The sequence below is a fragment of the Desulfosediminicola sp. genome (assembly GCF_048381775.1).
GTDB lineage: Bacteria > Desulfobacterota > Desulfobulbia > Desulfobulbales > Desulfocapsaceae > Desulfopila > Desulfopila ganghwensis.
The window spans coordinates 57,672-173,014 of record NZ_JBLXGE010000006.1 but is presented as its reverse complement, the minus strand read 5'-3'; the positions used below and the strand labels follow the sequence as shown (position 1 = coordinate 173,014).

103 protein-coding genes, 1 tRNA gene and 1 other RNA gene are annotated in these 115,343 nt (G+C 48.5%); 68 read left to right on the top strand and 37 right to left on the bottom strand.

Annotation, left to right across the window (positions count from 1 at the left end):
• Window positions 1-35: 35 nt before the first annotated feature.
• The 3 genes from ACN5NT_RS11810 to ACN5NT_RS11800 form a co-directional block, all read right to left on the bottom strand.
• Entirely contained in the window at window positions 36-353 is a 318-nt protein-coding gene (locus ACN5NT_RS11810; RefSeq protein WP_419175559.1) for a hypothetical protein, read from the bottom strand.
• 3 nt (window positions 354-356) lie between these two features.
• On the bottom strand, window positions 357-1,067 hold the full coding sequence (locus ACN5NT_RS11805) for a ParA family protein (protein WP_136797017.1): 711 nt from the start codon (window positions 1,065-1,067) through the stop codon (window positions 357-359).
• A gap of 223 nt (window positions 1,068-1,290) precedes the next feature.
• Window positions 1,291-1,641 carry a DsrE family protein gene (locus ACN5NT_RS11800; protein WP_136797016.1) on the bottom strand — a complete coding sequence of 117 codons (351 nt, stop codon included), beginning with the start codon at window positions 1,639-1,641 and terminating at the stop codon, window positions 1,291-1,293.
• Between the two features lie 355 nt (window positions 1,642-1,996).
• On the opposite strand from ACN5NT_RS11800, the gene ACN5NT_RS11795 reads away from it, so the two are divergent.
• The 3 genes from ACN5NT_RS11795 (at window position 1,997) to ACN5NT_RS11785 (ending at window position 4,274) form a co-directional block, all read left to right on the top strand.
• Entirely contained in the window at window positions 1,997-2,677 is a 681-nt protein-coding gene (locus ACN5NT_RS11795; protein ID WP_136797015.1) for a hypothetical protein, read from the top strand.
• Between the two features lie 108 nt (window positions 2,678-2,785).
• Window positions 2,786-3,040 (top strand): hypothetical protein, encoded by a 255-nt coding sequence (locus ACN5NT_RS11790; protein ID WP_419175558.1) that lies wholly within the window; start codon window positions 2,786-2,788, stop codon window positions 3,038-3,040.
• 7 nt (window positions 3,041-3,047) lie between these two features.
• Window positions 3,048-4,274: a lytic murein transglycosylase gene (locus ACN5NT_RS11785; RefSeq protein WP_419175557.1), complete on the top strand. Its 1,227-nt coding sequence runs from the start codon at window positions 3,048-3,050 to the stop codon at window positions 4,272-4,274.
• 351 nt (window positions 4,275-4,625) lie between these two features.
• Here the strand turns inward: ACN5NT_RS11785 and ACN5NT_RS11780 are convergent, their stop codons facing one another.
• The gene (locus ACN5NT_RS11780) at window positions 4,626-5,291 is read right to left on the bottom strand and encodes an OmpA family protein (protein ID WP_136797013.1); all 666 of its coding nucleotides are present in this window, start codon (window positions 5,289-5,291) and stop codon (window positions 4,626-4,628) included.
• A 423-nt stretch (window positions 5,292-5,714) separates the two neighbouring features.
• Complete coding sequence (locus ACN5NT_RS11775) at window positions 5,715-7,100, bottom strand: aspartate kinase (RefSeq protein WP_136797012.1); 1,386 nt, start codon at window positions 7,098-7,100, stop codon at window positions 5,715-5,717.
• Between the two features lie 1,078 nt (window positions 7,101-8,178).
• Here ACN5NT_RS11775 and ndhC point away from each other — a divergent pair.
• The 15 genes from ndhC (at window position 8,179) to selD (ending at window position 23,719) form a co-directional block, all read left to right on the top strand.
• Complete coding sequence (gene ndhC, locus ACN5NT_RS11770) at window positions 8,179-8,538, top strand: NADH-quinone oxidoreductase subunit A (RefSeq protein ID WP_136797011.1); 360 nt, start codon at window positions 8,179-8,181, stop codon at window positions 8,536-8,538.
• Window positions 8,529-9,041 carry an NADH-quinone oxidoreductase subunit B gene (locus ACN5NT_RS11765; protein ID WP_136797010.1) on the top strand — a complete coding sequence of 171 codons (513 nt, stop codon included), beginning with the start codon at window positions 8,529-8,531 and terminating at the stop codon, window positions 9,039-9,041. The genes ndhC and ACN5NT_RS11765 overlap by 10 nt, the downstream gene beginning before the upstream one ends.
• 14 nt (window positions 9,042-9,055) lie before the next feature.
• Window positions 9,056-10,759 (top strand): NADH-quinone oxidoreductase subunit D, encoded by a 1,704-nt coding sequence (locus ACN5NT_RS11760; protein ID WP_419175556.1) that lies wholly within the window; start codon window positions 9,056-9,058, stop codon window positions 10,757-10,759.
• Complete coding sequence (gene nuoE / locus ACN5NT_RS11755; RefSeq protein ID WP_136797008.1) at window positions 10,756-11,262, top strand: complex I 24 kDa subunit family protein; 507 nt, start codon at window positions 10,756-10,758, stop codon at window positions 11,260-11,262. The genes ACN5NT_RS11760 and nuoE overlap by 4 nt, the downstream gene beginning before the upstream one ends.
• 20 nt (window positions 11,263-11,282) lie before the next feature.
• Window positions 11,283-12,572 carry an NADH-quinone oxidoreductase subunit NuoF gene (nuoF, locus tag ACN5NT_RS11750; protein ID WP_136797057.1) on the top strand — a complete coding sequence of 430 codons (1,290 nt, stop codon included), beginning with the start codon at window positions 11,283-11,285 and terminating at the stop codon, window positions 12,570-12,572.
• Window positions 12,573-12,580: 8 nt separating this feature from the next.
• Entirely contained in the window at window positions 12,581-14,143 is a 1,563-nt protein-coding gene (locus tag ACN5NT_RS11745) for a 2Fe-2S iron-sulfur cluster-binding protein (protein WP_419175555.1), read from the top strand.
• On the top strand, window positions 14,130-15,416 hold the full coding sequence (locus ACN5NT_RS11740) for a complex I subunit 1/NuoH family protein (RefSeq protein ID WP_136797006.1): 1,287 nt from the start codon (window positions 14,130-14,132) through the stop codon (window positions 15,414-15,416). Before ACN5NT_RS11745 ends, ACN5NT_RS11740 begins: the two co-directional genes overlap by 14 nt.
• A 9-nt stretch (window positions 15,417-15,425) precedes the next feature.
• Window positions 15,426-15,950 (top strand): NuoI/complex I 23 kDa subunit family protein, encoded by a 525-nt coding sequence (locus ACN5NT_RS11735; protein WP_136797005.1) that lies wholly within the window; start codon window positions 15,426-15,428, stop codon window positions 15,948-15,950.
• Window positions 15,951-15,954: 4 nt separating this feature from the next.
• Window positions 15,955-16,464: an NADH-quinone oxidoreductase subunit J gene (locus tag ACN5NT_RS11730; RefSeq protein WP_228721389.1), complete on the top strand. Its 510-nt coding sequence runs from the start codon at window positions 15,955-15,957 to the stop codon at window positions 16,462-16,464.
• Complete coding sequence (gene nuoK, locus ACN5NT_RS11725; RefSeq protein WP_136797004.1) at window positions 16,461-16,757, top strand: NADH-quinone oxidoreductase subunit NuoK; 297 nt, start codon at window positions 16,461-16,463, stop codon at window positions 16,755-16,757. The genes ACN5NT_RS11730 and nuoK overlap by 4 nt, the downstream gene beginning before the upstream one ends.
• A gap of 4 nt (window positions 16,758-16,761) precedes the next feature.
• Window positions 16,762-18,681: an NADH-quinone oxidoreductase subunit L gene (gene nuoL / locus ACN5NT_RS11720; RefSeq protein ID WP_136797003.1), complete on the top strand. Its 1,920-nt coding sequence runs from the start codon at window positions 16,762-16,764 to the stop codon at window positions 18,679-18,681.
• A 10-nt stretch (window positions 18,682-18,691) separates the two neighbouring features.
• On the top strand, window positions 18,692-20,212 hold the full coding sequence (locus ACN5NT_RS11715; protein ID WP_136797002.1) for a complex I subunit 4 family protein: 1,521 nt from the start codon (window positions 18,692-18,694) through the stop codon (window positions 20,210-20,212).
• A gap of 13 nt (window positions 20,213-20,225) precedes the next feature.
• A complete protein-coding gene (locus ACN5NT_RS11710; RefSeq protein WP_136797001.1) occupies window positions 20,226-21,638 on the top strand; it encodes an NADH-quinone oxidoreductase subunit N in 1,413 nt (470 codons plus the stop codon).
• 168 nt (window positions 21,639-21,806) lie between these two features.
• The gene (locus ACN5NT_RS11705) at window positions 21,807-22,247 is read left to right on the top strand and encodes a CBS domain-containing protein (RefSeq protein ID WP_136797000.1); all 441 of its coding nucleotides are present in this window, start codon (window positions 21,807-21,809) and stop codon (window positions 22,245-22,247) included.
• A gap of 482 nt (window positions 22,248-22,729) precedes the next feature.
• Complete coding sequence (gene selD / locus ACN5NT_RS11700) at window positions 22,730-23,719, top strand: selenide, water dikinase SelD (protein ID WP_419175641.1); 990 nt, start codon at window positions 22,730-22,732, stop codon at window positions 23,717-23,719.
• Between the two features lie 153 nt (window positions 23,720-23,872).
• On the opposite strand, the gene ACN5NT_RS11695 is transcribed toward selD, so the two are convergent.
• Window positions 23,873-24,430 carry a hypothetical protein gene (locus ACN5NT_RS11695; protein WP_419175554.1) on the bottom strand — a complete coding sequence of 186 codons (558 nt, stop codon included), beginning with the start codon at window positions 24,428-24,430 and terminating at the stop codon, window positions 23,873-23,875.
• A gap of 15 nt (window positions 24,431-24,445) precedes the next feature.
• Complete coding sequence (mrcB, locus tag ACN5NT_RS11690; RefSeq protein WP_419175553.1) at window positions 24,446-26,737, bottom strand: penicillin-binding protein 1B; 2,292 nt, start codon at window positions 26,735-26,737, stop codon at window positions 24,446-24,448.
• Between the two features lie 452 nt (window positions 26,738-27,189).
• Here mrcB and pgl point away from each other — a divergent pair, with 452 nt between their 5' ends.
• From pgl to ACN5NT_RS11635, 11 genes are all read left to right on the top strand, one after another.
• Entirely contained in the window at window positions 27,190-27,873 is a 684-nt protein-coding gene (gene pgl / locus ACN5NT_RS11685) for a 6-phosphogluconolactonase (RefSeq protein WP_419175552.1), read from the top strand.
• A complete protein-coding gene (zwf, locus tag ACN5NT_RS11680; protein WP_419175551.1) occupies window positions 27,870-29,333 on the top strand; it encodes a glucose-6-phosphate dehydrogenase in 1,464 nt (487 codons plus the stop codon). Before pgl ends, zwf begins: the two co-directional genes overlap by 4 nt.
• Before the next feature lie 712 nt (window positions 29,334-30,045).
• Window positions 30,046-31,242 (top strand): NrfD/PsrC family molybdoenzyme membrane anchor subunit, encoded by a 1,197-nt coding sequence (nrfD, locus tag ACN5NT_RS11675; RefSeq protein ID WP_136796994.1) that lies wholly within the window; start codon window positions 30,046-30,048, stop codon window positions 31,240-31,242.
• Window positions 31,243-31,353: 111 nt separating this feature from the next.
• Window positions 31,354-32,109, top strand: a complete 756-nt coding sequence (locus ACN5NT_RS11670) for a 4Fe-4S dicluster domain-containing protein (RefSeq protein ID WP_136796993.1) — start codon at window positions 31,354-31,356, stop codon at window positions 32,107-32,109.
• 67 nt (window positions 32,110-32,176) lie between these two features.
• Window positions 32,177-32,617 (top strand): cytochrome c3 family protein, encoded by a 441-nt coding sequence (locus ACN5NT_RS11665; protein WP_136796992.1) that lies wholly within the window; start codon window positions 32,177-32,179, stop codon window positions 32,615-32,617.
• 628 nt (window positions 32,618-33,245) lie between these two features.
• The gene (locus tag ACN5NT_RS11660; RefSeq protein ID WP_419175550.1) at window positions 33,246-33,473 is read left to right on the top strand and encodes a hypothetical protein; all 228 of its coding nucleotides are present in this window, start codon (window positions 33,246-33,248) and stop codon (window positions 33,471-33,473) included.
• Between the two features lie 157 nt (window positions 33,474-33,630).
• Window positions 33,631-34,734, top strand: coding sequence for an NrfD/PsrC family molybdoenzyme membrane anchor subunit (nrfD, locus tag ACN5NT_RS11655; protein WP_167495739.1), 1,104 nt, complete (start codon window positions 33,631-33,633; stop codon window positions 34,732-34,734).
• A gap of 12 nt (window positions 34,735-34,746) precedes the next feature.
• Window positions 34,747-35,145, top strand: a complete 399-nt coding sequence (locus ACN5NT_RS11650; RefSeq protein ID WP_136796989.1) for a MerR family transcriptional regulator — start codon at window positions 34,747-34,749, stop codon at window positions 35,143-35,145.
• A 762-nt stretch (window positions 35,146-35,907) separates the two neighbouring features.
• The gene (locus tag ACN5NT_RS11645; protein WP_153305544.1) at window positions 35,908-36,057 is read left to right on the top strand and encodes a hypothetical protein; all 150 of its coding nucleotides are present in this window, start codon (window positions 35,908-35,910) and stop codon (window positions 36,055-36,057) included.
• A 75-nt stretch (window positions 36,058-36,132) separates the two neighbouring features.
• On the top strand, window positions 36,133-37,326 hold the full coding sequence (gene nrfD / locus ACN5NT_RS11640) for an NrfD/PsrC family molybdoenzyme membrane anchor subunit (RefSeq protein ID WP_136796988.1): 1,194 nt from the start codon (window positions 36,133-36,135) through the stop codon (window positions 37,324-37,326).
• A gap of 455 nt (window positions 37,327-37,781) precedes the next feature.
• Window positions 37,782-38,255: a MerR family transcriptional regulator gene (locus ACN5NT_RS11635; RefSeq protein ID WP_419175549.1), complete on the top strand. Its 474-nt coding sequence runs from the start codon at window positions 37,782-37,784 to the stop codon at window positions 38,253-38,255.
• 19 nt (window positions 38,256-38,274) lie between these two features.
• Here ACN5NT_RS11635 and ACN5NT_RS11630 read toward each other — a convergent pair whose 3' ends face one another.
• Together ACN5NT_RS11630 and ACN5NT_RS11625 are read right to left on the bottom strand one after the other, a co-directional pair.
• Window positions 38,275-38,754 carry a GNAT family N-acetyltransferase gene (locus tag ACN5NT_RS11630; RefSeq protein ID WP_419175548.1) on the bottom strand — a complete coding sequence of 160 codons (480 nt, stop codon included), beginning with the start codon at window positions 38,752-38,754 and terminating at the stop codon, window positions 38,275-38,277.
• Between the two features lie 30 nt (window positions 38,755-38,784).
• Entirely contained in the window at window positions 38,785-38,976 is a 192-nt protein-coding gene (locus ACN5NT_RS11625; RefSeq protein ID WP_176360079.1) for a YwbE family protein, read from the bottom strand.
• Between the two features lie 418 nt (window positions 38,977-39,394).
• On the opposite strand from ACN5NT_RS11625, the gene ilvN reads away from it, so the two are divergent.
• Window positions 39,395-39,910, top strand: a complete 516-nt coding sequence (gene ilvN, locus ACN5NT_RS11620) for an acetolactate synthase small subunit (protein WP_419175547.1) — start codon at window positions 39,395-39,397, stop codon at window positions 39,908-39,910.
• Between the two features lie 93 nt (window positions 39,911-40,003).
• Here ilvN and ACN5NT_RS11615 read toward each other — a convergent pair whose 3' ends face one another.
• Window positions 40,004-42,388 (bottom strand): sigma 54-interacting transcriptional regulator, encoded by a 2,385-nt coding sequence (locus ACN5NT_RS11615; RefSeq protein WP_419175546.1) that lies wholly within the window; start codon window positions 42,386-42,388, stop codon window positions 40,004-40,006.
• A 556-nt stretch (window positions 42,389-42,944) separates the two neighbouring features.
• Between ACN5NT_RS11615 and ACN5NT_RS11610 the strand changes: the two genes are divergently transcribed.
• Window positions 42,945-44,390, top strand: coding sequence for a NapC/NirT family cytochrome c (locus tag ACN5NT_RS11610; RefSeq protein WP_419175545.1), 1,446 nt, complete (start codon window positions 42,945-42,947; stop codon window positions 44,388-44,390).
• A 146-nt stretch (window positions 44,391-44,536) separates the two neighbouring features.
• On the opposite strand, the gene pstB is transcribed toward ACN5NT_RS11610, so the two are convergent.
• From pstB to phoU, 5 genes are all read right to left on the bottom strand, one after another.
• The gene (gene pstB, locus ACN5NT_RS11605) at window positions 44,537-45,418 is read right to left on the bottom strand and encodes a phosphate ABC transporter ATP-binding protein PstB (protein WP_419175544.1); all 882 of its coding nucleotides are present in this window, start codon (window positions 45,416-45,418) and stop codon (window positions 44,537-44,539) included.
• Window positions 45,419-45,525: 107 nt separating this feature from the next.
• Window positions 45,526-46,572, bottom strand: a complete 1,047-nt coding sequence (locus tag ACN5NT_RS11600) for a substrate-binding domain-containing protein (RefSeq protein ID WP_419175543.1) — start codon at window positions 46,570-46,572, stop codon at window positions 45,526-45,528.
• Window positions 46,573-46,643: 71 nt separating this feature from the next.
• Window positions 46,644-47,894, bottom strand: coding sequence for a phosphate ABC transporter permease PstA (gene pstA, locus ACN5NT_RS11595; RefSeq protein ID WP_419175542.1), 1,251 nt, complete (start codon window positions 47,892-47,894; stop codon window positions 46,644-46,646).
• A gap of 121 nt (window positions 47,895-48,015) precedes the next feature.
• A complete protein-coding gene (gene pstC / locus ACN5NT_RS11590; RefSeq protein ID WP_419175541.1) occupies window positions 48,016-49,404 on the bottom strand; it encodes a phosphate ABC transporter permease subunit PstC in 1,389 nt (462 codons plus the stop codon).
• A gap of 67 nt (window positions 49,405-49,471) precedes the next feature.
• Window positions 49,472-50,146 carry a phosphate signaling complex protein PhoU gene (gene phoU, locus ACN5NT_RS11585; protein WP_136796979.1) on the bottom strand — a complete coding sequence of 225 codons (675 nt, stop codon included), beginning with the start codon at window positions 50,144-50,146 and terminating at the stop codon, window positions 49,472-49,474.
• A gap of 426 nt (window positions 50,147-50,572) precedes the next feature.
• On the opposite strand from phoU, the gene ACN5NT_RS11580 reads away from it, so the two are divergent.
• The 3 genes from ACN5NT_RS11580 (at window position 50,573) to ACN5NT_RS11570 (ending at window position 54,566) form a co-directional block, all read left to right on the top strand.
• Window positions 50,573-51,307: a response regulator transcription factor gene (locus ACN5NT_RS11580; protein ID WP_419175540.1), complete on the top strand. Its 735-nt coding sequence runs from the start codon at window positions 50,573-50,575 to the stop codon at window positions 51,305-51,307.
• Window positions 51,304-53,139, top strand: a complete 1,836-nt coding sequence (locus ACN5NT_RS11575) for an ATP-binding protein (RefSeq protein WP_419175539.1) — start codon at window positions 51,304-51,306, stop codon at window positions 53,137-53,139. The genes ACN5NT_RS11580 and ACN5NT_RS11575 overlap by 4 nt, the downstream gene beginning before the upstream one ends.
• Before the next feature lie 251 nt (window positions 53,140-53,390).
• Entirely contained in the window at window positions 53,391-54,566 is a 1,176-nt protein-coding gene (locus ACN5NT_RS11570) for an ATP-binding protein (protein WP_419175538.1), read from the top strand.
• Here ACN5NT_RS11570 and ACN5NT_RS11565 read toward each other — a convergent pair.
• The 5 genes from ACN5NT_RS11565 to ACN5NT_RS11545 form a co-directional block, all read right to left on the bottom strand.
• Window positions 54,509-56,041 (bottom strand): YihY/virulence factor BrkB family protein, encoded by a 1,533-nt coding sequence (locus tag ACN5NT_RS11565; protein WP_419175537.1) that lies wholly within the window; start codon window positions 56,039-56,041, stop codon window positions 54,509-54,511. The genes ACN5NT_RS11570 and ACN5NT_RS11565 overlap by 58 nt on opposite strands.
• Window positions 56,042-56,161: 120 nt before the next feature.
• Window positions 56,162-56,308 (bottom strand): response regulator, encoded by a 147-nt coding sequence (locus tag ACN5NT_RS11560; RefSeq protein WP_136796975.1) that lies wholly within the window; start codon window positions 56,306-56,308, stop codon window positions 56,162-56,164.
• Window positions 56,283-56,720 (bottom strand): HDOD domain-containing protein, encoded by a 438-nt coding sequence (locus ACN5NT_RS11555; protein ID WP_419175536.1) that lies wholly within the window; start codon window positions 56,718-56,720, stop codon window positions 56,283-56,285. Before ACN5NT_RS11555 ends, ACN5NT_RS11560 begins: the two co-directional genes overlap by 26 nt.
• 37 nt (window positions 56,721-56,757) lie before the next feature.
• On the bottom strand, window positions 56,758-57,117 hold the full coding sequence (locus tag ACN5NT_RS11550) for a molybdenum cofactor biosynthesis protein MoaE (RefSeq protein WP_419175535.1): 360 nt from the start codon (window positions 57,115-57,117) through the stop codon (window positions 56,758-56,760).
• Between the two features lie 61 nt (window positions 57,118-57,178).
• Window positions 57,179-59,113 carry a LysM peptidoglycan-binding domain-containing protein gene (locus ACN5NT_RS11545; protein ID WP_419175534.1) on the bottom strand — a complete coding sequence of 645 codons (1,935 nt, stop codon included), beginning with the start codon at window positions 59,111-59,113 and terminating at the stop codon, window positions 57,179-57,181.
• A 138-nt stretch (window positions 59,114-59,251) separates the two neighbouring features.
• Between ACN5NT_RS11545 and ACN5NT_RS11540 the strand changes: the two genes are divergently transcribed.
• The 6 genes from ACN5NT_RS11540 to tyrS all read left to right on the top strand — a co-directional run bounded on the left by ACN5NT_RS11540 (window position 59,252) and on the right by tyrS (window position 64,349).
• A complete protein-coding gene (locus ACN5NT_RS11540) occupies window positions 59,252-59,737 on the top strand; it encodes an NUDIX hydrolase (RefSeq protein WP_136796971.1) in 486 nt (161 codons plus the stop codon).
• 111 nt (window positions 59,738-59,848) lie between these two features.
• Entirely contained in the window at window positions 59,849-60,211 is a 363-nt protein-coding gene (locus ACN5NT_RS11535; protein WP_136796970.1) for a hypothetical protein, read from the top strand.
• Between the two features lie 47 nt (window positions 60,212-60,258).
• The gene (locus tag ACN5NT_RS11530; RefSeq protein WP_136796969.1) at window positions 60,259-60,558 is read left to right on the top strand and encodes a cell division protein ZapA; all 300 of its coding nucleotides are present in this window, start codon (window positions 60,259-60,261) and stop codon (window positions 60,556-60,558) included.
• Window positions 60,559-60,680: 122 nt separating this feature from the next.
• A non-coding RNA gene (gene ssrS / locus ACN5NT_RS11525) (6S RNA) lies at window positions 60,681-60,854 on the top strand.
• Window positions 60,855-61,525: 671 nt separating this feature from the next.
• Window positions 61,526-63,091, top strand: coding sequence for a ribonuclease Y (gene rny, locus ACN5NT_RS11520; RefSeq protein ID WP_136796968.1), 1,566 nt, complete (start codon window positions 61,526-61,528; stop codon window positions 63,089-63,091).
• A 46-nt stretch (window positions 63,092-63,137) separates the two neighbouring features.
• The gene (tyrS, locus tag ACN5NT_RS11515) at window positions 63,138-64,349 is read left to right on the top strand and encodes a tyrosine--tRNA ligase (protein ID WP_419175533.1); all 1,212 of its coding nucleotides are present in this window, start codon (window positions 63,138-63,140) and stop codon (window positions 64,347-64,349) included.
• 155 nt (window positions 64,350-64,504) lie between these two features.
• On the opposite strand, the gene ACN5NT_RS11510 is transcribed toward tyrS, so the two are convergent.
• The 4 genes from ACN5NT_RS11510 to glgP form a co-directional block, all read right to left on the bottom strand.
• Window positions 64,505-64,906, bottom strand: a complete 402-nt coding sequence (locus ACN5NT_RS11510) for a Fur family transcriptional regulator (protein WP_136796966.1) — start codon at window positions 64,904-64,906, stop codon at window positions 64,505-64,507.
• A 142-nt stretch (window positions 64,907-65,048) separates the two neighbouring features.
• On the bottom strand, window positions 65,049-66,353 hold the full coding sequence (locus tag ACN5NT_RS11505; RefSeq protein WP_136796965.1) for a radical SAM protein: 1,305 nt from the start codon (window positions 66,351-66,353) through the stop codon (window positions 65,049-65,051).
• Window positions 66,350-66,775: a hypothetical protein gene (locus ACN5NT_RS11500; protein WP_136796964.1), complete on the bottom strand. Its 426-nt coding sequence runs from the start codon at window positions 66,773-66,775 to the stop codon at window positions 66,350-66,352. The genes ACN5NT_RS11505 and ACN5NT_RS11500 overlap by 4 nt, the downstream gene beginning before the upstream one ends.
• 93 nt (window positions 66,776-66,868) lie before the next feature.
• Window positions 66,869-69,010 carry an alpha-glucan family phosphorylase gene (gene glgP / locus ACN5NT_RS11495; RefSeq protein WP_419175532.1) on the bottom strand — a complete coding sequence of 714 codons (2,142 nt, stop codon included), beginning with the start codon at window positions 69,008-69,010 and terminating at the stop codon, window positions 66,869-66,871.
• 392 nt (window positions 69,011-69,402) lie between these two features.
• On the opposite strand from glgP, the gene ACN5NT_RS11490 reads away from it, so the two are divergent.
• From ACN5NT_RS11490 to rlmB, 6 genes are all read left to right on the top strand, one after another.
• Complete coding sequence (locus ACN5NT_RS11490) at window positions 69,403-69,921, top strand: OmpA family protein (protein ID WP_136796962.1); 519 nt, start codon at window positions 69,403-69,405, stop codon at window positions 69,919-69,921.
• Between the two features lie 60 nt (window positions 69,922-69,981).
• Window positions 69,982-70,509: an OmpH family outer membrane protein gene (locus tag ACN5NT_RS11485; RefSeq protein WP_419175531.1), complete on the top strand. Its 528-nt coding sequence runs from the start codon at window positions 69,982-69,984 to the stop codon at window positions 70,507-70,509.
• A 433-nt stretch (window positions 70,510-70,942) separates the two neighbouring features.
• A complete protein-coding gene (locus tag ACN5NT_RS11480) occupies window positions 70,943-71,824 on the top strand; it encodes a YicC/YloC family endoribonuclease (RefSeq protein ID WP_419175530.1) in 882 nt (293 codons plus the stop codon).
• Window positions 71,825-71,969: 145 nt separating this feature from the next.
• Window positions 71,970-72,260 carry a DUF370 domain-containing protein gene (locus ACN5NT_RS11475; protein ID WP_136796959.1) on the top strand — a complete coding sequence of 97 codons (291 nt, stop codon included), beginning with the start codon at window positions 71,970-71,972 and terminating at the stop codon, window positions 72,258-72,260.
• Between the two features lie 15 nt (window positions 72,261-72,275).
• Window positions 72,276-72,890: a guanylate kinase gene (gene gmk, locus ACN5NT_RS11470; RefSeq protein WP_136796958.1), complete on the top strand. Its 615-nt coding sequence runs from the start codon at window positions 72,276-72,278 to the stop codon at window positions 72,888-72,890.
• Entirely contained in the window at window positions 72,887-73,708 is an 822-nt protein-coding gene (rlmB, locus tag ACN5NT_RS11465; RefSeq protein ID WP_136796957.1) for a 23S rRNA (guanosine(2251)-2'-O)-methyltransferase RlmB, read from the top strand. Before gmk ends, rlmB begins: the two co-directional genes overlap by 4 nt.
• 140 nt (window positions 73,709-73,848) lie before the next feature.
• Here rlmB and rpsA read toward each other — a convergent pair whose 3' ends face one another.
• The 4 genes from rpsA to murI all read right to left on the bottom strand — a co-directional run bounded on the left by rpsA (window position 73,849) and on the right by murI (window position 78,657).
• On the bottom strand, window positions 73,849-75,051 hold the full coding sequence (gene rpsA / locus ACN5NT_RS11460) for a 30S ribosomal protein S1 (protein WP_136796956.1): 1,203 nt from the start codon (window positions 75,049-75,051) through the stop codon (window positions 73,849-73,851).
• Between the two features lie 241 nt (window positions 75,052-75,292).
• Entirely contained in the window at window positions 75,293-77,068 is a 1,776-nt protein-coding gene (locus ACN5NT_RS11455; RefSeq protein WP_419175529.1) for a RiPP maturation radical SAM C-methyltransferase, read from the bottom strand.
• A 75-nt stretch (window positions 77,069-77,143) separates the two neighbouring features.
• Complete coding sequence (locus ACN5NT_RS11450; RefSeq protein ID WP_136796954.1) at window positions 77,144-77,881, bottom strand: LolA family protein; 738 nt, start codon at window positions 77,879-77,881, stop codon at window positions 77,144-77,146.
• Complete coding sequence (gene murI / locus ACN5NT_RS11445) at window positions 77,878-78,657, bottom strand: glutamate racemase (protein ID WP_136796953.1); 780 nt, start codon at window positions 78,655-78,657, stop codon at window positions 77,878-77,880. Before murI ends, ACN5NT_RS11450 begins: the two co-directional genes overlap by 4 nt.
• A 327-nt stretch (window positions 78,658-78,984) precedes the next feature.
• On the opposite strand from murI, the gene ACN5NT_RS11440 reads away from it, so the two are divergent.
• Entirely contained in the window at window positions 78,985-79,257 is a 273-nt protein-coding gene (locus ACN5NT_RS11440) for an FmdB family zinc ribbon protein (protein WP_136796952.1), read from the top strand.
• A 135-nt stretch (window positions 79,258-79,392) separates the two neighbouring features.
• On the opposite strand, the gene queA is transcribed toward ACN5NT_RS11440, so the two are convergent.
• A complete protein-coding gene (gene queA, locus ACN5NT_RS11435; protein WP_275942943.1) occupies window positions 79,393-80,532 on the bottom strand; it encodes a tRNA preQ1(34) S-adenosylmethionine ribosyltransferase-isomerase QueA in 1,140 nt (379 codons plus the stop codon).
• A gap of 141 nt (window positions 80,533-80,673) precedes the next feature.
• Here queA and mqnB point away from each other — a divergent pair, with 141 nt between their 5' ends.
• The 3 genes from mqnB to ACN5NT_RS11420 are packed head-to-tail and all read left to right on the top strand — an operon-like array spanning window position 80,674 to window position 83,229.
• On the top strand, window positions 80,674-81,336 hold the full coding sequence (gene mqnB, locus ACN5NT_RS11430) for a futalosine hydrolase (protein ID WP_136796951.1): 663 nt from the start codon (window positions 80,674-80,676) through the stop codon (window positions 81,334-81,336).
• The gene (locus ACN5NT_RS11425) at window positions 81,333-82,178 is read left to right on the top strand and encodes a 1,4-dihydroxy-6-naphthoate synthase (protein ID WP_419175528.1); all 846 of its coding nucleotides are present in this window, start codon (window positions 81,333-81,335) and stop codon (window positions 82,176-82,178) included. The genes mqnB and ACN5NT_RS11425 overlap by 4 nt, the downstream gene beginning before the upstream one ends.
• Before the next feature lie 28 nt (window positions 82,179-82,206).
• Entirely contained in the window at window positions 82,207-83,229 is a 1,023-nt protein-coding gene (locus tag ACN5NT_RS11420) for a molybdenum cofactor guanylyltransferase (RefSeq protein ID WP_419175527.1), read from the top strand.
• A 125-nt stretch (window positions 83,230-83,354) separates the two neighbouring features.
• Here ACN5NT_RS11420 and ACN5NT_RS11415 read toward each other — a convergent pair whose 3' ends face one another.
• The gene (locus ACN5NT_RS11415) at window positions 83,355-83,732 is read right to left on the bottom strand and encodes a helix-turn-helix domain-containing protein (protein WP_136796948.1); all 378 of its coding nucleotides are present in this window, start codon (window positions 83,730-83,732) and stop codon (window positions 83,355-83,357) included.
• Between the two features lie 367 nt (window positions 83,733-84,099).
• On the opposite strand from ACN5NT_RS11415, the gene ACN5NT_RS11410 reads away from it, so the two are divergent.
• The 11 genes from ACN5NT_RS11410 to amrS all read left to right on the top strand — a co-directional run bounded on the left by ACN5NT_RS11410 (window position 84,100) and on the right by amrS (window position 95,653).
• Complete coding sequence (locus ACN5NT_RS11410) at window positions 84,100-84,618, top strand: peroxiredoxin family protein (protein ID WP_136796947.1); 519 nt, start codon at window positions 84,100-84,102, stop codon at window positions 84,616-84,618.
• A 46-nt stretch (window positions 84,619-84,664) separates the two neighbouring features.
• The gene (locus ACN5NT_RS11405; protein WP_419175526.1) at window positions 84,665-85,189 is read left to right on the top strand and encodes a nitrous oxide reductase accessory protein NosL; all 525 of its coding nucleotides are present in this window, start codon (window positions 84,665-84,667) and stop codon (window positions 85,187-85,189) included.
• 83 nt (window positions 85,190-85,272) lie between these two features.
• Window positions 85,273-85,476: a hypothetical protein gene (locus ACN5NT_RS11400; RefSeq protein ID WP_228721386.1), complete on the top strand. Its 204-nt coding sequence runs from the start codon at window positions 85,273-85,275 to the stop codon at window positions 85,474-85,476.
• A complete protein-coding gene (locus tag ACN5NT_RS11395; RefSeq protein WP_419175525.1) occupies window positions 85,476-86,666 on the top strand; it encodes an ABC transporter permease in 1,191 nt (396 codons plus the stop codon). The genes ACN5NT_RS11400 and ACN5NT_RS11395 overlap by 1 nt, the downstream gene beginning before the upstream one ends.
• Before the next feature lies 1 nt (window position 86,667).
• A complete protein-coding gene (locus ACN5NT_RS11390) occupies window positions 86,668-87,405 on the top strand; it encodes an ABC transporter ATP-binding protein (protein WP_419175524.1) in 738 nt (245 codons plus the stop codon).
• Window positions 87,406-87,407: 2 nt separating this feature from the next.
• Window positions 87,408-88,436, top strand: a complete 1,029-nt coding sequence (locus ACN5NT_RS11385) for a hypothetical protein (protein ID WP_419175523.1) — start codon at window positions 87,408-87,410, stop codon at window positions 88,434-88,436.
• A gap of 312 nt (window positions 88,437-88,748) precedes the next feature.
• Window positions 88,749-91,778 (top strand): PEP/pyruvate-binding domain-containing protein, encoded by a 3,030-nt coding sequence (locus ACN5NT_RS11380; protein ID WP_419175522.1) that lies wholly within the window; start codon window positions 88,749-88,751, stop codon window positions 91,776-91,778.
• Window positions 91,779-91,791: 13 nt separating this feature from the next.
• Window positions 91,792-93,141: an NADP-specific glutamate dehydrogenase gene (gdhA, locus tag ACN5NT_RS11375; RefSeq protein WP_419175521.1), complete on the top strand. Its 1,350-nt coding sequence runs from the start codon at window positions 91,792-91,794 to the stop codon at window positions 93,139-93,141.
• An 87-nt stretch (window positions 93,142-93,228) separates the two neighbouring features.
• Complete coding sequence (locus ACN5NT_RS11370) at window positions 93,229-93,969, top strand: arginyltransferase (protein WP_419175520.1); 741 nt, start codon at window positions 93,229-93,231, stop codon at window positions 93,967-93,969.
• Window positions 93,970-94,230: 261 nt separating this feature from the next.
• Window positions 94,231-94,413: a hypothetical protein gene (locus ACN5NT_RS11365; RefSeq protein ID WP_136796938.1), complete on the top strand. Its 183-nt coding sequence runs from the start codon at window positions 94,231-94,233 to the stop codon at window positions 94,411-94,413.
• A 217-nt stretch (window positions 94,414-94,630) separates the two neighbouring features.
• Window positions 94,631-95,653 (top strand): AmmeMemoRadiSam system radical SAM enzyme, encoded by a 1,023-nt coding sequence (gene amrS / locus ACN5NT_RS11360; RefSeq protein WP_419175519.1) that lies wholly within the window; start codon window positions 94,631-94,633, stop codon window positions 95,651-95,653.
• A 35-nt stretch (window positions 95,654-95,688) separates the two neighbouring features.
• On the opposite strand, the gene ACN5NT_RS11355 is transcribed toward amrS, so the two are convergent.
• Window positions 95,689-96,558, bottom strand: coding sequence for a hypothetical protein (locus ACN5NT_RS11355; protein WP_419175518.1), 870 nt, complete (start codon window positions 96,556-96,558; stop codon window positions 95,689-95,691).
• A 325-nt stretch (window positions 96,559-96,883) separates the two neighbouring features.
• On the opposite strand from ACN5NT_RS11355, the gene ACN5NT_RS11350 reads away from it, so the two are divergent.
• The 3 genes from ACN5NT_RS11350 (at window position 96,884) to ACN5NT_RS11340 (ending at window position 103,525) form a co-directional block, all read left to right on the top strand.
• A complete protein-coding gene (locus tag ACN5NT_RS11350; protein ID WP_419175517.1) occupies window positions 96,884-97,519 on the top strand; it encodes a LysE family translocator in 636 nt (211 codons plus the stop codon).
• Window positions 97,520-97,724: 205 nt separating this feature from the next.
• Complete coding sequence (locus ACN5NT_RS11345) at window positions 97,725-100,583, top strand: FAD-binding and (Fe-S)-binding domain-containing protein (protein ID WP_419175516.1); 2,859 nt, start codon at window positions 97,725-97,727, stop codon at window positions 100,581-100,583.
• A gap of 221 nt (window positions 100,584-100,804) precedes the next feature.
• Window positions 100,805-103,525 carry a response regulator gene (locus tag ACN5NT_RS11340; protein ID WP_419175515.1) on the top strand — a complete coding sequence of 907 codons (2,721 nt, stop codon included), beginning with the start codon at window positions 100,805-100,807 and terminating at the stop codon, window positions 103,523-103,525.
• Here the strand turns inward: ACN5NT_RS11340 and ACN5NT_RS11335 are convergent.
• On the bottom strand, window positions 103,522-104,862 hold the full coding sequence (locus tag ACN5NT_RS11335) for a replication-associated recombination protein A (protein ID WP_419175514.1): 1,341 nt from the start codon (window positions 104,860-104,862) through the stop codon (window positions 103,522-103,524). The genes ACN5NT_RS11340 and ACN5NT_RS11335 overlap by 4 nt on opposite strands.
• Window positions 104,863-105,607: 745 nt before the next feature.
• A tRNA-Arg gene (locus tag ACN5NT_RS11330) sits at window positions 105,608-105,684 on the bottom strand.
• 296 nt (window positions 105,685-105,980) lie between these two features.
• Here ACN5NT_RS11330 and ACN5NT_RS11325 point away from each other — a divergent pair.
• Window positions 105,981-106,766 carry an outer membrane beta-barrel protein gene (locus ACN5NT_RS11325; RefSeq protein WP_419175513.1) on the top strand — a complete coding sequence of 262 codons (786 nt, stop codon included), beginning with the start codon at window positions 105,981-105,983 and terminating at the stop codon, window positions 106,764-106,766.
• 79 nt (window positions 106,767-106,845) lie between these two features.
• On the opposite strand, the gene ACN5NT_RS11320 is transcribed toward ACN5NT_RS11325, so the two are convergent.
• Window positions 106,846-108,627 (bottom strand): chloride channel protein, encoded by a 1,782-nt coding sequence (locus ACN5NT_RS11320; protein WP_136798710.1) that lies wholly within the window; start codon window positions 108,625-108,627, stop codon window positions 106,846-106,848.
• Entirely contained in the window at window positions 108,624-109,814 is a 1,191-nt protein-coding gene (locus tag ACN5NT_RS11315; RefSeq protein ID WP_419175512.1) for a deoxyguanosinetriphosphate triphosphohydrolase family protein, read from the bottom strand. Before ACN5NT_RS11315 ends, ACN5NT_RS11320 begins: the two co-directional genes overlap by 4 nt.
• Before the next feature lie 250 nt (window positions 109,815-110,064).
• Here ACN5NT_RS11315 and ACN5NT_RS11310 point away from each other — a divergent pair, with 250 nt between their 5' ends.
• Complete coding sequence (locus tag ACN5NT_RS11310; protein ID WP_275942941.1) at window positions 110,065-110,283, top strand: SelT/SelW/SelH family (seleno)protein; 219 nt, start codon at window positions 110,065-110,067, stop codon at window positions 110,281-110,283.
• Between the two features lie 7 nt (window positions 110,284-110,290).
• On the opposite strand, the gene ACN5NT_RS11305 is transcribed toward ACN5NT_RS11310, so the two are convergent.
• Window positions 110,291-110,797, bottom strand: coding sequence for a metal-dependent transcriptional regulator (locus ACN5NT_RS11305; protein WP_136798712.1), 507 nt, complete (start codon window positions 110,795-110,797; stop codon window positions 110,291-110,293).
• Window positions 110,798-111,443: 646 nt separating this feature from the next.
• On the opposite strand from ACN5NT_RS11305, the gene recN reads away from it, so the two are divergent.
• Both recN and ACN5NT_RS11295 read left to right on the top strand, forming a co-directional pair.
• Window positions 111,444-113,135, top strand: a complete 1,692-nt coding sequence (recN, locus tag ACN5NT_RS11300; RefSeq protein WP_419175511.1) for a DNA repair protein RecN — start codon at window positions 111,444-111,446, stop codon at window positions 113,133-113,135.
• 94 nt (window positions 113,136-113,229) lie between these two features.
• Entirely contained in the window at window positions 113,230-114,276 is a 1,047-nt protein-coding gene (locus ACN5NT_RS11295) for a thiamine biosynthesis protein (RefSeq protein ID WP_419175510.1), read from the top strand.
• A 122-nt stretch (window positions 114,277-114,398) separates the two neighbouring features.
• On the opposite strand, the gene ACN5NT_RS11290 is transcribed toward ACN5NT_RS11295, so the two are convergent.
• Window positions 114,399-115,343: an AEC family transporter gene (locus ACN5NT_RS11290; protein ID WP_419175509.1), complete on the bottom strand. Its 945-nt coding sequence runs from the start codon at window positions 115,341-115,343 to the stop codon at window positions 114,399-114,401.

The window sequence follows — 115,343 nt, the reverse complement described above, 5'->3', positions numbered from 1 at the left end:
GTATGAATTGTAGCACTTGAGATAACAGAATGGCGTTAATAATTGTTTTTATCAAGCCAGGCTACAACCATCTCTTCAATGAAAAACGATTTGTCCAGCTTCTGACCAAGTTTTCTACGCTTGTTCTGCTCACCGGCGTAGGCCATGGTTAGCCTTTCTGCTGTATCTTCAGTTAACAGAAGTGTTTGGCGTACAGAGTTGCCGGCCCGGGGACTGGGGCGGCCGCCCCGGTTTGGAGTATCCGTATTGTCTTGTTTCACACCCTTTGGGGGACTGTTCCCCGAGCCTGCCGCGCGTTGCACGGCACTGCTGATATCCGGAACGATCCTTTTGGCACTTTTAGGTAACGCCATGTACTATGCTCCCTGGTTGTGGGCTATGATTTCTAGGGCAATTTTTTCTATGTCTTTGGCTGCGTTTTGGGCCTGTTTGAACTGCCGATTGTTTTTCCTGACGCTGCTGCAATACTCTTCAAGTGTCATGCCGTCCCTGTTGAAATTCTCAAAGGTCGACCTGCTTGGGAGAACTGATTTCAGACATGAAACCTGGTCTGGCATGATACTGACAAAATAGCTCCGCACATTATCAACGTTAGATTGGGGGTGCACAAATGTTGGTATTATTGCAAAGTCAGCTCTGTTGATCTGCAACCCTTCCTGGATCACAGGCCAGAGATTTCTACCGAAGCTTGCTTCATCGTTGGTGGAGGTTCGCATTGGCACCAGCACCAGATCAGAGAGGTTGAGTGCGAGCTTGGTGGCAAACCCGCCGATTGATTCACCAGGTACATCGAGAATAACCGCTTCATGCTCTTCGATAATTTTCTGCAGCTTGTTTGTCAGGGCATCAAGATCAAGCCCGGCCAGCTGGAAGTAGGAGAGGTTTTTCATCTTACGCTTATTCGCGATGCGTTCGCCTATCCAGTCTGCCAGAGTCCCCTGAGTGTCGAGTTCTACGAGGGCAACCTGGCCGAACTCTTTTTTGAAAGCCCTGGAACAGGCTACACCCAGAGAGAGTGTGGTTTTACCTGTTCCACCCTTGGTCTGCACGAAAGAAAAAATTGCCATACTATAGTTTTGGGTCAGAATTGATGAGTGATGTTAATGCAGCACTGGTGCGCAAAAACGTACATACGTTTATGGGTATAAATGTATGTGGGTATAGGGTCTTGTCCACGCGCCACTATATTGTGGGCTCTCAGATTGTGCAAGATGGAAAATGAAGGAAAGTGCTAGGGAAAACAGGTTCCTGCGCTCATAATGCAGACAGAGCGCAGGAAAACAGGGAATGTTAAAAGTTGAATACCTGAGATTCGGCTGCCATATCAATGAGGTGAGGGCCGCCGTCAAGTGCCATATTGGAGTGAAATTGTGCTTCGTCCAGGTTACGGTTTTTGGCGCATGGGGTACATACCCCGACCTGGACTTCGTTTTCGACAAGATAGGGAAGGTAATCGTTGACGCAGTCACCAGTGATGGTTCTTTCATTTCCGTCTCTGGTTTTTACCGCCCAGTCGACACCGCTATCGATAAAAAACAGATTTACCAGATGCCCCTTGGAGTGAGCGATCTTTGCGAATTGAAAGCAACGGGTCGCTTTTTCATTGTCATTGTGGCGCAGAACAAACAGAAAATTAGCCATTGTTTACCCTCCTTGATGTATGCGTTAGTGTTGGATGAATGATGCATAAAATCATATGAGTAGAGGTACTCCTTTAGCTGTGTAAAGGCAATAATATAGTGTGCATAAACAATAAATAACTCATTGTTGCATCGATCCTCTAAGCGGTTGATGGTGGGTTTAAATACAGAAGTAAGATGATGATTGGTGGTTATTTTTACCGACCAATGGTAATACGTATGGGTGTAATGGGTTGAGCTTCAGGCGCTGCAACAAAGGAGCACAGAGGTTCCACCCGGGTTCTTTTTGAAGTCGAGTCAAAAAGCAAATCGTGCCTGTTCGGGCACTTTCAGATACGTCATGAAGTGATACAAATATGAGTAATACAAGAAAGACATCGGGTAAGAAAAAAGTATCCCAGAGCGGGATGAAAAATAAATACTGGAAACAGGTCTTTGCCCTGGCTGACACCAAAGCCTGGCAAGATTTGTGCACCTTGGTTGAGAAAAACCGTTGGCTGGCCACAACAGCAATCAGTAGCTCCATGTTACCGGATTATCTGGCAGACGATAAAGATTATGGTTTGCTGAGGCTGCTGGCGAACGTGGAGGATATCCCCGCGGGGGTCATCAGAAAAATCATATCTTTTGGAGCCCGGGATACCAAAGGCAGGTGTTATCTGGTACGGCTCCTGGCCGGCGGTGAGGACCTGAGCGCAGGTGCTGCTGTTGAATCGGTGGCCCTGGCGGAACGTGAGGCTTTGGCCGACTCTCCGCTGGTGGCGGCTGAGCTCCTGAAAACAGCGGAGCGGCCGATTGAGGTCATTCAACAAATGCAGCGGACACTCGAACAGGGGATTAATGACAGCGATCCGCAGCGTCGTGCGCTGGCTGAACGTTGCCTGGACAGGTCGCAACTTTTTTATGATCTGGTACTTCTCCTCCAGGATGAGGGTGCCGAAAACAGATTGGTTGATTGTCTGGCCAGTGAAGAACTGCTGTTGAGTTTTCTCAACCAGGAAAAAAGGGATTGGAGTAATATCGTAACGTTCCTTTAGGCAGAGGTTGGCAAATGCCGGAACGAATCAGTCGCGTCGGAAAAGACGGAGTTTTCCTCGTGGCCATTGTAGCCCGGCGCCCTGTATGCAGATATTAATGAGATAAAAATGACAGGATTCGACAAACGACCTTCCGCAGTTTGTACAGATTGTATTCGTTATTCTTTCCATTCAGAAGATGTAGGAACGTCCTGTGGACGAATCCGTGGGCAAAATGTCTGCAAGGGAATATTTGTCGATACTTCGGACCCGATTAACTGGAAAGAGTGTACCGCTTGCGACGGGACTGGCAAGGAGTCTGTATCTATAGACTGCGTTGCCTGTCAGGGAAGCGGTTGGATACTGACCAGAAGACGTAGTTAAGGGGAAAATGAATATGCAACGACTTCGATATGTGCTTTTGGCACTGCTATATACTGTTGGCTTGACTGTTAATGCGGTTGCTGCCGACGACAACAACCAGACTATGGAAAACTTCCAGTCCTGGCTTGCCGGCTTTAAAACAGAAGCCATTGGCCAGGGTGTGGATGAAGCAACCTGGAACCTGGCCTTTGAGAGTATCGATGAACCCGACATGAAGGTTCTCGAGAGAGCGGCGTATCAGCCGGAGTTTGTCCAGGAAGTCTGGCAGTATCTCGACAGGAGGATAACTCCAGCCGTGATTGAACGAGGTCGCAGTCTGGCTGAAGAGCATATGGCCACCTTTGCTCTTTTAGAGCGGCAATTTGGCATTAGCCGTTATGTGCTGCTGGCTATCTGGTCTATGGAGTCGAACTACGGGGCTGTACTACAACGGAAAGAAATTCTTCACTATATTCCTCAGGCATTGGCAACGCTGGCCTGGGGGGATGAGAGAAGGAGCGGGTTCGCTCAGTCTCAATTGATTACAGCCTTGAAAATACTGCAAGCCGGTGACATTGATCGTGATGGTATGCTCGGATCATGGGCCGGGGCCATGGGACATACCCAATTTATTCCGACCAGCTATGAGTCCTATGCGGTCGATATCGACGGCAATGGAAAAAGAGATATTTGGAATTCTGTGCCGGACGCATTAGGAACAGCAGCCAATCTGCTTGCCAAAAATGGCTGGCGTGCAGGAAAGACCTGGGGGTATGAGGTCATCTTACCAAAAGGTATAGGCCAGTATGCCGATCAGACAAAAACTTTGGCCGAATGGGCTGAACTTGGAGTAGTTCGACCGGCTGGAAAACAGTTCCCCCGGCCGGGAGATAGTGGAGTTTTAAAAATATTTGCCGGAGAAAATGGTCCAGGTTTTCTCATGATCAAAAACTTTTATGTAATTAAACGGTATAACAACTCAGACAGTTACGCGCTGGCGGTGGGACTCCTGGCAGACAATATTGCAGGCTATGGTGGGATGTCGAAGGAATGGCCCCGTATGAAGAATGATCTCACTGTTGAAGAGCGGCTTGAGATTCAGCGCCTGTTACGTGAGAAAGGGCTGTATGAGGGAGAACTGGATGGTTTTCTCGGTCGTGGTTCCAGAGCTGCAATTCGCCAATTCGAAATCCAGGCGGGGCTCCAGGTCAATGGTTTGCCGAGTCGTAATGTCCTGGAGGCATTACGGCGCTAATGCTAATTTCTTGACGGTTTCGAGTTGAAATCCGAAAAACAGAGTTTGCCGCAACCCTTTCTAAACGAAAGTGGATATGTATGGTTCTCAAAAGGATGTCCACTGGGGCTGAAGAGAGAAAAATGCCTTACCGGCATGGGAAGTCCGGAACTGGAGGGGCGCCTAAAGCGGCTGAGGTGTTTTGCTGGTAGGTATAAAGAGGCCTGGAATATTTTGCTGAGCAGGTAGTCGGATGCCCAGCAGGCATGAAGCAAAAAAAGCCCGATGTGTTTCACATCGGGCTTTTTTTTTCTGAAATTCGGTGGGTGAAAATCATCACCCTCTAAAATCAGATTTTAGTACTGTCAGATTCTAGTACTGGGCGACACCGTTTGCATCGGGAATAATGATGACTTCAACGCGCCTGTTCATAGCGTGATCGGAAGAGATCGGCTGTGATTCGCCATAACCGATGGTTGCAATTCTTCTGCCATCAACACCCTGCTGAACGAGGACATTTTTAACTGCAGTCGCACGTCTTTCAGAGAGGCGCTTGTTGTACTCTTCTGCACCACGGGAGTCAGTGTGACCGGCAACCTGAATGTGGGTCTGTGGATAATTGTTCAATACGGTGGCCACTCTGGCAAGTTCGCTAATTCCACCAGATTTGACAGTGGCTGAATCGTAGTCGAAGAAGGCCTCAGACTTGAAGGTTGCTCTGAGTATGTCCTGCTCTCTTCTGATGCTGGCAGCATCTGAAGCCGCGATGGCCTGACGCAGATCCTGCTCCTGACGATCCATGTAGCGACCTACCTGGTTTCCGGTAACACCACCAAGGGCTGCACCGATACCGGCTCCAAGCAGCGTAGCTTCAGTGCTGCCACCGATGGCCTGGCCTACGATGGCACCAAGCCCGGCGCCAACGCCGGCACCGACTGCTGTACCCTGGGTTTGTTTGTTCTGGCCGGCACACCCGGCAAGGGTAAGAGCGAGTACTACAACGAGTACTTTGGAAAAATGGGCCCAGTATTTCTTCATACGAATATCTCCTTACTTATGGTTCTTTAGACACCTGGGGGGGGACGTTTGGTCTCGAAAAAGGTTAAATTAACGAATGATTCGTTTTTAAGAGCCTAAAACGCTATCAACTTTGATACCACATTCACCTTGCGATGCAAGATAAAATTGCCAACCGGCAATGAAAACGAATAATGTGAAGGATATCTGCGTATCTGGTTGTAACTGTAGGCTTTAGCTGTATCTGATTGTGGCTGGAAGGAGGAGTGAAAGGGAATAATTGACGGGGTATCAGATGGTTATGGATTGATTAAGGAGAACTGCGGATTGTTGAGGTCGTTGACGCGGAAACCGGTATCTCCTGTTCCATGAAAATAACCGGGCCTGAGAGCGGGGGCTGTTGCCACGATCTCAGACCCGGAAAATAGCAATTATACAAAGTGCTTACTTGCAGAGAGCATTGTGAAGGGCTCGCTGTGCCTGCGCGAATTGATCACGGTGCACGATAAACTGCATGTTGGTCTGGCGTGAGGTCTGGGAGACAGCAAGTATATTGATACCATCGGTGGCAAGGGCCTGGGATGCTTTGGCCATGATGCCGGGCTGGGCAATATTGGAGCCGATTGCACATACTATTGCCACCAGTGTGGTGGATACAGTTTCAAAGGTATCGCTGAGTTCGGCAACGAGTCTTGGAGTACAGTCTTTTTCCTCAATTATCAGATCAATGGTGTTGGCATTGGTCACTTTACTGATATAGGAGACACCATGTTTGACGAAAACATTCATGATGCGGAGATCAAATCCTACCTCACCCACCATTCTGGTATCATGAATCTCAAGGCATGCGACTGAAGCCGAGCCGGTAACTATCTCGACTTTAGAGGTCGGGGCAATGAACTCTTTGGTGATAGTTGTTCCAGGATGGTCCGGGTCAAATGCATTTTTTACCCGGATCGGGATGGAATTGATCTCAAGTGGCTTTGAGGCTTTGGGGTGAATTGCCTCCATACCGACATCGGCCAGCTGGTCGGCAACATCATAGTTCGTGTTGCAGACCGGGTGAACTTCCTCTTCACCCACAATGAGCGGATCGCCGGAACAGAGATGGTATTCTTTATGAATGATCGCCTCTGAGGCTCCAAGAAGTACTGCCACCTTGGAGAACGTAACCTCGGAGTAACCCCGATCAAATTCCCGCATGATGCCTTCGGTGCCTTTGGTGTAACCGGTGGCGAAACAAATGGTGGAGAAAGGATCGATTTTATCAAAGCTGTCCTTGATGCGGTCATCGATGGTCATCTGTCTGCCATCTTCCCAGCCGCTCAAATCCACGAAAGTAGTATTGTAACCTCTGTTTTTCAGGATATTTGCTGAGTTGAAGGCGCTGTGCATCTCGCCGAGTGAGGCAAGAAGTTCACGTGCAGCGAGTAACACCTCCTGGCGGCTGACATATCCGGAACCGAGAACATTTTCCATAGAACGAAGGATATTGATAGCCAGATCTATGCGATCTCCAATGAAGTCGTTGGCCTCTTTGAGGTCCAGACCAGCTTCAACGAACTGCTCGTTTAAGGCGAAGAGGGCGTCTCGCAGGGCGAGCAGTTTGATCGGGTAATTTTCCTGTTCAACGAAGAGTTTGTATATCCCTGGTTTTCCGCTTTTCTTGTGCTCGAGAAGCTCGTTGGTTATGCCGGCGTAAGCTGAAACAGTGTAAATACGCCCGTAAATTTCCTGCTCTTTACATAGAATGACATTATCAATGATCTCAGGAAAGCGAGCCATTGATGTTCCACCAATTTTCTCGACACGAAGATTATACGTTCTCATAATTTTTAATGCTGGAGGAGGTTCTAAAAGACCTGAAAACTGAGAGCTGCGGCATGAGCATCAGGTGTTTTGGGATATCCAGGACAGGAGTTCCTGAAAAACGGATGTGCAACCAAGATTTTGATACGGAATCATCCGTACATTTAACAGAGAATGATCTTTTTATCATGGATATCGAATTCAATGCAAGCAGTTTTTCGGCAGCCTTAAAATATACGATTTGATAAATCTTTAATCTGATTGCTCCCGCAACTCTGCAGGACTGGACGGGGGATAAGCGGTGTACTTGGAATTAACCTGTTTAATAGATTATGTGGATGATGGTGCTGAGTAGGAGAAAACTCAAATAAAACACGACCTGATGGAGTGATATTGCCAACTCCCCACCTCAAAAAGCCAAAATCAGGAATAGGCGGCGATCTGAATCGTTTATTTCCACCTGGCCGTAATTTTATCTCTTCAACACGTTGGTCACCTTTACGTAAATAAGTGGTGTACACCTGTTTTCCTGTCGATAATCATTGGTTCAACAAAAAAATTACTATTACGTAAACGTCATCCATGGATTCGCATTGAGGGCGTAATGTGCAACCGATTTGTGCGGAAAGACAAAAGGATGAGCATAAGGTGAGTTGCAATATGTCATCTGTATTATTGATATGTGGGCGTCCGTGATAGCTGAAGGTAGTCATTTTGTGCGATCCTGCTGGTGATGTGCCGTGAGGCTCGTGTGGCGCCTAACCTATTAAAAGACTGTGAGGGCCGTTCCTTTTCTGCTATCTTCTGCGTTATCCGCATGTAGACGTGTGCGGGAACCATTTAGTCACAGAATTACCAGATCTTAAATGAGCTGGTAATACCTCAGCGCAGCAGTATCGATTGCACATTGGGCACAACTTCAGGAAAATGTTTGCACAACCTAATGGCTAGAAGGCTTATTAAGTTCCCGATTAAACGTATTTGTAGTGCTTGACAATGGCTTGATCTCCTTGGTAATTGATGCGTATTCAACTCGTAAATGTGTGTGTTTATCACATAAACCTCAAAGTGCAGTTGAACGTCGGAGGGAAGTGCGCGTATGTCGACAGAACTCGTTTTATCTACAGCAGTATTCTTTGGGTTGGCGATAATTATCCCAGCATTCATGCTTGTTACGGCAATTTTTGGGCCAAGAGCTGGTGGTGTCGCCAAAAATGATCCGTACGAAAGCGGAATCAAGAATGTCGTTGGCCTGGCCGATCAGAAGTTCAGTGTGAAGTTTTATCTGTTGGCCATTCTCTTTCTCATCTTCGATATCGAAGCAGTTTTTATGTATCCGTGGGCGGTAAGTCTCCGTGATCTCGGAATGTTCGGGTTTCTCGAGATGGCTGTGTTCATCGTACTGTTACTTACCGGACTTATTTACATTTTACAGAAAGGGGTGCTCAATTGGCGTTAGGATTGGAAGCCGCTCTAGGCGAAACGGTTATTACCACCAGGCTGGATCAGGTTGTCAATTGGGGCCGACAGTATTCACTGTGGCCAATGGTATTTGGTACCGCATGCTGCGCTATCGAGTTTATGAGTGCCGCTGCCAGTCAGCATGATATCTCACGTTTTGGCGCTGAAGTTGTTCGTTTTTCTCCTCGTCAGGCGGATCTCATGCTGGTCTGTGGAACTATCAGCTACAAGCAGGCACCTATCCTCAAGCGAATTTATGATCAGATGCCGGAACCTAAATGGGTAGTGGCAATGGGGGCATGTGCAAGTTCCGGTGGAATATATGACAACTACTCGACAGTACAGGGGATTCATAACGTAATTCCGGTAGATGTGTATATTTCCGGTTGTCCGCCACGGCCAGAGGCCGTGTTGGATGCGTTGATAAAGATCCAGGAGCAGATCCAGACAGAGAGCGTACTGGAAGATCGTCATAAAGATTACATAGGGATCCTAGACTGATCATGAATGCGAACGTGACTGAAAAAATCTGCAGTTTTTTTCCGGATGTAGAATGCAGGCAAGTGCTTGACTATGTAGAGATCACCGTTCTTCCGGAAAAGCTTGAGGAAACACTTACTAAACTGAAGAACTATCCTGATCTTGATTTCGGGCTGCTGGTGGATATCACAGCGATCGATTATCGGGATTTTCCTGATAAAAAGGATAGTCGCTTCTATGTCGTGTATACCCTGAGGAACTGGCATGATAGCTTGCTGGTTCAAGTTAGGACTCCGGTTGAGGATCCTGAGATAGGGGTGCCCACTTGCTCAAATATCTGGAGTTCAGCAAACTGGGGGGAACGGGAGGTGTATGATCAGTATGGCATTCATTTCATCGGTCATCCTGATCTGCGCAGAATCCTGAACCACTGGCAATTCGAAGGACATCCATTACGTAAGGATTACGACATCGTCAAAAGGCAGGTCTGCCATGAGACCTACTCCATGGAAGACGAGATCAAGGCGAGGTTGCAATCGAAGGGGGTCGATGAGACCACCATGAAGGATATCAATACCGAGATCATGTTTCTGAATCTCGGACCATCTCACCCCGCGACCCACGGTGCGATCCGCATCTTCACCGCTCTCGATGGTGAGAGTATCCTGGCTAACGTTAACGAGATCGGTTATCTCCACCGTGGCTTCGAAAAGACAGCAGAAGACAGAACGTACAATCAGATAGTGCCGCTGACCGACCGGTTGAATTATTGCTCATCCATGATGAACAATATCGCTTACGTGAAGGCGGTAGAGTCATGGATGGGGATAGAGATTACCGAGCGGGCCAAGTTCATGCGGGTAGTCCTCTCAGAGTTTTACAGGGTACAGGATCACCTGGTCTGTATAGCGGCGAATCTGGTTGATATGGGAGGCCTTACCAACTACTGGTACCTCTACAACGAAAAAGAGTCCTCATATGATCTTATTTCACGTTTGACCGGTGCCCGTCTGACCAGCTCTTTCACAAGGATCGGTGGGATGTATCGCGATTTTTATGAGGGTTGGGAGCATGACATGGAAGCGCAACTGAAGACCATTGAAAAAGGTGTTTCAGATTCGCTGGCGCTGGTACTCAAGAACCGGATCGTCCATGACCGTACCCAGGGCGTCTGTGTCCTGCCGAAAGATACGGCACTCTCCTATGGCTTCACCGGGCCATGCCTGAGAGCGAGCGGTGTGCCATTCGATCTCAGAAAAGATAACCCGTATTACAACTACGAATCTTTCGACTTCAATATTCCGGTGGGCTCCAGCGGTGATATCTACGATCGTATTATGGTCAGATTCGAGGAGATTTTCGAGTCGATAAAAATTATCCGTCAGGCCATGAAATATATTCCTGAAGGGCCTGTCTTCATTGACGATCATTCAGCAGTGCTTCCGCCAAAAGAGCAGGTGTACGGCAATATTGAAGGCCTTGCCAACCACTTCAAACTGGTCATTGAAGGAATCAAAGTACCTAAAGGTGAGTGGTATGACAGCTTTGAGGCTGCTAACGGGGAATTGGGCTTTCACTTTGTTTCCGACGGATCTGGCAAACCCTACAAACTCAAGGTGCGTCCGCCATGTTTTTACATAATGGGTGGATTCCATGAGATGGTCGAAGGCGAGATGATCGCAGACGCCGTAATCAATCTTGGGAGTATCAACATTATTGGCGGGGAGTTAGACAGATGAGCGACAGATCAGAGCTGATTACCACAGGAAAGGAGTTCACTTTCGACGAGGTGCGTGACGCCGAGTTTGAGCGGTTGGTCAAGCGCTATCCTACCCGCGAATCGATGATCCTGCCGGCGCTCTGGCTGGTACAGGAACAGGCGGGCTGGATCAGTGTGGAGGCCATGGCCTATATCGCCGACAGGATCGGTACCTTCGCTGCCAAAGTCTATGAGGCTGCGACCTTTTACACCATGTTCAACCTCAAGCCCCTGGGCAAATATCATATCTGCGTTTGCCGTACACTTTCCTGCTGGCTGCGGGAAAAACAGGAGATTGTCGACTATTTGGGTCAGGAAGTTGGGGTGCAGCCGGGCAAGGTGAGTGAGGATGGTCGATTCAGTCTTGAAGAGGTCGAATGTCTTGGTCATTGCGGTACAGCGCCTGTTGTCCAGGTAAACGGAGAGTTTTACGAGGAGATGGATGTGGACAAGATCAAAGCTCTACTGGCCACGCTGGAATAGGAGGTGCGACCATGCATGAAATGGAAGTGAAAATTCTCAGCGAAAAGTTTGAAATTGAAAATGCGAATCTCCTGAAAGTGGCCAAGGAGCATGGCGCCTACTCGACACTGGATAAGCTGTTTTCAATGGAACCTGTCGATGTCACGGAAGAGGTGAAAAAAGCGGGTTTGCGTGGTCGGGGTGGAGCAGGTTTTCCCGCTGGCGTCAAGTGGGGATTTCTCCCCAAAGATACTGGCAAACCGACCTATTTAGCCGTCAACTCCGATGAGTCTGAACCAGCGACTTTCAAGGACAGGTACATCCTCGTTCGTGATCCGCATATGCTGATCGAGGGGATCATCATCTGCTGCTGGGCCATTGGTTGTCACGACGTTTATATCTACATCCGCGGTGAATATACCACCCAGGTCAAGGTGTTGCAGGCTGCAATCGATGAGGCGTATGCGGCTGGCTATCTGGGAGAAAAAGTCGCTGGTCAGGATTTCAGAATCGACGTTACGGTTCATCGTGGTGCAGGCGCCTATGTTTGTGGTGAAGAGACTGCGCTGCTGGAGTCAATCGAGGGCAAGAAAGGACAACCCAGGTCAAAACCGCCTTTTCCGGCGGTGGAAGGACTCTATGGTTGCCCGACTATCATCAATAATGTGCAGACCATTGCCAGCCTGCCTTTCATCATGACCAATGGTGCGGAGGCATATAGCGTCTATGGTACCGAGAAAAGCGCGGGAACACACCTGTTCGGCATATCGGGACACGTTGAAAAGCCCGGGATGTACGAGTTGCCGCTTGGGCTGCCATTGCTGGAGGTCCTCGAAAAGGTTGCCGGTGGTGTCTGGAAGGGACGCAAGCTGAAGGGTGTTATCCCTGGTGGAAGCTCAACACCGGTGTTGACCGCTGAAGAAGCCAAAACAGTAACGCTTGATTACGAGTCCATGGCGGAACATGGCACCATGTTCGGTTCCGGCGGTATCGTGGTCCTGGATGAGACTGTGGATGTGGTCAAACTGGTGCAGAATCTCATCCACTTCTATCACCATGAGTCCTGTGGCCAGTGTACACCATGTCGTGAGGGGCTCGGCTGGATGAAGAAGATCATCGGGAAGTTGCTGGAAGGCGAGGGTACCATGGCGGATATAGAGCTGCTCAGGGAACTCTGCGACAACATTGAGATGAAAACCGTCTGTGTACTTTCGGCTGCCTGTACCATGCCGGTGCGCAGTTATCTGGATAAGTTCCGGCATGAGTTTGAGGCATACGCGAAAGACAGAGTGAATAGTGCACCTGCAAATGTCGAGCTGCAACGGAATTAGGGGTGATCATGGCTGATATGCTGAAATTATTTGTAAACGGCGAGGAGGTAGAGGTCGAATCCGGCAAGAACCTGATTGATGCAATCGGTGCGGTCGGAATTGAGATTCCTCATCTCTGTTATCATCCTGCTTTGGGTGCCGATGGCAACTGCAGGATGTGCCTGGTTGGTATCGAGGATGGCAGGCCACCGCTGGTGCCGGCCTGCAAGACTCCGGCGATGGAGGGGATGCGGGTCCAGCTTGATACTGAAAAAATTAAAAAGATCCAGCGCGATGTTATGGAGCTGGAGCTCATCAACCACCCGGTGGATTGTCCGATTTGTGATCAGGCGGGTGAATGCAAGCTGCAGGATTATTACATGGAGCATGACCTGCAGGAGAGCAGGATGCGGGTTCCCCAGGTGAAAAAGTCCAAGAATCTGGATTTTGGCTGCGGCGTAGTCCACGATCAGGAACGCTGTGTACTCTGCGGGCGCTGTGTACGGTTTACCAGGCAGATAACCGGGACTGGTGAACTGGGAATCGTCAATCGAACGGATACTGCCAGAGTAAACATCTTCCCTGGTAGACCCTTGAACAATCGATACGCCCTCAATGTGGTCGATCTTTGCCCGGTTGGTGCCATGACCAGCAGAGATTTTCGTTTCAGTCAGCGGGTCTGGTTCCTGAAAAAGGATGAAGGGATCTGTCATGGCTGCGCGAAGGGATGCAACATCCATATCGATCATAATCGCGAAAAATATAAAGATGACGTGATTTACCGCTACCGCGCCCGTCATAACGATCTGGTCAATGGCTACTTCATCTGTGATGAGGGGCGGATGAGCTATAAGAGCGAAAATGAGAACCGTCTGACTGAGGCCACGGTAAAGGGTGATCTGGTAGCAGTCAGTGAAGCGGTGCATACCATCAGGCAGGAGCTTAGCGAGGCAAAAAAACCGCTGATATTGGTTTCACCCAACTCAAGCCTGGAGCAACAGTGGGCAGTAAAACGGTTGGCAACCTTGTCGGGGGTAGAATGTTTTGGCTACAGCGATGCGTACATCAAAGAGGGTGACGGAGACGACTACCTGATCCGGGACGACAAGTCAGCCAACCGCAAAGGGTTGGAACTCATTGAAATAGAAACCAGCAAACAACGTTTTGAGGAGGCCCTGGCCGAGTGTGACCTGCTGGTAAATTTTGATAACGATCTGTTCAGATTTGATGCCAATGAAGAGATGAAGGCGGTGGTTGCAGGCAAGAAGGTGATCGCCATCTCAACTCATGCCAACTATCTGACGGATAACGGGACTGTAGTTTTGCCGGTGGCATCATACAGCGAATATGGCGGCTGCGTCGTCAATGAGGATGGGATTCTGCAAGCCTTCTCACCGGTGGTTCGAAAAAACGAAGAACTGATCGATGTTCTGGAAGTTACCCGTATGCTGGGTGGCGATGTTAGCGATAGTGGTCAGGCCTGGTCAGGGATACGAAGTGCTGTACCTGAGCTGGCCGAGGTTCAACCGGATCTGATCCCGGCAGAGGGATTGCAACTTTCAGTGAGTGAGGAGGCCCATGTCAGCGCTTGATATTCTTCTAATCGTTGTTCGTATAGCCTTCGGTGCCTTTGTCCCTCTCAGCTTTGTGGCTGTGTTGGTATGGATGGAGCGGCGTGGTGCAGGTTTCTTTCAGGATCGTGCCGGCCCAAACCGTTGTAATGTGATGGGTTACAGAGCCGCCGGTCTCATTCAGAATATCGCCGATGCAGTAAAGTTGATATTCAAAGAGGACATCGTTCCGGGCCATATCAAACACAAGTTTTATTTCATCCTGGCGCCATCACTGGTTTTCATAACCGCCATCCTCTCTTTTGCGGTTGTTCCTTTCGCCGATACTCTGGTGCTTGGAGAAAATTCATACGTGATGCAGGCAATTCCGACTGATGTCGGCATTCTCTGGTTTCTCGCGGTGGTCGGCTTTGGTGTCTACGGGATAATTCTGGCTGGTTGGTCATCACATAACAAATATGGTGTGCTTGGTGGATTGCGGGCAGCAGCCCAGGTGATCAGTTATGAAATTCCGATGGGACTTGCCCTTGTGGCTCTCCTTACGGTGTACAGCACGGTGAACCTGAGCGAAATGGCGCAATTCCAAGGCCAGTTGCTGTTCGGCTTTATTCCGATGTGGGGTGTTTTTTTACAGCCAATTGGCGTAATCATCTTCATCGTTGCCGCCTTTGCCGAGACCAACCGTACGCCGTTTGACCTGGCGGAAGGCGAAAGCGAGATAGTTGCAGGCTTTCATGTGGAATACTCCTCCATGAAGTTTGCCCTGTTTTTCATGGGTGAGTATGTGGCCATGTTTGTTTCTTCGGCACTGATCGTCACCCTTTATTTCGGCAGTTACCAGATCCCGTGGTTCAGCACCGAGACTCTTGTCAATCATATCAAACCGGTGGCGTTGGTACTGATGGTGGCAATACCGGTTGCCGCCTATTACTTCGCAAACTGGATGAAGAAAAACAACAGGAGCCACTACGATCGTCCGGACGATCCCCGGGTACGTGAAGCCAAGGCATATGCTGCGGTGCTCTGGAGCCTGGTGGTAATTCTTGAAGTGATCTTCATAAGCTTTCTGATCTTTTCTTCAGGTGAGTCCGGCAGCAGGGTATTGGTGGCATTACTGCAGATGGGATGTTTCCTGTTCAAGACCTTTCTGATGTGCTTCGTCTATGTCTGGGTGCGGTGGACCCTCCCCCGGTTCCGCTACGATCAGCTGCAGAGACTTGGTTGGCAGAAACTTTTGCCACTGGCTCTGCTCAACATCTTCATTACCAGTGCAGTAGTCGTATCACTGGGCTGAGGGACGTTTATGACTGCAAAAGTAAAAACCATTGAACGAAAAGGTGGAACATTTCTCGAGCAGCTCTATCTGGTCGAAGTGGTCAAGGGGATGGTTGTAACGTTTGGTCACTTCTTCAGAAACCTGATGGATAACTCGCGACTTTATGTACGCCATTACCCGGAGGTACAACCGGAAATTACTTCTCGCTGGCGGGGAAGGCACCGGTTGACCAAGAGGGAAGACGGTACGGTGAAATGCGTAGCCTGTTTCATGTGCCAGACAAACTGCCCTTCAAAATGCATCATGATTGAGGCAGGGGAACGGACAGATGGTGTTACGGAGAAAATGCCGGTCAAATTCGACATCGACCTGCTTGAGTGCATTTACTGCGGATATTGTGTGGAGGCATGTCCGCTTGATGCCATTCGCATGGACACTGGAATCTTTTCAGTAACCAGCTATACGAGGGAATCAATGATGCTCCGCCTGAATGACCTGCTTGAAACGCCTGCTGGTTTTACAGAAGACGAATACAAGAAAGGAGGATGCTGATATCATGATTTCAACGTTGCTCTTTTTCGGATTTTCTATCCTTGCCGTTGCGGGCGCTCTTGGCTTAGTGCTCTTGCGCCATCCCATGAACGGGGCGATGAGTTTCATCATTACCCTTATTTCACTGGCTGGACTTTACGCGCTGCTCTCCGCTAAGCTGATTTTTGCCATTCAGCTTATTGTCTATGCCGGCGCTATCATGTCGCTGATCCTGTTCATTATCATGTTTCTGAATATTGGCGAGAAGGACCTCCCCGATGAGTCGGGTCGTTGGCTCTATTTTATCGGTGGAGCGGTGGTTATCACCCCACTGGCCATGTTCCTGCTGAAAGTCATTGGCAGAGTGCCTGGCGGTGATGCCCAAATCGTTGGTAACGGCTTTGGCAGCGTGAAGGGCGTTGGCTCTGTCCTGTTTCAGGAATGGCTGCTGCCGTTCGAGGTGGTTTCAATTCTACTGCTGGTGGCACTGGTTGGTGCGGTTGTGTTGGCTGGTAAAAGGGAGGATAGGGCGTGATTGTCAATTATCTATCGTTAAGCGTCATACTCTTTTGTCTCGGGCTGCTCGGTGTCATTTCCCGGCGTAACGTATTCACGGTGTTTATGTCCATTGAGCTTATGCTCAATGCCGCCAATCTCATGTTTGTCGCGGTAGCGCGATTGCATGAGAGTATGGACGGGCATGTACTGGCCCTTATGGTCATGGCTGTTGCCGCTGCGGAGGCCGCGTTGGCGCTGGCAGTCGTAATTCTTCTGCATAAGCATAAAGGCAACCTGGATACCAACGTATTCAGCCTGCTCAGAGGGTGACAAGATGGAACATAATGTGAATTTTCTTGCAGCAATCCCGATGATGCCGCTTGTTGGGGCCCTGGTTCTGGGGATACTCCATCTGCTGTACTGCAAAGGGATACGCTTTTCTGAAAAAGTATACGGGATTTTAGCCTGCATAGGTCCGGCACTTGCGACCTTGATGGCTATAAAGGTCTATTTCAACCTGAGGTTATTTCCGGAAGAGGCACGCTTCATGGTCCAGGAAGCGTATACCTGGATTCAGGTGGGAGAAATGAACATAACCATGGGGTTTCTTGCAGACCCGTTGAGTTCGTTGATGCTCCTCTTTGTGACCTTCATCGGCACCCTGATTCATGTATACTCAGTCGGTTATATGGCTGAAGATGAGAATTTCCCGAAATTCTTTTCTTACCTGAACCTGTTCCTCGGTTCGATGTTGATCCTGGTACTTGGTAACGGTCCGGTCGTTATGTTTGTCGGTTGGGAGGGGGTTGGGCTTTGTTCCTATCTGTTGATCAGTTACTACTCCACCGATACCGATAATGTACTGGCTGGGAATAAGGCATTTATCGTAAATCGTATTGGCGACCTGGGCTTTGTGTTGGGTATGGCATTCCTCTTTTGGGGGATCGGCTCAGGCGGTTTCGATTATCTGTCTTTAAGAGAAAATGTTCATCAGCTCACACCGGCTGTTGCCATGGCAGCCTGTCTGCTGCTTTTTGTTGGCGCAACCGGTAAATCTGCGCAGATTCCTCTTTATGTCTGGTTACCGGATGCCATGGCCGGTCCAACTCCTGTTTCTGCGCTGATTCATGCGGCAACAATGGTTACCGCGGGTGTCTATATGGTAGCCCGGTTCAGCTTCCTCTATGTCGAGGTACCGCTTGCCGGAACCATAATCGCCTGGACCGGTATTCTGACAGCGCTGCTTGCGGCAATCTTCGGCTGCTTCCAAAGAGATATCAAAAAGATCCTGGCCTACTCAACAGTGAGCCAGCTGGGCTACATGTTTGCCGGTGTCGGGGTCGCGGCCTATTCAGCCGGCATTTTTCACGTTTTCACCCATGCCTTTTTCAAGGCGTTGCTCTTTCTCGGTGCCGGTTCGGTAATTCATGCCCTCCATCATGAACAGGACATATGGAAAATGGGTGGCTTGAAAGAGAAGATGCCGATTACGTACGCGACCATGCTGATCGGTGCCCTGGCTCTGGCAGGCTGCCCGCTGTTATCAGGATTTTTCAGTAAGGATGAAATTCTCTTTATGGCGCTGGCCACCGGTCATGAAGGCGTCTGGCTGGTTGGGCTGTTGGTGGCAGTGATGACGGCGTATTACACCTTCAGGATGTTTTTCGTGGTCTTTCACGGTACACCGCGGGACCAGCACGCATACGATGCAGCCCATGAGTCTCCGAAAGTAATGACCGTACCTCTGATTATTCTGGCCGTCGGTGCCGCATTTGCCGGTTATCTGAATATACCGTCGATCTTCGGAGGTCATCTCCAGGTAAGTCACTGGTTGGCTCCAAGTCTTGCCGAGCACCACCCGCACGTCAGCGCCTGGGTAGAGGTTATAGCTGTGGCCAGCAGTATCGTGGCCTTTGCATTAGGTATCTATATTGCCTGGAAGAAATTTGGTGTCGAGACAGCGGAAGAACCTTTCTATAGAGGTTTCAAGGATTTCGCATACAACAAGTTCTTTGTGGACGAGCTGTATCACTCTCTGCTGGTCGCCCCATACAAGCAATTCGGCCGCACAATCTGGAAGGGAATTGAGCCTTTTGTGACTGATGGCCCAGTAAAATTTGCGGTATGGCTTTACGGTGCACTGGCCAATGCGTTCAAAGTCGTACAGGCAGGGTATGTACGGGTGTATGCAATCTACATGGTTATCGGGCTCAGCGTGCTGAGTGTGGTGATCTCCCACTCACTGAATCTGTAAAGGTGGAATAATGTATGAGAATATCCTGACAGTAATGATCTTTCTGCCTATCCTTGCCGGTTTTGGTGTGCTGGTGCTGCCCATGAAGAATGAGGCGGCACGGGCCGTCGGCCTGGTGGCGGCGATTCTGGTTGTTATTCTGGGATTGAGGATCTTTTTCAACTTTGCCGGTACCGGTGGCTTTGAGTTTACCGAGAGGGTGGAGTTGTTTGAATCGGTGGGAATCAGCTACAGCCTGGGTGTTGATGGCATCTCGTTTCTGGTGCTGATGGCTGGAGCGTGTTTATTTCCAATGGCATACCTGCTGCTTACGACTAAGAACAAGGGGTATTATGCCAATATGCTTATAGCTCAGGGTGCCATGATCGGAGCCATTGCTGCGACTGACATGATCCTGTTCTATGTGTTCTGGGAAGTGATGCTGCTGCCGATTTTCTTTATGATAGGACTTTATGGCGGCCCGAGCAGGCTGCATGCAACTCTGAAGATTACCCTTTACACCATTGCCGGTTCGCTCTTTATGCTGGCAGCGATCATTTATATCGGGGTCGTCTATCACTATCAGACCGGGAGCTGGAGTTTTAACATCACAGATCTGATGGCGCTCAATCTTGCAGGTGGCCCTGCTACAGCAGCGTTTATCTTCTTCATGTTCGCTTTTGCCATCAAGATACCGCTCTTTCCATTCCATACCTGGTTACCAGACGCGTACACCGAGGCTCCTACTGCTGCAACGTTCCTGTTGTCAGCAATTATGGCAAAAATTGGCGTCTACGCTGTAATTCGCTTTGTGCTGCCGATTTTTGCGGAAGAGTTCGCGCGCTTTGCCTTGCTGTTGGCCTATTCCGGCGTGATCGGCATGATGTACTGCGGTATCGCTGCAATTGCCCAGAAAGATTTCAAGCGTATGCTGGCTTTTTCTTCAGCTTCACATATGGGAATTATCGCACTCGGTATTTTCTGTATGAACCTGCAGGCCCTGACCGGAACCCTGTACCAGATTGTAGCCCATGCCACCAGCACAGGAGTGCTCTTTCTTCTACTTGGCATCATAGAAGAGCGGATGGATACAAGAACCATTGGCGATCTGGGCGGAATTGCCTACAAGGCTCCGATCTTTGCCACCTTTTTTGCAGTGGCTATGCTCGCATCTGTCGGTTTGCCGGGTACGAGTGGCTTTATCGGAGAATTTCTGATCATTCTGGGAGCGGTGAAGTTTAATATCACCATCGGCGTATTGGCGGGCACAACACTGATTATCGGTGTCTGCTATATGCTCTGGATGTTCCAGCGGGTCTTCTTTGAAAAGCTCACTGAGAAGACCGAAAAGTTTACCGATCTCTCCCCAATAGAGACACTGACCATTTTGCCGATAGTGGTGCTGATCATTGTTATGGGTATTTACCCGCAGCCTTTCCTCGATAAGGTGGCGCCGGCGGCAAAGCAGCAACTTGCCCAGGTGCTTACGGAGCAGCATCAGGTCGCGGATTCCGCTGATCCCCTGATGGAACAAATAGAGCAAAAGAATTGAGGCCAGACAGACTATGATGGATTTTATTGTACTATTTCCACTGATAGTAGTAGGTGCCGGAGCAATCATCCTGATGCTGATGGCATCAATGAAGAGCCTCGGTGAAGGTAACACGGCTTTAGCCGCCCTGGGCATATTTGCCTTGGCCTTTGCTGTTCAGCTCATGGTGAGTGCCACTGAAAGCGTTACGCCATATGGCGGGATTTTTAATGGGATGCTTGTGGCCAACGGTTTCACCAAAGTGGCCGGGCTCATAATAATTGCCAGTGGTTTTGTCAGTTGCCTGACTGCGCAATCCTATTTTACCCAGAATAAATTCTATTCAGCCGAATTTTACAGTCTCATTATGTTCGCTGCCTGTGGCATGCTGCTGCTGACAATGTCAGCCGAATTAATTACGCTGTTTATCTCGCTGGAGATTATGTCGCTGGCTATCTATGTGCTGGTAGGCTATGACCGGACCAATATAAAACGGTCGGAAGCTGTACTGAAATATCTGATGCTTGGTGCCTTTGCCGGTGCTTTTTTCACTATGGGCACAGCCTTTGTTTATGCTGCGGTCAATTCCACACGGTTCGTTGATATAGCCGGTCATCTGAGTACCACCAGTTTTCTGGAGAGTCCGGCCATGGCGGCCGGTGCTTTCCTGGTAATTGTTGCTTTTCTCTTTAAAGTAGCCGCATTTCCATTTCATGCCTGGGTTGTGGATGTGTATGATGGTGCACCGCTGCCGGTGACAGGTTTTATGGCGACTGCGGTGAAAACCGCTGTCTTTGCTGTATTTGCAAATTTCCTTATCATTGATGATGGCTTAAAGGGTGTCTGGGTCGAGTATCTCTTCTATATCGCGGTACTGACCATGTTTGCCGGCAACTTAATCGCCATCGGGCAGAATAGCCTTAAACGCATGCTGGCTGCATCGGGCATCGTTCACACCGGTTATCTGCTTGTTGCACTGGTTGCGGTTGGCACAGAAAACTTCACCGGTGGGGTCATCCTCTACTATCTCGCTGCGTATGCAGTTGCCACTCTGGGTGTTTTTGCTGCTCTTTCCTATCTCGGCGGAGAAAATGAGCGCCGTGATACTTTCGAGCATTTCAAAGGCCTTGCCAAGGTTCGGCCATATTCGGCGGCGGCGATAACCATCTTCATGCTGTCAATGGCAGGTATTCCACCCACGGCCGGGTTCATGGGTAAATTCTACATAATTGCTGACGCGATCCGGGCCGGTTACATGCTACTGGCAGTGCTGGCAATAGTCTCCAGTGTACTTTCCATGTGGTACTATCTGCGCCTGGTAGTGATGATGTACTTCAAGGAACCGGAGGAAGAATTTGAAACTACGGGAATGTCTCTGGCGCCGATTGGCACCGCACTTTTGGCGGTATGTGTTTTTGCCATTGGCTTTTACCCGGTTCTGCTTTAAGGGTCTGGCAGGCTTCCGAAGGTCTGCGCTCTGAGTGTGGGGTTCACCCCACCGCAAGTCGTGTGTAGTATATAGGTTTCTTGAAAGAGAGAATAGCAAAGAACGAAGTTTGTAGGCACTGGAGACTATACCGTTAGGGACTTCTCACAATTCCAGGGAGTGATAGCCATGAAAGTTCGTGATATATTGCAGCAGAAAGGATCTCGAGTCATCTCAATCCATGAAGACGCACTGCTCACCGACGTGATGTCGCTCTTTTTTGCCAATAAAGTGGGCTCATTGCTTGTAGTTGACAAGAATGACGTAATCAAAGGTATAGTTGCCCCAAATGATATTTTACGAGCTGTACACAACAGGCTTGATCTTGTGCCGAAGATGACAGTGCGAGAGGTTATGGTCACCGACCTGATCGTGGCAACCCCTGATGATGATATAGCATATCTTCAGAATATCATGACTGAAAACAGGGTCCGTCACATCCCCGTTCTTGATCTGGGAAAGTTAATGGGGCTTGTTTCTATCGGCGATGTGGTCAAAGCCCAGATGACTGAAAAGACAGTGGAAAACAGATATCTTAAAGACTATATTGAAGGCAAGTATCCAGCATAAACCGCAGTTGTTTCATGGTTCACTCATTTCTCCTTGAGTTTTACCATAGTTCCCTGTCGCACTCTTTCCTCCTTTGCTGTGTGGCAGGGAACTTTTTTGTCTTTCAGCCTGAATTTGTCACGGGCAGTATGTCGAAATAAACATGAAAGACGTGATTGCAGGAATTACCTCAATTCGGCCTGCCAATATGTTCGCGAAGGACTTCCCCGGAACGACCTCATCTCCAATCCTTTCAACTACCCTATGAGCCGATATGTAGTGCCACGGCTTGAACCTTGGAATAATTTGTCTGTAATTAATTGGGATTGGATTCATTTTCTTATAGGTATCCACTTACATTTTGGGACATACGTGGTTATGCTATCGATCGGAAAATAATGTATTTGATATCGGATAATTTGTATTAGAAGGTGATTTACGTGAATATATTCAGGAAAAAAACTTTAACACGGCTTGCTCGAACGTGCGGTTGAGCGGCAAAAATTGGTCCGGCGGACTTGTCGGACGCACTCAAAGGATTCAATTCACCGATTGATCCAGACCTGCTTGTTGGCTTTGAGACTTCAGACGATGCCGCGGTATATAGGATTTCTGATGATGTTGCGATGATCAATACTGTGGATTTTATTACTCCACCGGTTGATGATCCATATTGGTTTGGCCAGATCTCAGCGGCGAATTCCATTTCAGACGTTTACTCCATGGGAGGAAAGCCGCTTACAGCGCTCAATGTTGTTATGTTTCCAACAAAACATCTCGACATGGGGGTGTTGAGGGAAATTCTGAAAGGTGGCCATGACAAGGTAATGGAGGCCGGTGCCTGTCTTGTCGGAGGACATTCGGTGGATGATAACGAGCCAAAGTATGGGCTTTGTGTGAATGGGTCGGTACATCCTGACCGTATCATCACCAATGCCGGTGCACAACCGGGAGACGCTCTCATTCTCACCAAGCCTCTCGGCTCAGGTGTACTCTTTAACGCGGTACGGGCCGGTAAATTTGATTTTAATGATCTTGCCCGTGAGACTCTTCCCCTGATTGCCGCATTAAATGACAAAGCAATGGACCTGGCGTTGCAGTATGACGTTCATGCAGCCACAGATGTTACCGGGTTTGGTATCCTTGGGCATTCGCTGGAGATGGCATTAGCCAGCAATACGCATATTACTCTCGATTATTCCAGGCTACCCTTTTATGAGGGTGCACCGGAGATGTACAAAAAGGGTGAAACCACCGGCAGTAATGGTGCCAACAGGGCCATGGTGGCGCGATACAATCTCATGGTCGGAAAGAAATTGAGCAAAGCTGAGGAAGAGTTGATGTATGACCCGCAAACTTCCGGCGGCTTATTGATAGCTGTGCCGAGCGATCAGGCTGACCAACTCGTGAAAGATATGCGCGGGGCAGGGATCAGTACAGCAGTGCGGGTGGCTGAGGTTACAGATGAGAATACAGGGCTGACGGTCAGGTAAGATTGTGACCAGGCGCTGGTTAACCCACCAATACATCTAATCAAAAGGTTGCTCACCCCAATCTTTCTGCTTATCAGGAAAACAAAAGCCCTATGTCAACGAAGACACAGGGCTTTTGTGTGTATAAGCTCAAACAAACCGGCATAATTGGAATTACTGAACCAGTTTTCGTCGCGAATTCTCTATCAGTGAATCATTGATTTCAATCAGGTTCAGGTCCTGACCGGCAAAACTTTTCGATTTAAGACAAAGGTTTATGGCCTGGGAGTAGTCCTGCTGGCGGTATTTTATCTGGGCCATAGTGTACCAGTAGTAGCCGTTTCTCGGCTCGATTCTCAAGGCACGTTCCATTGTCATCTCGGCTTGCTTGTATTCCGATTTTTTTAATGATTCGCGTGCAGTCTGGTAAAGAGCGGCTGCAGCTCCGGTCTCTGAGGGTGGGGCCTCAAGGGTAGGTTCCGGGGCAATGGGCGCCACTGTTATGGGTTGCTCCATTGGGAGATCTTCCGGTAATTGGGTAGGCTCACCGGGGAACTCGGTAGGATAACCGGGATAGGTCGGGCTTGTCGGGTATTGCGGCTGTTCAGGCGTGCCGGGGTAGGGCGGAACGACCCTTTTACCGGAACATCCGTGGAGCAATAACGCAGTCAGAACGATCAGGGCGATCTGGCAGATGTGTGTGCGACGGGCTTTGCAGGTATCTTTTTTCATTGTCTCGAATGTGATTTATTTGATCATATTTCCCATCTGGTCAAAAAACCGGCGTGCGCCATTTTCAAATTTCTTAAGTTGGCGACCTGGTGTTTGCCAGAAAGATTGAGGTTCAGTTCCTTTGATGAATGGGATCATGGTGCCGTCATCTTGGGAATATGTGGGTTCAAGGGTATCGTCGTCAATACGTTTCCATACAATATCGGCGGGTTGAACTGGTTTGTTCACGTTTGGATCAAGCTGGGTAAATAAATCAACCCATACCCGTAAGGCTCCGGAAGAACCGGTTAGTTTGACAGAAGAGTTATCATCATTGCCAAGCCAGACCACACCAATATGGTTATCTGAAAAACCTGCAAACCAGCTGTCACGTAAATCGTTGGTGGTGCCGGTTTTGCCGGCAAAACGATATTTCCGGGCAGGTCCGTATCCGGCACCGGTGCCTTCAGTCATCACCAACTCCATGGCATGGGTGATCAGAAAGATCTGCTCTGGCGAAAACCTCTGCTCAACCTCAAGGCCATATCGGGTCAACAGCTCATTGTTTGAATCCATGACACTTTCAATAGCCCTGAGCGGCTGATAAAACCCTCCTGAACCAATTGTCTGGTAGATCTGGCTCATTTCAAACGGTGTCATGTTAATGGCACCCAGAAGTAAAGATGGGTACTCATTGACGGGGCTATCATAGCCAAGCTCGTGAAGTGTCTCAATGACACTCGGTAAGCCAATATTCAGGCCAAGGTTGACTGTTGCAAGATTATAAGATTTTGCGAGAGCCTTGTACAGAGGCACCACTCCATACTCACGACGGCTGAAGTTTCTCGGCTTCCAGGTTTTTCCATCAATTTCAATCTCCACAGTCCGGTCCACGACGGGAGAAGCGAGGGTATATCCGGCATCAATGGCAGAAAGGTATATGGCTGGCTTGAGTACCGAGCCGACTAAACGTTTAGCTCGGAGGGCTCTATTGAAACCTGTATCAATCGGCTGGATGCTGCCTGCCAGAGCAAGAACCTCCCCGCTGTCACGACCCGTAACTATTGCAGCACCCTGTAATGAGTCATTGCCACTGCTTTTACTCAGAGATTCATAAGATTTCTGTAACTGTTCCTCAACTGTCCACTGGGTCTGTGGGTTGAGGGTGGTGAGGATTTTCAGCCCATTACTCTTGAGGTCATTCTCGTCATAATCATCTTTTAGCTGTTGCTGAACAAGATCGAGAAAGGCCGGAAAACGGTTCAGGCCGCTTTCTCTGGTGGCTATATCGGCGATGGGAGCGTCCAGAGCCTCTTCGTACTCCTGTGTACTGATAAGGTTGTCAGCATGCATGACCGATAAAACGGTGTTCCTGCGATTTGTGCACCGTTTTGGGTTTCTTCTCGGATCATAGTAGGAAGGCCCTTTTATCATGCCTATCAGGGTGGCAATCTGGGCAACTGAGAGATTGTCAAGATCACGCTGGAAATAGAAATGGCTGGCGAGGCCAAAGCCATGGATAGCTCGTGAGCCGTCCTGGCCAAGAAAAACCTCGTTCAGGTAGGCGGTGAGAATCTCTTCTTTTGAATAATTATAGTCGAGCAAAAGCGCCATCACCGCTTCCTGAATTTTCCGCTCAAGGGTTCGCTCGTGGTTGAGGAAGAAATTCTTGACCAGCTGTTGGGTCAGGGTGGAGCCACCTTGAACGGTTCTGCCCGCCTTGATATTGGCGACCAGCGCCCGGGCGATACCAATTGGATCGACACCTTGGTGTTTGAAGTAACTTTTGTCTTCAACAGCAATGAGGCCCAGTTTAAGTATTTCCGGTACGTCTTCAGGGGTGAGAATTAACCTGTCTTCATGCACCAGAGGGTGAAAGCTGCCAATCTGTGCGGGATCAATCCGGATGAATGGTAAATTTTCAGTATGGTCGGCAGTGGTGAGTGTACTGACACGGTTAGCCTTGATGCTGGCTTTGATCCGGGTTGATGGCTCTGGGCCTGTTGGGTAAACGAAATCCCTGGTGATTATATCAAAGCTGTTGTTATCCCTGAAATAACCACCAGCACTCTGCACGGGGTTTTCATTTCGATATCCGGCAAGCAGTAATTCTCTCTCCAGTACATCGGCAGTTAATTGCAGGCCTGTATATAATTCTAGCGGCCGGGCATAGACCACAGCTGGCACCGCCCAGCGGTTACCTTCGAATTTGTCTCGAATTATCCGATTCTGGTCCTTGAGGTAATCTATGGAAAAAATAGCGCCAATTACCATACAGGCAAGCAGCGCAGACAGAGGCAGCAGGACAAAAAAAGATTTTCTTCTCATGGAGTTGTGATGTGGGCGTACTGTTAATTCGTAGTTACTTTATCATTGAAACGTGCTTCACATTAACCACCCATACTAACCCAGAATAGTCTTTAGATGCCTTAAAAAAATGTGTTTGATGTTTGCGTGTGACAAGTTAAAAGCATGCAATGACGGGTTAATGTCTGCTGATTTTTCAGTTATGTATATGATACTGTTCTGTAATCTATTTTTTTGGTGTTCGTCTGATTCTATAAAAAAAGAATTGTTGAGGTAAAGGATTTACGGCAAGGGACTTCAGGTAGAATATGATGATTGACGCCATCGGGAGTGCTGATTTTTAATTATCCCCAATTTCACTCCAGCTTAGGTGTTCAATGGCTGCGGCGAATTGTGTTTTACAGGTTTTGGCTCAAGGTTCGTGAGAAATACTGGTTGACTTGAGAAAATGAGCTAACTTCGGAGGTAAGGCAATGTTTTTAAGAGGAACACGACACGAGATGATAGTCAGGGCCACGCGGTTGCTCAGAGATACTATCCATGAGTTGTCGTTGAAACAGGAACGCGTCGTCCTGGCGGTTCCCGGTGGCAGAAATGTGGCAGAGATATTTTTGCAATTACGGGAGTCGGATGTTCCCTGGGACAAATTGGACATTTTTATGTTGGATGAAAGGCTTGTCCCTATTGATCACAGCGAAAGCAATTTCAGACAAGCCAGTGAGATTTTAGATGCGGTCCTTGAAAAAGAACGGTTACATCCGTTTGTTTTGGAATCAGACAACCCGGTAACCGCTCTTGAAGAGTACAATCGCCAGTTAAAAGATTGCGGTGGTACAATCGATATCGTTTTGGCAAGCAGCGGTGAGGATGGGCACATAGCCTCACTTTTTCCATCCCATCCATCGGTTCTTGATCAGGGAGAATTGTTTGTTGCTGTGCACAATTCTCCAAAACCACCGTCTGAGAGAATTTCGGCCTCAGCCCGATGTATTGCAAGGGCACAGGTAGGTGTCTTACTGTTTTTAGGTGAGGAGAAACGTGATGCGCTGAAAAGTTATTTTGATCAGTATAAAGACTATCAGGATTGTCCTGCAAAGATAATCAGTACCTTACCGACACACTATGTTTTGACTGACCAGGAGACTGAAGAGATATGAAGAAAGAGTCGATTATGATCCTTATTTTCGGGGCGACCGGTGATTTAACCAGAAGAAAACTTATCCCCTCGCTTTACCATCTTGTGCGTAAGGATCTCCTCACCAACTGTACACCGATAATCTGTGTCGGCCGAAAAGACCTGAGCCGGCATGAGTTTATAGATCGCCTGAATATTGAAAAATTTATTGAAGCAGCCGATCCGGAGGTGTTGGAACGTCTGCTGGCACGAATCGAATATATGAGATTCAACGTTACGAGCGACACCCCTGAAGATTTTACCGCCTCCATAGCAAACATTCAGGAGCGTTATAGCTGCGCGGACAATAAGCTGATTTATCTGGCCCTGCCAACGAGCGCTTTTCAACGCACAGCAGAACTCATCTCGTCTCTAGGCAAGGGACAGGGCTGGCGCAGGATGGTTTTTGAAAAGCCGTTTGGCGAAGATCTGAAAAGCGCGAAGGAGTTGAATGAAAACATTCGCGCGGTCCTTGATGAAAGTGAAATATACCGGGTTGACCATTATCTCGGTAAGCAGCTGGTGCAGAATATTTTGACTCTCAGGTTTGGCAATGAGATTTTTTCAGGTGCCTGGCAGAAACGTGCAATTGATCATGTACAGATAACGGTTTCAGAGACATTGGGGGTGGAAAAGCGTGCAGGCTATTACGATAAGAGCGGTGCCGTACGTGATATGGTGCAAAATCACCTGTTGCAGTTACTCTCTTTTCTGGCCATGGAACCACCCAAAGACGATACTCCCGATGCTTTACGAGATGAAGCGGTGCGTGTGCTGCAGAGGTTGCAGCCATTGAACAGTGACGACGTTGTCCTTGGTCAGTATGGAGAAGGTACGCTGAACGGAGAGAAGGTTGCCGCTTATCAAAGTGAAGATGGTGTGGCTGACGACTCTGTCACAGAAACGTTTGCGGCAATCCGTGTCTATATTGAGAATGATCGTTGGCAGGGAGTGCCTTTTTATCTGAGAACAGGTAAGCGTATGGCAAAGCGGTACGCCGAGATTCGCATAGTATTTCAGCAGAGACGGAGATATTTGATAGGCAGCAATGGTGACCCTAATATGATTATTATTCGTATCCAGCCGGATACTGGAATTGCGTTGGCGTTTAATGTGCAGACTCCGCACGATGATTACAAGACAGAATCGGTAATGATGGATTTTTGTCACCATTGCCATTTTGGTCCCAATACGCCGGAAGCCTACGAATCGATACTCAGGAATGTGCTGGAAGGGGATCATAGTCTTTTCCCCCGTCGTGACTGGATCGAGGCCAGTTGGGAATATATAGACCGACTTTACGAGGTAGCTCAAAAGCCGAAAATGTATGCTGCCGGCTGCGATGGTCCGGCTGAGGCGATGAAGTTGCTCAAGAGTGATGGCCGTGAGTGGCTGACCGATGAAAACATTGCTACAGCCCCTGCCATTAAAGATTTCAGATGAACGAAACTCCCGTTCAATAGCTTGGTGCCTGTCACATAATAGCACCGGGTCCTACGTCGTAGTAACCCGGTGTTTGTCGTCGTTTTGCAAACATTATATATCAAAAATACGTGTTGTTAGAGCTGTCTCCCTCTACTATTGTGTTCTTTTGGTATGCGAATAATGTCTCTTTTAATTTGACCAATAATACAGCAAATTTGTTATTCCGTCTAAGTGTCTGAAATGTGATGGTAATAATTTTAGCAGGCAATGGTTATTGGTTAATGCACAAAATAAAGCTTGACGCTCCGGCTGAAAAATGGAAAAAATCTGCTTGATACTTGAGAATTAAAGAGTATTCTAAAATACTACAATGTATACATCACTAGTAATTATGACTGTTTGTAATGAAATAGATGTGAAGAAAATGCATGATTTTCACTTAACGACATTGTAACTTAGGGGCAATTTATCTATGGCTCCAATGGGCTGGTTGTGCCCAACATGTAGATTCCATTTGTACGATATCATAAGAATTTAATGAGAATTTCTGACTTTGAAAAGCTGAGAGTAGTCTCACATGAGAGAAATCGGACTTCAAGTATGGTTGGTGGCTGTATTGTCAGAGAGTAGGAAGGCAGTGATTCCTGGTGGGGGAAATCTGTTTTTCTGATAGTGCAGCTCTTTATTAAGGTGATTGTCGAGTCAGTTTTGGATCAAGGAGTAGAAAACGATGAATAATTTGCTGGCAGGGGTTCTTCCTCAGGAAGGTGGCTTGCAGGTACCGGTTTCAGGGAAATTCAACCTGGCACTAGGATTGATGGGTGTACTGACTCTGGTGGGGGTTGCGGCAGGGGTTCACTCGATTTGGGTTGGACATGAGCATACTTTCGGTGTCAGCCGGGAGGTGCCGTGGGGTATCCTGATTGCTGCGTATGTGTTTTTTGTCGTGACATCAACTGGTTTATGTATCGTATCTTCCGTTGGCCATGTTTTTGGCTTTGAAAATTTCAACCCCATCGCCAAACGGGCAGTATTTATGTCGATTGCCACAATTGTGGCTGGATTTCTGGTGATTGCCTTTGAGATAGAGAACTCGTGGCGTATGCCTGTGGGCAATGTCATCGGTGCAAACCTCACCTCCAATATCTGGTGGATGGGTACCCTCTATGGTGCCTATCTGTTCTTTATGATAATTGAGTTTGTCATGTTGCAGAAGAACAATCATAAGGTTGCCACAGCATTCGGTTTGGCCGGCCTGCTTACAGGTGTTGTCGCCCACTCGAATCTGGGTGCGGTATTCGGACTGCTCAATGGACGCGAATTCTGGCATGGACCATACATGCCGATTTACTTTATCACCAGTGCAGCGATGTCTGGCTGTGTTGCGATTATTTTCTTTACCTACCTCGCGTACCGTTTCAATGGCTGGGAAATGAGCGAATCTCTCAAGAAATCAATGGAGAGTGTAGCTAAACTCGGTGCTCTGATGATGTCGATAATCGTCTTTTTTACCAGCTGGAAGCTGATAGCCGGAATTACAGGCCATCCTCCTGGAAAATTTGCGGCAATGGAAGCTCTCATCAGTGGTGATTTTGCCCTCAACTTCTGGATTGGTGAAGTGGCGCTTGGTATGATCATCCCGTTCTGCATTATCATGGCGGTAAAAGGCAAAAATATGAATGCCCTGTTTGTCGCCTCTCTTGCCGGCATGATCGGCATCTTCTTCATGCGCTATGACCTGGTTATAGTCGGTCAGGTTGTGAATCATTTTCACGGCATGGGCCTTGTCGACTATCCGGAGCTGGCAACCTATGCTCCAAGCCTGCATGAGAATCTGGTGGTACTTGGCGGTATAGGCTTCTGCGGGCTGCTTTTTCTCATCGGCGAAAAAATGTTCAGGGGACATCTCTCTGAAGGAAGTCACTGAACTACTGCATAAAAGGAATGAGTAGCCGGATTTCCATTGTATAAGAGTGGCCGGCTTCTAATGGGATTATCAGCTTAAGCTGGTGCTGATTGCATATAACGGAGCATGGGAATGAAAATTGACGAATTGGAAAAACTCGAGAGCGAGGACTTATCTACCATAACCTCTCAGGAACGGCGTAAGTTTTTAAGGCTGGGGCTTACAATTACAGGTGTATATCTGGGCGGGACTGTATTGTCGCTTACTTCGGCAACAAGTGCCAGGGCGGATTCCAGTGTCGTTGCCGAGCCGGGAGAATATCCTTATAACCCGCACTATTCCATGGTGATTCGGGAAAGGTTTTGTATCGATTGTGAGCAGTGTAAACAAGCATGTCAGGAGACCAACGACGTACCTGCATACGGATATCGCACAAATATCCTTGAGCGCAGACGTAATCTGACTGATGGGGACTACGAGACCACGTTTATGCCGGTACTGTGTAATCACTGCAACCGTCCGCCTTGTGTGCGGGTCTGCCCGACCACAGCGACCTGGAAGGACGAAAAAACGGGAATTGTTGTTATGAATCCTGCTCGTTGCATCGGATGTAAAACCTGTATGACCGCTTGCCCATACAATGCACGCTATTTCAAGGAAGAGACTCGGTCGGTAGATAAGTGTAATTTCTGTTTTGACACCAGACTGTCGAAAGGAATGAAGGATACAGCCTGTGTTGAAGCTTGTCCGGCAGATGTCCGGGTATTCGGTAATCTGGCAGATCAGGAAAGCAGAGTATATCAGCTGGTGCATAAGCCGGAGACCATGGTTTGGGTACTGCGACCTGAGACAGGCGCCCTTCCAAACGTATATTACACCAACGCCTGAAAAGGACATTGCCCATGATGAGTATCTCAACATGGGAAGTAAACACGAGTTTTTTTAGGAGAACGATATGAAACATATTCTGCTTTTTATTGTCCTGGGCGGGTTCCTGCTGACCGGTGCACTGTTAAATGCCACGGATGTCCAGCAGCCTGCCGGAGCCGGGATCGCTCTTGAGGATTACGATGAGGATGAGTACGGCCCATATGAGCACATTATCTGGGAAAAGCCAGTAAAGGGTGTATCTTTCGATCACAAAGTTCACACCATGGAAGGCGGGCTGGATTGTGATTCTTGCCATGACGATCTGTTTGAGATGGAGGCCGGGGCAGCCCAGGAGGCTGAAGACTTCTCCATGGCTTCCCTCGAAGAGGGGAGTTACTGCGGTGCATGTCATGACGGCAGTACTGCATTTGCCTCAAACACGCGTTGTACCACCTGCCACATAGGTGTTCGTGGGCAGGCAAGAGTTGTTGGTGGTGATTCAGGGCAGGCAAAAGCGAATCACTGATCAGTTTCAACACCCCGCAGTTTTTAAACGGCTCGCTCCCCAAAAGGGGCGGGCTGTTTGCATTTTGTACTATCCGCACGACCTATCGCACATTTTTAGAAGTATTTTCTCCCCATAAAGACGCATTTTACGCCCACTCCTCAAGGGGCCACTTCAAGTATACGTTAATACTGAATCAGTTTGCAGTTTCAGTATTTCATCTCCCTCTATCATAGATCAAATTTCCCTGATTGCAGTGCGGTCAGGATACTTTGTGATGTTTTTATAGGTAAAACAGTGAGTTGTTCTGTTCTCTGTAAAACGCAAAATGCGTCCGGTTCCAAATATAATATGGGCGCATAATGCTGCCAAAGGGGAGGGCATTCGTGTTGATATCACTTCGTCCCATGTTGTTTATCTGGTCGAAAACCCAATATTTTCAGGGTATTTGAGTTTGGTCGTCATTATTTACCCATGGTTATTCGTAGTTGGCATGCCCATTGCTACCTTCATTATGACAATCATCAGTGTAGCCACCACTACACCAGCATCACCAATGCAGTAAACGTGCAGTAGAGAGGATGGACCGGTGCTTCGGCACCGGTGCCATTCCCAGCAGGACCAAAGAGGTCAGCCGAGGAGGTTAGCTATGGCACTGGCTATTGAGAGTAGAGAGTTACTGGTTCCGCAGAGAGAGCGTTTTATACAGAAGGTATACAGAATCCTTCCTCTGCTTTCGGAACTGTTTTGGGGAGTGATATGCCTCATGCTCTTTATGATACTTGGACCATTTTCAGCACCGGTGGCTCTTATTGCTGTGTTCAGTCTGCGGGGTGAGGAGCGCGGTACCAAGGAGCCGGAATTAAAAGGAACCTGAAAAGTGAGGTCATTGTTCTGGCACGAAAGAAGAGATGGGAAGTGTATTTCTATTTTAGAGGAATTTTTTGGAGGCAGACACGATGGGTGGAAATGGAACAATATCTGAAGTGCAAACGATTGAATTTGCGGGACCTCGGATAAATGGGTGGCTCTTATTGTTTCTATTTTTAATAATAGCCGGTATCGCCGGAGGGATTTACGCGCAGTTGATCGGTCATCATCACGCGTTTGCAAATACCCGTGGAATGCCATGGGGCATGCTGATTGGAGTATATGCATATTTTGCTATTATCTCGACGGGGTTATGCCTGATGGCAGCGATTAGCCATGTTTTTCATGTGCAGAGACTTTTGCCTCTTGCCAACAGAATGGTGTGGCTTTCAATAGTAGTTTTGCTCGGGGCTTTTACAGTGATCGGCCTTGAGATTGAAAATCCATGGAGAATGCCGCTTAATATGGTGTTACATCCAAACATCACATCAAACATCTGGTGGATGGGTACCCTTTATGGCCTGGCGGTCTGTTTTTTGATCGTTGAATTTTATCTTATCGTAACCGGCAGATTGAAGCTGGCGGTTATTCTGGGATTGATTGGTGCCGTGGCAGAAATGCTCGCAAACAGCAACCTGGGGTCAGTTTTTGCTTCTCTTGCCGCCAGACCATTCTGGTACGGATCACAGCTTCCGATATTTTTCCTGGCCAGCGCGCTACTTTCCGGTGCTGCGGCAGTGATACTCTTTACCCATTTTGCCCATGTTCTGGGGAGAAAAGCCGTATCAGCCGATACCTTTCATGGCTTGCAGGTTGCTGGCAAAATCATGATGGTGATGCTCTTTATGATATCTCTTGCTACAGCCTGGAAGTTTGCCAATGCCTACTGTGGCACTGAAGAATTGCGGGTGTCTGCAGATGCCCTCGTGACAGGGCCGCTGGCAACGACTTTCTGGTTGTTTGAGGTGGCAATCGGTCTGCTGCTTCCGTTTATTCTGCTTGCGGTGTCCAAAATGAAATCACTTCAGGCGATGGTGCTCGCATCACTCATGGTACTGGTGGGACAGTTCTTCTCCCGCTACAACCTGGTGGTGGCAGGAGTAATCGTACCGCTCTATGCGGGGTACAGTGATTTGCCGCAATATCAGAGCTACGCACCAACGGTATCCGAATACCTGCTGGTGATTGGAGGAATAGGCGTAATTGGTGTGGGATTTTTACTTGGGGAAAAGTTTTTCGGTTCGAAATTTCAAGCTGACCATGACTAAGAGGTGGTAGCCATGTTACCGGATGACAAAGCCGTTTTTACTATAGGCATGGTGGCGGAGATGCTGCATGTGCATCCGAGAACCATCAGGAGTTATGAGGGAAAAGGTTTGGTGTCACCGATCCGAAAAGGGGCGTGGCGGTACTACACAATGCGTGATGTGCAGTGGATCGAGTGTTTGCGCGAGATGATTCACACTCATGGTTTGAGTATAAATGCAGTGAAAAAGTTACTCAAGTACACACCATGTTGGAATATTATCGATTGTCCTTTTGACAAAAGGCAGCGATGTTCGGCGTTTTTCTCAAACAGTCTGGTGCCCAAGAAGATAACCAGAATCAGGACAGACCTGGGCCAGGAGGATGTTGTAGCCGAAAAGAAAGCGGGGTATGACAGGAAAGTTGTGCAGTGAGATAGAGATCTCTCATTCTGTTATAAATCAGGTAATACCCGGTTATCTGATCCATACCTGTAACCATTTGGTTCTGCAATGTTTCAGGTGAAGTTCAGAAGTATACTAACCGGGCTCGCAATAGTACGATCAATGCGAGCCCGGCTTCGTTGTTCTTATACCTTCCATTCCAATACAGCTTCGCGTAACCATTTGAATTCCTTTCAGTACTTACTTGTGTGTGGGGAATGATCGCTTGGGGGGCGAACTGGCTTCACATTTGTAAAATCTCACCTCACCAGTCCTACAACTTAAAACCTAAAGAACCCAAATCTGTTTCATGACAGGCCGGGGAAGTTCCGTTGCGAACGGAACTTCCCTTTTTAGTTTTATGAATGCGGCAATGGGTGGTATCAGCAAATAAAGGTTGGAGCGATATCTTGAGGTGAGAAAGAGTAGCCGGAAAGACCTCTCTTAAACCAGGGTGGAAATATCGATTCATATGGGCGCATAATGCTTCCATATTCCATGGAGTTGAATAGAGCTAAGCAGAAAGATCGGAAAAATGCGTCTTGTGAGAATGTTGATTAATTTAACTAAATAAATGTGAAAACAGGTTGTTGAGAACCTAGAGTCAAGGTGGACAGAAGTTTAGCGTAAATGATTATGTTCTATTTATTTGACAATCACCATTGTTAAGTATAGCATAATTCCTAACAGGAATGGTCGTGTTGGAGCAGTTGGTTCCTGACGATGTGAAGTGGCTATGATATGGAGGAAAATATGGAAGCAATACTGTTTTTATTGTTCTGGATGGGAGGCGCAACTATTCACACTGTACTTGAGCTGCATCTCAGTGCACGGAGATCTTCCGGGATGAAAGCACTGCCGCTCATCCGCAATCTTCGCGTGAAAGATAAGAGACAGAGATAATTCACTTTTACTGAATGGGAAGATAAAAAGTAAAGATCACAGCGTAACTATGAACAAATAGAGAGGATGGTGGATATGATTAAGACATTTGCTGGGGTACTGCCTCAGGAGGGAGGGCTGGAAGTTCATCAAGTAAGTCGTTTAAATGTCATAATTGCTTTTATGGCATTACTGAGCCTTACCGGAGTGGCGGCCGGTGTTCACTCGCTCTATGTTGGGCATGAGCACACTTTTGGTGTCTCAAGGGAAGTCCCCTGGGGGCTGTTGATTGCAGCCTATGTTTTCTTTGTAGTTACTTCAACAGGTTTATGTATTGTTTCATCCATTGGCCACGTCTTTGGTTTTAAGAATTTCAATCCCATCGCCAAGCGTGCTGTGTTTCTGTCGATTGCCACTATTGTTGCCGGATTTATGGTTATTGCCTTTGAAATAGAAAACAGTTGGCGAATGCCTGTGGGCAATATTATCGGTGCCAATTTCACCTCGAATATCTGGTGGATGGGGACACTCTATGGTGCCTATCTGTTCTTTATGGTGGTGGAATTTGTGATGCTGCAACGTGAGAACCACAAAGCAGCCATGTCGTTCGGCCTGGCGGGACTGATCACGGGAATAGTGGCGCACTCGAATCTTGGTGCTGTGTTTGGACTCTTGAATGGCCGTGAATTCTGGCATGGTCCATATATGCCGATATATTTCATAATTTCTGCAGCCATGTCCGGTGCTGTGGCCATTATCTTTTTTACCATTCTTGCATATTGGGTAAATGGCTGGAAGATGAGCGACGAACTGAAGAGATCCATGGAAAATGTCGCTAAGTTTGGCGCACTGATGATGGCTGTTATTATCTTTTTTACCTGTTGGAAAATGATTTCTGGTATCACTGGACATCCTCCTGGAAAATTTGCGGCAATGGAAAGTCTTCTCGCCGGTGAATATGCAGTTAATTTCTGGCTGGGGGAACTTGCGCTGGGGATGCTTATCCCATTTCTGCTCATTATGATTTCAAGAGGAAAAAACCTGAAAGTTTTGTTTGCAGCATCCCTGGCAGGGATGATAGGCATTTTCATCATGCGTTACGATCTGGTCATCGTTGGCCAGCTGGTTGGGCATTATCATGGCCTGGGGCTGGTAAACTATCAGGAGATGGCACACTATTTCCCGAGTCTGCATGAAATCATGGTGGTTATTGGTGGAGTGGGATTTTGTGGTTTTCTCTTTTTTTCCGGCGAGCGTTTGTTTCGTGGCCACCTCACTTCCGGGCATTAACGGGCATTCCTCATAATGGGGGATGAAGGATATGTGTGCAACGTTCATAAGATTCAAGTTGAACTGTCATATTTACGGAGGCAAGAGTTGTTAGGACGTGAAAAGAGGTTGTAAGGAGTTGTGCCTCCTGCTTAAACTACACGACAGTCCAGATGGCGATGGCTTCCAGGTTGATTGAAGTAGCTTGTAGTAGTCGATGCATACAGTAAAAAAACTTACAAGATGATATTCCATGGACTATGTTATTGGAGTAATTTTTGGGCAGGGTATACCTTGTGGGGCTTGATCCCAGGGCATACCTGTTGGGCATTGTGAAATTCCCGATCCCAGCTAAAGAAATGAATCGGAATTATGAATTAAAACTTTGTAAGGTCTGTTCAATTCTTGTGCGAAGTCAGGGGTGACGGGTATATGATTCACAGGGGCGAGAATTTTAAATTCTACCTGATGGTACTATGGTTGCCGAAAAGAAACGAAACCGGGCTGTAAAGAACGAACCGGAGCCAATAAGAAACGATGAGCCGATCTACCCGATAGGGGTGGCCTCGAAGCTGCTCGGGGTTCATCCACGGACTTTGAGAATTTATGAGGATGAAGGGCTCATTCAGCCCCATCGACAGGGTCAGCGGCGGATCTTCTCGGCCAACGACCTGCAATGGATTACCTGCCTGCGTTCTGCTATTCACGATCAGGGAATATCCATCCCCGGCATGAAGAAATTGTTAAGGTTTGCGACATGTTACGAGATCGTGGAGTGCGCTGATCATATTGCCTGTAATTGCGATGCTGTGGTAGACCGCGTTATTCCCCGCAAGTTGCGACTTGTGGGGAATCGTCTGACTGAGACGGAGATAGGTGCCAAAGAGCGGGAAGAGCGTGATAAATTGCGGAAGGAAAAGGGAAGCCGCAAGAGCAGTAAGATGGAATAAGAAGTATGCCGGGCAGACCTCAGCTGTTCAGAAATTCCGGCTCGTAGCCGATGGTGAACTCTTCGGTCACTTTTTCACCTTTGGCCATAAAGTGGTCTTTTTTCCTGGCGAACGGACAGACAGGCTGATCTACCGGTGCAAAACCGAAACGCTGGTAATACGCAGGATCACCAAGCACATAAATTGTCGTGTCTCGCAACTCTTTCTGGCGTAAGGCAAAACGGATCAGTTCTGATCCAACTCCCTGATTCTGATATTGCGGATTAACCGCTACCGGCGCCAGGTGAAATCCGCAAGGGGTATCACCATTATAAGCCGTAGAGAAAGCTATATAGGCGATGAACATATTTTTATGGATACAGACCCATTCATACGTTTTACGGCCATTTTTCCGTAGGTTATGAACGAGACGATCTTCGTATCTGCTGTTTGGAAAGGCCTGGCTGAGCAGGGCGCTTACTTTGTCACTGTTTTCAGCAGTGAGTGGTCGAATTTTCATAGTATTTGTATTGAGATTATTTCAAGCTTGTCAGCAGATTTCCTTTACCCGGCCTACTAGGCCACTGGTCAGTCGCACTTTGATACCGTGCGGGTGAGTGGCGGATCTGGTGAGTATATCCTTGACGATACCCTCAGTTAATTTTCCAGATCGCTGATCCTGTTTCAGGACAATTTTCACACACTGCCCCTGTACTATTTCTGAGCGGGCTATCCCTGCCATCAAGACACCTTTAAAAGATTTACTTTTTTGATATATCGGTTGCGTTGCCAGCAACAATCTAAAGAGAATACGTTTGCCTGGCAAGTATTGCTTTGTAAAAAGATCAGAATGGATGACGAGTCAGCACGAAAAGATACCTCGACCATATGTTACGTCTCTGGTAGATTTTTGGCTGAAAAAAGAGTGGAATGCTTAACGTTATTTTCATTCGCAGACGAGGGTTGTAGCCAAATGCTTCGTTGCGTGCAGAATTTTGTCTTCCGGCAAGGCAAGGCCTGAGGTCTCCTGTATCACTGATGTAGCGCTGTCTATTCCTTCAGGCTTGCCTTGCGGGAAACCGGAAACCAGAATCCTGAAATTCTGTCACACCATATGGAACATAACAAAATACGAGCCATACATTATCGGGGAGATAGTCATGGAGGAACGCGCATATACAATCAGCATGCTGGTAACAAACAGACCGGGTGTAACTTCTAGAGTTACCGGCCTTTTTTCCGGTAGAGGTTATAATATGGAGTCAATCTGCGGTGCTCCAACCCACGACCCTGATGTATCTCGAATTACCATCAAAACAAAGGCAACTCCGGAAAAATTTGAAGAGATTCGTAAACAGATTAACCGTCTCATAGATGTAATCAAGTTGCGTGATATGACTGTTGAGGAAAAAACCGTCCAGCGTGAGATGGCTCTGATAAGTATGGAGATTGTCTCCCGGACCCAGACTGAGCTGACGGAAATGGTGGCGAGCTGCGGGGCTAAAATTATTAACGAAAGTGCAGATTCTTACATTATAGAAGTGACTGGAACTGAGGAAGAGGTAAATGGGCTGATCGATCGATTGGCTCCATTCGGGATTAAAAAACTGACCCGCTCAGGCGTGCTTGCCCTTTACCGTGAACTGGATGACTCGCATCGCCGGGTCGAAAGTTAGTTGCATCACCACCTTTGCAAAAAGCGATCTTCACTGGCAGCTTGATCGATTGGAGTAAGAGAGTTTTATCATAAATTGTATGAGAAATTCCCACTAGACTGAATCAACTCCATAACTCTTCAACTTCCTGCGAAGAGTGTCCTTGGAAATTCCAAGTTCCCTGCAGGTTTGCATGCGCTTGCCTTTATTCTGTTCAAGGGTGAGCAGTATTGCCTGCTTTTCCATTTCGGCCAAGGTCCTGCCCCGGTTGAAATGGGCAAGGCTGCCTGGTTTGAGATCATTGTTCCCTATGACCCCATCGGGTAGATGAGCCTCCTGGATATAGCCTCCGGGACAGAGAATGAAGCCGTACTCTATGATGTTTTCAAGCTCTCGTATATTCCCCGGGTAATCATAGTGCATGAGGATACTCATGACCTCGTCGCTGACTCCGGCAATATCTTTTTGTTTTTCTGCCCGGAATTTGTCTACGAAGTGGTCGATTAGCAGCGGAATATCTTCTATCCGCTGGCGAAGTGGCGGTAAGAGAATATTGACCACGTTGAGTCGGTAAAAGAGGTCATCACGAAACTGGCCGTCAATCACCATCTTATTGAGTTCCCTGTTGGTGGCGGCAAGTATGCGGACATCTGCAGCGACCGGTGTGTCGCTACCAAGAGGTTCATACACCTTATGCTGAAGCACTCTGAGCAGTTTAACCTGAACTGATTGTGGGATATCACCAATTTCGTCGAGGAATAATGTGCCACCTTCGGCTGCGGCAAAGCGACCTTTGCGGTCTTTTCGGGCATCTGTAAAAGCACCGGCTTTATAGCCGAAGAGTTCCGATTCAAGCAACGTCTCCGGCAGCGCACCGCAATTGACGACCACGAAGGGCTTATTGTTTCGGGAAGAGGCGTTGAAAATCGCCCTGGCAATGAGTTCCTTGCCTGTGCCACTCTCGCCCAGGATCAGCACATTCGATTCGCTTCGGGAAATTTCAGGTAATATTTGAAAGAGCCTCTGCATCGATGGGCTTTTGCTGATAATGGCATCGAAGGTATAGTTTTTCATCAATTGTTGCCTGAGACTCATTTCCACACTCAGATCGCGGAACGTCTCTACACCACCAACGACATTACCCTCGTAGTCTATGAGGGGCGAGGCACTGATACTCACCGACACACACTTTTCTTTAATGTTCTGGATGGTAATTGATCGGCTTGCGACTTGTTTACCAGTATAGAGGCTTTCGGCAATGGCACAATTCTTGCCGCAGATTGATGAGTGGAAGACATCGCTGCAGAACTGGCCTATCGCCTCATCCCTGCTCCAGCCGGTGATGATTTCGGCAGCGTGATTAAATGAGGTGATACGCCAGCTGCGGTCTACGGTGAACACTCCGTCGGCAATGGAGTCGAGAATAAGTGCAGTCTGCAGCTTATTGGTGTTGTCACGGAAGGTTTCCACACCGCCAATGACTTTATTTTTGGGGTCGAGAAATGGTGCAGCAGATATACTGACCGGTATTGAATACCCGTTTTTACCAATGATAAACTGTTGTTCGTCTATATAGGTGCGTTTTTCCTGCATGGCTTGAAAAAGAATGCACTTGGTGCTGTCGTCGTCATCTTTTACTGGCAAGAGGATTTTTGCACATCGTTTTCCGAGCACTTCTTCTTCGGAATATCCCGTAATTGTTTCAGCGGCCTTGTTAAATGAAGTGATCTGCCCGAATTCGTCAACGGTGAAGACCCCATCGGCCACAGCATTGAAAATAATATCACTTTGTAATGAAGGCGTGAGGTCCAGAAAGGTCTCTACCCCACCGATAATGTGGTTATTCAAATCGACAAGTGGCGCCGACCGGATTTGCACCGGAATGAGATCACCGGATTTGGTGGTAATATAGACTCCTTCCTGGGAAATATGGGAACATGCCTGTATTGATTTTGCCAGGGCACAGTTCTGCTTGCAGATCGAGGTGTGAAAAATAGATTTACACGGTCGACCCAGCACTTCTTTTTCGTTCCAGCCGGTTATGCGCTCGGCTGCTGCGTTAAAAGAAGTGATTTTGAAATCATGATCAACAGTGAAAACACCCTCTGCAATGGAATTCAGGGCGAGCCTGCTGGCGGCTAGGGGGGTACTGACGTCGGAGAAGGTAATGAGCGCACCAAGCACCTCTCCCTCTTCGCCGGGTATGGTAATTACCTGGAGGTTGATGATTGCCTGGTTGCCGGCGGTGGTGGCGGTAAAATTCAGATGCAATGAGTTACGGACACCAGGATCACCAAGAGGGCCGAGGTGGTCGCAAATATTGTGAAACCTGTCATCAAAGCAGAATACGTCGCGCAGATCCTTGCCTAGCAGGTACCGTTCCGGAATCGAGAGAATTCGCTCAGTGGCTTGATTACAGGACGTAATCAGCCAGTTATGATTGACTGTTATAAATCCGTTGTCAAAGGGGGTGTCATAACTCTCAAATAGATCGCTCATCAGGCGTGTCCTTATGGTGACTCAGTCAACTTTACACCCTGCAAAGTACTACCTCATTCAATTTGTGGTGATAAGGTACTCCATCGAAGTTATTGAATATTAGCATAGAGCGGAAATGGTTACACTGAATTTCAGCATTTTCTTTAGAATCGAATTAAGGCTGTTGCCGGGTGGTAAATAGAGTTCTTACGGCAGGCTCAGGTTGCGTACACCATGTGCCGCTTTGGCAAGGGTATTGTATTGAGCTATCATTTTCATCCCGGTGGCTTCAGAGATGACAGACAGGAGCAGTGAATTTGTACGCTATTTCCTTGACAATACAGGGGGGCAAAAAGTGTATAATGGGAAAAAGAGATCATAACCATTCAAGTAGCATCCAGGCATTTGCTGTAATCAAACGTATTCTCAAGTGACATTGAAAACTCTATCTTCTGCGGTTTGTGTTCATTTCAGAGTGTGAAATACATTCAACGTGCGCCGGGTAATTTCAGGAACCGGCTTCGATACTGGTTGTAATTTCGATATCTTGAAATAATTATTGAGAGGGAGTAACCAGATGGCTGAGAACGTACCGGATAACGAAGTAATTAAGGAACATCGCAAAAAATTTGAGGAACTGACCTGGCAGGAACAGTTTGGGGTTTCCTGGAAAACTCCATTGGGTCTGTTTGGTGTGGGCCTTACTACTGTGAGTTTTACGTTGCTCATCCTTGGGTTGTTTGGACACGTGGCTGGGCTGATTGAGAATCAATATGCTTCGATAATTACCTTCATGGTATTTCCGGCAGGGGTGTTGCTCGGGCTGATTCTTATTCCGGTTGCCTATTACATGCGGAGAAAGAGATGGTTTCGAGGTAGTCTGGCAAGTGATAAACTCATTCTCGACTTTGGTAACAAATATCATCGCCGGGCGGTTTCCCTCTTTATAGTTTTAACCGTAGTCAACGTGGCTGTTTTTGGAGTATTTGCCTATGAAGCCTATCACTTTACCGACTCAAATTACTTCTGCGGAACGGTTTGTCATACGGTAATGGACAACTCCTATACGGTGTACCAGCGTTCCGGGCATGCCAGGGTGAAATGCGTAGAGTGTCACATCGGTTCAGGTGCGAATTGGTATGTTAAGGCTAAATTATCAGGTTTGAGACAGGTATGGGCTGTTATGACCAACAGTTACCATGTGCCCATAGCAACACCCATCCAGGATCTTCGTCCTGCCAGGGACATTTGCGAAGAATGCCACTGGCCAGAAAAATTTTATGGTCAGAAAGTGAAAAAGTTTATCGAGTACAGCAATACTGACCAGTTGAACCCGGATATTACCGAACTTGCCCTCAATATCGGGGGACCTAATCCATTTACTGATGAGTTTGAAGGTATTCACTGGCATGTGAGTAATAATGTCCAGATTGAGTATCACTCCCTTAACAGGGAAAGAACGCTGATCGGTAAAATACGGGTAACTGATGCTGATGGAGAGGAGCGGGTCTATGATTATGACGGAAGTGATGGCGAAGAGGAAGAGGGGGCGCATTGGAGGGTGATGGATTGTCTGGATTGCCACAATCTTACCTCACATCTCTATGGGGATCTGGAGGTAACAGTTGATAACGGCATATACGCCAAAAAGCTGGATGGGGAGATTCCAGGCATCAGGGAAGATTCAATGACGGTTCTGACTAAGAGCTATGAGGATCGTGCCAAGGCCCAGGACGGCATCAAAAGGCACCTTTTTGAACTTCAGGCCAAGCGTAACGGAGCAGAGTTTATTTCTGAAAATGGCACTCAACTCAGTGCGGCAGCTGATTATCTGCTGGCCTCATACATGGGCAACGTCTGGCCCAAAATGAAAGTGACCTGGGGCACATATAAGGCACACAACGGTCATCAATATGAGGATGATGGGTATGGCTGTTTCAGATGTCATAATGATAGCCATGAAACAGAAGATGGTGATTATATTGAACAGGATTGTGAACTGTGCCACGATTATCCTGATTGATCCTGATAAAAGTGAAAGGCAGTATTTGAACTGGATAAGACTGTAATAACTAAGCCCCTCAAAGAGCTGAAACACTCTTTGAGGGGCTTTTCGTTTCTTGAATTTCGAAAGGCCCTAGGCCCAGGGAAAACCAGACCAGGATGATATCAACCGAAACGGCCGGTAATGTAATCTTCGGTGAGCCGATGGCGGGGATTGGTAAATATTCTCTCTGTAGGGCCAACTTCTACCAGATCACCGAGATGAAAATAGGCGGTGCGTTGTGAAACGCGAGAGGCCTGTTGCATAGCGTGGGTGACGATTACAATGGAGAACTGCTCCCGCAGCTCCGCGATCAACTCTTCAACTTTTGCTGTGGCAATCGGGTCGAGTGCAGAACATGGCTCATCCATCAGGATGACCTCAGGACTTACGGCGATCGCCCGGGCGATGCAGAGACGTTGCTGCTGGCCACCGGAAAGACCGGTTCCGGGTTCATGGAGTCTGTCTTTGACCTCGTTCCACAAACCAGCCTTGGTTAATGATGTTTCAACAATATCGGCCAGTTCATTTTTGTCTGTTGCAAGGCCATGGATCTTAGGGCCATAGGCTACGTTGTCAAAGATTGATTTTGGGAATGGGTTTGGTTTCTGGAAAACCATACCAACCCGGGCCCTGAGTGGCACCACATCGACGCCGGGATCGTATATATCAATATCGTCAAGGCGAATATCGCCTTCAACCCGACATAAGGAAACGGTATCGTTCATACGATTGAGACAGCGAAGGAAGGTGGATTTACCGCAGCCGGAAGGGCCGATCATGGCAAGTACTTCGTTGCGTCCGACATCGATACTCACCTTGTTGATGGCACACTTTTCCCCATAATATACGTCTACATCTCTACAGGTCATCCGGGGATTTTCAACAAAGGGTTCGCCGATTGTCGAATTGGATGAAGACGTATCTACAGCCGCCTCATCAACGACTACCTTTTCATTTACGAGCGTGGGAAAAGCTGGGTTGTGCATGTCTGCTGTGAGTTCCATATCTGGTCAAGAATAAGATCATAAAGGTTAAAACATAAAGGCGGCAACAGCCATAGCAACCCTCAACAGGCTGCTATGGCACAGTTTTCAGTCAGAGCAAGGAATAATTACATTCCAATGGCTTTGAGGTTCTTCACGTTTGCTGCATACTCTTTACGCTCTGCATCAGGCATTGGGATCATACCTTTGTCTGCAAGGTATCCCTCGTTGCCCCAGGCTTTCTCCGCGGTGAACTCAGCCAGGTATCCTTTCATGCCCGGTATAACGTCTACATGGGCTTTCTTTACGTAGAAGAAAAGCGGACGGGAAACCGGGTATTTACCCTCTGCGATATTCTCGAAGGTAGGAGCCTCAGACTCTACGAAAGAGCCCTGGATTACGTCTGAATTCTGATCGAGGAAAGAGTAACCAAAGATACCGACAGAAACAGGGTTGGCCTGAAGCTTCTGTACGATCAGGTTGTCGTTCTCACCAGCTTCTACGTACGCACCATCTTCACGTACGGTGTGGCATACTTTCTTGTACGCTTTTTTGTCTGCCTTCTTCATCGCCGCGATGAAATCGAATTTCTTGGCACCACCTTCCATGGCAAGCTCAACAAATGCATCGCGAGTACCGGAGGTCGGAGGAGGTCCGAGAACCTCAATCTTGGTATCTGGCAGTTCTGGATTAACTTCCTTCCAGGTCTTGTAAGGGTTCGGAATGAGTTTCCCTGGATTTTTGGGATCAGGTACATCTTTAGCAAGCGCCAGGAAGATATCTTTTCTGGTTAGCTTTAAAGGGGCTGATTTCTTGGAGTTGGCAAGTACGATGCCATCGTATCCGATCTTAACTTCAACGATATCTTTAACGCCGTTGGCAGCACACTTTTCAATCTCAGAAGACTTGATAGCGCGGGAAGCGTTGGTGATATCCGGGTACTCAACGCCAACGCCACCGCAGAACAGTTTAAATCCGCCGCCTGAACCGGTAGATTCGATTTTAGGGGTTTTGAAGCCTGAGGTTTTACCGAACTGCTCAGCTACTACGGTAGCGAACGGGTAAACGGTAGAAGAACCCACTATGGAAATGTAGTCGCGGGCAGCCATTGCAGGTGCAGTGCTGATCACGGTCATGGTAAGTGCGCTTGCAAGCAGGAAGCCTTTGGTTTTCATCGTTCTTTTCTCCTTGAAAAGGTCTTTGTACTTCTGGAATTCAGCTGTTGATTCAGCCAGTTGTAAAATAACTACCACTTGATTTCGAATTTTTTCCTGAGATAAACCGCTGCACCATTCATGAGAATCAAAAAGCCAAGCAGGATCATGATCGCTGCCGAGGTTTTTTCGGTGAAGGCACGCTCAGGACTATCCGCCCAGAGAAAAATCTGAACTGGGAGGACGGTTGAAGGATCGGTGAAGCTACCAGGTACATCTACGATGAACGCGACCATTCCTATCATCAGCAGCGGGGCGGTTTCGCCTAGTGCCTGCGCCATGCCGATGATGGTTCCGGTCAACATTCCTGGTAGAGCCAGAGGGAGAACGTGATGTGTGACCATCTGGATTTTTGACGCCCCGATGCCGAGAGCTGCCTCACGAATTGAAGGAGGTACTGATTTAAGTGAAGCTCTGGCAGCGATGATGATGGTGGGCAGGGTCATCAGGGTGAGAACCAGACCACCGACGATTGGGGTCGAACGGGGCATACCCCAGAAATTTATAAAAATAGCAAGGCCGAGTAGACCGAAGATAATGGATGGTACTGCGGCGAGGTTATTGATGTTGATTTCAATAAGGTCCGTCCAGACATTATTGGGCGCAAACTCCTCGAGATAAATAGCTGCGGCAACGCCAATGGGGAAAGAGAGGGCGAGTGTCAGCAGGAGGGTGTAAAAGGAACCACGTGCCGCTCCCCAGATGCCGGCTTGTTCAGGTTCACGTGAATCACCTGAAGTGAAGAAGGTGGTGTTGAATTTTTTCTTCAACCTGCCGTTTTCTTCAAGACTATCGATCCAGCCGACCTGGTTATCTTTTACCCGGCGATCAGATTCAGGCAGATCGCGATCGTAATGGCCTTTGACCAGCATATCCACATCATCATCGGCCAATACCCATACCTGTTGTCTGGTGCCTATGATGTTCGGATTCTCTTTTACCATGTCAAAGAGGGTGAAGGCGGCTGAGTTGCTGGCAAGACCATAAAGTCGTCTTTTCTCCTTGCGGTCATTCACTTCCGGGAACATATTTCGGAGGGAAGCCTTTACAAGCCCGGGGTAGTCGGCGGCAGCAAGGTTTTCATTTTGGAAATAACCTGGGTCAAACTCCACGTCCAGTTGGACATAGGTCTGCTGAAAGGCGGTATAGCCTTTAGAAACGATAGAAATGAAAAGAAATGCCAGAAATGTCAGGGCAATGAGGATAGCAGCGATACCCATGCGTTGAAAGTTTCTCTCAGCACGGTAGCGGCGATTAAGCCCTTCATTGAATTTGAGATTCATTTTTGCTTGCTGCTCTGTAGTCTGCATTCTTTTCACTATTTCAGTGGGGGCGTATAACGCTACCCGTAATGTGTTTTGCCGTAAGGCCTGGTGCGTGATGTAATGTGTCCTGCCCTGCCTGCTACTCGTACTGTTCCCTGAATTTGCGGACAACTCTCAAGGCAATGAAGTTCAGGATCAGGGTAAAGATGAACAGGAAGAGACCAAGTGCAAATGCTGCAAGAGTTTTCGGGCTGTCAAACTCCTGGTCTCCCACCAGTAACGTGACAATCTGTACAGTTACTGTGGTAACCGCCTGTAACGGGTTGGCTGTGAGGTTGGCCGCGAGACCGGCAGCCATAACAACAATCATGGTCTCTCCAATTGCACGGGAAACAGCAAGCAGGACTCCGCCGACAATACCGGGTAGGGCCGCAGGGACAACAACATAGCGGATAGTTTCAAATTGGGTGGCGCCAAGGCCCAGAGAGCCATCTCGCAAAGTCTGGGGAACTGCATGAATAACGTCATCGGAGAGTGAAGAGATGAACGGGATAATCATGATACCCATAACCAGACCGGCGGCGAGAGCACTCTCAGAGGCAACTGAAAGACCAAAAAGCCCACCTGTATCCCGAATGAGCGGGGCGACAGTCAGGGCGGCGAAAAAGCCGTAGACCACAGTTGGTATGCCGGCCAGGATCTCCAGCAGCGGCTTGGCTATGGTTCGAACTGTGTTGCTGGCATATTCTGAGAGGTAGATAGCGGAGAACAGGCCGATGGGAATAGCCACGCACATGGCTATGGAGGCAATGAGCAGGGTGCCGGCAAAGATCGGCACAGCGCCGAAAGCACCGGACGAACCTGCCTGGTCGGCGCGGATGGCGATCTGTGGGCTCCAGTTGAGGCCGAGCAGGAACTCGTTGATGGGTATAGCCTTAAAGAATCTGATTGCCTCGAAAAGAACAGAGAGCACGATACCGACAGTGGTAAGAATCGCAACGGCGGAACAGGCAAAAAGAAATATCATGGTCAGGCCCTCAACGAGGTTCCTGGCGCGCAGTTCCGCTTTTATCCAGTAGTAGACGACTCCGGTGGCGAGCACCATTGAAGAGGTGACCGTCGTGAAGATAAGATTCCTGGCGGATGTCTGGATCTGGAGATATTGTTCCGCAGCGGATAAAATGGCCGGATTGGAAGCGTCTGATACAATATTGCCCGTGACGATATTGCGGATGTCATTGAGAACCAGGGTCAGTTCATTGGAACTCAGCTTCTGGACCTCTGCCGGCAGGGTTTTAACGATCATCTGGGTGATCACTGTAGTCTCGGCCATTTGCCAGAAGCAAAACACCAGCAGTGCAGGTATGCCGCAGGCCAATGCCATCAAAACCCCGTAGTGGTTCGGCAATGAATGCAGTTCCCGTACTCCCCCAACATCACGGGATACCGAGAAAGCCCTGTGTCTGCCGAGCAGAAAAGCACCTACAGAGAGCAGGAGAATGTATGGTAAGGTGTATGTATATGGCATCAGATCTGGTATGCTCTGGCTAATATTGACTCATGATTTTAGTGAGATATCGGTTGGTTCTTCCTGGCTATTGGGAGCGGACGATGGTTCCCTCGACAAGGTGAATGACTTCCTCTGAAATGTTGGTGGAACGGTCGGCAATCCTTTCAAGATGCCTGGCAACCAGATAGATATTAATCAGTTGTCCGGGCTGGTCCGGTTTACGCTTGATCTCTTCGCGAACCTGGTCGTAGGCGTCTATCATCATCTGATCGACATCGTCGTCTAAGATGAATACCTGACGGGCCATGGCCGGGTCTCTGTTGACAAGGGCGTCAAGGCTCATCTTCAGCATCACGATGACTTTATCTGACATCTGGGAATAATCATAAATCCAGGGGTTTTGACCATTGCCGCTCTCGTCGTATTTCTTGTAAATCGACTGAATACGCATGGCAATGCTGACAGCCATATCGGCGATTCGCTCAATTTCGTTATTGATCTTAATGACGGCAATAATAAATCGCAGGTCGCTGGCCACAGGCTGGTGAAGGGCGAGAATCTTGAGGCAGTCTTCTTCTATCTCCACTTCCATTTCATCGACTTCATAGTCGGTGAGGATCAGTTTCTGCAGTGCTTCGTCATTTCGCTCAGAGAGGCAGGCTGCTGCGGTGCGGACTCGTTCTTCCACCATCGTGCTGACCTGCATAAGCTTTTTTTTCAGGCTGAGCAGTTCGTGGTGAAATGTGTAATAAGGTTCCATGAGTGTTCCTGTTAAATTATGCGAAAAAACCAACATATGTTGGAATCTATCAATTGTTTGCAACACAGTACGCGAGGTATGTTTTTCATCAATTAGGAGAATGTTAGAATCGCATTAAAGTTAGGGAAATGGGTTGCGGCGGTGCTGAAAATACTGAATGGTATTGATTATTCCAAAGGTGCGTATCACTATTGGAGACTGATAACTGTTTGTAATTGGGTCAAAGAAGAGCTAATCCATATGCCTGTTTAAGGTGGGCACCGGGGGAACAGGTCTTTACAATCCTCGAAAAGGGAGAGTGAAGGTGCTGCATCCTGTCCGAAACAGGTCATTCCAGAAGATGATGTGAGCGTCTCAGGTCAACTACGACCCTATGAATGGTGTGGGAAATCCACCGAATTCTGAACTCACAAGGAAAAAATTACCATGGGAAAAGTACATATACTGATTGTTGAGGATGAAGCTGATATTCAACAACTCGTGAGTTATAACCTGATCAGAGCAGGGTTCAATGTCACTTGTGCCGACTCCGGCGAAGAGGCTTTGGAGTGTTTACGCGAGGAGAATATTGACTGCATGTTGCTTGATTTAATGCTTCCCGGACTGTCCGGTATTGAAGTTTGCTCAGAAGTAAAGAAAGGCAGGGCAAAAGAGTACGCTGACGTGCCGATTATCATGCTTACCGCCAAGGGTGAAGAAGAGGATGTGGTTGCCGGTCTGGATTGCGGCGCAGACGACTATATTACCAAGCCATTTTCTCCAAAAGTACTGATCGCCAGGATTAAGACTGTACTCAGGCGAAGTGCGGCCAGGCTTGATAATAAAAGCGATGGTGGGCCTTCAACAATAGTTTGCGGAAACCTCGTTATAAATCAGGGTAAGCATGAAGTTCGTTTAAATGATATTGAAATTCAGCTTACGGCTACAGAGTTCGGCATTCTCGCTCTTCTTGCCGGTAAAGCGGGGTGGGTATTCACTCGTCAGCAAATTATAGATGCGGTGCGAGGTTATGATTTTCTTATTACGCCGCGAGCTATTGATGTGCAGATTTTTGGTTTGAGAAAGAAGCTTGGTGAATCTGGTAAGATGATTGAGACTGTACGTGGAATCGGTTACAGGTTTAAGAATGTAAATCAGCAGGAAGAAGCCCTGGAAATATGAAACCTCAAAAGCTTGTCTGGCAGATATTCCCTGCAACCTTAATAGCCGTTATTGCTACGATTGCCGCCGTAACATGGTATAGTTCAATAGTTTTCCAGGAGTTTCATCTCGCTGAGGCGGAGAAGGATCTTGAGGCACGGGCCAGTCTTATAAAGTCACGTGTTCATGACTATCTTACCACCGGCGAGTTAAATGAACTGCGGGATTTCAGTAAAATAGCCGGACGTGAATCCCGTACACGCATAACGATAATCGACCTTCAGGGCCGGGTTCTTGCAGATTCGGACTCCGATCCTGAGTACATGGACAACCATCATGAACGCCCGGAAATAGCAACCGCTTATTCCGGTATCCTAGGCAGGTCCCTGCGATTAAGCAATACTCTGGGACAGTCGATGCTCTACATTGCCGTGCCACTCTTCAGCGACAACCGGCCGGCGAGTTATGTGAGCACTCCGGCCGAAGTGATTGCCGTAATCAGGATGTCGGTTCCCGTTACTTCACTTTTTGAAACCCTGAAGAGTCTCATTTTCAAAGTTGTTTTCGGATGTATCCTGATCAGTATTGGTGGTGCAGTGGTCAGTCTATTCATTTCCCGCAACATAAGCCGCCCGCTGGAAGAGATGACCAAAACCGCCGAAAAATTCGCATGTGGTGATTTTACGCAGCGCATGAGTCCCCGTCTCAACAGGGCCTCCTCCCAGGAAGTTGCCGCACTGGCGCTGTCCATGGACAAGATGGCTGAGATGCTCGATGAAAAAATCAAGGCTATCGTCACCCACAGGAACCAGTTGGAGACCGTGTTTTCAAGCATGGTTGAGTCGGTTATTGCCATCGACAGAGACGAACGGGTAATCAGCATTAACAAGGCGGCAGCCGACCTTCTCGGTATCAGCCGGGTGGCAGCGCATGGTAAAATTGTTCAGGAAGTTATCCGTCACACTCAACTCCAGGAGCAGATCCATCAGATTATAAGTACCAAGGAGTCGATGGAGGATGAGATAGTTCTTCGTGACGGTTCTGAAGAAAAATTTCTGCAGACCAGTGTAGTTACGCTGAATGACGGCAGAGGCGATAGTGTCGGTGTGCTTATTGTCATGAATGATGTGACCAGACTGCGCAAGCTCGAACACATACGGCGTGATTTTGTGGCCAATGTCAGCCATGAGCTGCGAACACCTATTACCTCGATTCGTGGTTATGTCGAAACATTGCTTGATGGGGCCCTCGATGACCGTGAGGACTCGGTTCGGTTTCTCGAGGTTGTACTCCGTCAATCCCAGCGCCTGAATGCAATTATTGACGACTTGCTCTCGCTGTCCAGAATTGAACAGGAATCGAGTGATGGTGAAGTCCACATGGAAGAAAGCCCACTGTGCTGTGTTGTGGAATCCGCAGTTCAGACCTGCCAGGTAAACGCTCAGCAGCGTGGGGTTCAGGTCGATTTGCAGTGTGTGGAGGGTATCCTGGCCAACATGAATGGTACATTGATTGAGCAGGCGGTTGTGAATCTGCTGGTCAACGCCATTAAGTATAGCAAAACCGGCGATACCATAACTGTCCGCAGCAAATTGTTGAAAATGGGCGATAGTAGTAAGGTCTGTATTTCTGTGAAAGACACCGGCTGTGGTATTTCACCAGAGCATTTGCCAAGGCTTTTTGAGCGCTTTTATCGAAGTGATAAAGCTCGCAGCAGGGATCTCGGTGGAACAGGTCTTGGCCTTGCCATAGTTAAACATATCATTCAGGCTCACGGAGGAAGTGTCGAGGTGAAAAGCGAACTTGGCAAAGGTTCGGAGTTTATCCTGACTCTGGATGGTCGAATGGCATAGCATAATAGCTGGTACATGTCTGTAAAAAAGGGCTTTCTTCCAATGGTAGAAAGCCCCTTTTTATTTTTATGACGGATTCACAGGAGAGTCGATCAACTTCCTTCCCCTGCAGTTGGACAGGGAAAAAAAAATTATGGTATCGTGAAATAGTATTGATTTGCACTGTAGAACTACAGCCTCCAGCTGATTACTATTTATTTTTCAGCTGTGTTCTTATGGTTTGGACCCTGGCAGATAATAGCGGACTTTTTATGAGTAAAAGGAAACAAAATCTGCATGGTGGCAAGGGATTTTTGTCATCTTCTGTAACTTTTTCCGGCGATCTGCTTGGCAGGATTTTTGATAGCCTTGACAGCCTGATTTATATTGTCGAGCCGAAATCGGATCGAATTATGTTTGTCAACAAGGCCTTTAAAAAGGTCTTCGGTCATGATCTCATAGGCCGGAAAAGTGATGATCTGGTGAAAAAATATTCGGCAGATGAAGCAGACGATACCGGCTGCGAAACGCGCGCTGTTTCCGGAAAAATGCTGCCGGGAGATCAATTTCGCGAATATCAATATCCATTAACCAAAAAGTGGTATCGGGAAAAGGTAGTGGAACTGGAATTGAATGAGGGGCAGTTGTTCAGGCTCGTTATTGCCTACGATATAACAGAGCAAAAGCAGTTAGAGAGTTTTTTGAGCGAAGCCCGCAAGCAGGCCAATAGCAGTATTTCAGCCAATAGCAAGTATGTGGCGTTGGTTGCCCATGACTTGAAGTCACCTTTTCATTCAATCATCAGCATGCTCCAGCGCATACTCAAAAAGGAAACATTTGACCATACGATTCACCAGCAGTTTCTGGAAAATATCATCAAAAACGGTGAACGTATGCTGAGGATGATCGACAGTCTGCTCGATATTCACCGAATGGATAAAGGAGAGATACGACTTGAGCAGACCTTTTTTAATCTGCACGATGCGATAACGGAAATATTTGATAATTATGCCCATCCTTCCATGCAGAAGAAGCTGGTTATGGTGAATAGGGTACCAAAAGATATAGAGATTTTTGCGGATAAAAATCTCTATTCAGTGGTACTCAACAACCTGATTTCCAATGCGGTAAAATTCAGTTTTGAGGGTGGTAGGGTGGACGTCTTTGTCGACGACAAAGATGACCGTGTGGTGCTGGTGGTGAAAGATGAGGGCAAGGGCATAGCAGATAAGTTGATAAACGATATTTTCCGACCGGATGTGAATACCACCCAGGTAGGGACTTCAGGAGAAAGTGGTTCCGGGCTGGGATTGATATTCTGTCAGCAGATAATGAAAGCTCACGGCGGCAGCATCTGCCTGAAATCTATCGAGGGCGCCGGAGCCAGCTTTTATGTGGAGCTTTCCCCTTCCTGCCGTTTACCTGAGGAGGATGACCCCGATAGCTGATTTACGACATCCTGCCCGGTAAGGGCTCCAGCTCCACCCACCATCCTGAGGCTTGATTGGCCGCCGGGAGTATCTGCGGCATCTGTGCCGAGGATCGCATCCACTATCATCTGTTTACTGTAGTTTCCAGCCGGCAATAACTGTTCCTGAATAGCAGTAAGGTAAAGGAGCTCCGCTTTTTGTAAATCGGCGACGACCTCCTCGATAAGGCGTGCGCTATACGACGAGAGTTTGTCAGCCAGGCTGTTCACCGTCACGCTCTGGTGTGTTTGATACCCTGCTGTAACTTCGCTCATTATATCCAGTGCAGCGCCAAGTTTTCTTGCAGGAGAAGAAGAACTGCTGCGTAATGAGTAACTGTTGATATGCTGACAGGCATAGGCTATCTGGGCTCCACCGAGGATGAAAAGCCAGCCGAGATACATCCAGACTAGAAAGAGGGGCAGGGTGGCAAAAGAACCATAGATCGCATTGTATTTCGAGACACCGACCTGCAGCGTAATATACGCATTCTGGACAACAAACCAGGCAATGGCGGCTAACACTGCCCCGATGGCCGCAGGCAGGGAGCGCACTTTGGTATTTGGAAAGAAAATGTAGATTATGTAAAGAGTTAAAGAGATGAAGAAAATAGGTATCAGTTTTAATATCAGGGTCTCCAGCCACTGAAAAGGAAACAGCATTTCAAATTTGGAGGCCAGGGTGGGGTTTTTCAGAAACGCACTGGCCGCAAAGGCAACATTGATGGAAATGGGCATCAAAATTAAAAGTGTCAGATAATCGGAAACTTTCCTGATTATCGACCTGCTGCTTTCAACATGCCAGATGGCATTCATAGCCATTTCAATATTACCGAGTACCAGAATAACGCTGAGCAGGATACCGACCACACCAAAGGTTCCCAGGGTGGCGAAATTGGTCTTGTCCACATAATTGAACAGCTTATCCACGGCCGATCGCATATGGGTAGCCATGCCTGCGGTACCGCTGTCATCAGCTTTGGCTACTGCTGCACTCTCTTCCCCTGCAGGGGTGGCGGGCGGCGTGGCTGGCACCGAACTCCGGTCCCCTGTGGGGGATTGCTGCTGAACAGTAACCTGCTCAAGGGTAAGATCTTTTGCACTTGTAGGGCTGGGCGTGATGCTATCGATATAGCCGTAGGCGACATCGCGCAATTGATCGCCGCCACCGAGGCCTTTAACGACAGCGGTGGACATCGCCAGAAGAGGCACCAGGGACAGGAGCACCGTATATGTCAGGGCGCCTGAGCGTAGAGCGATATCGTTTCTCTTGAGTTCAGAGAACATTATCATCAGCACTCGCACAACGTTACGCAACAGGCCGGTCAGAGTTCCCGAAGAGTCGGAAGGCGAATGTACCCATCGGTTGAGAGCACTGATCGAATCGGCTGCACCATTTTTGAAAAAATGATTTTTACCGCATGTTTCGTCTGAGTTTTTGCCGTTTTTGGTCATGGTGAATATCTTGAGGGTCAATAGGTGTGGAGCCACTTATCAAGAATCTGAAAGACCACCTCACGCTTGATTGGTTTGGATATATAATCTGTCATTCCGGCTTCCAGGCATTGCTCGTGATCACCTTTCATACCTTATGCCGGCTTCCTGGTTCTGCATCAGAAGGGGGAGAGCCCTGGCGGAATCAGTTTCGATTTCGACCTCGATGCCTGCCCGACCAAGCAGGGTACTGAGGACATCATTATTGGCACCATTGTCGTCGACCACCAGAATTTCCTCTCAAGTCTGCAGATGGTGCTGGTCTTCGCGGAACTTTTCCCGACTTCGCCACCCTTGTGGTGAAATTGAAGGCCGTTCCTTTGCCGGTCAAAACTGAGGTGTTGGTCAAGTCGATGAAAAACATCTTCAAGGCCTCAGTCAGGGCAATGTTGTGCAGATTCTTTTTGCCAAGCAACGTTATGGCGCGACTCACTGAGTCAACTTTATACAGCAGTCCGCAATATGGACTGTTGACGAGTTTGAGGAGGCGAACCATCAACACAGGATTCATGGTAATCACCTCGTCGAACTGCTTCCTGGTAGTGCTCTCGTCTGCCATAAGGCGTGAAAGGCGCGTCACGGTGAACGGCAGGGTCTGAGCATCACTGAATTGGCTGAAGAAGGAGAGTGATGGGGGCATGGTATCCTGGTATTGATGGTGAAGAGGCCGTGGTACTTCAGGCTATTTCCCGTTTGGTCACAGCCTCTGCTTTAACGCGGTCGAGCAGATCGGCCAGGACCGGTTTGATATTTTCACGTATATCTCCGGCTACTATGATAAAGAGCAGATCGTCACCGGGTGAAAAGGTACCTTCGTAGGCTTTGATGACTATATCGAAAATGCCCTCTTTTTTCAGATACTCCTGGCGAAGTTGTTCGATTCTGTCAAAGTCCGGACGTACTTCCAGGGCGGAAACATCTGATCTGTCCTTGCGGGACCAGTTTCGGACCACACCGTTATGGATCAAAATCATGCCGACGTTATCCTTAAATCCTGGTTTTTGCTTGAGTTGGGCAACTGCTTCAGTGATATCCATGCGCACTTCCTTTCCGGTGATATTGATGTTACAAGGGCTGTAGACGGGCTTTTCGTTTTTGTCAGCGCTCCACGACTATTGGTATTACCAGAGTCTGGGATTGCTGGATGGTACTGTAATCTATGCTATCATTATACTTTTTTAACAGCCAGAGGGGGATATGAAATTTGCGGTTGCACAGATTCCAAATGGTATCTCCCGGCTGAACCTCGTAAGTTATCTGGTCCGCAACCTGAAACGCTGCAAAGAAATCTTCTTGATTTTCTCTGGCAAAATCAGCACGGAGATCTGCAAATTCAGCGGCAGAAATCTCATCGTAGAGCACGATCAGTTTTTGGCCCGGCTGGATAGTATCAGTGATTGCAAGCTTGTTGGCTTTTCGTAATTCAGCTTCATCCATTTTTAACCAATGGGCAAAAAGCGGCAGGGTTTCATCCGGGTGAACAGAGATCGTATCTCTCTTGAGAGCTTCGCGGGCAACAGGGGTCTGCTCGGGATACAGTTTTTTCCGTGCTCTTATTACAGGGACCTGAGCAGTTTTTTTTTCATCTGGTGAAGAAAAGCGCTTGAAACTTTCTCGTTCTGAAGCGAGATGGGGCAGTAGTGGTTCAGCAGAACTGAGTCTCGGATGAGAAGGGATGCGGAGTTTCTGGCCCACGTATATTCGTGCGTCGGAATCGAGGGCATTGGCACGCAGCAGCACCTTGAGCGGGATATCGTTGTTTGAGGCTATCGCTCCGGCTGTATCGCCACGCTTGACCCGGTAGAGCGATTCCGTCATCTGGGAATTTGAGAGCATTCTGAGAGGGATTGTTGTTATCAGCTTCTCAGTCCTGGCTCCGGCTGGCAGTCGGAGTTGATACCTGCGGGGGATAAGACGCTTTCCCTGGAAAACGGGATCCCGCAAGGCCGGGTTAAGGATTTTTAGTTCCTTCTCATTCAAGGCAAAATGTTTCTTCACATCATAGAGATGTATAAAGCCGGGCAGGGGGTAGGTGGCAAATATCAGAGCCTGGTCTTTAGGGATTGAGGAATCTTGTTCAAGGTGGGTTGCAACCTTGAGCGCTGCCAGGAACTCCGAATAAAAGTTTCTTGACGCAAAGCCAAAATGACCTTCACTATAGCTGGTATAGATGGCAGGGTAGCTGCCATGGGAATTCTGGGCGCGTAACATGCCGGCGGTACCATAATTGTAGGCAGTGATTGCCTCGGGCCATTCGCCCAGAAGCATATAACTGTTTTTCAGGTACTTGGCTGCGGCCTCGGCGGCGATTAGAGGGTCCCTACGTTCGTCGACAGTGTCGTTAATCTGCATATATTGTTCACCGGTGGCTTTGGTGAACTGCCAGACTCCAGCAGCGCCGAATTTACTGTATGCCTTTGGGTTGAAGGATGATTCGACGTGCGGCAGGTAGGCAAGTTCGACCGGTAGGCCGTAGTCGGTCAGGATCGCTTTGATGGCACCTATATAGGCTCCTGAGCGGGTCACGCCTTCTATGAAACGTTCTTTCAGTCCGGTCTGACTGCGAATCCGGCCGGCAGCTTCCGTCATCTGTTTGAGACGTTCTGGTCCTGAAAACATGGCTGCAATCCGTATTTCTTCCACGGTTACAGGTGGGTTTCCTTTGCCAAGTCCTTCGAGTATGTTCTTATATTTCTCAACGGCCTGTTGGATTGCTGTCCTGTTGATTTTTTCGGCGGCCGGCAGATTTCTGTCCAGGAGCTGAATGACCTCATAAATCCTGGACAGATCCTCATGGTCATGAATGACCGAGGAATGTATTGAATGGGTTGAATAAATGTCTTCCCAGAATTTTACAGCCGCTTTGATTTCAGGGTATTCAGGAAAGATCTTATTGGATGCAGCCCCACTGGTTCTGGGGAGACAGATGCTGATAGTCAGTAACAGAACAAACAGAGGGAGTTGCCAGCATAGCATGGGGTGGAAGAGAACAGAAGATGAGCGGCCCGGCGGGTGATGACGAAAATCTATCATATGAAAATATTAAATAGTATTGAATATGAGTTAAGCAATTTCCAAACCTATAGCACACATGACATACCATCGGAATAGTTTTCTGGAACTGGTACGTTGAGGTAATTACTCCAGCTGGAGTGAAATAAGGAGTTATAAGTGTATACACCAATAATAGGAACACTCGGTTACATTTTGTCACCCGATAAGAAGAAAACACTCATGGTACATCGAAACAAGCGACACGACGATCAACACCTGGGAAAATATAATGGTCTTGGCGGCAAGATGGAGCCCAATGAGGACGTTTTTGGTTGTCTGGCGAGGGAAATACGTGAAGAGGCAGGTATAAAAATCGTGGAAACAACCCTTCGGGGCACAATTAACTGGACCGGTTTTGGCCCCAATGGGGAAAATTGGTTCGGATTCATCTTTCGAGTGGAAAGCTTTGAAGGAGAGCCTGGAAAAACAAATGAAGAGGGCGATCTGGAATGGGTTGAGGTTGAGAGAATTATGGAACTGCCAATGTGGGAGGGGGATCGTCATTTTCTGCCTCTGGTTTTTGACGATGATCCGCGGATATTTCACGGTTATATGCCCTATGAAAACGATAGGCCGTTAAGTTGGGAGTATACGAGAATGTAGAAAATATGCGGCCTGGGGACAGCTCTTTCAGCTTGCGGAAGATCGTTTGCATGGTATAGTCTGGCTGAAACAGATTTAATCAATCCTTATCCCAAGAGAAGGAGTAGAGATATGTCTCAGGAGAGCGAATTACGACGTCTTGAGAGCTTCGTCAGCAAATTGCTGGTGAGTTACCAGGAACTGAAGTTGGAGAACGACAAGCTGACCCTGGAACTGCAGGAGCAGTATGAGAGTGTTGCCCAGATGAAAGACAGGCTTGCGGTTCATGAGAACGAACGCAGCGAGATCAGCACCCGGGTAAATGGCTTGATTGAACAGATCGAAGAGTGGGAAATCAACCTGGGAGAAGAAGTATTTGATACTTTGACTCTTGACGATCACACTGAACAGCGTAATCTGTTTAATTCAAGTGAGACAGAAACTGCTGTTGATGGTGCCCAGGCAGATCAGCAAGAGAGTGGCCGTACCAGCTGATATTAACCGAAGCAGGCAGAATCGTATTGGGGTGAAATACAGTCATAATGTCTGAAACTGAACGTTTGGTCCGGTTTGAGCTGTTCGGGCAGGAATTTAAATTTTATACTGCTGCCACCGAGGCAGAGATGGATGCGATTCTGGAACTGGTTCGCGAGCAGGTTGAAGGAAATCTCAGCACGCGAACTGGAACATTACCGGCAAGTAAAATAGCAGTGATGGCATGTTTGAATATTGCATCTAAATATGTTCAGTTAAAACAGGATTTTGAGAGTTATAAAACGGACAATGAAAGCCGTTTTTACGACTTGAGCGAAAAGATACGAAACAGTCTTCCTCAAGGCTGATGCTGCAACTATATTTTGTTTTCGTTTAGTTGAAAGTTTGCTATACTGAAGTCTGATTTGAAGATTGTTTGATCTGGTAGAAAATAGAGTGATTCTACCTTTCAGGAAGTAGAATTTTAGAGATTTCCCTGCGCTGTTGGTGATCTGCTGTGTGTGTTGAGCCAACTCTCAAAAAAAGGGTACCTCCCCTTACTGATTAAGGAAAATCCATACGGAATTTCCTGAAGTAGTTATGAGGCTGCCCACCTAATTCATTAGGTTTAACTGACCTGTCGACACGGCAGTGCGGGGAAGTTACTAGCTCAGAGCGAATTCGCTGAAATTCGTTCTGTTTATATATGCGGCTGGCTGGCAGGATATCGGTATTACGGCCGAATTTTAATTTAACACGACTGAGTGCAGCAGGGATGCTGTTTGAAAGAGATTACGGACATTAAAGAAGCAGGGTAGCTTTTCAGATATCTGTTTTGAGTGTCAGATTTGCACGGAGCAAAGAGACAATTGCCCGAAGTGGTATATAGAGTTCGAGGGAGGGGCATCGGTTTGATACATGACAATAATAAGCATTGTGTATCGGTACGATGAATAGAGAAGGATGGTTTTTATGAATGAACACAAGACCATATAGGCTGGTACGACGGTAAGATGTACGATGTTTCTGTGGCATTGGCCAGCCCTTTCATCCGCTTACTTCAAGCTTAAGAGCAATTGACAGTTTTGGTGTAGCTTACCGGGCAAGTTCCCCGCTATTTGGGGTGAAATACATTATGTTAGAGAGTTGGTGGGTGTAATCAGCCAGTTTACCAACTTTTGACAGTTGTATGATCGCTCGTTATCTGAAAAAGTTGGGGATTTTCCCCGACTTAAAGAATCTTCCCGTTTATTATCCCCGTCTTGTAATCCCACTTTTCATACGCCTGTTATTCCTTTCTGCGCGATCAGTTACAGCATACACAGGAATAACGTCATGAGCGTATTGAACCACCCATCGCTTTTCATCATACTAGGCTTGACGCTTGGCGCAGTTGTTGGATATCTCTTGCGCAAGCAGTTTATTGAAGGCCACCAGCGAAATATTCAGGCCCAGAGCAAGCAGATAATAGAAACTGCCATAATCGAGGCTGAACAACTCAAGAAAGAAGCACTTCTCCAGAGTAAGGAAGAAGCGTATCAGATCAAGCAGGCTCACGAAAGAGAACTGAAAGCAGAAAAAGACGAGATCAAGTCTGAAGAGCGTCAGCTGAATCGTAAGCGAGAGACCCTGAAGAAAGAATGGGACAATCTGGACCGTAAGGGGAGAGAACTTAAGTCCTTTGAGGACACCTTGCGCAGCAAAGAGACGGGTATTGCCGAGAAATATAAAGAGGTTGATAATCTCATCGGTAAACAACGCTATGAAATGGCCCGTATCGCCGGCATCAGTCAGGAAGAGGCCAAGAAGATGCTCATGGACTCGCTGGAAAGCGAAGCCCGTATGGAAGCAGCGAAAAGGCTTGCCCGAATTGAAAACGAAATGAAAATGGAGGCGGATCGCAAGGCCAAGAATATTCTGGCATTGGCGATCTCCCGTTACGCTGGCGATTATGTCGCAGACAAGACAGTCTCCATGGTGCCACTGCCCAACGATGAGATGAAAGGGCGGATTATCGGGCGTGAGGGACGGAATATCAGGGCAATTGAGGCTGCCACCGGCATTGATATCATTATAGATGATACCCCCGAGGCTGTTATTCTGTCCGGGTTCAACCCGGTACGTCGTGAGGTTGCCCGTCTTGCCCTTCTGCAGCTCATAAATGATGGCAGGATTCATCCTGGTCGCATTGAAGAGGTGGTTACCAAGGTTACCAAGGAGCTGGAGGTCACCATCCTGGAAGCTGGTGAGCAGGCAACATTTGATGTGGGGGCGCACGGAGTTCACGTAGAGCTTATTAAACTGCTGGGTAGACTCAAGTATCGTACCAGTTACGGTCAGAATGTATTGCAGCACTCGCTTGAAGTTGCTTTTCTCTGCGGTATTATGGCTGCTGAGCTTGGGTTGGATGTTAAAGTCGCCAAACGGGCGGGCCTCCTGCATGATATTGGTAAAGCTGTTGATCATGAGGTGGAAGGGTCCCATGCCATTATTGGTCGTGACCTTGCCAAAAAATACGGTGAGACCGAAGACGTTGTTTACGCTATAGGCGCTCATCACGAAGATCAGCCTCCACAATCAGTACTTGATGTGCTGGTTCAGTCTGCCGATGCGCTCTCCGGTGCAAGGCCGGGGGCGAGAAAAGAAATGCTCCAGAGTTACGTAAAGCGACTCGAAGATCTCGAAAATATTGCCAACGCCTGTCAGGGCGTTGAAAAGTCCTATGCCATTCAAGCCGGACGTGATTTGCGGATAATAGTTGATGCCAGCAAGATCAACGATGATGCGGCTATCTTGATGAGCCAGGACATTGCCCGGTCCGTTGAAGAGAAATTGACCTACCCAGGCCAGATACGGGTGACAGTAATCAGGGAAACTCGTGCCGTTGAGTACGCTAAGTAAAGTTAATAAATGGTCAGTAAATAAGAAAGGATAGGGCAATACAGTAATGCAATCTATTGAGGAACAGTTAGAACTTATCGAGCGAGGTGTCGTTGATTTCATCTCCCGGGAGGAGCTGAAAAAAAAGCTCGCGAAATCAGCTGAAACAGGTGTGCCGCTGAAAGTGAAAGCGGGCTTTGACCCCACCGCACCTGATCTGCATCTTGGCCATACCGTGCTGTTGCAGAAGCTGAAGCACTTTCAGGACCTTGGCCATCAGGTATACTTTTTGATCGGTGACTTTACCGGTATGATCGGTGACCCGACAGGTAAGTCCGAGACCCGCAAGGCGCTCACCCCTGAAGATGTTGCCAATAATGCAGAGTCTTACAAGGAGCAGGTATTTAAAATTCTCGATCCTGAAAAGACCGAGGTCGTATTCAATTCCACCTGGCTCGGTGGCCTGAGCTCTTACGATATGATAAAGCTCGCTTCTGAGTTGACTGTGGCCAGAATGTTGGAGCGGGAGGATTTTCGAACCCGCTTTGATAGTGGCAAACCAATTTCCATTCATGAGTTCATGTACCCCCTGATTCAGGGGTATGATTCTGTGGCCATGGAAGCGGATGTTGAGCTTGGCGGCACCGACCAGTTGTTCAATGTACTTATGGGGCGGGATCTCCAGCGGTCACGTGGTCAGGCGCCTCAGGTGGTATTGACCATGCCGTTGCTGGAAGGTCTGGATGGTGTAAACAAGATGAGCAAATCGCTCGGCAATTACATTGGCATTACTGAGCCCGCCAACGATATCTACGGCAAGGTGCTTTCCATATCCGACGAGTTGATGTTCCGTTATTATGAGTTGCTCAGTGATCTTTCAAAAGCTGAGATTGCAGATTTGCAAGTGGGCATAGAGAAAGGCGAGCTGCACCCTAAAGAGGTGAAGAAGAAGCTTGCCCGTGAACTGACTGCCCGTTACCACGGTGAAGAGGCTGCCGTTGCTGCAGAAGAGAACTTTGAGCAGGTATTCAAGCAGGGTGGTCTGCCGGATGACATTCCAGTTGTTGAAGTTTCAGCCAGTGAGCCGGTGTGGATCCCTCAGTTACTGCTTGATGCCGAACTGGTTGCCTCAACTTCAGACGGCCGCAGGATGATAAAGCAGAACGCCGTATCAATCGATGGCGAGAAGGTCACCGACATGAAGGGCACAATTGAACCAAGTGGCGAGGTGTTGCTGAAGGTTGGCAAGCGCAGATTCAGCAAGGTGAAGTTCGTCTAATCCCGACTGTAAAGTGAAATAAAAAAGGCCGGTTCGCTCTGTCGCGAACCGGCCTTTTTTATTTTGTGCGTCTGACTTGCCGTATTCAGAAAAATCAGAAAATTTTCAGGAACTTACAAGGGTAACATCAATCGGTTTTAGCTTATCAACCTGTGTTACATGCCATTTTTACGGCAGGTACCACAAACTCCGGAAAATTCGATGTGGTGACCAATCACCTCATATTGGCTGGCTTCCATGGCAGCTACATTGATGTGTTCCTGGACGGGGATGTCTATATCGTCAACTTTGCCACAGCTGGCGCAGCGTATGTGGTAATGAGGATCTACAGTTGCGTCGAAACGCTTCTGGGTACCACCGACCTCTAATTTGAGGATTACTCCGCTGTCAGCAAGCAATTCAAGGTTTCTGTAAACGGTGCCTAGGCCAATCCTCGGCAACCTCTTGCGAACCATATCATAAACTTCGTTGGCAGTCGGGTGGGAAGTAACCTTGCCGAGTTCTTCGAGAATAACCTGGCGCTGAGTGGTCAGTCGCATATTCGGTAGAGATTCCATATCATTATCCCGCTAAATTCTAAGTATTAATAAATGTTATTAGCTGACATTGTATATCAAAATGAAAAAATATCAATGAAAAAGTCCACAGGGATAATAAGTTACACGTTGTGGTACTTTTGGCCGGCGTGGGGAATGAAATTCAGGGTTTAATTGTGAAGCCGTTGGCTAAAGGAGGGTTAAAATAGCCAAATTTCAATGTGGGACATTCCTCTTTAAGCAAGCTGAGCCAATTGCGAACACCCAGTGCTTTTTCGGTCGGCTGAAAATCAATTGTTTTCAGGTACCACTCAGGATCCATGTTGAGGTTTCTCAGTTGAATAAAGTCAGGGGACAACTCTTCAACAAAGCTACATAAACTATCAAACTCCTGAGGAGAGTCGGTAAATCCCGGCAGGATGAAGTAATTCAGTGAGACGAACTTACCGTGAGATTTCATCACTGCTATCGATTTTTTCACGTCATCGAAGCAATATCCTTTGGGGCGATAGTATCTGAGATAACGGTCTTCCTGAACTGAATTCAAGCTGACCCGGAGCGAGTCAAGACCCGCTCGAGCGAGGTTTTCTACCTTATCGGGCAAGCTGGCATTGGAGTTTAGGTTGACTGTACCCTTGGATGTTTTTTGGCGGATAAGGCCTATTGCCTTTTCGATGGTACTGGCCTGCAGCAGTGGCTCTCCCTCACATCCCTGGCCGAAACTGACAATAGCCCTTTCTGCTGTATTGAGATGAGCGACTGCCATCTGGCAAATTTCATGCGGAGTCGGAACAAAAGCTATTCGATCCTGGGTTGAAGGGCAGCAACCCGATTCCTGCAACGATATACAACCTACACAACGGGCATTACATTCAGGCGATGTAGGTAGAGGTGCTTCCCAGCGCCCGAGAAAATAATTTCTTGCTGCGGGGCAACCATAGGTGAGACAGCATTTGCCCAGATGCTGGATCAATCTGTTATTTGCATTCGCTTTAAGAACTGCTTTGGTTTTGCGGTTGACTGTTTCCTGCTTGTACTGATCGCAGTCCTGCCGGATATCGGAGTCGCTGCGAAAAGCAGGCACCCAGAACTGGTTGTTAAACCAACCAACGGCAGTGTAGGCAAAGAGCGGGAGAGTGGGAGCACCTTTCTTCGTCTGAAAAGCGCTGCTCAGCGCACTGGTGTGAGCCGGTGACATGAATGCGGCAACAGCCTGAATATCACGGCCGGGTTCGAAGGGGTCTTCCTCAAGGAGCAGCGGTTCACCACTGTCAGGGTCGCAGCCAACCGGAAGCCTCATTGGCAGAGCGAAAAGTTCGCTGCCTTCAGGCAGGGGAATGAGGTCATCCAGCTCTGGACGCACAAATTCTCCAGCGGCGCTGCCGCACATCTGCAGGTCTGGAAAATCTGTGATAGTTCCCTGATCATCCGCGATGACCAGAGAAGGTATTTCAGTTGGATGAATCACTGTGGTCTGAGTACTCGCATGACTGAATCTATAGCGCGATAAATATCAAGATCATCTCCAAATACATCTAAAATATCAGGATGATTGATGAGGTCTTCAACAACATACTGGGTCAAATAGAGGCTGACGATATTGGGGTCCTGAACCAGGGTGCGCAAAGGTGCAATTTTCATCTGCAGGTCAAAATCATCGAGGTGAGGCAGCTTCTGCAACTGGTCTTCTATCGATTTCTGAATATTGGCGACGGCACTGCACTCGATAACCTCGCGATCAATGAGGCGTTGAACCAGCCTGACAGTTAAGGGTTCGGCATGCTCTTTCGCAGTCCGGAACATCTTTCTCCGCTCACGCTCGCGTTTGCGGTCAATTGCACGAATAGTTTTGTCTGTAGATCTGTTAGCACTAACACTTACTTTAGCCATCTATACCTCCCGGAGGATGTCGGCCCGCCAGGCGGGTTTTATCGTAGATTTTGGATTGTCTGTTCACTACAACCCGCTATATAAACCGAAATTTTAAATATCACTACTGTAAAGTTTGGCATACCCATCCATTTTCGCAATTTGTTCATCAGGCAGATTGAGATGGTACCGCTGCAGATACTCTGCAGCCATCCGATGGGTATTGAAAATTGGTATATTTCTCTTTAGGTTTTCGATCCCTTTCCGTAAAAAGACCTCAGAATTTTCTGATTTGTAAAAATCGTTGATCAGAGAAGGAAGCAATTTGTAAAAGGAGTTGGAGTCTTCCTGATACAAAAGAGTTTCCCTCTTTTCGCTCAGACTATCCAGATTAATCTCACCTTCACGTCCGAATTTCCAACCTGTCAGACCATTATGGTAACCTTCAACCCACCATCCGTCCATGATTGAAACGTTTGGCACGCCATTCATGGCTGCTTTCATCCCGCTGGTGCCGGAAGCTTCCAGTGGGCGTTTAGGGCAGTTAAGCCAACAATGCACACCGGAAACAAGGATTTTGGCAATGGACATGTCATAGCCTGGAATAAAAATCAGCTTGGCGAGGTTGCCGCTTTTTTCCAGCAACTCCTGCTGGCGCTTGAGCAGGTCGATAAGCACGTGCTTGCCTGGTTCGTCTGCAGGGTGGGCCTTTCCTGCAAAGAGAAAGTAAACAGGTTTACCGTATTTGGCGATAATGTCGCAGAGACGATCTATGTCATAAAAAATCAGATCTGCCCGCTTATATGTTGAAAATCGGCGCGCAAAACCGAATGTTAACATATCCGGCTCAAGAAGAACCTCTCTGTGAAGTATGGTTGATAAATAGTTAGGCGGATCGATCCAGGTTTCCACTGTTTGTCTGCGATGCAATTGGAGCATCTCATTTACGTGCTTTATCAGAGACCGGTTATCCTGACGCCAGGCCTCAAGCAGCGATTGCTGAAAAGATACATCCTGGTCAAGTTGAGCTACTTCAGTAAAGACGCCAGGGTGTTCGCGCCATCCTTTTAGTACTTCGAACTTGTCAAAGACGTCAGCCCTGGCTGCGCTGATCCAGGTGAGGTGGTGGACACCATTGGTTATAGCAGATATTTTTTGTGTGAAATCAGGGAACTGTTTGTGCGTTACATCGCGGTGTAGCCTGCTGACACTGTTCGCAGAGCGGTTAACACGCATGGCCATGGCGGTAAAGTTATATTGACCAGGGTGATCTTTGTCGTGAGCAAGGACATCAAGGATTTCGCTGCAGGTAGTACTACATATACCCTTGTAGAGCATTTTATCGAATCGGTCATGTCCGGCAACCACAGGAGTATGGATAGTGTAAACAAGCCTGCTGGCCACTTTTTCTGCAGCCATCATGATTTCTTTTCTGGTTACAGCTGATGTTCCGTTTCGTAACTGGGTATTGTGCAGCTCCTCAGCAATCAGCTGCATGGCCACTACTACTCCATGCTGTTCGTTCAGATGAAACGTTGCTGGGCTGATTCCAATTTTCCTGAGGGTCGGCAGGATGCCCATTCCGAGGATTCTTCGTTGAATAGCTTTGGTGAGAGATGACTCTGCGTTGTAGAGCTGTGCGGCAGCATTCCGGATGATTGGCGGATTGGCATCGACTGCAAAATCGAGCAGGAATTCCGGCACAAAATAATCACAATTTTGACTGAATTCGAGTTTGACCCAGATCTGGGCAAAGATCAGATGTTCTTTATTGTGATCATTAAGATCTCTCGAAAAAAAAGGTAACTCAATGGTAAGAGGTTGATCCTTTTCCATTGGGTCATGAAGAAGGTAAAGACCGGGAGTGGTTTCGGGCGACCATTTCACACCGCAGGAAATCTGGCCGAGTTGGGAGTCGACGACCTGGTTGAAATATCCTTCTTTGTACAACAGGCTGATGGCAACAGCGGGAAGGTGGCAATCAGCAAAACTTTTTAAAGTATCGCCTGCGAGTACACCAAGACCACCGCTATAGGTTGGTATTTTGCTGGTATCTCTGGCGAAGCGTTGGAATAGTGGATCTTTCAGGGGATCAGTGTCAGGTGTATGCGGCAGGAGTTGTCTCGATTCGAGCAATGCTCTAACCGGGTCATAAACGTCCGGGTCTGCACCAATCTCCATGGTTATGTAAACGATAACATCATTTTTTTTATCGGTGAGCCTATTCCACACTTTCTCAAAATGTCTCTGGCTCATCCCTACAAAGTTACCGAATTTGTGATGGACCAAAAAAGTATTTAAAGAATCTCTAATGTTTGACATCGTCTTGGTGTGAAAAAAATGAGTTGAAATGGAGCTATTCAGTAAAAAATCTCCTGGAGACAGTTATTGACATGGAATGTAACGTTTTTTTAATAATGATGCAGTGAAGCAGCGGCTGTCAAATATTGCGGGAAATTCAGATCTTGAAAAAGGTGCTAAAAGCCTTGAGATGAAAAATATTCCTTGAATTTAGTAGCCTTTCCTTTATATATTCTCTTGGTTGATAGTTGACCGTGGGTTATAAGTGTAACTCATTGTTAGGACATTATCCCAGGTGTCTGCCAGCATGTAAACAAACCATACAGAAATTCTAGGAGGTTCTGGTTATGATAGGAAATGTTCGGGCGGTATTGCCTGCATTATTGTGTGTATCTGTACTTACGCTTGCAGGTTGTGGTTCCAAATCAGCCACAGATACTGAAATGAAGGCAGATGCCGGCGATGCGATGGGCGTCGAGGAGCCTCTGGTAACCGAAAAGCCAGCAATCACAATCAGTGAGGGGCGCACCAGCGCACCAATGCTGCCTGTGTATTTTGAGTTCGATTCTTCTGATATCCGTGGGGATCAGGTTTCGCGTATTCAGGTAAACGCTGACTTCTTGAAAGAAAGTGCCGATACCACCATTCGTATCGAGGGTAACACCGATCCACGCGGCACCAAAGAATATAACATGGCTCTTGGTGAGCGTCGTGCTCTGGGTGCAAAGAAATACCTCATGAACCTCGGTATTGAAGAGCAGCGTATGTCCACCATCAGTTATGGTGAGGAGCGTATCCTCCTTCAGGGTCAGGATGAGCTCTCTTGGGCCCAGAATCGTCGTGATGACTTTGTTATTGTAGAGTAATTATTGATAAATTAATCGGGAAGCCAGTGCCAGGGCTTCCCGGTCTACCCGGGGAAGGTAATGAATCTTAAAAAGTTTGTCGTAACCGTCTCTCTTCTCTGTGCTTTTGCCTTTGCAGGAACCGGCCAGGCGTTTGCCGAGGTAAAAGTAGGAGTAATGAACATTCAGAAGATTATTGCTCTCTCTGATGCCGGTAAAGCAGCCAAGAAGAAGTTCGAAGCCAAAATGGGCGATCTGAAATCCAAGTTCGATGTTGAACAGCAGGAACTCGTCGCTCTTCGTCAGGAAATAGCTAAAAAAGGTTCTGCCTGGAGCGAAGAAAAAAAGGCTTCAAAATCTCGTGATTTCCAGAAAATGCAGCGCGAGTTGCAGGAAAAGAACGACGACGCCAACTTCGAGCTGAAACAACTGCAGGAAAGAGAGTTTGAGCCAATTCTTAAGGCGCTCGAAGGTGTTGTGAATGATTTTGGCAAGAAAAATGGTTACACTGTAATTCTTGACACCAAAATGGGTGCTATTTACTTTGCCGAAAGTGCAGATGTAACTGGCGCACTTGTGAAAGAATTGAATAAGGCCATGGCGAAGTAACACTATCAGTTATTTCATGGCACAAGGGTTGCCGCCAATTATGAAAAACGATGCACGGGGTACCCCCATGCATCGTTTTTTATTTTATTGTATAAACAATAACCCTGATAAGGTTCAGGAAAATGAGTCTAATCCTATCATCTGTTCAGGCGGGACGATCCAGATAATTTAGTAGTCCGTAAGAAATAATGACTTGAGCCTGCAGGCAATACTCTGAGGAAAATTGCACATGCATAGGCTGATGTTTGTTGAACATTTTGTGAAAACCACCTAAGTCAGCTTTGATGTATGTGGTTAGCAGGGAACTACTTTTTTATTCAGTGCTTAGTGTTCATAGGTAACAAGGTCCAGGGTGCCGATAGGGTACAATTATAACAGTGCCACTTTTGGCGCTCCCTGAATAAAATCAGGTAAATTTCAAAAAAGGTAAAGTATGGCTGTTCGGAGCATGACCGGTTTTGGCCGGGGCGAGAGTGAGCACGGGGGCAGGATCTGGACTGTTGAGATTCGTTGCGTAAATAATAGATTTCTCGATCTGAAGACCAAACTCCCCCGGGGTTATGCAGGCATTGAAGAGCGCATCAGGAAAAAAGTCTCTGAATATCACCAGCGTGGTCGGGTTGATCTGGTACTGTCCGTCAGTGGTGATTTTTCTGATCTGCAGCACGTGTCAGCCAACCTTGAGATTGCTCGAAATTACCATCAGGTACTGGTTCAGCTTGCTGACGAGTTCGGACTTGATAGCGACATCACACTCGTTCAGCTTTCTTCGTATCCGGATGTTATCGTTCGCGAACAAAAGGAAGAAGATCTCGAGACGATCTGGCCATATATCGAACAGGCATTAGTCGATGGGCTTGAGAATTGTACCTTGATGAGAAGCCAGGAGGGTCAGGCGCTCGCAGCTGATCTGCAGGGACGGCTCACCAACTTTGGCGTCACGATCAGCACCATTGAACAGTCTGTGCCGCAACTGGTTCAGCAGCGTGAGAATAACCTGAAAGAGCGACTTGAAAAGCTTCTGGACAATACTGAGATGGAACCGATGCGGCTCGCTCAGGAGGTTGCCATGCTTGCTGATAAGACAGATGTGACAGAGGAAATTGTTCGTTTGAGAAGTCATATTCAGCAATTTTCAGCCTTTATCGGAGACGGTGGGGCTGTTGGCAGAAAGCTTGACTTTCTTATCCAGGAGTTTCTGCGCGAGGTGAACACCATCGCTTCAAAAATCAACGACGCGGCTGTTGCGCATCATACCGTCGATTTGAAGAGTGAGCTTGAGAAGATGCGTGAACAGGTTCAGAATATAGAATAATCGATACAGGGGAAAAGATTTTATCTTCCAACTTTTTGTTACCCTGTGGAACTTTACTTTCATGATGCTGGCTAGAGAGCTGCGGCGCAATGTTTCGGCATTGATGCTGATGTGTGTACTCTTTCCGGCGTCCAGCGGAAAAACAATGAAACTTCTGAATGTAGGGTTTGGAAATACGGTAATGGTTGAGAGGGTCATTGCCGTGGTGAATACAGGTTCTTCTCCGGCCAGGAAATTGAAAGATATTGCCAAGAAAGATGGCAAACTCATTGACGTTACCGAGGGGCGCCGTACCAGGTCGATTCTCGTCATGGATTCAAGCCATGTAGTTCTCTCATCAGTACAATCAGATACCATTACCCAGAGAATGCAGGCATTATATCCCGAGTACCACCTGGCTGAGTTGGAGCAGAGACAACCTAAAGAAAAAGTTTAAATTGCACTGGAACCAATGAATAAAGGTTTACTGTTTGTTATTTCGGCCCCGTCCGGGACGGGAAAGACCACCTTGTTGAAAAAAGTGATGGCACGCATTCCGGGTCTGAACTTTTCGGTATCACACACCACACGGCCACCACGAAAAGGTGAGCATGACGGCAAGGATTACTATTTTGTGGACAAGGATTCTTTCGAGGAAATGATCTCGAAGCAGCAGTTTATTGAGTGGGCGAGGGTCCACGACAATCTCTATGGTACCAGCGTATCAGCTGTACGTGATCAGCTCGACAGTGGTGAGGATGTCATTCTCGATATTGATGTACAGGGAGCTGAAATAATAAGAAACTCTGTTGCATTTGAGAGCGTGCAGATTTTCATTGCACCACCGAGCATTGCGGTGCTGGAAACCAGACTAAGAAAGAGAAACACGGAAGACGAGGATGTATTGCAGCTCCGCCTGCAAAATGCCAGAACCGAAATGAGGGCTGTCGACAATTATGCCTATCTGGTGGTTAACGATAACCTTGAAGAAGCATGTGAAGTTCTTTCCTCGATAATAATTGCCGAGAGGGCAAAGGTTCGCAGACGACCAACGGGTGAGTTGGTAAGAGTAGAAGTGGATTCATGAGAAAAGATTATAAAGATACGAGGCCTGCCGCAGAAAAACGGATCAAACTGAGTGACGATTTATTGTTTGGTACTCATCCGGTGGTCGAGGCACTCACCAGGGAGCCTGAGCGGGTTACAGAGGTCATTCTGCTGAAAGAGCGCAGAGGGAAAAAGCAGGATGAGATCGTTGAACTGGCCAGAAAGGCCAAGGTCAAAGTGAGCTTTCTGCAATCATTCAGGCTGATTGGTGAGGGGGCTTCACAGGTCCGTCATCAGGGCGTTCTGGCAAAAACCAGCGCCTCTTCGCTGATTGATTTTGATACGATTGTCGAGCGCTTCAGGCAAAGAATCGAGGCCGGTGAAAAGCCACGCCTGATAGTTTGCGACAGTTTGCAGGATCCACATAATCTCGGCGCAATTATTCGCTCTGCTCTTGCTTCAGGGGTAACAGGAGTTGTGTTGACCCGTGAGCGTTCGGCTCCTCTTGGCGGAACTGCCGCAAAATCGTCAGCTGGTGCAATGTCACACATTGATATCTGTCAGGTGACCAATCTTGCCACCGCGCTCAAAAAGCTCAAGGAGGCCGGAGCCTGGGTTTTCGGTGCCATCAAGGATGAGACTGCCGTATCACTCTATGAGACCGACCTCAATCTGCCTGCCTGTATTGTAGTGGGGAGCGAGGGGAAAGGTATCAGGCCGCTGGTGCGCAAGGAATGTGATATGCTCATTTCCATCCCGATGGAGGGGACCCTTGACTCGTTAAACAGTTCCGTCGCCGCGGCAGTGATCATGTTCGAGGCAATGCGGCAGGCGGCCTGTGTCAAAAAAGGGGAATAAAGCTCAATCGCTATATACAGGCACGCTCTAAGAATTTTTAGGCAGGGCGTTTAGCCCGCCCAAAAATAAAAAAGCCTGCAGATACTGTCAGTATCTGCAGGCTTTTTAGCTGTAAATGATGTCTGATGACGAGCTGAAACCTACTTCTTCTTCTGGTCCATCTTGGCTCTCAGCAAGGCTCCGAAGCTGCCTGTATTGCTGTCGGCTTTTTCTTTCTTCTGAGATTTCTTCACATAGCTGGTGTAGTCGGCTTTTTCAATATTCTCCTTGGATTCCTCGGAGACGTAATCGGTAGGTGCAAGGCTGATGCGTCGTTCGTCCAGGTCAATGGATTCAACGATTACCTCAAGCTCCTGACCTTCTTCGACCACCTCACGGGGGTGGTTGATTCTTCTGCCGCTGCCAAGTTTGGAAATATGCACCAGGCCATCGACACCGGGAGCCAGATTGACAAAGGCGCCAAATTGGGCGAGGCGAACGACTTTGCCAGTTACAGTTGAGCCTTCAGGGAAATTGGTGACAGCTTCCTCCCAAGGGTCGGTGAGTGTCTCTTTGAAACTCAGTGAGATTCGGTTGTTGTCCCAATCAAGTTTCTTGATGATAACATTGACCTTTTGACCAACGGTGAAGACGTCGGCAATATTTTCCACCCGACTCCAGCCAACCTCGGAAATAGGGATCAGGCCATCAATGCCGCCGATATCGGCAAAAGCGCCAAAGTCCCTGAGTGAGGTGATTTCACCTTCAACCGTGTCACCTTCAGATAAGGTCTGGCGGAGTTCTTCGCGCCTGGCCTCTTGCTCTTCTTCCAGAATGGCACGGGCAGACACCACGATGTTCCTGCCGCCTGGTTCAAACTTTGTTATGCGAAAGGTCATACGGGTGTCGAGATAGGTGGCGGCGGCATCTTCAACGCGTCTGAGGCCCATCTGTGAATACGGGCAGAAGGCGCGGATGTTGCCGCCGAGGGTGATCTCAAAACCACCTTTTATTTCAGCTTTAACCAATCCTTCAATAGGGATACCGCTATGAAAGGCATCTTCGAGCTGTTCAGCGCCTGAGCCGCCGCCGAGCCTGGCAGCAAAGACCAACTCTGAACCGCTGGATTTCAAAAAGTAGACTTCAATGACATCGCCAACGGCGACCTGAAGTTCTCCCTCTTCGTTTCGTAATTCGGCGCTGTTTACGATTCCTTCACTTTTGCCGCCGACATCCAGGAAGATGGATTCACCACTGATATCGATGATGGTGGCTGATACTTTCTGGCCTGGCTTGAAATGGCGAAGCTTCTTCGTGGCTTCCTGGTTGAACAGGGCTTCAAAGCTGTCGTTGTTTGAGTCCATGTGGTTTTCCGTAAATCCGATGTACTTAAGTAATGGTTATGGGTTGATGAGGTTGCTCTTTACGACCTCAAAAAAAACGGTTGGTTTCTACGATTCTATTATAATGTGGGTCTAAACGTACCGGCGTGCAAGGCCTTTCAATGTATTGAAACCCAATAAATTATGTTATTTTGATTGAGCCTGGCTGCTATCCTTTGCTTGGCTGCTGTACCGAACCAGTCTTTTCTCAACTGATTCTGCATCATTTTCGCTGTCTGATTGCCAGGGAGAGGACGCGACTGTGTTCACGGAACATCAGTCGTTTTTGACAGAGTTGATCGATAAATGCAAGTATTGCGGAATCTTTACTTGAATTAAATTGTTTTTTGATCTCATCCAGGGTGCGAATTTCGCTGCAAAAAATATAGATCTGGCGTGATAGGCCCGTGAGTTTGTGGCGAAGGGGTGGGGCGTCGGCAAGCTCCTGCCGGATAATTATGAAGTTGCCTCCATCACGGTATCTGAGAGCAGGTGGCTGCCCGTCCTCACGCAACTTGTGGAATTCCTGCCATTTTTCGATTTTCTTCCTGACCGGTTGCCACAGGATTTTCTGTTTACTGCGATCCCCTCTGTATTCCGAAGAGAGCAGAGTCATTGTGTGAAGCACACTATCAGGGAAGAGACTCTTGTTCTTACTGTGGGTGAGCTGAGCACTGATTCCAAATTCCTGTGGGTTGCAGGCAACTGGAGAACCGTGGCCGAGAAAAAAGGCAGCAGCTGAAAGAGGATGAAATGGCAGAACATACGCAATGTTTTCGGCGGTCTCGGCAACTTCTTGCTCTGTGGAGCCGGGAAATTCTACTATCAGATTGCCCTCGAGACGAATACCTGCGGCCATGGCATGTTTCATAATTGCCAGGTTTTCTATGGTCGTAACCCCTTTTTTCATCCTGGTAAGAAGAGATGTTGAGAGAGATTCTATACCAACCTGGATGGTATCGAGCCCTCCTTTTCTAAATGCCAGCAGAGACTCATAAGAGGTTGTACCACGGATTTCGGCAAAAAAACGTATATCAGGCTCAACCTGGGCCATGGTGTCAAAGAAACGTTTGCTTTCCCCGACTGGCAAGGCATTGTCACAGAAAGTGAAATCAAGGCACTGAAAGCGTTTGCAGAGGGTGCTTAACTCGCTGAGCATCTTTTCAGCGTTTTTTGCCCGGTAGTTATGCCATTGCAGATTCAGATTACAGAAGGTGCACTTGTTCCACCAACATCCCCTGGAAAACTCGACGGGTAATATCGGGGAGAAAGGAGAATCCGGAAAGGTTATCCTGAGCTGCTTGAAGTAGTGATCGAAGTCGGGTGTGGGCAGTGCGTTTAAATCCGTTATTTCCTGGCTGAGGGGGGATGTGGCCACCGGGGCCTTGCTATAAATGCAATCCGGCAGTTTTCCCGTTTGGTTCGTGAGGTATTCGAGCAGATCAACGAGTGAAGCCTCGCCTTCACCGTCGACCACGAAATCTATCCAGGGAAAAGTGGCGAGCAGGGATTTTCCCAGTTCACCGGCACAGGATGAGCCACCGAAGACGATTGGCGGTGATCCTGCGAGATTGGAAATTTTGCGAGAGATATACAGAGATGCTAGTAGCTGGTTAAAACAGACGGATACACCGACAAGCTGAAAACTGCTCCAGTCGGTTTCTGCCAGCCAGCGATTGCACACTTCTTCGACGGCCTTGACTGTCTTTTCAAAGACGGGCCGATCACTGGCAGATGCGGCAGATTTCTTCAGGCTCTTATTGAAGAGCTTTTCAGCCTCAGGGTATTTTTCCTCAAACAGCAGGGCGGAGAACACTGCCTCCCCGGCCCAGCTGCTGTCTGAAATGGTGGTGTACAGGTCAGTGCCGAGCGCAGCCGCGATGTCGAGATAGGGATGAAAACAGTGTGCGCTGAATTCGCTGTTTGTCTCAACATATGCCTTGAGAGAGCCGAGCTGAATCGAAGGACGATTGTAAATAGCCCAGGGCATTGAAATCATTGCCAGATGTGACTGCTTGTCTGGTGTTGGTGAAGTTCGCCCGTTATCCGAAGAAAAAGTCATATAGTCGAGGTATTACTGACGGATTATCTCGGTGCCGGCAGGGGGAGTAAATGAGAACAGTTTGCGAGCTTCCTGGCGTTTGTTATCCAGAAAATCAACGTCAATCTTGCTGATATTTATAACGGTTACGGTATCGAAAAGGTCGAGCAGTTCAATCCTACGTATCAGTGATTCGTCATCCACCCAGAGATGGACAGATTGGAGCTGGGACTGCTGCTCCTTGGGAACAAGTTTGATGATTTTGGGTACATCCTTCTGTCCGGAAGCCTGGTCGCTCATATAATGTTCGTCAGGCGGCAGTATGTGGAAACTTTCGGCGATCCTCGATTTACCACTGAAAAATGCGTAGGTGACATCGTTATCCAGAGCTTCGGCCGGGGTAACAATCAGCTGTTTGAGCTCGGCAAAATACATGGAAAAAGTAGTACCATCGCTGATCAGTACCTGTTGCTCAGGCGCACTATAGTTCCAGCGCATCTTGGGAGTCTTGTCCAATTTGGAAAAGTAGGCGGTACCGCTGCCTGTTTTGGCTCTGCCGCCCATCTGCCCCTGGCTGCGTTGATTGAAGGTAAACGAAAGGCTGGACATGGCATCGAAACGTTTTTGCAGTCTTTCGGCGATCTGTTCCGGATATTCAGTGGTTGACACAGCATAAGCCGGAGAAACAGTGAGTAAAAATAACAGGGTGATCAGGATGAAAGAGAGCTTGCGGACAATGCAGGGTAACTCTTGAACGGTAATATATATCATAAGCGGGTAAACTCGATTGGTCTCTGGAAGATGGTATCAGCTATTCTTTGAGTAGAATCTGTAAGATCAGTTACACAATACCTGTGCTCAGCTGTTTTTTCAATTGAATCCCACAAATTCGGATGATCGTGAAGAAAGGTCTGCAGGTATCGGGCCATTGCTTCCGCCGGGTCGACAAGGTGAACGCGCTTACCTATCCGTGGTTGGATGAGTTTTTTCAACAGTGGATAGTGGGTGCATCCGAGTATCAGTGCATCTATCTGCTTGTGCCTGAGCGTTGAGAGATACCTGCGTAATATCATTTTCGTCTCTCTGGCATTGGTAAATCCCTCCTCCACCAGCGGCACCAGCAGGGGGCAGGCAGCGGAATAGGTCTTGAACCCGGGTTTAAGAGCTGTAATCTGCTGCTCATAACTGCCGCTACGGATAGTCGCCCTGGTTCCAATGACACCAATTCTGCCTTTTTCACTTCTGGCCAGTGCCTCATGCACCGCCGGGGTGATAACCTCAAGGATGGGCACCTTGAATTGCTCTCGCAGTTTCCCTGTGGCAACCGCTGAAGCAGAGTTACAGGCAACAATAATCAGCTTTGCCCCCTGATCTATCAGGAAATTGGTGTTTTCGACGGAGTAGTCGATTATGGCCGAGTCGCTTTTAGAACCATAGGGCATCCTGGCAAGATCACCAAGATAGCAGGTTGGCAGATCGGGCAGCAGATTGGTGATTTCCCGCATGACGGTCATGCCGCCGACTCCTGAATCAAAAATACCTATCATAAAGTTTTGTCAAAAAAAAGTGATAAAGAGAAAAGTCGTAATTGCTAAATAATTGGCGGAGCTGGAAGTTCCGCAATTGACTGGTGTTTGATCTTCTATACCAGAAACAGATAGGAACAACAAGCGGCGCAAGGATTCCGACGTTAGCTGGAGGGGTTGTGTGATATGGAAAAAATATGATAGTAGTGGTCGTACTGTTGACATGATGATGCAGGAGAATTATTCTAACGCCTGTTTTAGACACAATGTCAGTGTTTGATCAGGTCGCAAGGCTTTTTCAAGGAACTATCATAGAAAAAATTTCAGTAATTAGAGATTGGAGCAGAGATGCCAGTTTACGAGTACGAATGTGATGCGTGTCATAAAGTGTTTGAAGTTCAGCAGAAAATGGCAGATGATCCATTGACCACCTGTCCGGAATGTGAGGGTGGGTTGAAAAAACTCATGTCCAGAAGTTCCTTTCAGCTCAAGGGCGGTGGCTGGTATGCCGACGGTTATACATCTACCTCAGCAAAATCGGAAACCAGTTCCTCAAGCAGTGCTCCCGCCTGCTCGACCGGCGGTGGTTGTTCCGGCTGTCCGGCATCTTCTGCATCCTGATACGCGAATTAATAATTTGCAGCATCTTCGGGCACATTCATACCAAATCGTAGACGTATAGTTGCCCGGATCTCTGTATCACTGTTTGCGCGGCTAACGCTTGTTTATCAACAGGTGTTAGCCGCTTTGCGGTTTTCAGTGTTTATCATTGCCCACTGCCCCGGCTGTGGTTATCACCGCCATGGCGTCGCCATATGAATAGAACCGGTATCCGAGTTCTATCGCCTCATTGTAACACTCCAGCAGGGATTCCCTTCCGCAAAGAGCGGAAACCAGAAACATCAACGATGATTCGGGCAGGTGAAAATTGGTGATCATGTTGTCGATAACCCTGAATTCGTAACCGGGATAGATATAAAGATCGCAAAAACCTTCCATCGCTTTCAGCTCACCATCGCGTGCCGCAAACTCAAGGGTTCGTACCGTGGTGGTTCCAACAGCCCAGATACGGCCTCCGCGTTTTCTGGTTGCTTCGATTTTTGCTACGGTCTCTTCCGGGACAATGACATATTCCTGGTGGATTGAGTGGTCTTTGATTTTTTCTGCCCTTACGGGAGCAAAAGTCCCGTAACCGACGTGCAGAGTGATAGAACCGAAAAGTACACCCCGTTGTTTCAGGGTGTCTATGAGGTCGTCTGTGAAATGAAGCCCAGCAGTGGGTGCGGCAACAGCACCAGGTTGATTCGCGTATACTGTCTGGTAGCGGTTGACGTCCTCACCTGTGGTACCATTTTCCCGGGTTATATAAGGAGGCAGGGGAACCTGGCCGCAAGCTGAGAGAATTTCAGTGAGTTCCCTGTTTTGGTCGTAATAGATTTTGAGCGCCGCTTTGCCACCATCCAGCAGTTCAATTACCTGAAAGTACAGGCTGTCGTTGATTATGATTTTAGAGCCGGGGCGGGGGCGTTTGGAGCTTTTAATCAGCGCCTCAACTTCACCCTCACCGGAGCGGCGGTCGCTGGTACTTGGAAAGCTCAGCAGGAAAACCTCAACTTTTCCGCCTGATTCCTTTTTGCCATGAAGCCGTGCCGGGAAAACCCTGGTGTCATTGACTACCAACATGTCCCTGTCGTCAATATAGTTTACAATATCAGCAAATCGCTTATGGCTGCGGTGACCTTCACCGGCGTCCAGAACCAGCAGCCGTGAGTTGTCACGCTTGTCAGCGGGACGCTGGGCAATGTTTTCCTGGGGAAGGTGGTAATTATATGCCTCGAGGGTGAAATCCTTGTCCATTGGGGTATACTGTCCCTGCTTTGAAATTCGTCTGGTCATCTGGTGCTTAGCAGGAGTCCTGCTTTGTAGCATATTGTGTACTATAATGATCAGTAGTGAAAACGGCCAACAACTCTTCTAGTCCGCTAGCGTGCGTTTTAAAAGAGGTGTCTGGCAAACTATGGAGTTGATCTCAATACCATGATACTTGCGGTTGCTGCAACTGAAATGGAAGCTGCTTCTCTTCGTTCCCGAATGGGGGCGGAAAGTGAACGCTGGGCGCTCATGATTTCCGGGGTCGGTATATTGGAGACTGCTGCCCGGCTCGGACAGTATCTGGCCCAGCATCACCGGCAGGTTAAAGGTGTGCTGCAGTTTGGTGTTGGCGGCGCGTATATCCATCCGGCTGAGCACGAGCAGCGGGCCGGGCTGCTCTCCCTGTGTCTGGCTGAACAGGAATTTCTCGGCGATCTCGGCGTCGAGGTCGGAGATGAGCTGGAATATTTTTCCAGCGATCTGGTCCCATGCAGTAACTACCCGCTCAGCCGATCCTTGCTCAACAGGGCGACAGCTGCACTCTCTGCAGCAGGGCTTGAACATGTCGTTGGCAATTTTGTAACGGTCAATTGCGCCAGTGGCACCAGGCGTCGGGGGGAGTCGCTACGCAGGTACTCCAATGGCCTCTGTGAGAATATGGAGGGCGCTGCCGCGGCCAGGGTTTGCGCATTGTATGATATTCCCATGCTGGAGATCCGGGTGATCTCAAACATGGTGGAAGATAGAAATCTGCAGAACTGGCAACTCAGCCGGGCCTGTGAAAAGGCAGGCGAGACCGCCGCCCTGTTGTTAAAGGAGTTTTTATGAGTGAATCGCGCTCTCAGCTATCGCTGGGCTACTCTCCGTGTCCCAACGATACCTTTATTTTTTATGCAATGATGCATGGTAAAGTCGATCTCGGCGGGCTCAGCTATGGTGCGCCGTATCTGGAAGATGTTGAAACCCTGAATAGCTGGGCACTCCAGTCCAGACTGGATGTGACCAAGCTGAGCTTCCATGCGCTCGGTCATGTCCTCGACGAATATTGCGTACTGGCAACAGGCAGTGCTCTTGGTCGTGGCTGTGGCCCGCTGTTGGTTACAGGCAAAGAGGTGGATATTGACCAACTCAAGGATAAACGGATAGCTATCCCGGGCAAATACACAACGGCGGCGCTGTTGTTGCAAATGCTGCTTCCCGGCTGTACCAACCTGGTGGAGATGCGTTTTGACATGATCATGGATGCGGTGAAGAATGGCGAAGTGGATGCCGGGGTGATTATTCATGAGAGCCGTTTTACCTACCAGCAATATGGACTCTTCTGCCTGCAGGATCTGGGGCAATGGTGGGAAGATCAGTCCGGCATGCCTATCCCGCTGGGGGCGATTGTGGCCAGGAGAAGTTTGGGGAGGGATAAGGTGCTGCAAATCGAAAGGACGATTGGCGCGAGTGTGGAGTTTGCTTTCAAAAAGCCGGAAGCCTGTCTGGACTATATTCGTCAGTATAGCCAGGAGATGGATGAAAAGGTGGTGCAGAGCCATATCGGTCTTTATGTCAATGATTATTCACGTGACCTCGGCGCAGAGGGTTTTGCGGCAATCGAGCTTTTTCTTGCCCGTGGGCGTGAGGCAGGAGCCCTGCCGCCAAGCAATTCAGGTTTAAGGATATGAACATGAGACTCTGTGTCGGAGGGTGGTAATGGGAGCGTCTTGTTTGAATTTGCCTGTTTACTGTATCCCAGCTGGACAGGGCAATGAGTTGCGTGAAAATGTGTATTCGTTATTGCCGCTTTTTGTCGAAGCCGGACTTAAAATATCACTCATCCGCTATGACTCACTGGTTGCTGGAGCCCAGTCGGGCGCATGTACGTCGTTGAACCTGGAAGGATCCCTGTCAGACATTGTTGCAGGTTACTCGTTCGTGGGTGACGAGCATCAACTACTGGTGCAGGCCAGGGAGCTGCTCCGTTCTCACGATCTGGTGTTTGTTGAAGGCGAAGAAGATATTAAAGATTTCTGGCAGTTAACATTTGCCCATGGGGGCTTACAGGAAAAGGCGGAAAATGACCGTGAGCTCATATTGGGCGATGGCACCCTGCAAGACGGTTTTGAAACTATCTGGACACACGCCGGCAGATTACAGAAAAAGAGACCTGTCTGGGCTTGTATCCTGATCGGTGGTAAAAGCTCACGAATGGGCCAACCGAAACATCTGCTGAAAGATAAGAATGGAACTACCTGGTTAGAGCGGGTGGTGCGACTTCTTGAGCCCCATGTGGATGGGGTCGTACTTTCTGGCAAAGGCAGTGTCCCGCAATCTCTTGCCTTTTTGCCGAGGATTCCTGATATTCCGGATGTGCAGGGGCCATTGACAGGTATATTATCTGCCATGCGATGGCAACCCGATGTATCCTGGCTGCTTCTTGCTTGTGATATGCCGCATATCTCGGAGGAGGCTGTTCGCTGGGTTCTGGATAGCCCGGTTTTGGGAGGCTGGGCGGGCTTGCCCACTCTTACCGATGGCAGAACGGCTGAACCGCTTTTTGCCAGGTATGAACCTCAGAGCAAACACTATTTTGAGAAGCTTTGTGCAATGGGGGAGAGGCGCATAGGCAGAGTGGCTGATTTTGCAAAGACGAAATTGTTGCCTGTGCCTGAGGAACTGCAGTTTGCCTGGAGCAATATAAACACGCCACAGGAATTGCAGTCTGTGGATATCTGATCGCAATTCCTGTTATGTCGAATGGAGACCTGGTGGAGTACTTTTGTCGGTTAGGCGTCAGTCCTCAAGTTCACCCTCTGAACGCAAACCTTCAAGCTCTCTGATGAGTCCGAAAACGAACCTGTCTAGCAGCAGGCTCGTTTCATTATCTGACATTCCTTGCAGACTTCAATCTTTTCTTCCCAACTGGATCTGTTCGTTGAGTTGCAGATAGTGCCGTTGATAAACCAGCAAATCTGACCTGCATCGAACTCCCATGCGGGACACTGGCGACGCTTTTTCTCGGGGCAACGCTTTGTTTCCCAGCAGTTTTTCATGTTGTGGCGCTTGCCACTTTTCTGCGACAGTAAAAAGAATAACTGCCTTTCCACATGGGCAGGTATACCGCGCCAACCTTGCTCGTAACTGCTGACGGCTTTGAGTGAAGTACCCAGCAAAGCTGCAAGCTCTTTCTGGGTTTTGCCTAAGCGCTTCCGGATCTGGAGAAAATCTGTATTTTCCATAACATTCCTAGCCAAAATCAATAGCCTGAGTGTTGGTGGACCTCAGGCAATACAAATTGTGCCACACTACGGTCCAGAAGTGTTTTGCGCCTGCTTGACCGACCTGTTGATTCCGGGTTGTTTTGCCTGTATCCAACCTTACGGACAACAGGAGTATAAAGTCCTTAAGCAATCGTTAGGCAACGTGTATACTTCTGGTAAAACAATTATATATGATGCATTTGGTGCCACACTGTACCATGGAAGCACAGGCCGCACAAGTTCGACAAGTTGAAAAAAAATGAAATATGGACACGGACAACGGTGAGGGGGAGCAGCTAGAAATGGACTGATGCCTGAACCCGCATGGGAAAGGAGGTTGTAGGCAGTGAAGAACCTGACATTCAATTGGTTTCTACTTTTTTCTTGTGTTATTTTTTTGTTTTTCGGGTGCAAGCAGGAGAGAACCGGCGGGCCGCTTATGGCTGGTGATGAGGCGCCTGATTTTATGGCCCGGGATCTGGAAGGTGATGTGATTGTGCTTTCAAATCTGGGGGGGAAACCGGTGATTGTCAGGTTCTGGGAAACCAATTGCAAATTCTGTAAAGCTGATACCCCGTTATTTAATCAATATTACAGTAAATATAAGGACAAGGGTCTGACCATCGTCTATGTGAGCAGCTTCTTTGAAGAGCGCCAGGCTGTGGATGACTATATAGAAAAACTGGGTATTAAATTTCATGTGGTGATGGATGAGGATGCCAGGTTGGCGGATTTGTTTAACGTCAAAATTTATCCTCAGACTTTTATGATCGGCCCGGACAGGCGTATACTGGCAACTCTTTTCGGTGGGGTGGGCGAAGCTGAATTTGAAGAATTGCTGGGAGAGTATTTGCATGAAAATTAAAAAACGTTCAATGGTTGCACCGCACATCATTTGAGGGGTGAAATTGATGAAACGAATTGTTGGTTTGACACTTGTCATGGTGTTTTTGCTGGTGGAAGGGGCGATAATTGTAGTGAACTCCAAAGCCGGCGAAAGTGAACCTCTTGCTGTGGTGACCGCCAGAGATCGCTGCCCGGTCTGCGGAATGTTTGTCAGTAAGTATCCGACCTGGGTTGCTCAGATTCGTTTGTCGGATGACAGGGTGGAAATGTTTGACGGTCCCAAGGACATGTTGGCGTATTACATGTCACCAAAGGATTTTGGCGCAGGTTATGCAACTGTTGGAGATGTGGTGGTACGGGATTACTACAGTCAGGAGTGGATAGACGGCGAGCGGGCGTTTTATGTAATGGGCAGTGATGTTTATGGTCCCATGGGAAATGAGTTTGTGCCTTTCGAAACCATGGAGGCCGCTAAGAATTTTGCTAAAGATCATCGCGGCAAAAGAGTTCTCTTATTTGATGAAATCGATAATGAGCTTGTGCAAAGTATTCGAAAAGGGCACAAGATGATGGGCGGCATGAAGAAATGAGCGGCACGATCCCTCGACTTCGCCTGTTTTGTCTTTTGGTTGTGGCCGTAATTCTATCAATGCTAACACTTCTGGTGAGCATAATGGAGCGAAGAACAGATGTTCTTGCATCTTATGCGGTAGCTGGTGAAATGGTATCGCTGATGGGCCTTTCTGATCTGGCTCTATCAACTGAGGCCAGGTACACCAGACACCCTGCGGTGAGCGATGAGGTGGTTCCATTTATGGATCATCCCGGGGCGTTGGAACACTTCCCTTCAGGCTCTTTCTTCCGGCCGGTTCAATAATGAGTATTCGGCTCAAGTTGCAGCGCCAGCTGAATATCCTGGACTACACTCTGGGCTCTCTCAACAGGAAGAAAACAAAAAATTTCGGCATACTCGTCATTTTCAGTCTGGTCATTTTTCTTTTTTCCTCATTTCTGCTCATGAGTCGCGGGCTGACCGAGTTGGCGGCTCAGGTGCTCAGGCATGCACCGGAGATTACCGTGCAGCAGTTGGTAGCAGGACGCCAGGTATCGTTGACAGCAGATGCCGCAGCCAGAATAGATGATATTTTTGGAATTAAGTCTATAACACCCAGAATCTGGGGTTACTATTTCGATGAAAAGAACGGAGCGAACTACACGGTGGTGGGGCTCGACTTGGCAGAAAATGGTTCCCATGCCCTGCCTGTTGAGGGCATCAAAGGAGAATTGCCGACAGCCGGTAGCATGGGAGAGGTGGTGTTGAGCACGGGAGTGCGCAGATCGATGGGGCTTGGTGAGCGTAAGAGTTTTTCTCTATTTCGCCCAGACCTTGAATTGGTTTCCTTCACAACCACCGGCGTATTTGATGAGAAAACTGAGCCGGTAACCGGGGATATCTTGCTTGTTTCGCTGGAGGCCGCAAGAAACCTGTTTGCCATGGGCGAAGATGAGATAACAGATCTCATGGTTTATGCCGGTAACCAAAGGGAGATCGACACTATTGCTGCGAAAATTGCAGATCGTTTACCTGGCACCCGGGTGTTGACTCGAGATCAGATACTTAAGACGTACAGTGTCGTGTTTGGCTGGCGGAGTGGTTTCGGAAGCTTCTGCCTGTTGGCATCACTAGCTGCGTTCGCAATTCTTGCCTATGACAAGGCATCAGGGCTCACCAGGGAAGATATTCGGGAAGTTGGAATACTCAAAGTGCTCGGTTGGGAGACCGCCGATGTGATGGCAGTGCGATTCTGGGAGTCCACGCTTGTTTCTCTGTTAGCGTTTCTGCTGGGTTATGGCCTGGCCTGGGTACATATAATGTGGTGGCAGGGGGTTATCTTCAAACCGTTGTTGTTGGGGTGGTCCGTTTTGAGACCGGGGCTGACTATTGCCCCACCCCTGCTGGTCGAAGATATTATATTGATCCTCGCTTTTTCGGTACTCCCATATCTCTGCGCCACCGTAGTTCCATCCTGGCGCAGTTCAGTCGTGAGAGCAGATACGGTGGTGTAGCATGCGGATTGAGCTTGAAGGAGTGACAAAGATTTATAACCGGGGCGAGTCGAATGAAGTCATTGCTCTCCAGAGGGTTGACCTGGCAATAGCGAGCGGAGAAATGGTCTGTCTGCGCGGTGCATCCGGCTCAGGTAAAACAACACTTCTTTCTATAATCGGCTGCATATTTCCTCCGTCGAGCGGCAGGGCTGAGCTGGGTGGCAAAAAGGTGTCCAGGTTACCAGATCATTTTCTCTGCCGGTTCAGAAGAGAAAAAATTGGATTCATTTTTCAGGATTTCAATATAATCGGGGATCTCAGCGTAATCGAAAATGTCAGTTTGCCGCTGTTTCCGGCAGGTGTTTCCGGCAAAGATCGAACCGAAAGGGCGGCAGCCCTGTTGAGCAGTTACCATCTTATGGAGCGGGCATATTTCAAGGTGGACAGCATCTCAGGGGGCGAACTGCAGCGTGTAGCCATATGCCGGGCGCTTATTAATAATCCTCCAGTAATCATTGCCGATGAACCCACCGCTCACCTGGACTCTGGTCTGGCGACTTCTTTTATGGATTCGATAGCTCAGCTGAAAAAGCAAGGCAAGACAATTGTTATAGCGTCACACGACCCTCGTGTTTTCGAGCGTGTTGAGATAGATCGGGTAATGGATGTGGTTGATGGCAGGGTACTACCCGAGGTTGATCAACAGTCTGGTTTCAGGGATGTGGTGAACGAAAGATCTGTTGTCCTGGGGGACTGAGCATGCTGGTAAACGGCTGGGCCATCGCTTTGATGATCTGTTCGGTCGGTATTCTTTTTCTCGGCCTGATGGCAGCCTGGTGTGGGATCAAAGTTGTCTGTTTCTGGGATTCCGGTGCAGACACCGCACGACAGATCAGATTAGAGACAGAGGTCTGGCTCACTTCGGCGCTGATGAAATATGCTCTTTTCTTTCAGGTTGTTTCCTTAGTTATGCTGGTGTTGGCGGCTGATGCCTTCTCAGGGGCGCTTGTTGGTGCAATGTGTGCCACGGGAGCATTCCTGGCCAATGATTATGGCATTGTTACGCTCCTTGTGAAGATTGTCTTGGTGTTTTTCTGCGGCTACTGGCTGCTGCTTAACCATCTGGATAATCAGTCAGAGAGTTATCCTTTAGTGAAATCCAAGTATATCTTTCTCTTTTTCCTCTTACCACTGATGGTTGTTGATGCTGTGTTCCAGTTCCTGTACCTGATCAAACTGGAACCGGATGTACTCACATCATGCTGCGGCGTGCTGTTCAAGTCCTCCTCCGGTGACGGTTACAACTTGCTTGACCCTTATTCTCCTGTACTTCTCCTCGGTAGTCTCTATTTGACCACTTTCATCCTTGCCACCAGTGGTCTTCAACTGTTTTACACCGCCCAAAAAGGTAAAAGTTATTCAAATGCAATATTAATGTTAAACACGACTGGTTGGATTGTGTTCTTTCCAACTGCCCTCTGGACCGTGATCGTATTTTTTTCCTCATATATATATGCCATGCCCTCACACAGATGCCCGTTTGATATTTTGCAGGCCAACTATTCCTACATAGGATTTCCTATCTATTTATCATTGTTTTCCGCCACATTTTTAGGAGCAACATCAGGGCTCATCGAACCCCTGAAAAAGCTGGCAGGTCTGGCCGTTCCCGTCAGTCGTTACAGAGCCATGGCTATACCTGCCAGTATTCTGTTTTTAATAATATTTATCCTGATTACCGCCTACGCTCCTGTGGTCTACCTGGTGGTGGGCGGCGAGGTCTCCTGAATTTCAGGAGGAGATCGGATATCAGCAGATGTCTGCTGACTTTTTAGAGAAATCATTACATCCGGGTTCTGAGTACCGCTGTCAAGAAATACTACCAATACAGGTTTTTGCTGCTTACAATAATAAAAAGCGTAAAAAGCTATATGATTACCCCTGAAGCTCAGCTTTAAAAAGCGAGGCGTGTTGAGCTAATCTGTCACGCATCATCTCACGCCTGGCCCTCATATTTTCAAGCTGAGGATCAGGGGAATTGGAGAAAGCTGAAAGCAGTCCCTGATGGATATCTTCTCCGCCAAATAACAAGGTGTTCCCATGCTCATCGACTCAGGAAGGATAGTTTCGGATTTCGATCCTCATTTCAAGGTATTCCATGAGTTGATGCAGTTCAAGGTGCAGGAAATTCTGCTAGTTTCCAGTCTCTATGATGCCTTTATTATGGAGGAGGATGGTAGCCTGGCAACCAGGCTTATCAAAGAGTATCATGGTTTGAATCTAAGCAAAGCCCCTAGAATAACCAGAGTTTCAACTGCCGAGGAGGCACTTGGTATCCTCAAACGGCGTCCCTTCGATATGGTTATGACCATGCCGTATCTGGGGAGCATGGACGCATTCGAACTGGGTGGCGAAATTAAGAAGATCCGGCCCGATGTGCCTGTCATTCTGGTTGCCCACCACATACGCTCCACGTTTGCTGACAAGCTCGATGCCCATGGGGTTGACAGGATCTTTCTCTGGTGTTGCGAAGCTGATCTGCTGCTGGCAATTATCAAGAACGTCGAAGATCATAGAAATGTCGATGAGGATATCGGCAGGGCCATGGTCAGGGTAATCATCTATGTGGAAGACTCTCCTGTTTATGCCTCTTTATTCTTGCCGATGATTTACCAGGAGATAGTTCTGCAGACCCAATCGGTTCTGGACGAGAGCCTCAATGAGCGCCACAGGCTGCTCAGGATGCGGGCGCGGCCGAGAATTTTGATGGCTACCACCTATGAAGAGGCGATGGACCTCTATGAGCGCTATAAGCCATATGTCTTTGCCATTATATCCGATGCGAGGTTCAAAAAGGCAGGGGAAATAGATTCCTCTGCCGGCTATTCCTTTTTATCCAAGGTCCGGAAGGAAGTCTCTGACCTGCCGCTGCTGATGGTTAGTTCAGAGTCGCAAAACAGAAAGGCAGCAGAGAGCCTGCCGGCAATATTCATCAATAAAGATTCGCCACTCGTTCGGGATGAAATACATAGATTTTTCTTGAATTATCTAGGCTTTGGTGACTTTGTGTTCAGAATGCCGGATGAAACCGCAATCGGGCACGCCTCCACCTTGTATGAGTTTGAACGAATGCTGGCCGAGATACCTGACGAGTCGCTAGAGTATCATGCTAAACGCAACCACTTTTCAAACTGGGTTATGGCCAGGGCTGAGGTTGCCCTGGCCCGTCGTCTGCACTGCGATTACATTTCTAACATTGGAAACATTAAGGAGATGCGCGAGGACCTGATATTCAAAGTACACTCGCTGCGGAAATTACGTCAGCAGGGAGTTGTCGTCAAATTCAGGGATGCCGGTTATGACATCGATATCATGGATTTTGTTAAGATTGGTGAAGGGACCATGGGGGGCAAGGCCAGGGGATTGGCCTTTATGTGGGCCTGTTTGCAGGGAGCCTATTCTGAAGGTTCGGTGCTGACCGATTATACGGTAACAATTCCTAAAACCTGTGTGATTACTGCGGACGGCTTTGATGCCTTTGTGGCTGAAAATAAATTGAAGTACCAGCCGGATATGCCGGATGAAAAGGTTGCTGATCTCTTCCTTGATGCCACACTGCCCGCCTGGCTGAGAAAAGATCTGGCCGCTTTTCTGAAAAAAAATAATCTGCCGCTGTCGGTGCGTTCTTCGAGCCTGCTTGAGGATGCACTGTTCAAGCCATACGCAGGGCTCTATTCAACCTACTTTCTAGCCAACAACAATGAGGACTTTCAGGAGCGTCTCAGTCAGTTGGAGAGTGCGGTAAAACTTGTCTACGCCTCAACCTGGTTTGAAAGCCCCCGGGCATTCTCCAGATATTCAAGCCAGGGCCGGGGAGACTCGATGGCAATTATTATCCAGCAGGTCGTGGGTAACCGGTATGGCGATTACTGGTACCCGTCAATTGCCGGGGTGGCGCAGTCGCACAATTATTATCCGGTGATGGGGATGATGCCGGAGGAGGGGATTGTCCACATAGCGCTTGGAGTCGGCAAGACCGTGGTTGAGGGGGAAAAATCTCTTCGATTTTCGCCGCAATACCCCAAGCGGTTATTACAGTTTTCCACCGTTGATGATATTCTGGAAAACTGTCAGCGGGAGTTTTATGCTTTGAATATGCTGGATAACACCTGCCTGAAAAGGTATGGATCAAATTTGGTCAAACGCTCGATTCAGGACGCTGAAAATGAGCTGCCGGTGCAGCAGCTTTCTTCCACCTATTTTGCCGAAGAACATGTCATCCGCGATGCATACTTGCCAGGCTTGAAGATCATGACCTTTGCCCAGTTGCTGAAATATGATGCGTATCCGATCTCAAAGATTCTCACAGAACTGCTCAGCCTCGGGAGGAAAGGTATGGGCTGTGAAGTTGAGATTGAGTTTGCGGTGGCGATCGAACCTGAGCTGAATAAATCTACTTTTTACTTTCTGCAGATTCGGCCGATGGTGACTGGCAGTGAGCGGGCAGATGTACAGATCTGTGATAAAGATATTGAAAATTCCTTCAGTTTTTCCAGTGAGGCTTTAGGGCATGGGAATTTCGAGACCATGGCAGATCTGGTCTATGTAAATCCTGATGATTTCGACCCTGGCCAGACCAGGCAGATTGCCATGGAGATAGCTGCAATAAATAGAAAACTCACGGCAGAAGACAGGCCATTTCTGCTGGTAGGACCGGGCAGATGGGGGTCTGCCGATCCGTGGCTTGGTATACCGGTGCAGTGGGCGGATATTTCGCGGGTAGGGGCTATTATAGAACTCAGAAACGATATCTTGAAAGTAGATCCTTCCCAGGGGTCACATTTTTTCCAGAATATCACCTCTCTTGGAATCCCCTACCTGACCATAACCGAGAGACAGCCCCGAAAGCCTCAAAAGAGCCGGGGAGATGATTTCGTAGACTGGCATTGGCTGAGCGAGCAGCCGGAGATCGAGCGGCTGAAATTTGTTCGGCATGTACGGTTTGAAAAACCGCTCATCATAAAATGTGACGGGAAAAATTCAGAGGCATGTATTCTTCCCGGTTCTTTTCATCAGGACCAGGTTTGTGAGATCGAGGGGCAGAGGATGTATAATCAGCAGTATAGTTAGCGAAGGAGGCACGATGGACGAGATAATGAGTCTTGTCAAAGGACGGGATCCGGAACAGCGTGAGTTCCATCAGGCGGTACAGGAGGTAGTGGAGACGGTAAAACCTGTTCTTGATCGTAACGCCGCGTACAGGCAGCAAGGTGTACTGGAGAGAGTTACCGAACCTGAGCGTGTTATCATGTTCAGGGTGCCGTGGCAGGATGACGATGGTCAGGTTCAAGTCAATCGTGGCTTCAGGGTGCAGATGAATAGTGCTCTGGGCCCTTACAAGGGAGGGCTGCGCTTTCATCCGTCTGTGAATCTGGGCATCATAAAATTTTTAGCCTTTGAGCAGGTTTTCAAGAATTCGCTGACAACGCTGGTCATGGGAGGGGGGAAAGGAGGTTCTGACTTTAATCCCAAGGGTCGTTCTGATGGTGAGGTAATGCGCTTTTGCCAATCATTTATGGGGGAATTGTATCGCCATATTGGCCCAGATACCGATGTGCCGGCAGGTGATATCGGGGTGGGCGCCAGGGAGATCGGCTATCTGTTCGGCATGTACAAGAAGTTGAGCAATGAGTTTACAGGCGTTCTTACCGGCAAAAGTCTCAATTGGGGTGGAAGTCTGATCCGACCCGAGGCAACGGGCTATGGTAATGTCTATTTTGCGGCGGCGATGCTGGAGACTCAAGGGGAAACGCTGGAGGGCAAGTCCTGCCTCGTTTCCGGTTCTGGAAATGTGGCGCAATATACCACAGAAAAAATTCTGGAACTTGGTGGCAAAGTGGTGACTCTTTCTGACTCCTCCGGCTATATCTACGATGAAGAAGGGCTTGACTGTGAAAAGCTCCGTTATGTAAAAGAGTTGAAGAACGTAATGCGGGGGCGGATCAAGGAATATGTGGAGAAGTACCCTAATGCGGTATACACTGCAGTAGACCCAACCCTTGACCACAATCCACTTTGGTCACACCCTGCGGATTGCGCAATGCCTTGTGCAACCCAGAATGAAGTGAATAATGTGGATGCGGAGAACCTCTTGCAGGGTGGAGTCAGGCTCGTGAGCGAAGGCGCGAATATGCCGTGCACGCCGGATGCAGTGGATATCCTGATCGATAGTGGCGTACTCTACGCACCGGGCAAGGCCGCCAACGCGGGCGGAGTTGCTGTCTCGGGCCTGGAGATGGCCCAGAATTCAATGCGCCTGTCCTGGCCGCGGGAAGAAGTGGACGCCAGGCTGAAGCAGATCATGAAATGTATCCATAAAACCTGCCTTGATGCGGCTTCCGAATATGGAGCCGGCCAGAATTATCTGGTGGGAGCAAACATTGCCGGCTTTATAAAGGTGGTCAATGCCATGCTTGACCAGGGGCTTGTATAAAGAAAACAGACAGGTGCTCCTGCAGGGTTGGTTGCGAACGGGTAACTAGCCGGGCTGCAGAACCTGATGAGCTTAAATTAGAATACATTGACGACCGATTACGATATAACCTGCGCCGCTGAATTTGCCGCACTCCAGAACAGGGTGGACAGGTATTTTGTGGAGCTCAATACCGAGTGTCCCTATGGATTGCCCTATATGGCCAGTTTTCATCAGGCGATGTTCGGGCCCCTGACTGACCGGGCAATGGAACTGTTTCTGGCAGCAGGGTACCGCCGCAATGGCAACTGCCTGTATAACATGCGTTGCGCTCAGTGCAGTGCATGTATCCCTATCCGCTTAAGGCCGGAGAAATTTAAATCAAACAGGAATCAGCGAAGGGCTGCTAAAAAGAACAGCGACCTGTCCGTTCGGGTTACTCCGGTGGATATGGACCATGACAACATGGCCCTGTGCGACCGTTTCCTCCAGGCCCGCTATCCACAGGAACATAATACCGCCGAGGGTTATTACGGCGGGTTTTTCTGCAATACCATCGTCGACTCGGTGCGAATCGAGTTTTCATGCAAAGATAAACTTATCGGTGGTTCGGTCATTGATCTTGGCGGCAACTGGATGAATGCCGTCTATTTTTATTTCGACCCCGATGAGTCGGCCAGAAGTCTCGGTACCTTCAACATCCTCACCCTGGTTGAGATGTGTCTTGACTATGGTATTGATTATCTTTACCTGGGGTATCTCATCAAGGGTGTTGATGCCATGTGCTACAAAGAACACTTTCGTCCCCACGAACTTTTCATCAATGGCAGGTGGGTTGAGTCGGCCTGATGGCCATTTCAACGGCAAAAAATTCTCTTTTCACCCAAGTTCTCACGACCAGTTCCATCCTACTTTAGGGTGCAGAGCAAAATAGTAATATTTTGTATGTGTTCGGGTAATTGGAGTGATTCTGTCCAGCTAGCCGGTATACAGGAGGTGTGCGCAAAGATTTTGACACGTTTGACGAACCAATTTTTTTTGTGATACGATTTAAGCAAGCTTTAAAATATGCACTTTTTTTGGCAATAATCCATATGTTGGAGGGGGGATATGAAAAAGTGGCATGTAGAGGGAATTGTGAGTCATATCGATCGTAGCGGCTCCAAACTTGAGATTCCTAATCCGGGACAGCAGACCTTGTGGTCACAAAGTTCGGCTCAAAGAAAACGGCCTGAGTTTATCTGGGTGAAAGCCTTACGAACCGTAAAAGAGCTCATGTTTCGCCAGCTATGAAACATCTTACGTGCTCAGGCCAATGCCCTGTCGTGTTTCACGGTTGTCCGATGAACCTGTGACTCTCGCTTGCTGACTTCGCTGTTTATTCAATAACGGAGCGCTGTTTGTCTTTTATAGGTGCCATGCAGCAACATCATTAAAGATGACATGCCACGCGCTCTTTTCAGGCGTGTGCTCTACTGTGAACAACATTATGCAGAAAGAGTGAACGGGGTTGAGAGAAAACGATATGCATGAGGCGAGATTGTATACCAGGCATGAGGGGGTGATTCATTGCGAGCTTTGTGCCCACGAATGCAAAATTCGCGATGGTAAGCGGGGGCTCTGTAACGTCCGGGAAAACCGTGGCGGTAAGTTATATACCCTCGTTTACGGAAAGCTGATAGCTGAACATGTGGATCCCATCGAGAAAAAGCCTCTGTTTCATGTTTTTCCGGGCTCAACCTCCTATTCCATAGCAACCAGAGGATGCAATTTTCACTGCAGGCATTGCCAGAATAGCTCCATCTCCCAGGTTGCTATGGGCGATGATCCCACCAGGTTCTGTCTCACCCGGTCTCCCCAGGAAGTGGTGGATGCTGCACTTAAAGCTGAGTGTAAAACCATTAGCTACACCTATGTGGAGCCGACAATTTTCTTCGAATTTGCCTACGACTGTTGCCAGCTGGCGGCAGATAACGGTATCTACAATATTTTTGTCTCAAATGGTTACATGACCGGGCGCACGGCGCGGGTTATAGCGCCATTTCTGACCGCAATAAATATTGATATCAAATCTTTCCGGGATGAATTTTACCGCAAAGTATGCGGCGCACGTTTGCAGCCTGTGCTGGACACCGTGAAGCTGATGCGGGAGCTGGGAGTATGGGTTGAGGTTACCACTCTGGTGATTCCGGACTATAACGATTCGGTTGATGAATTGAATGATATTGCAAAATTCCTGGTGGAGGTGGATGCCACAATTCCCTGGCATGTAACCGCTTTCTCCCCGAGCTATAAAATGCTCGAAGAGAAGCACACGCCGAAGCGTACTCTCCTTAAAGCGCAGGAGATAGGCTTTGAGGCCGGCCTGCAGCAGGTCTATGTCGGCAACATCCTCAGCAAGGGTGGGGAAGATACCATCTGCCCCTCATGTGGGACGGTGGTCGTCAGCCGGCTCGGTTTTTCCATCCAGGGCAAATCGATGATTGACGGCAGATGCCTGGAATGTTCTGCGGTGATTCCGGGCGTCTGGTAATATCTCCCCCCCCCCCCTCTATTTTTTCCTTTCTGTTACGTTTCTCTTGCCTTGCTTCTGGGCTTTATAAACAACGACATACTGATTTGGGTGAGCAGTATTGCAAACACGGCCGCGGCAAGCCCAAGTAGTACATTATAAAAGGGAGGGGCGGCGAGGGCTATTCGTATCATCAGGGTAGACAGGGCGAATCCCGAGTTTCGAAACATGGCCTGGAACGACGGTTGAAAGCACTGGGCGATCAAAACCACAAGAATATCCGACAATATCAGCATAGTATAGAACTGGTGCAGAAAATCGTCGTGTTCTCTGCCCGCCAGGGAGTCAAAAAGGTTGTTGATTCCCATGTAGATGAATGTGAACAAAAGAAGCAGGGCGATGCCTTTCTTGGCTGCGACAAAGGCATAAAGATCGGTTGGCCGCATCGTCTCTTCCGAGGCTTTGGCCTGTACTATGTAGTAGTAGCCCAGCAGGGCGAATATCAGCAAAGCTCCGAAGCCATCTGAAGCAATGCGTAGTATAGCCTCTTCATTTCCGGCATAGGTGAGTGGTTCCGGGAAATTTTGCAACTCTTTAAACGCGTTACGCAACAGGATCAGAGAAAGAATCTCGAACTGTTTTCCCACGGATTTGGAAAACGAACAGGGCAGAGTAAAGACCAGGCTGATAACCTCAAGAATCAGCACCACGGTAAAAGCGCTGGAGATGGCATAAAAATGGTTGGTCGGAATAACATCGAATACTTCATGTCCCAACAACCCCTGTCGTTTAATTTCAATTACGACAAGATAGGAGAGAAAAAACAGTACCAGGGCTACTGAAATTTTACGGTAGATTTTTTCCTGCTCCCAGTGGTGGTGAAGCGGGTCAAAGATATACGTTATTCTTTCGTACAAAAAGTTCATTGGTTTCTATCCGATTTACCTTGGGTGAGCTTGGTTGCACCTGTCTGAAAGCATAATCTTGCCAGCTTCGGTGTTCGTTTGATGTAACATTCTGGTGAGACCTGAGTGTATCAGTTAGATGATATTGATAACTATTTCCAGGAGAAAATATCATAGAACAAATAACTTGGCAAACGATAATTGTGGAATCTTTTTATATCATATTTTTAGGAAGTTGAACCCTGTTGACTGATTTATAGTTGCAGCTGGTCCAGATGAGCGCTAGGGTGATGACCTCGCAATTTCTCTAATCCTTCCAGTTATTATTTTTATCCGGAGTACTTTCGTGGATCAGGTGCTGAACATCTCCTTGCTGTCAATTTTTATCCCCACGTTTATTTTGGTATCTGCAACGCCGGGTATGTGTATGACCCTGTCCCTGACCCTGGGGATGACTATAGGGGTTAAGAGAACCCTGTGGATGATGAGCGGCGAGTTGGTCGGCGTTGCTCTTGTTTCTGTTGCCGCAGTAATCGGTGTCGCTTCGGTCATGCTCAATTATCCCCAATTATATCTGGTTTTGAAATACTGTGGTGGAGCATATCTCTGTTATCTCGGAATTCAACTGCTCCGGTCCAGGGGGAAGATGGCCATACAGGAAGATGACGAGAGCGACGGCAGCCATTTGGGCAGAACAGAACTCGCCATGCAAGGTTTTGTAACCGCCATTGCGAATCCAAAAGGTTGGGCCTTTATGGTTTCGCTGCTACCGCCGTTTATTGATACCAGCTTGCCCTTGCCGGCGCAATTGAGTTTACTGGTTTTATTGATACTATTTATCGAATTTTGCTGTTTGCTGCTCTACGCCGGTGGCGGAGTGACCATGCGCAGATTTCTTCAGCAGAGTGGCAATGTGAGGAAGATGAATGGCATTGCAGGATTACTGATGATCTTTGTTGGGCTCTGGCTGGCGACGGGCTGACTTTATTTAATCTATACTCTTCCTGGAAAAGATAATGAGAATTCTTATTGTTTTGAAATGTAAGAATTTTCAGGAACTGAGGATGCCGGATTTTCCTTGAAAGTGAACTGAGCTCACTTGATTGATATCCCTGCCTCGTTCCGGCATCACAAAGTCTTGCGGATTGTGCCGTGATGCTTTTTCCTGACCAGAATGGAGAGTTCATATGAACGCCAGTACCAGTGTACCCCCTGCCACCGGTCATCTTAGCGGTGATTATCGTCGATTTATTCAACTGATTCAGAAGATTATATCAAGTGAAAGGATTATAACTGATCCTCTTCGTACCCTCGCCTACGGAACAGATGCCTCCTTTTACCGCCTTATTCCGCAAGTTGTAGTTCGGGTGGACAATGAGCAGGAGGTGGCGGACCTGTTGAGAGCCGCGGAGACGTGTCAGGTTGCGGTGACCTTCAGAGCTGCGGGAACCAGCCTGTCAGGTCAGGCTATTTCAGACTCCGTTCTGGTATTGGCCACAACGGCCTGGCAAGAGAGAGAAGTTCTCGATGACGGTGGGCGGATACGTTTACAACCAGGTGTAATAGGAAAACACGCAAACAGTATTCTGGCACCATTTGAGAAAAAGATCGGCCCCGATCCAGCTTCGATAAATGCTGCCATGATCGGTGGTATCGCAGCCAATAACGCCAGTGGCATGTGTTGCGGCACTGCCCAGAACAGTTATAAGACCGTTGCCGGGATGCGGATCATTTTTCAAGATGGAACATTGCTCGATACGGCAGACGAAGCGAGTCGGAGTAATTTTCTTCAGAAGCGCGGGGACCTGGTTGAGGGCATTGAAGCGCTGAGTCGGGAAGTAAAGGCTAACGAGGTGCTGGCCGGAAGAATCCGCGACAAGTTCAAAATCAAGAACACCACGGGTTATAGCCTCAACGCCCTGGTAGATTTTACAGATCCAATCGATATAATCACCCACTTGATGATCGGCTCTGAAGGAACTCTTGGTTTTATCTCTGAAATTACCTATCAGACGGTCGATGAATATGCCAACAAGGCGAGTGCGCTGGTATTTTTTTCGACGATCAGGGAGGCGTGTCAGGCCACAGAGCTGTTACGGCAGCAGCCTGTTGCCGCGGTGGAGCTGATGGACCGGCCAGCTCTCAGGTCCGTAGAAGACAAGGAAGGCATGCCGGAATATCTGAAAGAACTCCCTGAAGGAACCACTGCGCTCTTGGTTGAGACCCGCGCAGCAGAGAAGGAGACACTTTCGGCGAATATCGAATCTATCAGTGGCGCGCTTGCAGAGGCGTCATTGGTCCTGCCTCTGAAATTCACCGATAAGCTAGAGGAGTACACCCTCTACTGGAACATCCGGAAAGGTCTGTTCCCTGCGGTTGGTGCTGTTCGGGAGACGGGCACCACAGTGATTATTGAAGATGTCGCTTTCCCTATTTCTCATCTTGCAGACGCTGCGGTTGAACTGCAGCAGGCAATGGCCCGGTTCAACTACGATGGTATTATTTTCGGCCATGCCCTGGAGGGTAACCTCCATTTCGTTTTCACTCAGGATTTCGGCAGCCAGGAAGAAATAGACCGCTATGAGGGGCTGATGCAGGAGGTGTGTACCATGGTGGTCGAAAAGTATGGCGGCTCTCTTAAAGCCGAGCATGGAACTGGTCGCAATATGGCCCCATTCGTCGAATATGAATGGGGGCGTGATGCATATCTGCTGATGAAACGCATTAAAGCACTTTTTGATCCCAATGAATTGTTGAACCCTGGAGTGATATTGAATGCCAACCCGAAAGCGCATCTCGAAAACCTCAAGCCACTGGCAGCAACTCATCCTCTGGTCGACAAGTGTATCGAGTGCGGGTTTTGTGAACCGCAGTGCCCATCGCGGGATATTACCCTTAGTCCCCGTCAGAGAATCACTGTTCAGCGGGAGATTTCCCGGCTCAAAGTGACCAAGGAAGACCCGGAAAGGTTAAAGAGTCTGGTGGATGCGTACAAATATTATGGAGATGCGACCTGCGCGGCGGATGGTTTATGTCAAAGTGCCTGTCCGGTGGGCATCAATACCGGGGAGTTGACCAAGGCCCTGCGAAATGATGAGGTTGCAGGCACATATAAAGAGAATATTGCTAAATTGTCGGCCAGGAATTTTGCGGCTCTCACGGGGGCGATCCGTATGAGCCTGAAAGGCGTAGACCTGGTGCATAAGCTGCTGGGTACCGACGCAATGGACAAAATTGCGACTACTGCCAGGAAAATCAGCGGTAACAGGCTTCCTCTCTGGACTCCGGAAATGCCCAAAGGTATCAAAAAACGGGGCTATGCTCCTATCAAGGCCAACGGCGGTGGTCAGGTTGTCTACTTCCCAAGCTGTATTTCGAGGACCATGGGGCCATCCCGTGGTGACGGTGAGCAGCGGGTACTGATGGAAATCACTGAAACGGTGCTTAAGAGGGCGGGGTACGGAGTGATCTACCCGAAAGAGACCGACAGCCTCTGTTGCGGAGTGCCGTTTCAGAGTAAAGGTGCCTTCAGGCAGGCCGATGAAAAGAGTGCTGACCTTGAGCGAGTCCTGCTCGAGGCAAGCGGTGGTGGGTTGGTACCTATATTATGCGATACCAGTCCGTGTCTCTACCGGATGAGGGAGGCTATGGATAAGCGCTTACGGCTCTATGAACCGGTAGAATTTATACATGACTTCATTTTACCGAAACTGGACATCACACCACTGAAAGAAACCGTCACTATTCATACCACCTGCTCCTCCGAGAAAATGGGTTTGGCGCCAAAGTTCCTGGCGGTGGCACAGGCGTGTGCATCTGAGGTGGTGGTGCCGGAAAAAGTTGGCTGTTGCGGATTCGCCGGCGATAGAGGTTTCACTTTCCCGGAACTTAACGCTTCAGCGCTGAAAGATTTACGTCCTGCTGTGGAGGGTGGTGGCGCTGTGGCAGGGTATTCGAATAGTCGTACCTGCGAGATAGGCTTGTCGCTTCATTCGGGCATACACTATCGATCGATTATGTACCTTATCGAACAGTGCAGCCGTTGATCATGGTGTTCGTTGGCAGTGGTCGAGTTTGTTGTCAATGAACTCTGGTTTCTAAATTTGTGTATATTATTGTTAACAATTATAAAATATTGATCGACTATTGTTTGCAAGTTGCACCATACTCCGGTTACTTTGAACTCCTGAATTGATGGAGTGAAGAGTTTTGTGAAAAGCGGGGCGGCAGTGCCGCTCAACGCCTGGTGTTAATCGGGGTTTGGTGCATGAACCATATCTTCAAAAGTATTCCTTTTCGAATTTGCGCCTCGATTCTGGCAATCGAGGCGATGCTGCTGTTTGTCGGTGGTATCTATTTTATCGGATATTTCAATCGCACTATAGATAAAGAGTTGTCCCTGCATCTTAAGATGCCTGGCAAACTGATTCTGGAAAGGCACCTCGACAACTCGGTGTTTGAGAACATGGCACTTCTTTCCGGCCTTGTCGGACAGCATGTCATCGCTGCTGGCCTGGCCGATGAAGATGGCGAAACCATTGCCGGTTTTATTCCAAAGGAAATTGTAAGCAGAATTGATTTGCTGCCAACCTCTGAGGTGATCTCTGTAGATGACGGGGAAAATCTGGCTTTGCTTGATCACTTCGTTGTTGGAGACCAGCCGGTAATCTTCTTCATAGAAGTGAGCGGAGATAGGGTGCATGCAGAAAAGAAAATGTTATGCCACCAGTTCTCACTATGGGCGCTTGTTATACTTCTTTTGAGTTCGGCCCTTGAGGTGTGGGCAGTCTATCGTATGGTGGTACCTCGTATCAGGCAGACTTCATCTGTACTACGTAAGATAGTTGAGGGGGATTTCTCGGTGCGTACCGGCGCGACAGGGCCTCCTGACCAGCTGGGAACTATGATGGAGCATGTCAATATGATGATCTCCACCATCGAAGCCTATACGGTGAAGCTCAAAGTGCTGAACAGCGCTGCTGAGAAATTCTCTCTCGCCAGAAATACTGAAGAGATTATCGATGTGGCGACAGAGCTGATTGAAGCGCAGTTGCCGGTCAGGCGCCAGAACAATGATCGTGTCGATTATGAATATAATTTTACAGGTTCAGTGGGCGCAGGGCGGCAAGGTGGGGCGGAAGACCACGAAATTATATTTACTTTGCCGATAGCAGATGATGAGTTCAATTACCGGGTAGTGCCCTTCGTTGCCACAAGATACTACAACGGTTTTGCCACAGTCGATCAGGATTTTATCGCTACCCTGTCACGGATGGTTACAGTTGCCGTTGATCGAGTGACCGCCTTTGAGGAAATTTCCAACGCTGAGTCTCGTTATCGCCATCTTTTTACTTCCGCCATTGAAGGAATCATCAGGACTTCACCGACCGGCAGAATAACCGAGATGAATCCTGCCATGGCAGCCATGGCAGGTTATGAGTCGATACAGGAGATGATAGAAGAAGTCGGCAAACTGGGCGAGCAACTGTACAGAGACCCTGCCGACTGGGTTAAAGTCTGTTCCGTATTAGAAAAGAGTGGCCAGCTTCTCGACTGCGAAGTGGAGTTCAGACGAAAAGACGGTACAATCTTTCCTGTTTCTATCTCCGGCAATGTGGTGCGCAGTGAACATGGTGAGGTCCAGGCCTATGATGCACGGATATTCGACATTTCTGAGAGAAAGCGCCGGGAGAAGGCAGAGCGGGACCATCTCAAGGCGGAAGCGGTAAATGTGGCCAAAACCAAAGTTGTCGATGATCTGGAGTGGAAAAACAGGCAGTTGGTCGAGGCCCTGAATGAGCTGAAAACCGCCCAGATTCAGCTGCTGCAGAGTGAAAAAATGGCGGCAGTTGGCCAGACAGCAGGTGGTGTGGCGCATGACCTGAATAATATCCTCTCCGGCGTCGTTGGTTACCCCGAGCTGTTACTTGCCAGCCTGCCGGAGCGGAGCGAGATCCGCCAACCAATCGAGATGATTCTCAAGTCAGGGCAAAGGGCTGCGGCAATCGTGAGCGATCTGATGGCCCTGACCCAGGGTGACATCCGGGAGAAATGTGCCTTAGAACTTGAAACTCTTATCAACGATGTACTGCGGTCAGAATGGTTTCAGCATTTTATTGAAGATAAGCAGGGGGTTGAAGTAGTTACAGCCTTTAATGAAGCACCGACCATAATCTTCGGCTCTCCTTCTCATATGGAGAAGATGATGAGAAACCTTCTGGCAAATTCTATTTTCTGGCTCAAAGGGCCAGGCAAGGTTCGTATTTCAGCCTGCACAGAACGGGTACACAGGAGTATCGATGCCGAGGGCAATGAAATCTCAGACAGCGTGGCGGTGCTGCGGGTCGAAAATGATGGGCCGACAATTTCAGACGATGATAGCAAAAATGTCTTTGAACCGTTCTATACCAGAAAAGTTCTTGGTATGCAGGGAACCGGGCTCGGTTTGACCGTAGTCTGGAATATGGTCAACGAGCACGGCGGTTCCATTTCTGTTGATAGCCAAAAGGAACGGGGGACAATCTTTACAATTCACCTGCCGTCTGACGAGGGGGCAGTGCCCCACAGATTTGAAGAGTTTCCGGAAGCTGGTGGTGCAGCAGGTGGGCGGATTCTGGTAATTGATGATGAACAGCTCCAGCGTGATATTGCGAAGAGAATGCTGGAACGCTTTGGTTATGATGTAAAAACGTGCCAGTCGGGCGAAGAGGCTGTGGAATTCTTGAAGAGCCGGAGTGTCGATCTGATCATCCTTGATATGTTGATGCCGCCAGGCTTGAACGGGCTTGAGACCTATCGTCGGATTCTTGAAATTCAACCTCAACAGAAGGCTATAATCGTCAGTGGCTACGCGGAAAACAAGGATGTTCAGCGGGCTATGGAGCTTGGTGCCGGTGTGTATGTGAAAAAGCCGTACACCATGCACCAGATTGTACAAAGTGTGAACCGGGAGCTGCAGATACAACGATTCCGGGCAGACGATATTTAAAGATCGTCTGCGGCATCAGCTTTTTTTGCCATTTGCTGCGACTTTAAGCTTTCCCACCAGTCGAGTCTGCGCTGGATCTCTTTTTCAAAGCCATAGGGTGAGGGGGTGTAATAGCTCTTTTCTTCGATGTTATCAGGGAAGTATCTCTGGTAGCTGTAGCCGTTATCATAGGCGTGGGAATATTTGTACCCCTTGTTATAGCCAAGATCTTTCATGAGTTTGGTTGGGGCGTTACAGATATGGAGCGGCACCTTGAGATGCCCTGTATCTCTGGCGTCGTCCCGTGCTCCAAACCAGGCCACTTCAGTGGTGTTACTTTTGGGTGCGGTTGCCAGATATATGGTGAGCTGGGTGAGAGCAGTCGATGCCTCGGGCATCCCCAGAAAATGCACAGAATCTTTGATGGCCATAGCCTGCACAATTGCCTGCGGGTCGGCAAGCCCTACATCTTCAGTGGCGATGCGTACCAATCTCCGGGTGATATACATCGGGTCTTCTCCCGATTCCAGCATTCTGGCCAGCCAGTACAGTGCCGCCTGTGGATCACTGCCCCTGATGGATTTCTGGAAAGCGGAAATCAGGTTGTAATGCTCCTCGCCCTGTTTGTCGTAGAATTGTGAGCGCTGGGAGATCGATTGCAGCACCTGCTCCGCAGTAATTGTCTCACCCCGAGTCATCCCGCGCGACACCAGTTCAAGGTTGTTCAGGGCTTTTCTGCCGTCGCCTCCGGATTTTTCTGCCAGGACCCGAAGTGCCTCATCATCGGCTTTCAGATCTCTGGGTAGTTGCTCCACAGCTCGTTTGAGAATTCGGGTAATGCTTTCCTCGCTGAGTTGTTCCAATACAAAAACATGACAGCGGGAGAGAAGAGCACTGATCACTTCAAATGATGGATTTTCGGTGGTGGCACCGATAAGCACTATAGCTCCTGATTCCACATAGGGGAGGAAAGCATCCTGCTGGGATTTATTGAAGCGGTGAATCTCGTCAACAAAGACCAGCGTCTTTTTGTTTTCCCGGTAGAGCCTGTTTTTCGCTTCTTCCATGAGGATTTTCACTTCACCTATCTTGGTGAGCACTGCACTCAAAGCACAAAAGGCGTGACTGGTATTCTGCTCGATCAGCCTGGCAATAGTGGTCTTGCCGGTACCGGGAGGCCCCCAGAGCACGAAAGAACTGTAGTTATCGGAGTGAATCATCGACTCCAGCAGGGAACCTGCCGAGAGCAGTTTTTCATGTCCGACAATATCATCCAGATTACCGGGGCGTGCGCGTTCGGCAAGAGGGATGTCAGTTGGTGCACTGGATGATTCTAAAAACGATAACTGTTTGGACATAGTTGCAATTTGCTTTGAATGAGTTTCCACAAAAAATGACGCGAGAAATCACGTTAAAATATTCTCGCTCAATATGACCTGCTCACTGTCATTGTCTGCCAAAATAACCAATGTGCCCTGGTATGTCCATACAAGGCTCTCTCAGGATAATATGTACGTCAGCCAAAAGATGATGTGGCCAGGTATTATGGCTGGGTATTGGCCGGAGCAAGTACCATAGTTTACAAAATAAACAGCGTATTAAAGGTTGCAGGGAAGATTTGACACGGTCAGGGAAGTGGTGGCGGAGAAGCCCAGGAAATTAAATCAGAAGGGAAGCTGTTTCTTTCCCTGTCAGCAATCAGGCACTGCTTCTCAGGTATATGACAACGAGACTGACTAAAAGAGCTACGAAAACAACAATTGCATAGCCTATAAAGCCTGAGAGGCGTGACCTGTCTTTCTTGTGACCCTGGTTGGATGGCAGTTCTTTGCTCATAGCGCTTTACAGGTTTTGGTTGAAATGGTTGTGGCTCGGTAAGGTCGTAACCGAGTGCATCGCTGACTCCAGTCGTGCATTAAAGAATAGGTCAATTATATGGCGAAAAATCAGAAACAACAAACCTGGAATCAGCTGAAGGGAGGAGTTGTCTGGTAAAGTAGGGCAAAGAAGAGTGCGAGTGCGAAGTAGCGGCTCTGTCGTGATCCTGATCACCCACAAAACAAAGAAGGACTTAGCACGTTGATGCTAAGTCCTTGATATATCTGGTACACCCGAAGGGATTCGAACCCCTGACACCCAGGTTCGAAGCCTGGTGCTCTATCCAGCTGAGCTACGGGTGCACAGGACGGGCTCGGGGCCCGTTGTGAGTTGTGTAATATGGTGGGTTTTATATCACAACAGTCAGGAAGGGTCAACTGCTTCGTCAGGTGGAGGAGTAGAATTATCTAAATTATTATTCCGCCATGGGGCTTTTTGGTAGCTGCTGGGGCTCTATCTTCCCTGATTACTGAAGATTCATCGAGGTTTGCAATACCCGATAGAGAAATGATATACCTGACTGGTAGGTGGAGGGGGGAGGCAGTGGCAAAGTCTTCCTGTAAATTTGTACTTTTCGGTTGGAGGGGAGGAGAACGTCATGCGTGTGCGAATAGGCATTACAATTTTAAGTCTGCTTGTTCTCTGCACCAAAGCTCAGGCGGCCTATAATGGCTGGTACATTGGCGGGGCTGCAAGTTATCTGTTTCAGGCTGATAGTGATAATGGTGGTACAACCGGCTCATTCGCTACCGGCAACGGCTCGTCTTCAATACCGGCCGGCACCCAGGTATCGGCCGGTACTCCATATGACTGGGAGACCGAATTTGACGATGGATGGGGGCTTTCCGGTGAGATTGGCAAGATGTTTGTCGATGGCTGGCGGCTCGCAGTGGAGTTGAACTATACCAGCGCCGACGTGGATCAACATAGCGGTGCTCTGCTTGGGGGAACCGATATCGGCAGCCAGGATGCTGCGCTGTTAACAGGCTCCACCAGTCAGAGTGGTGTGTCGGTGAGTCAGTTGGTGGCTGATGGCAGGGGGGATCTCTCCACCCTTGGGGTATTTTTAAATGGCTACTTCGATTTTAATAAGGAGGGAGCGTTTCAACCCTATCTTGGAGTGGGCCTCGGCTTTGTGATGGCCGAGGTGGAATTCAAGCCTTCCGGGGTGACAATCGTTGATGACGACGAGACCAAGTTCGGGTTTCAGTTCCGTGCAGGAGCCGCATACAGCATTACTGAATATACGGACATTTATGGTGAATATACCTACAGGATAACGGATGATATCGAAGTGGAAAATTCACTCTTCCCAGGGGATCTGGAAATAGAAAATGAGCAGCACCTTTTGAGTGCAGGCGTGCGCTACAGGTTTACGTATTGATCCGGTCGTTTAATGGGGAATTGGGGATGATGAAAAAGTAGCCTCAGGCAGAGGGATATGCCTGAGGCTTAATCTATTTTCATTCAGGGTTAGCCACTCTGATGGACCCGACCTTTTCGCTGATACCTTTCTTGAGTACCTGTCGGTTATAGGCGGAAATGACGCTCCTGCGCTTGAGCATACCAACGACCCAGCGGTCATCAAGCGACTCGACCACAGGAATTTCTTCGATCCCCTTGATATCGAAGAGCTGCATTGCCTTGTACAGCGAATCGTCAGGGGTAAGGGTGATTACACTGCGCTGGCAGATAGAACCGACTGTCTGGGCGATTCGTTCGCTGGTTTCCCGGTGGATGATATTTTTTATATCACTCATGGAGACAATACCGACCATGCGGCCACGGTCGTTGACCACCGGGAAATAGAAACCACTCTTGGCCTGCGCGAAAATTTCCAGCATCTGGTTAATGTTGGCTTTCTCACTGATGAAATCAACATCTTCGGTAATTGCCGAACCAACCTTGAGGGTTTTCATTATCGAAACCTCACGGCCTTCATGCAGATTAATGCCTTCCCTGGTGAAGTCCACAGTATCTATGGAGTCTTCACAGAATTTCTTAGCCACGATGGTACCAATGATGGAGACCAGCATAGCGGGAACGATAATGCGGTAGTTGCCGGTCATCTCAAAGAGCAGAAAAATAGCGGTCATCGGCGCATGGGTGGATGCTGCCAGGAAGGCACCAATTCCGACGGAGGCATAGGCACCGGAGTCGGCGGTCATATCGGGAATCATTCTGTTGACGATGGCGCCAAAGGTGCCCCCGATCATACTGCCGATAAACAGAGCAGGGGCAAAAACGCCACCGGCACCGCCGGAGCCAAGCGTAAGTGCTGTGGCTATCATTTTCAGGAAAATCAGCGCGAACATCACTTTGGTGATTCCTTCACCATAAAGTACATTCCCCATGAATTGGTACCCATCGGCCATTACCTGTGGGAAGAAGATGGCGATCACACCAACCAGGAAAGCTCCGGTAATTGGTTTGATCTGGGCCGGAATAGGCAATACCTGGTATTTGTCCCGGATGAAATAGAAGATCTTCAGATGAAGTACGGCAGCGAGTCCGATAATGACGGCCAGCAGACAATAGAGTGGTATCTCGACGAAATGGTTGACCACATCGTAATCTGGAATGACAAATACGCTGGTCTCACCAAAGTAGGCACGGGTAACAACAGTGGAAATGGCGGAAGCTGTAATGAGGGCAGCGAATGAGCGTACCTCGTAGGTGCCAAGCAGGATGATTTCCGCGGCAAAAAATACGCCTGCAATGGGGGCATTGAACATCCCGGCAATACCACCTGCAGCGCCGGCAGCGATATAGACCTTCATCCTGTTACTGTTTACCCCGAAAAACTGGCCGACCTGAGAACCCATGGCTCCACCGATCTGAGCGATAGGCCCTTCGACGCCTGCAGAGTTGCCGGTACCGATGGTGAGCGCGGTGGAAATGATCTTTAGAAATATGGTACGGGCTTTGATATAACCGCCTTCAAGGTTCACCTTACGCAGGAATTTGGGGAGCCCGTAACCATTGATCTCACCGGGAAAGAGCAGCGAGAGGGGGATCAGCAACACCATGCCGAGCATGGGGATAAGTGGCAGTAACAGCAGGTTCCAGCCGCCCTGGTCGATACCGAGCAGTTCCTTGCCACCATGCAGGAAAAATCTTTCGAAAAGTTCTACCACGGTGCGAAAGAGAATGTTCAGCAAACCGGCCATCAGACCAATGAAGGTCGCGATAATCAGCATGCGGGTATTTTCGCCGGGGAGCAGTTTGCGGAGTTGTGAAATCATCGTTTTACCGGAATGTTGCAGCCGATTTCAGCTGCTTGATGTAAAAAATAATCATCCGTCATTCCCGCTATGAAATCACGCACCATGGCTGCAGCCTGGCCAGGCTGGTAGCAGTGTGCCGCATCGCTCATGAGGTCAACTTGAAGAGTACTGGCGGATCTGTTTTCTGCCTGTTTGCAGTAGTGGGCGAAGAGGGCCCGATAACATTCCCTTATACGAGGATAGTCTTGCTTGGTGGATGGCGCAAGATAGATTCGCTCGTAGTTAAAGGCTTTGAGTTGGTGAAGGCGTTCAGACACATCGTGGCTGAAACCTATGGCGCAGGCTTTTGAGTGGTCGATTGTTCCAGGGGCCGGGACAGTGCTGTTCGCAATAAGGTCTGTTACCAGATTATAGACGATGGTACCGTTGGTCTCGCCAAGAATTTCACGGCACTCAATCGGTATCTCTTCTCTGGTAATAAGGCCCAGGGTAATGGCATCTTCGATATCACGACCAATGTAGGCGATGGTATCCGCAAGGCGAACTACGCAGCCCTCGAGGGTCGCAGGTGTTAAGCCCTGGCTGGGATCGGCTTCCTTGGTGCGGTACTTTTCATCAAACCCGGCAAAGTCAATGTCCGGTTGGGGTATAAGCGCTCTGGAGTGGACTTCACCGTCATGGCAGAGTATGCCGTCGAGCGTTTGCACCGAAAGATTCCAGCCGCGTCCTTTACGTTCTAACTTATCGAGAAATCGAACGGACTGCAGGTTATGCTGGAAAAGCGGGAGACCATGTTCATCACAAAGCTCGGCTAAAAAAGATTCTCCATCGTGGCCAAAAGGCGGATGGCCGATGTCGTGGCCGAGAGCGATTGCTTCGATGAGGTCTTCGTTCAGGTGGAGAAACCGGCCTATGGTGCGGGCGATACGTGAAACAAGCTGTACATGCAGTACCCGGTGGGTGATGTGATCATTTTTAACAAGACAGAATACCTGGGTCTTATCGATGTATCGGGTGTATGCCCTGGAGTGCAGAATACGGTCGGCATCAAGGGCAAATTGCTGTCGGTATCCTTCTCTGCTTTCCTGTTGTCTGCGTGAGGCGGATGAGCTAAGTGTTGCGAGCGGTGAAAGCCTGTTCAGCTCTTCATCGTTCAATATTTCCAGGGTGGAAAAAAGCTCGTCCTGAAGCATTCGGCCCGGCATTTTCTGATCCTTGATTATACAGAGTTTGTTTATGGGGATACCCATCCCCAAAAAAACCGATTATTGTACTGCTACTGGCTGAAAATGCACGTGTAAAAAAGTGCTTTATCCTGTCGCCGACAAAGATTATTTTATTTGCGCCGGGAAAACTCAGCTGCAAGTGTAAAAGAGTGATTGGTTTTTTTGATTATCCCGCAGACTTTAAAATTTTACAGAGATGGTCACACGTTGTCCACAACAAGGTATTGCTATGAAAATAACGATTGAATACTGCACAAAGTGAAACTACGAACCACGTGCCTCAAGTTTGAAGGCGGAATTGGCAAAACAGTTTGATGCGGAGGTTGAACTTCTTGCCTCCGGTGGTGGGGTTTTTGAAGTTTCAGTCGACGGAACCCTGGTCTTTTCAAAGAAAGCGTTGAAACGTTTCCCGGAAGATGGGGAAGTGGCTGGTCTTATCACCAAATGAGACGATTTTAGATTTTGGGGTCGGTCTTATCCAGACAATGTGAAACGCATTTCTCACAGTCAACCCTGGTCATACCCTGTTGACAGAAATCGCTGAACCCTCTGAGGAGGTCATCTCCGCCACGTGGGCAACGCTGGATAAAATCGATAAAACTGATCATTCGTGAAATGATTTCGGGCGGTGCGGCATGTTCTATCTTGCAGGCGCCCTCCTCTGCTATTTGTTCGTCGAGAGCAAGTACTTCCGTGAAAAAACGCTTCAGGGTTACATGCCGGAAAATTACGTCTTCGGCAACCTTACGCCCTTTTTCGGTCATGGTGATCGCTTCATACGGGGCGTAGTTGATGAGACCTTTTTTGGAGAGTGCCCGAAGCGCCTCAGTGACAGATGCGCGACTTACACCCAGGCGTGCTGCAATTTCTTTACTGCGTGCGACCAGCTTCTCGTCAACGATGTGGTAAATGGCTTCAATATAATCTTCCAGGCTTGCGCTAAGTGTTGGTTTCTTTTTCATGATGGGTTGTTACGGGATATGGGTCTTGGGGAACTCTGATGATATTGAAAACCGGTTGCCAGGATTTCACTCCCTTGTTATAGGGTTGTAACCTACCGCCCTTTGCCAAGCGAGTCAAGCCGGATAGGCCGGATATTTAGTGAATTTCAATCGGTTTCCCGGATTGTGCGGATGAACAGTGGGTAATTCCGGGGCGAGTCCTGTATGATCAGCAGGAAACTGTTCGGATTTTGTCTGGTTTTCACCTGGATTTCTTGTCAGTTCAGGTTGCTTCGTCTTGAGAGTTTTGGCTTGAGACTACAGGTGCCTGCAAAGTCGGGGTGTAGAACCATAATTGGGCGTACCTGTTACAGGAAAAATGTTAACAAAGATCACCCTATATGGCCTGTACTCTTTGTTAACAGTGTGGAAATATGACACGTACAGTTCACCGAACGAGAAATCCGGCTCTCAAATGTCATTGTGGAATGAAAACAATGTTCGTAATGATTTAGGGTTAAGGATTGTTGGTTACGTGCATGCTGATGAAAAAAAGTAGGGTAGTTCAAGATTCATGCTCGCAAATATTGGATATTGCCCGGGGTTGACACCTGTGTGGAAGGGAATTCCGGAGACTAAGTATTACAGATATTTTTAGGAAATTGAGATGCTTTGCGAATTACGGGTTCAAAATCTGGCGTTGATCAGCTCCCTTGAGTTGAACTTTGAGGAGCATGACGGTGGTGGTCTCGTCGTTATGACAGGTGAGACAGGTGCGGGTAAATCAATCATGTTGAGAGCCATTCACCTTCTGACCGGTGGACGGGCTTCAGCTGACTGGATTCGCAACGGTTCAGGCAGCTGTGTGATAGAGGCTCTCTTTGAAGTGAACCCACGCCACAGGGATCTGCTTTCGCGTCTGGATGAGAGTGGTTTTGGCGAGGATACAACCGTAGTGATTAAGCGGGTGATCAACCAGAGTGGCCGCTCAAAACTGTATGTGAATGGTTCGCTGGCAACGGTTAAGCTGGTCTCAGCCATTACTGCAGATATGTTGAGCGTGGCCAGTCAGCATGATCACCAGAAATTGATGCAGACAGCCAACCACCTTGATTTTCTGGACACCTATGGCGAACTGATCGAGGATCGTCAGGGGCTGGCTAAAGTATATGATCAGTGGCAGACGCGTCTGGCGGAGCTGGTCGCTTTACACCAGCAGGAGCAGGATAAAGAGCAGCGTAGGGATTTTCTCAAATTTCAGTTGGAGGAGATCGAGCAGGCGGCCGTTGTCCCTGGTGAAGACGAAGAGCTTTCCGCAGAAAAGAAGAGGCTTAAGAGTGCCAATGAACTGATCAAGATCAGTAAAGAGAGTCACTATCTTTTTTCAAACGAGATTCTGGATTCGATGTCTAAGCTGCGGCGCAACCTTGAGCAATTGGTTGCACTTGATCCCCAGGCCGAGAAGATGGCGGAGGAGATCGGCGGATTGACCTTCCAGGCCGAGGATTATGCTACGGAGCTGCGCCATTACCGTGACGGTCTGGAGAGTAATCCGATTCGTCTGGAACAGGTGAGCGAGAGGCTGGATATTCTCCATGGCCTGAAGCGAAAGTACGGCACTACCCTGGAAGAAGTTATCGAATATGGCGAGAAGGCACAGCACGAGCTATCCAGAATTGAAAATATGGATCGTGAGATAGCGGAGCTTGAGGCCCAGGTTCAAAAACTTGAGAAGCGTGCCACCAAACTTGCAGCAGACCTCTCGAAAAGACGCAGAAAGGTTGCCGCGGCCATGGAGAAGGCAATGGGGGTTGAGCTCTCGTCGCTGGCCTTTAACCAGTCAGGCTTTGAGGTTCGATGGCAGGGGCATGAACAGACTTCCGATAATTTACGGGCAGTAGGCTGGGATAAAATCGAGTTTTTCTTTTCCGCTAATCCCGGTGAGCCGGCACGCCAGCTGGTTAAAGTCGCCTCAGGTGGTGAGTTGTCACGCCTGATGCTGGCGGTAAAGTGTCTGCTTGCCAAAAAGGATATGGTGGATACTGTAATTTTTGATGAGGTCGATGCCGGTATCGGTGGTGAAGCCGCCGAGGCTGTGGCCAGGAAGATCAAGCAGCTGTCCAGTCATCATCAAGTGTTTTGTATTACTCATCTGCCCCAGATCGCTGCCCGTGGAGATCTGCATTTTCAGGTTTCAAAAGAAGTTGAAGAAGGCAGAACGCAATCCTCGGTAATACAGCTCCCTCACGATCACCGGGTTAAAGAGTTGGCACGCATGCTGGCTGGTGATTCGGCAACTGAGCAGACCCAGGCCTGGGCTCGGGAAATGCTTGAAAGAGAGCAGGAAGTTCAGCAGTAAACCGTTACTAACAGCCAAAGACTAGATACTCACGCAATACAGGCTGGCTGTTCGAATGGTAGCTGTATGCTTGTGCAATTTTATATAGGTAATTATGACGAAGGTTAAAGCGCTGTCTCTATTTTCGGGCGGCTTGGACTCTATTCTGGCAACTCGAGTTGTTATGGCGCAAGGGGTTGAGGTCACTGCGGTAAAATTTGTTTCACCTTTTTTCAATTATGACATTCTAGATGATATAGAAGGGTATAAGGAACAAGTCCGGGATAAATATGGAATAAACGCCATGGTTGTCGACATCAGTGAGGAATACCTCGAGATGTTGCGCCAACCGGCCTACGGTTTCGGCAAGAACTTCAATCCCTGTGTGGACTGCAAGATTTTCATGGTCTCAAGGGCCAAGCAGATGATGGCCGAACTGGGAGCGTCGTTTCTTATCACCGGCGAGGTCCTGGGGCAACGGCCCATGTCCCAGAGACGGGATACCCTGAATGTGATAAGCCGTGACTCCGAAAGTCGCTCCATTTTGTTGCGGCCGCTCTGTGCCAAACTGATGGCGCCTACTCTCGCCGAGGAAGAGGGGTGGGTTGATCGCGAGAAACTACTGAACTTCAGTGGCAGAGGTCGATCAAGTCAGATAGCGCTGGCCAAAGATTATGGCATCACCGACTTCCCCTCGCCGGCTGGAGGCTGCACCCTGGCTGACCCTATTCTCAGCAGGCGGATCAAGAATTTCTATAACGACGGCTTTGTCGTAAAATCGTCGGATATGACGGTTACCGACATCCTGCTGCTGCTGGTTGGCAGACAGTTCCTGTTGCCGGGTGGTGGTTGGCTGATGCTGGGCCGCGACGAAAAAGATAACACCAGACTGTCGTCGCTTGCCGAAGAGGGAGATGCCGTGTTGGGGATGGAGCAGCAGCCCGGGCCGATAGCTCTTCTGCGCCGTGCCGATACTTTTTACGCAGGCCCGGAAGATCTCCAGAAGGATCTGGAACTTGCCGCAAGCCTGGTGGTTCGCTATGGTAAGAAGATCAAAGGTAAACCGCCTGAGGCGGATGTTACCTACAGGCTGGCAGGAAAGAAGGAGACGATAACTATCGGGCCGATTGCCGATGAAATTTCCCGTGCCTGGATGCTCTAGTACACTCTGGGTTCAGTATTTGTTAAGGTAAGCAGCAAGGGAATTTCAATATCTACAATATCCGTAAACCGCTGATCAGGTGTGACCTGGTCAGCGGTTTTTTTATGCCTTTTCGACTGGTTCTATACATTTAGTATTGAAAGCAGGTAGAGCAGTCCTGTATAGGTAGCCACCGAGCAGAGCGAAGAGAGCATGATGATGGTGCCGGTTAACTCCACATCGCTCTTTAACTGTTGAGCCATGATAAAGGCGGCCGTTGCGGTGGGGGCGGCCAGCAGGATGATGCCTACTCCGAGATCCTGGCCGGTGACTCCAAGTGCGAGAAGCAGGGGGATCGCCACCAGCGGCATGACAATTATTTTCATGATGGTGGCCAGGCTTGCCGTTACGATGTCTCCCTTCAGCCGCTGTGGTGAGAAAGAACCGCCAATGGCGATCAAGGCCAGAGGCAGTGCCATACCGGCTATAATGTCCATGGAACTGTCGATAACTGCGGGCAGTGGCAAATCGAAATAGCTCCAGGCGATGCCGAGAAAAGATGAGATGATGAGCGGGTTGAACGCAAATTGGTACATCCAGAAAGCCGAACCCATGGTGTGATCGGAAGATCTCATCGGCAGCAGCATGGCCATGACTGCCAGAAAATTCATGGGTGGAACCAGAAACCCGATAATGATACCTGCGGTGGCAAAGCCGGTTTCACCCCAGGCATTGAAAATGATAGCCAAACCAAAATAGGCGACATTGCCCCGAAAGATTCCCTGGCAAAAGGCCCCGAGTTTTTGAGGCGGATATTTCCTGAACAGCCCGTAGCCATAACTGAGGATTGCTGAAGCCACGATAATGGCCAGCACGCCGAACAGCAGCCGGGGGTTGAAGCTGGCCTGAAAGTCGTTCGAGGCGATTTTGTGAAACAGCATGGTGGGCAGTGCCACGTAAAAGACCAGTCTATTCAACTGAAAAAGAAAACTGGCATCAATCAGTCTGGTGTGCTTTAAGCAGTAGCCGACGACAATTACCAGAAAGACCGGCAGAACTATAGAAAAGTTTTGTAGTAAGGTGGACAT

Excerpts from the sequence above, each read along its gene's own strand:
- ACN5NT_RS11810 (WP_419175559.1), bottom strand. The coding sequence starts at position 353 with ATGGCGTTACCTAAAAGTGCCAAAAGGATCGTTCCGGATATCAGCAGT.
- ACN5NT_RS11805 (WP_136797017.1), bottom strand. The coding sequence starts at position 1,067 with ATGGCAATTTTTTCTTTCGTGCAGACCAAGGGTGGAACAGGTAAAACC.
- ACN5NT_RS11800 (WP_136797016.1), bottom strand. The coding sequence starts at position 1,641 with ATGGCTAATTTTCTGTTTGTTCTGCGCCACAATGACAATGAAAAAGCG.
- ACN5NT_RS11795 (WP_136797015.1), top strand. The coding sequence starts at position 1,997 with ATGAGTAATACAAGAAAGACATCGGGTAAGAAAAAAGTATCCCAGAGC.
- ACN5NT_RS11790 (WP_419175558.1), top strand. The coding sequence starts at position 2,786 with ATGACAGGATTCGACAAACGACCTTCCGCAGTTTGTACAGATTGTATT.
- ACN5NT_RS11785 (WP_419175557.1), top strand. The coding sequence starts at position 3,048 with ATGAATATGCAACGACTTCGATATGTGCTTTTGGCACTGCTATATACT.
- ACN5NT_RS11780 (WP_136797013.1), bottom strand. The coding sequence starts at position 5,291 with ATGAAGAAATACTGGGCCCATTTTTCCAAAGTACTCGTTGTAGTACTC.
- ACN5NT_RS11775 (WP_136797012.1), bottom strand. The coding sequence starts at position 7,100 with ATGAGAACGTATAATCTTCGTGTCGAGAAAATTGGTGGAACATCAATG.
- ndhC (WP_136797011.1), top strand. The coding sequence starts at position 8,179 with ATGTCGACAGAACTCGTTTTATCTACAGCAGTATTCTTTGGGTTGGCG.
- nuoE (WP_136797008.1), top strand. The coding sequence starts at position 10,756 with ATGAGCGACAGATCAGAGCTGATTACCACAGGAAAGGAGTTCACTTTC.
- nuoF (WP_136797057.1), top strand. The coding sequence starts at position 11,283 with ATGGAAGTGAAAATTCTCAGCGAAAAGTTTGAAATTGAAAATGCGAAT.
- ACN5NT_RS11745 (WP_419175555.1), top strand. The coding sequence starts at position 12,581 with ATGGCTGATATGCTGAAATTATTTGTAAACGGCGAGGAGGTAGAGGTC.
- ACN5NT_RS11740 (WP_136797006.1), top strand. The coding sequence starts at position 14,130 with ATGTCAGCGCTTGATATTCTTCTAATCGTTGTTCGTATAGCCTTCGGT.
- ACN5NT_RS11735 (WP_136797005.1), top strand. The coding sequence starts at position 15,426 with ATGACTGCAAAAGTAAAAACCATTGAACGAAAAGGTGGAACATTTCTC.
- ACN5NT_RS11730 (WP_228721389.1), top strand. The coding sequence starts at position 15,955 with ATGATTTCAACGTTGCTCTTTTTCGGATTTTCTATCCTTGCCGTTGCG.
- nuoL (WP_136797003.1), top strand. The coding sequence starts at position 16,762 with ATGGAACATAATGTGAATTTTCTTGCAGCAATCCCGATGATGCCGCTT.
- ACN5NT_RS11715 (WP_136797002.1), top strand. The coding sequence starts at position 18,692 with ATGTATGAGAATATCCTGACAGTAATGATCTTTCTGCCTATCCTTGCC.
- ACN5NT_RS11710 (WP_136797001.1), top strand. The coding sequence starts at position 20,226 with ATGATGGATTTTATTGTACTATTTCCACTGATAGTAGTAGGTGCCGGA.
- ACN5NT_RS11705 (WP_136797000.1), top strand. The coding sequence starts at position 21,807 with ATGAAAGTTCGTGATATATTGCAGCAGAAAGGATCTCGAGTCATCTCA.
- ACN5NT_RS11695 (WP_419175554.1), bottom strand. The coding sequence starts at position 24,430 with ATGAAAAAAGATACCTGCAAAGCCCGTCGCACACACATCTGCCAGATC.
- mrcB (WP_419175553.1), bottom strand. The coding sequence starts at position 26,737 with ATGAGAAGAAAATCTTTTTTTGTCCTGCTGCCTCTGTCTGCGCTGCTT.
- pgl (WP_419175552.1), top strand. The coding sequence starts at position 27,190 with ATGTTTTTAAGAGGAACACGACACGAGATGATAGTCAGGGCCACGCGG.
- zwf (WP_419175551.1), top strand. The coding sequence starts at position 27,870 with ATGAAGAAAGAGTCGATTATGATCCTTATTTTCGGGGCGACCGGTGAT.
- nrfD (WP_136796994.1), top strand. The coding sequence starts at position 30,046 with ATGAATAATTTGCTGGCAGGGGTTCTTCCTCAGGAAGGTGGCTTGCAG.
- ACN5NT_RS11670 (WP_136796993.1), top strand. The coding sequence starts at position 31,354 with ATGAAAATTGACGAATTGGAAAAACTCGAGAGCGAGGACTTATCTACC.
- ACN5NT_RS11665 (WP_136796992.1), top strand. The coding sequence starts at position 32,177 with ATGAAACATATTCTGCTTTTTATTGTCCTGGGCGGGTTCCTGCTGACC.
- ACN5NT_RS11660 (WP_419175550.1), top strand. The coding sequence starts at position 33,246 with ATGGCACTGGCTATTGAGAGTAGAGAGTTACTGGTTCCGCAGAGAGAG.
- ACN5NT_RS11650 (WP_136796989.1), top strand. The coding sequence starts at position 34,747 with ATGTTACCGGATGACAAAGCCGTTTTTACTATAGGCATGGTGGCGGAG.
- ACN5NT_RS11645 (WP_153305544.1), top strand. The coding sequence starts at position 35,908 with ATGGAAGCAATACTGTTTTTATTGTTCTGGATGGGAGGCGCAACTATT.
- nrfD (WP_136796988.1), top strand. The coding sequence starts at position 36,133 with ATGATTAAGACATTTGCTGGGGTACTGCCTCAGGAGGGAGGGCTGGAA.
- ACN5NT_RS11635 (WP_419175549.1), top strand. The coding sequence starts at position 37,782 with ATGGTTGCCGAAAAGAAACGAAACCGGGCTGTAAAGAACGAACCGGAG.
- ACN5NT_RS11630 (WP_419175548.1), bottom strand. The coding sequence starts at position 38,754 with ATGAAAATTCGACCACTCACTGCTGAAAACAGTGACAAAGTAAGCGCC.
- ACN5NT_RS11625 (WP_176360079.1), bottom strand. The coding sequence starts at position 38,976 with ATGGCAGGGATAGCCCGCTCAGAAATAGTACAGGGGCAGTGTGTGAAA.
- ilvN (WP_419175547.1), top strand. The coding sequence starts at position 39,395 with ATGGAGGAACGCGCATATACAATCAGCATGCTGGTAACAAACAGACCG.
- ACN5NT_RS11615 (WP_419175546.1), bottom strand. The coding sequence starts at position 42,388 with ATGAGCGATCTATTTGAGAGTTATGACACCCCCTTTGACAACGGATTT.
- ACN5NT_RS11610 (WP_419175545.1), top strand. The coding sequence starts at position 42,945 with ATGGCTGAGAACGTACCGGATAACGAAGTAATTAAGGAACATCGCAAA.
- pstB (WP_419175544.1), bottom strand. The coding sequence starts at position 45,418 with ATGGAACTCACAGCAGACATGCACAACCCAGCTTTTCCCACGCTCGTA.
- ACN5NT_RS11600 (WP_419175543.1), bottom strand. The coding sequence starts at position 46,572 with ATGAAAACCAAAGGCTTCCTGCTTGCAAGCGCACTTACCATGACCGTG.
- pstA (WP_419175542.1), bottom strand. The coding sequence starts at position 47,894 with ATGAATCTCAAATTCAATGAAGGGCTTAATCGCCGCTACCGTGCTGAG.
- pstC (WP_419175541.1), bottom strand. The coding sequence starts at position 49,404 with ATGCCATATACATACACCTTACCATACATTCTCCTGCTCTCTGTAGGT.
- phoU (WP_136796979.1), bottom strand. The coding sequence starts at position 50,146 with ATGGAACCTTATTACACATTTCACCACGAACTGCTCAGCCTGAAAAAA.
- ACN5NT_RS11580 (WP_419175540.1), top strand. The coding sequence starts at position 50,573 with ATGGGAAAAGTACATATACTGATTGTTGAGGATGAAGCTGATATTCAA.
- ACN5NT_RS11575 (WP_419175539.1), top strand. The coding sequence starts at position 51,304 with ATGAAACCTCAAAAGCTTGTCTGGCAGATATTCCCTGCAACCTTAATA.
- ACN5NT_RS11570 (WP_419175538.1), top strand. The coding sequence starts at position 53,391 with ATGAGTAAAAGGAAACAAAATCTGCATGGTGGCAAGGGATTTTTGTCA.
- ACN5NT_RS11565 (WP_419175537.1), bottom strand. The coding sequence starts at position 56,041 with ATGACCAAAAACGGCAAAAACTCAGACGAAACATGCGGTAAAAATCAT.
- ACN5NT_RS11555 (WP_419175536.1), bottom strand. The coding sequence starts at position 56,720 with ATGCCCCCATCACTCTCCTTCTTCAGCCAATTCAGTGATGCTCAGACC.
- ACN5NT_RS11550 (WP_419175535.1), bottom strand. The coding sequence starts at position 57,117 with ATGGATATCACTGAAGCAGTTGCCCAACTCAAGCAAAAACCAGGATTT.
- ACN5NT_RS11545 (WP_419175534.1), bottom strand. The coding sequence starts at position 59,113 with ATGATAGATTTTCGTCATCACCCGCCGGGCCGCTCATCTTCTGTTCTC.
- ACN5NT_RS11535 (WP_136796970.1), top strand. The coding sequence starts at position 59,849 with ATGTCTCAGGAGAGCGAATTACGACGTCTTGAGAGCTTCGTCAGCAAA.
- ACN5NT_RS11530 (WP_136796969.1), top strand. The coding sequence starts at position 60,259 with ATGTCTGAAACTGAACGTTTGGTCCGGTTTGAGCTGTTCGGGCAGGAA.
- rny (WP_136796968.1), top strand. The coding sequence starts at position 61,526 with ATGAGCGTATTGAACCACCCATCGCTTTTCATCATACTAGGCTTGACG.
- tyrS (WP_419175533.1), top strand. The coding sequence starts at position 63,138 with ATGCAATCTATTGAGGAACAGTTAGAACTTATCGAGCGAGGTGTCGTT.
- ACN5NT_RS11510 (WP_136796966.1), bottom strand. The coding sequence starts at position 64,906 with ATGGAATCTCTACCGAATATGCGACTGACCACTCAGCGCCAGGTTATT.
- ACN5NT_RS11500 (WP_136796964.1), bottom strand. The coding sequence starts at position 66,775 with ATGGCTAAAGTAAGTGTTAGTGCTAACAGATCTACAGACAAAACTATT.
- glgP (WP_419175532.1), bottom strand. The coding sequence starts at position 69,010 with ATGAGCCAGAGACATTTTGAGAAAGTGTGGAATAGGCTCACCGATAAA.
- ACN5NT_RS11490 (WP_136796962.1), top strand. The coding sequence starts at position 69,403 with ATGATAGGAAATGTTCGGGCGGTATTGCCTGCATTATTGTGTGTATCT.
- ACN5NT_RS11485 (WP_419175531.1), top strand. The coding sequence starts at position 69,982 with ATGAATCTTAAAAAGTTTGTCGTAACCGTCTCTCTTCTCTGTGCTTTT.
- ACN5NT_RS11480 (WP_419175530.1), top strand. The coding sequence starts at position 70,943 with ATGGCTGTTCGGAGCATGACCGGTTTTGGCCGGGGCGAGAGTGAGCAC.
- ACN5NT_RS11475 (WP_136796959.1), top strand. The coding sequence starts at position 71,970 with ATGAAACTTCTGAATGTAGGGTTTGGAAATACGGTAATGGTTGAGAGG.
- gmk (WP_136796958.1), top strand. The coding sequence starts at position 72,276 with ATGAATAAAGGTTTACTGTTTGTTATTTCGGCCCCGTCCGGGACGGGA.
- rlmB (WP_136796957.1), top strand. The coding sequence starts at position 72,887 with ATGAGAAAAGATTATAAAGATACGAGGCCTGCCGCAGAAAAACGGATC.
- rpsA (WP_136796956.1), bottom strand. The coding sequence starts at position 75,051 with ATGGACTCAAACAACGACAGCTTTGAAGCCCTGTTCAACCAGGAAGCC.
- ACN5NT_RS11455 (WP_419175529.1), bottom strand. The coding sequence starts at position 77,068 with ATGATTTCAATGCCCTGGGCTATTTACAATCGTCCTTCGATTCAGCTC.
- ACN5NT_RS11450 (WP_136796954.1), bottom strand. The coding sequence starts at position 77,881 with ATGATATATATTACCGTTCAAGAGTTACCCTGCATTGTCCGCAAGCTC.
- murI (WP_136796953.1), bottom strand. The coding sequence starts at position 78,657 with ATGATAGGTATTTTTGATTCAGGAGTCGGCGGCATGACCGTCATGCGG.
- ACN5NT_RS11440 (WP_136796952.1), top strand. The coding sequence starts at position 78,985 with ATGCCAGTTTACGAGTACGAATGTGATGCGTGTCATAAAGTGTTTGAA.
- queA (WP_275942943.1), bottom strand. The coding sequence starts at position 80,532 with ATGACCAGACGAATTTCAAAGCAGGGACAGTATACCCCAATGGACAAG.
- mqnB (WP_136796951.1), top strand. The coding sequence starts at position 80,674 with ATGATACTTGCGGTTGCTGCAACTGAAATGGAAGCTGCTTCTCTTCGT.
- ACN5NT_RS11425 (WP_419175528.1), top strand. The coding sequence starts at position 81,333 with ATGAGTGAATCGCGCTCTCAGCTATCGCTGGGCTACTCTCCGTGTCCC.
- ACN5NT_RS11420 (WP_419175527.1), top strand. The coding sequence starts at position 82,207 with ATGGGAGCGTCTTGTTTGAATTTGCCTGTTTACTGTATCCCAGCTGGA.
- ACN5NT_RS11415 (WP_136796948.1), bottom strand. The coding sequence starts at position 83,732 with ATGGAAAATACAGATTTTCTCCAGATCCGGAAGCGCTTAGGCAAAACC.
- ACN5NT_RS11405 (WP_419175526.1), top strand. The coding sequence starts at position 84,665 with ATGAAACGAATTGTTGGTTTGACACTTGTCATGGTGTTTTTGCTGGTG.
- ACN5NT_RS11400 (WP_228721386.1), top strand. The coding sequence starts at position 85,273 with ATGGAGCGAAGAACAGATGTTCTTGCATCTTATGCGGTAGCTGGTGAA.
- ACN5NT_RS11395 (WP_419175525.1), top strand. The coding sequence starts at position 85,476 with ATGAGTATTCGGCTCAAGTTGCAGCGCCAGCTGAATATCCTGGACTAC.
- ACN5NT_RS11390 (WP_419175524.1), top strand. The coding sequence starts at position 86,668 with ATGCGGATTGAGCTTGAAGGAGTGACAAAGATTTATAACCGGGGCGAG.
- ACN5NT_RS11385 (WP_419175523.1), top strand. The coding sequence starts at position 87,408 with ATGCTGGTAAACGGCTGGGCCATCGCTTTGATGATCTGTTCGGTCGGT.
- ACN5NT_RS11380 (WP_419175522.1), top strand. The coding sequence starts at position 88,749 with ATGCTCATCGACTCAGGAAGGATAGTTTCGGATTTCGATCCTCATTTC.
- gdhA (WP_419175521.1), top strand. The coding sequence starts at position 91,792 with ATGGACGAGATAATGAGTCTTGTCAAAGGACGGGATCCGGAACAGCGT.
- ACN5NT_RS11365 (WP_136796938.1), top strand. The coding sequence starts at position 94,231 with ATGAAAAAGTGGCATGTAGAGGGAATTGTGAGTCATATCGATCGTAGC.
- ACN5NT_RS11355 (WP_419175518.1), bottom strand. The coding sequence starts at position 96,558 with ATGAACTTTTTGTACGAAAGAATAACGTATATCTTTGACCCGCTTCAC.
- ACN5NT_RS11345 (WP_419175516.1), top strand. The coding sequence starts at position 97,725 with ATGAACGCCAGTACCAGTGTACCCCCTGCCACCGGTCATCTTAGCGGT.
- ACN5NT_RS11340 (WP_419175515.1), top strand. The coding sequence starts at position 100,805 with ATGAACCATATCTTCAAAAGTATTCCTTTTCGAATTTGCGCCTCGATT.
- ACN5NT_RS11335 (WP_419175514.1), bottom strand. The coding sequence starts at position 104,862 with ATGTCCAAACAGTTATCGTTTTTAGAATCATCCAGTGCACCAACTGAC.
- ACN5NT_RS11325 (WP_419175513.1), top strand. The coding sequence starts at position 105,981 with ATGCGTGTGCGAATAGGCATTACAATTTTAAGTCTGCTTGTTCTCTGC.
- ACN5NT_RS11320 (WP_136798710.1), bottom strand. The coding sequence starts at position 108,627 with ATGATTTCACAACTCCGCAAACTGCTCCCCGGCGAAAATACCCGCATG.
- ACN5NT_RS11315 (WP_419175512.1), bottom strand. The coding sequence starts at position 109,814 with ATGCCGGGCCGAATGCTTCAGGACGAGCTTTTTTCCACCCTGGAAATA.
- ACN5NT_RS11305 (WP_136798712.1), bottom strand. The coding sequence starts at position 110,797 with ATGAAAAAGAAACCAACACTTAGCGCAAGCCTGGAAGATTATATTGAA.
- recN (WP_419175511.1), top strand. The coding sequence starts at position 111,444 with ATGCTTTGCGAATTACGGGTTCAAAATCTGGCGTTGATCAGCTCCCTT.
- ACN5NT_RS11295 (WP_419175510.1), top strand. The coding sequence starts at position 113,230 with ATGACGAAGGTTAAAGCGCTGTCTCTATTTTCGGGCGGCTTGGACTCT.
- ACN5NT_RS11290 (WP_419175509.1), bottom strand. The coding sequence starts at position 115,343 with ATGTCCACCTTACTACAAAACTTTTCTATAGTTCTGCCGGTCTTTCTG.